This window comes from Luteolibacter sp. (genome assembly GCF_039920825.1).
Taxonomy (GTDB): domain Bacteria; phylum Verrucomicrobiota; class Verrucomicrobiia; order Verrucomicrobiales; family Akkermansiaceae; genus Luteolibacter.
In genome coordinates, this window is record NZ_JBDSCX010000018.1 from 57672 (window position 1) to 171783 (window position 114112).

Below are 114112 nucleotides of genomic sequence, written 5' to 3' on the forward strand. Positions count from 1 at the left end.
ATGAGTCTCACCGCGCCGGGAGGTGTTCGCCGCACACCGGAAGAGGCCCGGAGACGCGTGCAGACCATTCTAACGAATGCCTTGCGCTCCGCCCTGGAGGTCGAGAGCGGCGCACCCTCGGACCCTTCATCCCTCGTCATTGAGCGCGGCTGGTTGCCCGGCGGCGTGCCTGTTCCCGGGGACGGAGGTGTGATCCGGCATCGGAATTTCCCTGAGCAAAACTGGCAGGAACTGGGTCTGTTGCGCTCGGCCGAGGGTGAATATTACGATTCCCTCGGCAAGACGATCTGGTCCGCAGATCCAGATGGCAGAGGTTTCATCGGACGGAAAACCAACGTTGAGGACGACGTTGCACGTTTCACCAATGCTCCCGCAGAAGAAGCCATCAAGCCATTGAGTCCGAGAACCTCACCCGAGGGTTTCATCGTCGAAAACCCAACTGATAGAACCATCGAAGTGATCATCGACCAGCTTCCCGCTCCGGCGGAGGGAACCCAACATATCATACTCGCGACGGATTCTTCCGGTCATGCCGAGGAGATCCCGCTTTCTCCATCAGGAGCCGCGGATTCCGCGGCTTACGAGGAGCTTGTCGCGTCGGCGCACTCCACGGCCATCACCACGCCAACGGGTGTTTTCACCTCCTCGTCTACCAGTGCCGGTTTTGGGGGCACCTTGGTTTTCACCCTTCAGAATTTCGCCACGCTTTCGTCATTTCAACTGGTCGAGCGCGCCACGTTTGTGACCGGACAACCTGATACGATCATTATCGAGGGAACTCCCTGAATGCGGCACGCCGCACGGGATTGATCCATGTGGTTCGCAGCCATCAGGTCTTGACCGTATTCGGTCGGGCTTTTTCCCGGCAGGAAGTCAACTTGGACTTGACAGGTAAGCGATTGCTTACGTATGTTCGCGTCATGGTTATGACTCCCGATCGCGAGCCCGATGTGTTCGCAGCGATCAGCCACCGCTCGCGGCGTCAGATGCTGGATCTGCTCGCCGAATCCAAGCGCTCTGTTAGCGACATCGCCGCCCATTTCGAAATGAGCCGCCCGGCGGTCTCCCAGCACCTCCGCGTTTTGCTCGAGGCCGGTCTCCTGACCGAACAGCGGCACGGTCGCGAACGCCGCTACCACTTCGACCCCGCACGACTCGGCCCGGTGCGGGACTGGATCGGGCAATACGAGCGGTTCTGGGATGACCGTCTCCAGCGTCTTCAAAACCAACTCTCCAAAACGAGCGGAAATGAGTAAAACCATTCGAAGAGAGATTCTCATTCCGCAGCCGCGCGAGCAGGTCTGGCAGGCGATCGCCGACAGCACCGCTCTAGCCGGCTGGATGTTCCCTAACGATTTCGAGCCGCGGGTCGGCCACCACTTCACGTTCCGCGTACCGCCGAATCCCAAGGTGGGTTTCGAGGGGCTCGCCGTGCGTTGCGAGGTGTTGGAGTGCGAACCGCCAAGCAGGCTCGTGTTCTCGTGGTCGGCCGGCGGCCCCGTCGTCGATACGCGAGTGAGCTTCCTGCTCGAACCTGACGGCGACGGCACGCGCCTCGTTTTCGAGCACTCCGGCTTCGACTTTTCCCACCCACAGGCCAATCAGGCGTTCCATGGAGCCGAGTTCGGCTGGGCGAAAATGCTCGGGCAGCTTCCCGCCGTGGTCGCAGGGTTGGCGGCCGACGGCAATTAGGCGAGCCGCCTTTGTCATCACAAAATCATGAAAGACACCACCAAGCGTTCGATACTTCGTTGGATTCACATTCTCTTTGGCGTGACTCTGATCGGTTATATTTATGGTCCGCCCGAGCAAGTCAGGCCGTATGCGCATTTTTTCCAGTACTTCTACTTTCCCGCGGTCGTGCTAACGGGAATTTTGATGTGGAAAGGTCATGTCATTCGGCGGCTTTTTTCCAAAAAGACGAACTAACAGGAACCCTTCATTACACGACACCACCATAACAAGAAACCTCTATGAAAAGCGTTGGAACAAAAAAGAAACTGTCATCTGGACAACGGGAAGAACTGCTTGGAGCGTTGAAATCCCGCTTTGAGAAAAACATGAACCGGCATCAAGATCTTGAATGGGCCAAGGTAAAAGCAAAGCTGGAAGCCAATCCCGAAAAGCTTTGGTCACTCAATGAAATGGAAGAATCCGGCGGCGAACCGGATGTGGTCGGTCACGATCAAAAGACGGGCGAAATAATTTTCTTTGATTGTTCGGCGGAAACTCCCAAAGGCCGCACCAGTGTTTGTTATGACCGTGAAGGACTGGATTCGAGGAAAGAACATAAACCGGCGAATACCGCGATGGATTTGGCCGCCGCCATGGGCATTGAGCTTCTAACTGAAGAACAATATTTCGAGCTGCAGAAACTTGGAAAGTTCGACATGAAGACGTCGTGCTGGGTGAAAACACCGGCTGATATCAGAAAACTCGGCGGAGCGCTCCACTGCGATCGCCGCTACGGCCGAGTCTTCGTGGGTTACAACGGAGCGCAGTCTTACTACAGTGCCAGGGCATTTCGTGGCTCGCTAAGGATCTGAATTCGAATTTTAAATTTCTTCAGCCTGGTGGCATCGAAGACTTCAAATCGGGCTCCTGAAGCCATGGGATTGAGGATGCTGGAGTTAGCTTGCCCGGCGGTTGGAAAAATGCGCTGCTCGGCATGTGGAAAACGTCATCTACATTCCGAAAACCTGGGACTTGCCGGAATCCATCCGCAGACGGCTGGGCAACTCGGTCGGCCGGCAGCGTTTGATCGATGAGGACGGCCACCTGTTGCTGCTGCTCCACCAAGTGCCGCGGGCGGAAGACGACGAAGTGCGGACCGCGGTGGTGTTCTGGCTCAACCCTGCCGGCGAATGGAAAAGCTCTCCGGTCACCGGTGGATTCACCGGACTGGAAGCCCATCTCACCGCCTACCGCACCGCGATTCACAAACTCGACGACGAGGTGGAATCCGCGAAAACTCCGCGCCAGTTCTTCGAGGTCATGCGCCACATGCACCCGTTGCAGCGCGCCACCCGCAGCATGCTCGACGCCCTCCAGGCCCTGCGCGAGGCGCTGCCGGACGACATGCGCATCATCAACATGCGCGACCAGGCAGCCGATCTGGAACGCGGTATCGAGCTCGTCGCCGCGGATGCCAAGGCGGGCATGGATTTCACGATGGCCGAGTCCGCCAACCAACAAGCGCTCTCCGCCGAGGTGGCGAATCAGGAAGCGCGCCGCCTCAACCGGCTCGCCGCGTTCTTCTTCCCGCTGGCCACGCTGGTCGCGGTCTTCGGCATGAATCCGCCGGAGGAGATTTATGAAAAGCCCGGCTTCTGGGCCGTCCTCGGCGCGGGCATTTTGTTAGGACTCATCGTTTACACGCTGGTCGCCGTGCGCGAACTGAAAAACCGATAGAACTGGTATGGAAGACGAACCCGCCACCCCCCTCTCTCCCGCCCCGCCCGAAACCGTCAAACCGATTCGATATCGTCGCGTGATCGTCACGGCATTGATCCTTGGCGGGATTCTCGCCATCGCGGCAGGCAGCGCGAGTCTTGTGTGGCTTGCCAGCCCAAATATCGGGATCGGCCCCTTCACGAAAATCGAAGGCGGCGGACTGGCGGAACCGCTCCTCGTCATCCGGCGGATGGCGTTTTTGACGATCATCCTCGGAACCGTATGCGTCCTGTTCGGAGCATTTTACCCGCGGCAACGCTGGCGTTGAGTCACACCACCGCCCAGACGACCATCGCGCAAGCGGCCACCAGCAACAGCAGGCCGCTGAGAAACACGACGTCCGCGAACGTTTCCAAGCGGTGCGAACGGCCTCTCCGACGCACCCGCAGCGCGCCGTATGACAGCAGGCACGAAGCGAGGAACACCATCGCATCCACCGCTAACAGATCATCGACGCCGCGGTGAAGCAGGGAGCCCTTGGTGATCGGTCCGACGATGCTGATGACCGTCAAACAGACACCAACCAGCGCGGCGGACGCGGTGAAAATATGGATCGCGATGTCGCGGTCCTGGGATTCGAGATTCGGCTCGTCGGGGTTCATCGCGCGGCGGGAGCAGGAGAAAATGCCTGCCGCTGGAACAGCGCCGCCGACCGAGAATTCAGTCTCGTGGATTTCCGGTGATATGGCGGTGGACTTCCTCGGTGAGAGTCTGGATCCGTTCGCTCATCGTTTTGGTGATCCGTGTCAGTTCGGTGTTCTGCTCCATCAGAATCATCAGTTGCGCGGATTGTTCGGCGGCCAGGGTCTCACGCTGCTCGCTGGCATTCGCGAGATCCTCACGGTGCTGCGCGTCGGCATCGGCGTGGGCTTTGTCGCGGTCCGCCTGGCGCGTCTGGGCGAGCAGGATCAGCGGCGCGGCGTAGGCAGCTTGCAAACTGAACGCCAGGTTCAACAGGATGAACGGATAGATGTCGAAATGGACGACGCCCATCACGTTGAGCGCGATCCACACCGCGACGATGACGGTCTGGCTGACGAGAAACGTCGGCGTTCCGAAAAACCGGGCGAACGCCTCCGCCTTGAGGGCAAACCAATCGTTGCCGAATACCGGAGCGAGATGGAGGTGCTTTTGGTGGAAGCGGAAATGGTTCTTCTTCGCAGCGGGAGCGGTTTCTTTTTCCATGGCCCCAATAAGCTCGATCCATGCCGCGCCGTCCAGAGGGGGTTTGGAAATCGCAGGGTTCCGATGAGCAATGAATTCCGGTTTGATTTTTCCCGCGCAGCGTTCACAAGCTCGCGGCATGGCGAAGGCAAAGGACGAAAACCGGGTGGTGGTGAAGGTGTTTCTCTACGGGATCCAACCGCAGATCTGGCGGCGGTTTTCGATTTCCGCGGACATCACGTTCATCCAGTTCAGCGACGCCGTGCAATCGGTGATGGGCTGGGACAACAAGAGCCCGCACGAATTCCGCCACGGCAAGGGCAAGCGCCTCGTCGATGTCATCGGCCCGATCGGGCTGGAGGACCAAACGGCGGGCGAGTTCCAGGACGAGGCGGTGCTGACGGTGAAAAATTTCCTCGGCAAACGCCGGCTGCCGATCCGCATCCTTTATCGTTACGACTTCGCCGACGAGTGGATCCATGAGATCGTCTTCGAAAAATGGACCGCCGGTGAAGGTGGGCCGGAAGTGCTGGAAGGCGAACGCGCCTGCCCGCCGGAAGACTTCGGCGGAACGTTCCAGTACATGCAGGCACTCCACGGCGAAATCGAATGGGCGCATCCGGGATACGATCCGGAGGCATTCGATCCGAAGACTGTTAGCTTCGAGCAGAAGAAAGCGGTGAAGAAGCGGAAGTGAGTTTTTTGTTAGATCGGGCCGACGCTTCCCCCCGCGACGTATTCCGGAACGATGGACTGGGTCCACACACTGCCCGCACCGTTGCGGATCAGATCCAGCAGGATCTCCGCGGCCTTTCGACCGTAGGCCTTTCCGTTAGTCCGGTAGCGGGCCATCGTTGGGAAGGTGGAGTCGAGAAGGGCGTCGTCCCACATGGCGATCACACTCGCCGCAGACGGCACCCGGATGCCCGCCGACTGGAGATGACAGAGCACTGTGATGGCGGTTTCCGACGCGGCGACAACATACCCCGTGGGCCGTGGTCGGCACGCGATCAGGTCCCTCATCATCTTCGCCACCGGTTCGGAACCCGCCTCGTAAGAGACGATGCGGGCCCTTGCGCCGAGCTTGCGTGCTTCCGCCATGAACACCTCCGAGGCGATGCGGTCGCCGATGCTGGTCAGGTTGGCAATCAGATAGACCAGCTCGCGATGGCCGCGCGAAAAAAGCAGCCCCGCCGCATGATGCGCCGCGGCCGCGGAGTCCGGATAAATGCTGGAAAGCGCCAGCCCGTCGTATGCCCGTCCCAGCAGGAGGGTTGGCTTGCCGCTTTCTACGAACCATCTCTGGATCGACTCGGTCGTGTACATCAGCAGCCACGCGGCGGTGTCCGGCAACGCATCGAGATGAGCCAGCTTGGCGGATTGATAGTTCCTGAAAACCCCCGGATGGTGTTCGATCTCCAGGCGATATCCGGCCGGTGACAAGCGGGCCGCCAGTTCCTCAAAGATGAGGTTCTCGGTGGAACTGCCCTGCCTCAAACCAAAAGGCGTTAGAACCCGGACCGTCCGGGCGGTGGAAAGCTCTTTCTTCCGCAGCCTCCGCGGAATCCGGTGGAGCCTGCCGCGGCCTCCAAGTTCGATCCATCGGTCGGTGGCGAGCTGGACCAGCGCCTTGCGCAACGTCGTCCGGCAGACTTGGAATTCCCGACAGAGTTCCGCCTCGCTCGGCATCTCACCGCTCCACCGCGCGTTCGCGATGTTCGTCCGCATCATTGCCACGAGTTGGTCGTGGATCGTGGTGCGCATGGGTGACTGCGACATGGATTTATGTTAGGGGCGGACGATTGCGAAGTCTGCGGGGAAACTTGCGGGCCAAACTCATGTCTCGCACAAGGAAGCGTCTCCCGCAAGCGCACTTGTACACCCGGTGAACATCTTGATATTGCCTTCGGGAAGTTGCCCAAAGGTGAAAATAAACGATATTATGCGCCGAAACCCATTGCCCCCGACCTGCATTCGTTCCAGGCCGGAGGGCGGAAAACGCATTCCGCCATTTCCCATGAAAAAATCCAAACGCCTCATCCTCGCCCTCGGCGCGGGCATTTCCATCCCGCTCGTCGCGATTGCGCTATGGGTCAGCCAGAACCACGGCACCCGCCGTAAGGTCTCCCAGATCGATGCCGCTGGTTCCGTCGCGGTTTCAAGGCCGGTGCAGCCCCCCGCTGGAGTTTCCACTCCGCCGGACAAGGTCATTTCGCGACCACTCCCTGTCGCCCTCACGAGCGCCACTCACCAATGGGCGGAAGGCGACGCGACCTCCCCCGCCGTGATTGAAAAAATCGCCCACAATCCCGACGAGTTCATCCGCATGGTCGAGGAAAACGAGCGCATCAAACGTCGCCAGCTCGTTTACCGCCAGGACACCGCGGCCGCTGTCGTTCAGCGTGCCCGTGCCACCGGGGAACCCGTGCGCAAGCTCACTCTGCCCGGATTAGACGGTCAGGAAATCGACGTCGAGGTGACCCGCGCGGACCTCGCCTTTTCGGGGCTTTCCGGCACGTTCATCGGCCGCCTCCCCGGCAAGCTGCAATCCATCGTCACCCTCTCCTTCAAGAACAACCGCGAGGCCTTCAGCGTCGCCTCCCCGGAAGACGGCCTCTATCTGGAGGCGGAGCCGCGCGAACCCGGCCAAGTCGTCGTCAAGGCCATCGACCCGAACACCTACGCGACCGGCCACTGCGGCACGGACGAATACGCCCAGGAGCAGGAAAAGCAACGGAAGAGCCAAGGCCGCTAACACTTGGAACCGCCAGGACCTCAAAAACTTTCTCCCAACATGCTCATGTCATTTTTTCGCTCCAATCGCGTTCCCGGTTTCATTTTTGCCGCCGCCGTAGCCTTGTTAGGCATCGCGCCGCTTGCCCGTGGCGCGGCCGAAGCCGACATCGTCATCGGCTACGCCGCCACTTGGGGCAACAGCGTCGGTGGCGCGGACAACGTCGAAGTCATTGCCGCCAATACCGTCGCCGGGGCGAATGCCATCTACGAACGCAGCGGCGCGCCGCCCCGCATGCGCGTCGTCGGCTGCTATCAGTCACTTCAGGATAACACGAACCGCACCAGCACCGGCGGCATCGTCGGCTGGCTCAATGGCTACGACAGCCGGATCTCGGACGTGGTCGATGTCGGCAACGCCATAGGCGCGGACCTCGTGACCTACGTCTGCACGAACAATGACTCCGCCACTATCGGCGCGGTTGCGGGCCAGCCCGGCCGCTTCTCCTGTTTCAATCCGGGTGCCTTCTGGTCCACCGTCTTCTGCCATGAGGCCGGCGGCCACAACTTCGGCTGCGACCACCGTGGCGGCGACGACAATCCGAAGACCGTCATGATGCACAACTACTGCGGCGGTGGTGCGAATGCCTATTTCTCCAATCCTAACATCTGGCTCAATGGCGCGCGGCTCCTAGGCACCGGCACCTGTCTGGGCGCGGCAGTCGATCAGGGTGACAACGCCTATCTTCTCAGCAACAACGCCCAAGGCGTGGCCGACCGCAACGCGCGCCTCATTTCCGCGCCCGCCCTATCCAACGTCGTCCGCCGCTGGTCCTTCAATCAGGCCGCAAGCGCGGCACCGGCCGGCACCACCGTGACGGATTCCATCACCGGCACCGCGCTCGCCACCGTGCAGGGTGCGGGCGCCACCTTCACCGGCGATGGCCTGCGCATCCCCGGCGGCACGGGTGCCAGCGGCGCGGCTTACCTCCAGTTGCCCGCCGCGACTGTCTCCGCCTACACCAATGTGACCGTCGAAATTTGGGCGAAAACCCTCTCCGTCCAAAACTGGGCACGCGTCATGGACTTCAACAACGGCACCGGAAATTATCTCCTGCTCGCCGCCTCGCGGGGCACCGCCCTGAGCTCGCAGCGCTTCGAGTCCAAGGCTGCCGCAACCGTGACTCTCGACAGTGACGTCGCCACCGCCGCCAATGTCATGTATCATTACGCAATCACCTTTGCCGACAACGGGACGGGAGGCGGCCGCTGGACTTGGTTCCGCGACGGCGATGTCATCGCCTTTCTCGATGTCGCCTACACGCTTGCCGCCTTCCAGGACGTGAACAACTGGCTCGGCCGCTCCGCCTTCGCCGGTGACAACTTGGCGAATGCCGAGTATGCCGAGGTCCGCATCAGCAACATCGCAATGAGCCGCACGCAGGTCGCCGCGAATGCCCGCCTCGGTCCGAACCGGGTGGCGAAAAATGCCACCCTAACGGCAGATGACCCTGTTGGTCAGAATTCCTTCGACGTCGCCGGCCGCTGGAGCGACGGCCTCGCCCCGAGCGGGGCAAAGAGCTATGAAACCTTCGGCTTCCGGCTGCGCACTCCCGCCGACGGCACTTCCCGCACCTTCGCCGGGCAATCGCTTGTCATGAACGGTGGCTCGCTCACTTGGAAAGGGACAGCTAACAGCACCAGCACCATCAATAATTTCACTCTTGGTGGCACCGATGCGGAAATTCTCAACGCCGGGTCAGGCACATGGACTCTCGCCGGGACAATGAATGTCCAGTCCCCGGAAGTGACGGTGCGCGCCGCCAATGGCCCCATCAATCTATCAGCCAGCCTCAGTGGAAGCGGTGCGCTGATGCACTTGAACAATACCGTCACCCTCAGTGGAAACAACACGGCGTTCACCGGCAGGACCGTGGTCGGTGATGGACGGTTCAGCAGCCTCTCCATCGACTCGGAGGCCCGCCTCGGTGGGAATCCCTCCACATTTACCCCGGACCAGTTCACCCTCAACCGCGGCGTTCTCTATACGGGCAGCAACATCACAATCGATGACGCGAACCGCGGTATCCGCGTCGGCGAGAGCGCGGCGATCTTCAACGTGGCCCCTGGCACGACTCTCACCGTGGCAGTCCCCGTTGCCGGCACCGGCTCGGGCGACACGCTCCTTACCGCACCGATCTATCCCAATCCCGCGTCAGGAATGCTGATCAAGGAAAACACCGGCATGCTCGTTTTCACGAGTCCTAACAACTCTCACGTCGGCGAGATCGTCATCAACGGCGGGCAAATCCGGCTCGACGGTGCGGGCCGTTTTAACAACGGCGACACGCCCATGCCGGTCGTCATCAACGGCACGCTCAACCTCAACACCACCGGCAACCAGATCTTCGGCGGCGAGATTTCCGGGGGCGGCACGTTCATCAAAGGCAGTTCGGGAACCACGACGCTCACCGCCGCCAACACTTTCTCCGGCAGCGTCACCCTCAACGGCGGCACGGTTTATGCGAATGCGGGCAACGCCGCGACCAACCGGAACTTCAGCTACGTCAGCGGCATCACCGTCAACACCGGCGCGACCTTGCGCACCAACTCCAATGCGCTCTTCGGCTGGGACGGCACGCAGGAAAAGCCGATCACCGTCAACGCCGGTGGAATTCTAACTGCCAATGGCGGCCTCGCAAGCGACGTGGGCCTCGGCACGGTCACCCTCAACGGCGGCACGCTCGCCACCCTGGCTGTTGGGGCGACGGATTACGGTTCGTTCCGCTTCGACGAGGCTGCCGACAAGCTCGCCGTCACCGCTGACTCCACTGTTAGTGCCACCAACGTGAAATTCGGAAACGCCGCCGCATCGATCGACGTGTCCGCCGGCAAGACCTGCAACTTTACCGGCACCATCACCAACGCGTCCAACGGCGGCATCAGCTATCTGACGAAAAACGACGGCACGGGCACATTGATTCTCAGCGGAACCAACACCTTCACCGGAGCAACCGCCATCAACGCCGGCACACTCAAACTGACCGGTTCGCTCGCCGCCGGCAGCGCGGTTACCGTCGCCAACGGCGCGACTGTTAGCGGCACCGGCACCATCAACGGCTCGCTCACATTTGCCGCCGGCTCGATCCACGCTCCGGGAGACGCCACCGGCACGCAAACCGTCGGCGGTGCGCTCAGTTATGCGGGCACCTCGCGGGTGAAATCCACGCTTTCTACCAACTCCAACACCACCGGAGCCGCCAGCCGCATCGTCGCCGGCAACGTGACCGTCACCGCAGGTGCGGCGATCGATTTCATCCTCAACGCGGCGGGCAGCACGGTGAATTTCACGGACACGTTCTGGAGCCAGTCCCGGACATGGAACGTGATGACATGCTCTAACAAAACTGGAAACTTCACCCTTGGCACCGTCACCGGTGATGCGGGCGGACGTGTCCTATCCAATTACGGAACGCTCGCACTTCAACAAAGCACCACCTCGGCTTCCCTGGTCTTCACTCCCTACACGCCCACCGAGCTCTGGCGGCAGGCGTATTTCGGCATCAACTGGGACACTACCGGAATTTCCGGGGACGGTGTCGATGGTGATGGCGACGGCTTGAGCAACCTCCTTGAATATGGCCTCGGCTCCAATCCTAACACCTCAAGCGCAGGCAGCGCCCCGCTGGTTTCGACCGATGCGGGGAAACTGAAAATCACCTTCGGCCGCAACACAGCCGCTTCGGACGTGACCCTTGCCGTTGTGGCTTCCGATAGTCTCCAGACGACCTGGACTGACATCGCGCGCAGCATCGGTGGCGCGGCGTTCACCACCACCCCGGCCGGAGCCGCAGCATCCGTCAATGAATCGGGAGCCGGAGGAGTCAAATCCGTTCAAGCCACTGACATCTATCTGACGAGCGATCCCGCCCACCCCACACGCTTCATGCGCGTGGAAGTGCGGCGTTGAAAATAAGCCGTGCCTTTCGGCTCTACAGCCATCCCCGGAAATCCCGTCCAAGTCACGGATGGCACCGGCGGTTCCCCGGATCGTTGTCGAGCTCAGCGAGGCAAACTGACCTTCAGTTCCTGAAATATGGGGAATTGATCCGACTCCACTTCCTCGTAAGACATTGAAACATAGGCATCTGGTTTTCAACGGAGGCTTAATGCTATTGAGAACGCATATCATTAGTAGTTGACGGCACCGGAAAATTCCGTATCGCTTCCGCCGACTTCAACTCACTCATGACCGCTTCCACACGCATTCTCGCCGCTTCGCTCGCCCTGACCCCGCTTCTCAGCTTGGAATCGCGGGCCGATGAAAACCTTTTCGGCTGGGCAAAAGGTACTGAAACCCTGCCAAAGGGCCACATCGACCTGTATCAGTTCACGACCATGCGGACGGGAAAAGCCAATGAGGACGGCAGCTACAATGCCTACGACTTCGAAACCGAGGTCGAATACGGCTACTCGGATGAGCTGCAACTCGCCCTGAGCGTCGCTCAAAATTACTTCTCCGGCAGCGCTCTCGAAGACGATGGCGACGGCCTCACCCAAACCGGCTACCGTTTCGGTGGCGTCGCGGTTTCCGGAAAATACCGCTTCAAGAGTCCGTTCATCGACGGCTACGGCCTCGCGCTGATCCAGCAGGTCGGCTACAACCGCCACGACGAAACCGCCGGTATCGTGGAAAACCACGTCTATCTCGCCCCCACCCTGGCGTTTCAGAAAAACTTCCTCGATAACACCCTGATCACCGTCGCCAGCGTCGGAGTCGACATGGGCTGGGGCAAGAAGCCGGCCGAGGAATATAGCAAGGAAATGGGCCTCGAAACCCGGATGGGCGTTTCCTACCGCTTCGCTCCTAACTGGTTTGTCGGTCTCGAAGGCCGCGTCCGCTCCGAGTATCCGCAGTTCGACATCACCGACAACGAACACGTCGTCGTCTTTGTCGGCCCGAACCTCCACTACGCGAGCGAGAAATTCTGGGCCACCCTGGGCTGGGCCTATCAGGCCTACGGTCACGAATCCGACGGCCAGCAGGTCGATGACCGCGCGTTTGCCGAGCAAGTGCAAAACGAAATCCGCCTCAAGGTCGGCTTCAATTTCTAACTTAACACTTCACCCCAATTTCCCATGCGCCTCTCCTCCGGAATTCTCCTCTCCCCGGTCATCATGGCACTCGTCGCCCCGGCGGCGATGGGCACGGTCTATCTGAGCCCGGAACAGGCGCTTGGAGCGATTTTCGATAGCAAGTCGGACTTCAAAGCCTCCTCCCTGAGACTCACCAAGGAGCAGCGCAAGTCGGTCAGCAGCAGCACCGGCCTCACCGTCCGCGATCAGGAAATCAAGATCTGGACCGCCGGCGACGGCTCGCGGATGTATGTGGACCAAGTCGTGGGAAAACACGAATTCATCACCTTCGCCGTGGGCATCGGTCCCGACGGCAAGGTCCGCGGCGTGGAAATCCTCGAATACAAGGAAACCTACGGCGGTGAAGTCCGCCGCCCGGAATGGCGCAAGCAATTCACAGGCAAAAAACTCGGCGACCCGCTCAAACTCGGTGGCGACATCACCAACATTTCTGGCGCCACGCTCTCCAGTCACAGCATCACGGATGGAGTGAAGCGCTTGCTGGCCATCCGGGCCCTGCCCAACTGATCCATGCCACCGATCGAACGACGGGCCCGACCCCTGTTAGGCACGTTCGTCGAGATCGTGCTGCGCGGCGGGAATGCGGCGGTCTTCGAGGCGGCTTTTGATCGAATCAGCGATGTGCAGGATCGCATGTCCGCGCACACGGCGGAATCGGATCTCGCGAAAATCGCCAGCGAAGCCCATCGCGGATGGGTCGCGGTGGACGCCTCCACCGCCGAGGTCATCCGGCTGTCGCTGAACTGGGCGGAAGCCTCCGATGGCGCGTTTGATCCAGTCCGTGCGGGCGTGGAGCTCGTTCATGCCAAGCGCCGACCGTGGTTCGCGAGCGAGCTGCCGGACCGCACGGCAACGTGGCGGGATTTGGAAATCGACGGATTGTTAGCAAAAGCGTCGCGGCCACTGGCACTCGATCTCGGTGGGGTGGCGAAGGGTTATGCGGTGGATCTCGCCGCGGAAGTCATCGCCACCCACGGTTGTTCCGGAGTGGTGAATGCGGGCGGCGATCTACGTTTCATCGGCGATGAGAAGCGGACGGCGTTCGTGAAAAAACCGGACACGGAAGGGGGGCTTTTCGAGCTGCGCGAAATCCCGTTTCCCGCACTGGCGACGACCGGCAGCTACGCGTTTTCCGACGATGGCGGAAATCTCGATCTCATCGATCCGGGTTCGGACGGCCCGGTCCCTGTCGGAGTTTCCATCACCGTGTTTGGCGGAAGCTGCATCCTCGCCGACGCGTTGACCAAGGCGGTGCTGAATCTTCCGGAAAACCGCGCGGCGGATCTGTTGAAACAATTCGATTGTTGCGCGCTGATCCTGGAAAGCGATGGACGTTTTCGCGAGCTTCCCTGATCGTTTCGCCACTTCGTTCGCCATGCGCCGCCGACCTTTCCAAATGAGCCTCCGCCAGCGCTGCTGGCTATACCTCGCCTTCGCCATCACGGTGGGCAGCGGTGCGACGTGGGCGATTATCTGGCATTTCCTCCGCGAGGATCCGGACATGGCACAGCCGGTGGAAAACACACTGCTGAAGGTTCATCTCGCCGGAGCGCTGATCCTGTTAGTCGCTGTCGGCGCGGCCCTGCCGAAACACGCGTCAAAGTCGTGGCAGGCAAAGCTCAACCGCCCGGCCAGCGCGCTCTTCATCGGCTCCATCCTCGGCGCGGTGGTAACTGGCTACGGGATTCTCGCCTTCGTCTGGGAAACGCGGGTCATGCATTTCACCCACATCGCACTGGGCGTTGCGATGACGGTGCTGCTGCCGCTGCATATTCTCATCGGCCGCCATTTGGAGAAAAAGCGGATCGCGGCAAGGCATCGCGGAGAGTGACCGCAACGGGACTTTTGGTGCAGATAAGGGGCATGGACGTCTCGTCCATGCGCGGGGACGAGACGTCCCCGCCCCTTAAAAACTCATTCCCCAACTACAAGCCGGATGCCCTTATCCTCGATGGTAATTTGCTGTTTCCTGAACAACGCGCCGGTCGCTTGCTTGAAGGCGCGCTTGCTGACGCCGAGCTCGTCGTTGATCTCCGCCGCGGTGCTGTGGTCGCCGATGGGCCAGAAGCCGCCGCGGGCCTCAAGTTCTGCTAGAATGCGGGCTTCGAGGTCGTCGATTTTCCCGCGACCGGAAGCGTGCAGAGTGAGATCGATTTTCCCGTCCGGCCTAACAACGGCGATGTAGCCTTTCAAAGCCTCGCCCGGCTGGAGCGGTTGGAAAACATCGTTGGCGAAGATGAGGCCGCTGTGGGTGTTGTTGACGACGGCCTTGTAGCCGAGATCGGTTTTGGCGAAGACGATGAGTTCCACGGCCTGCCCCGGATAGAAATCATGCGGCGTCTGGTCCATGTGCCGCGTGAGGCGGGTCGAGGCGACGATGCGGCCGGTTTGTTCGTCGAGGTGGACATGGACGAGGTAGTTTTTCCCGACATCCATGCGGACTTTCTGCTCGCGGAAAGGAACCAGCAAATCCTTCGGCAGCCCCCAATCGAGGAACGCGCCGACGCCGGTGACGGCCACGCATTTCAACCGCCCGAACTGGCCGGGCATGACCTTGGGCCGCAGCAAGGTCGCGACCGGGCGGTCTTCGGAGTCGTTGTAGAGAAAGACATCGAGAAACTCGCCAAGGCTGGAGCCGCGGGGAATTTCCCGGTGGGGCAGCAGGATTTCGCCCAGATCGCCGCCGTCGAGAAACAGCCCGAAGGGTTTCTCGTGGAGGATTTGGAGGGATGCGCGCTCGCCGATTTTCGCCATGGCGGGACGATGAACCCGCCACGGCGGCGAGTCGATGGCGGATTCGCCACTTGTCTCCGGTTTCGCTTCGCGCCATCGTCCGGGCATGGAAAGTCACGAGTGGTTTGAAAATACCGACGAGGGAAAAATCTTTTACCGGGCGAACTATTACCTCAGCGGCAAGTGGACGATCATGACCACCACCCAAAAGCGCAACCCGACGTGGACGGACATGACGCCACCACCGGAAGAAGTGCTGCGCGAACTGCGCGATGTCATTTGGAAAAAATACCAGCGCAAGCGCCTGCCGTGGGAGCGCGTGGCGGAACTGGATAAATTGTTAGGCGACGAACCGCTGCCCAAGCCGAGTCGTTAGGAACCGCCGCAGGGTTTGGATGCGCGGCAAGGATTTCGGAATCGCCCTGACCAGCAGATACCGGCGGCGTCCGCCTGCTTGACCGCACCCTTGCAGCGGAGTGAGGATTCCGGCTCGCCAAATGGTGTCGGGATGCCATGGTCCGTGTATGGTTTCTCCATCCTCCGGCATTCAGACCGCCACCACTCCGAGGGGCACCCTGATGTGGCAAGCCGTGCCGTTGGAAGAGGCCAATCGCGATTTCGATCTTCATTTCTGGCAATCGTAGCCGCCATCAGCCCGCTTCGCCGCAGCATGGGAGTTGGTGGAAAATGCCTGGGCCATCAAAGGCCGTCCCGCCCATGAACTCCGACTTCAAAGAACTGCTCACCATCTTGAACGACTGCTAGGTTAGCTACCTTGTCGTCGGAGGACTTTCGACAACCAGCATGCCTTTCGCGCGGGTCGCGGAGAACCGTCGGCGACCGTAAAATCGGGATTGGAAACATCGGACGAAGTGGTAGATTCCGGGTATGAGCGAGCCAGTTACGTTTTCAGCCGAGCAGAAACGTCCGGTGCTTCATGCGTTGATCGACTCACTGCCGGCTGAGGAACTTGAGCTGGTTGAGAAGCTCCTCTCACGTTTGGAAATGGATCGGCTCTGGAAGGAACTCCGGGAAGGATTCACCCAGGACTGGGCCGACGGAAAATTCTCACGGCTGGACGAAATCATCAGTGAGGTCCGGGCCGATCTGAAAAAACGCAGCGCATGATCGCGGTGCTGGATACCAACGTGGTGTTGCAGGCACTCAATCAACGGCAACGCTTCGCCATCGTTTTTCTTCCGCACCATTTCCGCCGACCGCGACGACGACAAATTCGCTGACTGCGCCATCACCGCGGATGCCGACTTCATCGTCACGAGTGATTCCCATTTCCGGGTATTGAATGGCAGCGGCTACCGCCCGCAGCCCATCACGCCGGAGGCATTCATCGATCGGTATCTTTCAGAGGCTTGTTGGCGCACCACTCAACCTGCAACTGAACACAGGACTTACCTCGCCCAAGCGCTCGACACCTGTCTGTCCAGCATCGAGGAAATCGAAGCGTTGTTTGCGGCCTTTACGTTCTACCCAATCCAGCTACTCTCATGACTCATGAAAACGTTGGAAACTGATGTCGAGATCGGAGCCGATGGCAGCGTGAGGCTCCTTTCGCCGCTGCCGGCGTGGCTGAAGCCGGGCCGGGCGCATGTTTTGATGACAGTGGAATCAGTGGAGGAAATACCGCAGCGCTGGAAACTCACCGCCACACCCGAGATGATCGCGCGCCGCGTGACAGCACTGGCGGAAATCCGCAAGCTCGACCCCTACCGCGACATCACCGATCCGGTTGAATGGCACGTGAAATGCGCGAGAATAGCTTGCTGCCGGGCCGCGAGTGGCGGGAACAGGCGAACCAAGGCTAACCGGCATATTCGTGTTGATTTCAAAAATCCATCCTGATTCGTTCGACCCATGATCCGTGCTGTTCTGGACACGAACGTTTTGCTCTCTGCCCTGCGTTCGCGAAATGGCGCATCATTTGAAATTCTTTCCCGTTTTGCTGACAACCAGTTCGTCGTGGTCGTCGGAAACACCGTGCTCTCCGAATACGACGAAGTGCTCAAAAGGGAATGTCCGTCATTCGGGATCTCGCTGGAAACCGTTGACCGCTATCTGGATGCCATTTGCGCCCGGGCCAGCTTTTTCAAGACCTCCGCATTCTGGAAACCCGCGCTTCCCGACCCTGACGATGAAGCGTTCGCCCAGCTTGCGCTTGAAGCGAAGGTGGGATATATGGTCACCCACAATCTACGCCACTTCCCCATCGACCGCCTTCCGGCCCTCAAAGTCACATCGCCCAAGGAATTCCTCCACATCCTTCAAACCGCAAAGCCATGATCGTCCAAGCCACCATTCCCGACTATCTCATGCGTCAGGCCGCTGAAGTGGCCGAGCGCGAGAATACCACCGTGGATTCCATCATCTCCATAGCCCTTTCCTCCCAGGTAACGGCTTGGCAGGTGCGCGATACCGTCGAACAGCGTGCGAAGCGAGGCGCATCTTCCGACCTTGGAGCCATCCTCGCCGCCGTCCCGGATGTTCCACCTGTCCTTGGTGACGAAAAATAGAGACCGCGATTGAAAGTCATGATCTTGGACACAAGGATGACTTCAAACACATCGCCGGGCTGGATCTGAGGAACCCGTTTGCGACCGTGCCATGAACCCTTTCCATGAAACTAGGCTGCTAATGTCTGTTATTTTGGACCGACCCCGCCGCACGCTTCATAATGAAGAATCCGCAACTTCCACCGGCTTTGTATAAGTTTTGGGGACCGACGATAAGCCGCGAAGACAATCGTATTCCATTCATCGAGTCTGAATCATTGGTTCGTTTCACCCAGCCGAATTCATTCAACGACCCTTTCGAGTCACAGGTCGTTTGGAGTTTTGAAGGGGTGAATGAAGAAGTTCTCAAAAAGTTTATCGAGGAACATCTTGTTGGTGATACTCCGTTTAGCAACGCGCTCCCCTACTTAAAACGGAGAAAATTTAAGGCGTTTAAACATAGTTTTTCAAAACGAGGCCTCCGAGAGAACCCTCAAGAAACCTTGGATCTGCTATCTAAAACTGCGAGCTACGTCGCGACCGAAACTTCAGGTGTCTTGTCGTTGAGCGGAACCTGGAAGGCGAGTCCTATGTGGGCGCATTATGCGACTAATCATGAGGGCATGTGCATCGGATTTGACATGGAGTGCCCGATTTTTAAGCATCACGATGACAACTTGGTTTACAAAGTGGAATATTAAACAACGCGTCCAGCTGTTCCGGTATCCAGAGTTTTCGAAGGTATGTTGATTGACTCCCTCTACGAAGCAAAGGACGAGCGATGGCGATATGAAGAAGAGTTTCGAGTCGTGAAACCCCTCGTCTAGGCATCGCGATCTTTAGGCAACGACAAACGTGGCAATCCGATCAAACTCTTCAAGCTGCCACCTGAATACGTGAAGGAGATTATTGTAGGGTTACACAGCGCCCCGGAGCTACGTCGACGGGTCAAGGAATGGCAGGCTGGACAGCCTCACGTCAAACTTTACGAAGCTGTCATAAGCGTTAGGGACTATTCGATGGAACGGAAGCCTCTTGAATAGTAAAATATTCAAACCCCGCTGGTAGTGTTCATCCAACGTTGGAACTACTGACCAATACTTAATGAGGATTCTTGAATTGCTAAAGACCTTGGACCAGTCCCGATTACAAGCTGTTCCAGTTCACGGAAAAGGACGCTGCGGTGATAGACCAAGTAGTTAGGGTACAGCAGATGGAACTGTAGAAGGAGATCCGTGAGCTTAATGCCGAGCGTGAGAGAAAGAACGGTGCGATCGGGAAGAAGCAGTAATCAGGCGAAGATCTCCCTGACGGCTTTTCCCTTGCCATCTTCGGTGGCGTAAAACGGCCGACGCTCGACTTCATACATCGTCGCCGGGTTAATTCCCATGGCGGTGAAAATCGTGGCATGCAGATCGCTGATCGAGACCGGATTTTTGATGGCAATGAGCGGCCGTTCGTCCGCGGTGGCTCCGTAAATGATGCCCTTTTTCATGCCGCCACCGAACATCACGACGGAGGTTCCGCCGGTGAAATGGCGGTGCAGACCGTAGTGCGCGGGCAATTCCAGCGTGTCCGATTTTACGGTGGCCTGGTCCTTTGCGTCCGAACCGGGGGCGCCTTCGATCATCGCGTCGCGGCTGAACTCGGAGGCGATCACCACCAGGGTGCGGTCCAGCAGTCCGCGTTCTTCCAGATCCAAAATCAACCGGGCGATCGGGCTATCCACTTCGCGATGCATCCTTTCGGCGACTTCATGGCCGTCCTTGTGCGTGTCCCATTGGAAAAACGGCACATACTCAGTGGTGACCTCGACGAAACGCGCGCCTTTTTCTACCAGATTTCTCGCCAGCAGGCAGCCTTGGCCGAAACGGCTGTCACCATAGGCCGCGCGGGTTTCCTTCGATTCCAGCTCGAGGTCGAAGGCTTTGGCTTCCGGCGATGACAACAGGCGATGGGCGCTTTCCAGCGACCGCAACATCGACTCCTGCTGATGGTCCGACATCAGGTCGCGGTGGGGATTCTGATTCACCAGCTTTTGAAAAAACGCGCGGCGGTTAGAGAAACGGCTCGGCTCCATTCCCTTCGGCGGACGGACGGCGAGCATGGCTTCCGCAGGGAATGGCAGATTCATCGGTCCGAACTCCGAGCCGAAAAATCCGCCGGTGGTGAATGATTTCAGTTCCTCGGATTCGCCGATGCCTTCAAGCCGCTGGCCGATGTTGATGAACGCCGGCATGACCGCATTCCGCGGACCTAACACCTTGGCCATCCAGGCACCGATGTGCGGCGCGGCCACCGTCTGCGGCGGCACGTAGCCGGTGTGCCAATGGTATTGATGGCGCGAGTGAAGGATGCTTCCGAGATCCGGCTGGATGGCGGAACGGATCAAGGTCGCGCGGTCCATCACCTTGGCGATATTTTCAAGGCCCTGGCAGATCTTGATATTGTCGACCGACGTATCGATCGCCGGAAAGGTGGACAGCATGTTGGAAACCGGCGCGCCTTTGACAAAGGGCTGGTATTTCTTCGGATCAAACGTTTCCGGCGCCGCCATTCCTCCCGCCATCCACAGCAGGATGCAGGAGTCGGCGGTGGCGGCGGGATGTTTGATTTCCTCGGCCGAGGCCCGTGGAGCCTCCGCCATCAACGCCGCAATTGACGCGGCGGAAAGCTTTTTGAGGAAGCCCCGGCGGGTGTCGGTGGGATCCAGTGGAAGTGGGTTCATGGCGTCTAGCGGATGATTTGGAATTCGGGCATCATCAGGACACTCCAGAGGAAATCCTGGGTGACCGCTGCATCGGGTTTGGCTCCTAACAACGAAAGGATCAGTTGCAGCTCGGCAGGTGTCGGGTCCCGTGAAAGCGCAGACCGCCATACATAATTGGCGAGGTCGCGGGAGGATGCAAAATTCATTTTCAACAGAGCTTGCGCGGATTCCGTCAGCCGGTCGTTGAGGATGCTTCCGTTGTTGAGATCCATCGCCTCCAACGTGGTGAGATCGTCCGGGCGGGTGGTCACAATTTGTTCACGGTTGGGCCGCCCGAGGGTGCGCATCAGCGGATCGGATTTCAGCAAAGACGCCCGGACAATCGATTTTCCGGACGTCATCGCCAGCAACTGGTCGGGAAGGATGGCGGACACCGCGCCCCATGGATTCGGGTCGATGACGGCGGCGGGTTTCCAATCGCCGGGCGATCGGGAAACGCGTCCGTCCGATTGGGGATTCTTCGCCGACCATTGCCACGTGGCGTCGCTGACGAGTTCCACCCATTGATCTCCGCGTTTGAGCAACGCATGGAAAACCGCGCCGGCCGGGTTTGCTCCGGAGCCTTCGTTTTTCACGACCATCACCAGTTCGTTGTCACCCTTCACCAGAAACTTGGCGAAGGAAACCGATTCGGGATTCTGCCAATCGGTACCGGTTAGAGCCTGTTTGCCATTGATCCAGAGTTCGAACCGATTGTCCGCGCTCACCACCGCGAAGGCCGCGTCGGGCACCTTCACCAGATTGAGCTGCTTGCGGAACGTGACGGTCACGCCGTCCGGAACCGGGCCGGTGTCCGACCAGATCCAGGACGCGGATTTAGTTAGAACCGGCGCGCCTTCGGCCGGAGCACGTTTGATGGGCGCGTCGAATTTGGCCGGTGCCGTGCCGCTGATCTGCCAGATGGCGTCGGAGAACTCCTCGGCGGTGAGACGTTTCGGCCGCGGCCCCTGATAGACGTAGTTGGATTCCTGCGGCGCTTGCTCGAAGGACTCCGCCTTGGACTGATAGGCTTGGGAAAGACAGATAAGCCGCAGGGTCTGTTTCAAATCCTGATGGTTCTGCGCGAGATGCGACGCGAGCATGTCCAACAGATCCTCGCTCCACGGCGCGGTCTGCATCGCATCCACCGGATGGACGATGCCGCGGCCCATCAGGCGCTGCCACAGCCGGTTGACGATCGCCCGCGGCGTGCGGCCGTTCTGGGGGCTGGTGATCAGGTTGGCGAGTTGGGCGAGCCGTTGTTCTTTCGGCAGGCTGTTGTCCACCGTTCCCAGTTCGGGAAACAACCAGGCCGCCACCGCTTTTTTACCGAGAGGCTTGTCGCAGCGGGACATTTCCAGCGGTTGATCCGAGTAAATCGCAGCGAGGCCGTAGGAGTCGCTGAGTTTCCAGCGGTCGATGAACGAGTCGTGGCAGGACGCGCATTTCAAATTGATCCCGAGAAACGTCTGGCCGACCGACTGCGCATACTGCATCGCAGGGATCTGCGCCGCGGAGACACTGCCGCGCCAGATGATGCCGTTGGCGAAACCCTCGCTCTCCGGTTTCGGCGCGACCAACTGCCGGACGAATTCATCATACGGCATGTTGTTGTAAAGTGCCTGATAGAGCCAGCCGCTGATCTGCTTGCGGCCGCCGTCGATGTAACCAGTGCCGCTGTAATCGTTGCGGAGAAGATCGTTCCAAAACGTCAGCCAGTGCTCGGTGTAGGCGGTTTTGTCCGCGAGCAAGGCATCGACCTTTCGTTCGCGCTTGTCCGGCGTTTTATCTGCTAGAAATGCCACGACCTCATCCGCCTGTGGCAGTAATCCGGTGAGATCCAGATGGACGCGACGGAGAAACGCGGAATCGTCCAGCGCCGCGGGCCGGCTGCGCTTCTGATCCGCGAGGTAATGATCGATGATCCGGTCGATGGGATTCGTGCGGCCGTCCACGATGGCGGGCAGAGTAGGATTTCTTGGTCGAAGCGGCGGATCGTAGGCAGGCTTTTTGAAAGTAAATCCCGGTTCCCATTTCGCTCCGGCGGCGATCCATGCCCGGACGAGTTCCACTTGCTTCGCATCCAGTCCGTCTCCCTTGGGCGGCATCCGCTCGTCATCGTCATCGCTGGTGATGCGCTCGAGCATCAGGCTTTTTTCCGGATGGCCGGGCTCGACAATCGATCCGTCTTCGGAGCCGGCGCGGAACGCCCCTTCGGTATCCATCGAGAGGCCCGCCTTCTTTTTTCCGTCTGTGTGGCATTTCAGGCAGTTTTCCCTGAGGATAGGCACGATTTCATGCACGAAGTCCGGTTCGCCCGCATCGGAGGCGAGCGAGGAAAATCCGAACATCACTCCGCAAAGCGCGCGGAATTTCGGGTTTTTCGTGGAAGGGATCATGGGAGATTTGGCTCACAACCCAACGACCACCAAAAGACTCATGTTTCAATCCTACCGAAAAGGATAGGTTCATCGACTTCAGACGGTCTAAGGAATTTTCTGCTCCACACTGACATTCTCCACGCCTAGCAAATCGCGCAGGCGGGTGCGGAGGGTCGCCTCGACGGTGGTGAGCATGCCGCTTTGCTCGGCTTCGAGGCGCATTTGGCTGCGGAGTTCGCGCAGGATCTGGGCACGGTCTTCGGGCTGAATCCGGTTGAGCCAGCCGTCGTCCTCGCTGAGAACGTCGAAGTCGATGAGCTCGACGGAGAGGATTTCCGGCTTGGGAAAACGGGCGACCGGCTTGCCGTTTTCCATGCTCAGGGAGATGCCGCTCTTGAGCCGGTAGCCGCCCTTCACCTGATAGTGGCCGCGGACGATGAGCTTCTTGGTGCCGAGCGGGAGGCCGGAAAAGCTCTCGGATTTCTCGATCGTCCGGGTAGCGCTCATCCGCATTTCGAGCAGGGCGAGCTCGGAGATTTCCGAGGTCTCGACTATTTCCGCCCGGCCTTCGACGATGCGGGTATCCCTGTTGGTGATAGCTCCGAGAACCTGTTCGAGTCCGTGCTCGACGCTTCTCTTGGTCGAAGAAAGGGCATGTTCGATAGGGTGGACGACAAGCAGCCAAATTCCGCCGATGATCGCTATCAGAGTGACCGTCCGCCGCAGGGTCCGCCACATTTCCACCCGGTGTTCCATGGCGCGCATGCTACATCAGCCGTTGAACGACGTCCACGGCTGAAGATTTTTTCATAAATTCTAAACCGCCCGGCCGACATCAACATTTCCACCACACAGAATCCGCCGTCCAAGGCATGGAATTCTGATTAAAATCTCCTAACGCAATCCACACACAACAACGAGGCGCTGTCTCTTCCCGGGGCAGCGCCTTTTTCGTGTCCGCATCCCATTAAAACCTTCCCGCTTGGCGAAAGCCGTTTCCGTGGCAGATTCATTTCATGGAAGACGACGACTCGACAATCCGCGGCAAGCAGTTGGTTTTCAGGCAGACCGGAAGCCCTCCGGAGGTTCTGGAAATGGAGAGCGACAGCTTGATTTCCCAATCGCTGGGTGGAGGCGAGGTCTTGGTCCGCATCCTCGCCGCGCCGCTGAATCCTGCCGATTTGAATACCGTCGAGGGCACCTACGGCGTCCAACTCCAGCTCCCGGCCACCCCCGGCATCGAGGGCTTCGGAGTGGTGGAAATGAGCGATTCCTCCGATTTTGAAGAAGGCGATGAGGTGATTTTCCTCCGCCGGTCCGCGACATGGGCATCGCATGCGACTGTCCCCGGCGCTACGCTCTACAAGTTGCCGCGCGGCATCGATCCGCTCCAAGCCGCGATGCTGAAAGTAAATCCGGCGACGGCTTGGCAGCTTCTCCACGGCTTCGGGGATTTGAAAAAGGGCGATTTCATTGTCCAGAACGTTGGAAACTCCGCCGTCGGGCGCTGCGTCATCCAACTCGCGCGGGATCTCGGCATCCGCACCATTTCCTTCGTCCGGAGAGCTGAGTTGTTTCAGGAACTTCACGACCTCGGCGCGGATCACGTTTTCCTTGATGACGACGCCGGCCTCGCCTCCGCCAAGGAAATCCTCGGCGGGGCCAATGCCGCGCTCGCCTTCAACGCCGTCGGCGGCGACAGCGCGCTGCGCCTGATGAAGCTCCTGCGCGAAAGCGGCAGCCACATCACCTACGGCGCGATGGGCCGCAAACCAGTAACCATTCCCAACGGCCTGCTGATTTTCCGCGACATCCAAGTCCGCGGTCTGTGGGTGACCCGCTGGATCGAAAACGCACCGCTGGAGGAAGTCCGCAGCGTTTACACGAACCTCGCCGCAAGAGTCGCCGCCGGGAAACTGGTGCAAACGGTGGACTCGACTTTTCCGCTGGAAAATTTCCGCGAAGCCCTCGCCCGCCTCGAAGCTCCCGACCGATCGGGCAAGGTGCTGTTCGTGCCATAGAATCTCCCCATTTGTGGGGACAACCCGATGGATGATTGAAAAGATCCGGCCTGAGCCTATAGCCCACGCTAGTTTCCCTCCGTCGCCGGATTCCGGCCGGAGGTGTAAAATACCCATGAAACCCTTTTCTTCCACGTTCCGCTCCAGGCGGACTTCCGGTTGCATGCTCGGCGTCCTCTTCGAAATCGCCATCGCATCTCCTGCGATGGCCCAGCTCACGACCAGCCACCGCCTGGTCTTCGACGACGAATTCACCGGTACGGCCGTGGACACGGCAAAATGGGATGTCGCCAGCCCCGGTTGGACAATGCCTAACAGCGCTTCAGCGGCAGCGGCCAACCAAGTGAGCGTGGCAGATGGCGTCCTGACCCTCAGCGCGACGCGCACCGCCACCAGCGGGACCACGCAGTTTTCCTCGGGTTCGGTCTCCAGCTACACGGACTACACGTTCGACGGCGGCTATGTGGAGGCCAGCATCGATCTGCCGACCACGCCCGGCTCGTGGCCGGCGTTCTGGGGGCTCTACACCGGCTGGCCACCGGAAGCCGACATCATGGAATATCCGCTTACGACGGACGGTGGCACCAACGGCTACATCAACGACACCTATCACACCGCCTTTCACTACACGAATTCCGGCGGCGCGGCGGCGGCAGGCGCAGGGGCGGTGGATACCAACACGAATCTCAGCACCAGCGGCTATCACATCTTCGCGATGGACTGGATCAGTGACACGAGCGTGAAATTTTTCATGGATGGCGCGCAGAAGACCTCGTTCACCAGCGGCGTCGATGTCGCCGAGATGGGAAACATGTACATGATTCTCGATTACGCCGTCGGCGGTTGGCCGGGCACGCCGACCACGGCGCAATGGCCGCTCGGCGCGAGCGACCAGACGAAGGTGGACTGGGTGCGCGTCTGGCAGATCGATGCGACGCCGGACCTCACCTCCAACTGGAATATCAACGGCGGCGGGGCGTTCGACACCAGCGGCAACTGGAGCAACGGCAACGTGCCGGGATATGGCAATCGAACCGCCGTCTTCGGCCGTGTCGGCACCGCGGCGACGGCGACCATCACCCTGCCTAACTGGAAGATCTTCGGAAACATGATCTTCAACGGCGGCGGTGACGGCACCACCGCCTACACCATCGGTTCGTCATCGAATCTGATCCAGCTCGCCGGACAGCCGTTAGGCGGCAGTCCGGTAGGAGCCAGCGTGCAGGCGTCCTCGTCGAGCACCGTCACCCAGAACGTCAGCGCCAAGGTCCAGCTATGGTCCGCCACCACCGCGAAAAACGACATGACCGGCGGACAGACGCTGAATTTCAACAGCCAGATCAGCGGCAGCGGAGCGTTGAATGTCACCGGCGCGGGCACCACGGTGCTCAATGCGTCGAACATCCACACCGGCGGTACCAACATCGGCACCGCCGCGGAAGCCGCATTCCTTCGGACTAACGCCAACAACGCCCTTGGCGCGGGAACCGTCGTCATCGGCCCTTCCGGAAATGGAACGACCGCCCGTCTCGAGCTCATCGGAGGATTCACCCAAACCGCGGCCATCGATCTGCGCGGCAGAAACAACACCACGTTCGCCGGCATCCAGAGTGTGAGCGGCAACAACACGCTGGTCGGCAGCGTCAGCGCGAACTCCGGCGGTGGAATCTATCAGATCCAATCCGATGCGGGAACCCTGACACTCGCCGGAGCGGTGCAGGCGGGAAGCGGTGCGCGCACCTTCACTTTCCAGGGCGCGGGAACCGGAGTTGTCAGCGGCCCTATCCAAAACGGCGGTGGCACGATCGCCGTGACCAAGGAGGGGCCCGGAACGTGGTCGCTCACCGGGCCTAACACCTACACCGGCGCAACCAACATCAACGCCGGCACGCTGCGCCTGACCACCGGACCCGCCGCGGTCGCAAACTACAGTTTCGACAACGTCAGTGGCAGCACCATCGTGAACGGCGGCAGCGGCGGAGCCACGATGAACGGCACGCTCACGAGTGGCGCGACGGTGGTCGCCGGCGGCCACACCGGCAATGCCGTCAGCCTGACCGGCGGCTCCTACATCAATATCGCCAGCCCGATCGCCGATCTCGGCAATACCGCGAAATGGACCGTTTCCGCATGGGTCAAGACCTCCACCGCGGGATCGGCCATCCTCAGCAAGGCGACCGGTAACAGTTGGGCCAACGGCAACACCGTCTTCTATCTGGGAGATGGAAACGGTGCGGGCAGCGGCGGCATCCCGAGCGCCGTCCGTTATGCCGGAGGCTTTTTCCAAGGAGCGACCAGCGCCACTTCCGTCACCGACAACACCTGGCACATGGTCACCTATGTGAACAACGGCGGCGTTTTCGCGATCTTCGTGGATGGCGTGATGCAGACGCTTTCCTCCGGCAACAGCGGTTTCGGAAACGCCGATGTCGGCACCAGCGTGCGGCTCGGTTTCACAACCAACGCCGTCGCCGCCGACGGCACCGTGCATTTCAGCGGCCTGCTGGATGATGTGCAGTTCTACAACCAGGCTCTGTCCGCGGCCCAAGTCGCGCAGGTCTATCAGGGACTGGTACCCGCCGGTTCGCTTCCGGCCGCCGCGAGTGTGACCGTCGCCAGCGGGGCGACCTTTGACGTCAACGGAGTGAGCCAGACGATCGGAACCCTGGCCGGTGCGGGTTCTCTAACGAAAAATGGTGCGGGCACGCTCACGCTCAACGGAGCGAACACCTTCAGCGGCACCGCCACGGTGAACAGCGGCACGCTTTACGCAAATTCAGGAAACGCGGCGAACAACCGCGCGCTCGGTTTCGCCAGCGGCATCACCGTCAACAGCGGCGCGACCCTGCAATCGAGCGCCAATGCCCTCTTCGGCTGGGACGGCACGCAGGAAAAACCGATCACCGTCAACACCGGCGGCATCCTGACCGCGAACGGCGGACTCACCAGCGACGTGGGCGTGGGAACCGTCACGCTGGCCGGCGGCACGCTGGCGACCCTAACAACCGGGGCGACCGACTACGGCTCGTGGCGTTTTGACGAGGCCACCGACAAGCTGCTGGTCACCGAAAACTCCACCGCCAGCGCGGCGAATGTGAAGTTCGGAAACGCCGGTGCCGTGATCGAGGTCGCCACAGGAAAAACGCTCAATTTCACCGGAACCATCACCAACGCGACAAGCGGCGGCATCGGTTATCTCACCAAAACAGGGCTGGGCACGCTCACGCTAGCCGGGACTAACACCTACACGGGAGCCACGAATCTCAGCGCCGGAACACTGGCGGTGAACGGCAGCATCGCCGCCGGAGGATCGCTTGCCACTGCCAGCAACACCGTCTTGAAAGGCACGGGCACGATCAATGCCGCCACCACGATCAACGGCACGCACCAGCCGGGATCAAGCGCCGGAACGCAGAATTTCGCAGCTCTCACCTACGGAGCCACGTCGCATCTCGCATGGGAGCTAACAGCAAACTCCGACGCATCCGGGTTCGACAAGGTGGTTTCCAGCGGGACGGTGACGATCAACAGCGGCGCGGCGATCGACGTGAGCCTGAACAGCGCGGGCAGCGGCGTGGATCTAACCAACGCCTTCTGGAGCACGTCCCGCAGTTGGCCCGTGGTCACCGCATCAACCGTTGCGGGCGGTCCTTTCGTCCTTGGCACGGTGAGCGCCGACCCGGCAACCCGTGTGGTGTCGAACTACGGCATCCTCGCCTTGCAACAAAGCGCCACGGCCGTGAACCTGGTTTACACTCCCTACACCGCGCAGCAGCTCTGGCTGCGCCAGTATTTCGGCAACGATTGGAACAACCCGGCCATCGCGGGAAACACCGCGGACCCCGACAATGATGGAGCGGCCAATCTCACCGAATGGGCTCTCGGCATGAACCCCACCGCTTCCGACATCGCTCCGTGGAAACCGGGAACTCCGGGGCTGCCGAAGGAAGCGATGACCAATATGGCGGCCCAGAACTATCTCTCGATCCAGGTGCGCCGCCCGATCGGACTGACAGGCATCATCTATCAGGGAAAGGCATCCGGCGACCTCGCCGGATGGACAAACGCGGTGCGGGAAGGCTCGCCTGTGAACAATGGCGATGGTTCGGAAATCGTCATCCTGCGTGACACCGTGCCATTCACGGAAGGCTCCCGGCGCTACATCCGGTTGGAGGTTTCACAGTAATCGGTATTTCAGCCGTGGATGTTGAACCACTTCCGGCAGTAGCCGCATTTCGCATCGCCACTCGGGGATACATCAACGTCCTCACCAAGCCGCGCGCCGCAGGAGGGGCAGGCGTAGTCTTTGCCGGCAGCGGTGGCGGGAGGCGATTGCTGGATCGTGGGCATTTCCAGAATCATGGACCGCCGCTTGAGGGAGGTAAAAAACAGAGTCCCTCCCATGGCGACAAAAGGTAGGGCGATGAAACTGGCGAAGATTTTGAAGAACAGCGGCGGTTCGTCAGAACCCTGCACCGTCCACATGAAGCCAAGGATCGCGAGGCCGATCCCACAGAAGACGAATCCGAAGACCGCGCCGATGAAACGGGCCGGTCCGCCGAAAGGAGGCATGGGAACTTGAACGCGCATGGTGGTGAATCTGAAGAAATGGGCAAATCCGCGTTTGCTCCGGTGTGGATGCTAGGTTCCCGGCAGCGGATTTTCAAAATCATTTATCAGGAGCTTCGGAAACCCGCTACTGGAAGAAATTCCGGGGATTCCACCGGCGGCGGGCGGGCGGATTCCTTCGCTTGCACGATCCTGCGCACCCGGCTACATCTCCGCCCGCATGGCCACGATCAATTCCAATTTCCTCAAGCTCAAAGCCGGTTACCTGTTCCCTGAAATCGCCCGCCGCGTCCGGGTTTACACCGAAGAAAATCCCGACAAAGCCGCCCGCATCATCCGCTGTGGCATTGGCGACGTGACCGAGCCGCTGCCCGCCGCCGTGGTCAAGGCGATGCACGAAGGCGTGGATGAAATGGCAAACCGCGACACCTTCAAGGGCTACGGCCCGGAGCAAGGTTACGAATTTCTCCGTCAGGCGATCGTGGACAACCAGTTCGCCGATCTCGGCATCTCCGCAGACGAGGTTTTCATCTCGGACGGTTCGAAGTGCGACACCGGCAACATCCTCGACATCTTCGGAAAAGGAAATGTGATCGCCATCACCGACCCCGTCTATCCGGTTTACGTCGATACCAACGTCATGGCCGGCAACACCGGTGACGCGGATGAAAAAGGCGCCTACGCCGGCTTGCTTTATCTTCCCTGCAACGCCGCCAACAAGTTCGTCGCCGATGTGCCTAACGAAAAGGCCGACCTCATCTACCTCTGCTTCCCGAACAACCCGACCGGAGCCGTCGCCACCCGCGCGCAGCTCGAAGCTTGGGTGAAATACGCGAAGGCAAACGACGCCATCATCCTCTTCGACGCCGCCTACGAGGCCTTCATCCAGGACCCGGAAATCCCGCGCTCCATCTTTGAAATCGAAGGCGCGAAGGACGTGGCCATGGAGTTCCGTTCCTTCTCGAAAAACGGCGGCTTCACCGGCGTCCGCTGCGGCTACATCGTCATCCCGAAGACCCTCAGCGGCAAGTCCGACACCGGTGAGCGCATCCCGCTCCATCAGCTCTGGTCCCGCCGCCACAGCACCAAGTTCAACGGTGCCAGCTACCCGGTCCAAAAAGCCGCCGCCGCTGTTTTTTCCTCCGAAGGAAAAGCACAGGTCAGCGCCCTCATCGAACACTACATGGGCAATGCCAAGCTCCTCCGCGAAGCCGCTGCTGCCGCCGGACTCCCCGTCTTCGGCGGTGAGAACGCGCCTTACGTCTGGGTCGGCTGCCCGGCCGGTCTGACCTCGTGGGACATGTTCGACAAAATGTTAGGCGAGGCACAGGTCGTCATCACCCCCGGCTCCGGCTTCGGCTCCGCGGGCGAAGGTTATTTCCGCATCTCCGCCTTCAACTCGCGGGCGAACGTCGAAGAGGTCTGCCGCCGCTTGAAAGAGCTGGTGGCTTGATTCCATGTCGCATTGGAAAGGATCAATCCATGTCCATGTCAGTAACCCGATGTTTGAAGACTGTTGTCCCGGTCGTCATTTTGTCGGGTCTGACAGCATGCCAATCCGTTTCGCCTGTTGCCGGTAGTCGGCCCCTCGGGGGAGAGAATCCATCAGCAGACGAGAGGGTGGCCGCGTGGATCCAACATCAAGGCCTCGTTGAGGCGTCACCCGAAGAGATCGCCACCGCCCGCGCCGGTGAAATTCCCTTTGATGGGCGGAAGGTTACGGTTCCTGGCGGTTTATTAGCCGTCGTTTTCAAAATGGGAACGATGCAGCCGGTCAGTGCCGCGGTTTCCTATCTGTTCACCACGACATCGCTCTATGAAGTGAGGAACGTTGGTTCTGGAAAAATTGTGGCTAAAACCGCGAGCACCCTCTCGGCTAAGTTGGGCGGTGAAGTGGGCTATAAGCAAAAAGTGCTGGTTTCCCAGGATGGGTCACATTTGCTGATTCACGAGACTTGGTGTGACGGCAGTCAAAACCACGACACCTATGCGCTCGTCTTCAAGACATCCGGCGAAGAAGAGTGGCGCGTGAAATATCTGGAGCTTCCTGAATTCACCGATTTCGAAGGAATCGAAGACCATGGCTCGACGCCCGTTGGCTTTGCTGGCGATGATCTGCTCTTCAAGCCTGTGGCATCAGACAAGATCTGCAAAAAGAAACTCAGCGAATTTGAAGAGGCCAAGCCTCCCCTTCCCTTCACGATAGGTTAAGGACATTTTCTTGCCCTCGCTCCCGGAAACTCCATGATTTTCTGAAGTAAATTCACCCATACTCCGGACGGGGGCGTTCGTAGAGTCCCTTCTCAATGGCGACTTCAGTTAGGGACGCCATCGATTCCGGTCGGAGGAAACCCTTACCAGCCATCCCTTCACGCAGGCACACCCAGAATCCCTCTTCCGAGGAAGGTGAGAACAGGAAGTACCAACCGTCGCCGATGGTGCCGTAAAGCAGACCGGTTTTGCGTCGTTTCTCGATGAAGGTGATGAATTGCTCGTCCCAACCGGTCCACGCCGTTGAACCCGCGCCGAAGTATTCCCTGAGAGCATCCTCGGCGCGGTCGGGATCAGCGATCACCATGGTTTGCAGGGCGGCGTCATGATGGTGAAGTTGGTCGAGGTCGTAGGCGTCCATGGCGGGATGGGAGTGTGTTGATCGATCGGGATCCGGCAGGAAATCCGCCGGATTTGTGATGCAAATGCTTGGCGGGTGAACGTCGCACGAAGTGTTCGCACCGCAAGTTTTTCGCACACGGTTGGAGAAATTTTGTGACGTCGTGCCGCCTGCTCGTCAGGAGCCTGTGCGAATCCCAATCCCTGCAAGATCCTCCGCGATGCCACCGCTGCCGCTGGCCTCCCTGGTTCCGCCTTCGATCTATCAATGGACTGGAGATGCGGTATTTGATCACTACCGGCTTCGGGAAAATAGGACTTGCAGGCCCGCGGGGTTGCTCTAACGATCCGCCGCCCGCGCGTGGATTTCCAACCCCGGCGGCATCCCATTTCAAATCATCATGAAGTCAAATCGCCTCATCCTGCTGGCCAGCATCGTTTCCGCCACACTCCTTTCCTCTTGCGCTAACAAATTCAGCGCGGCGCAGCGCGCGGCATTGTCCACGGTGGCGATCGCAACTACCGAAGTGGATGCGAAAGCCTACAAGGAACCTTATGGCGGAGATGAAGCGGCGAGAGACAACGCGGCACACTCGGGTGACAACGCAGGGGCGCTGGGTGTGCTGATCGCCTCGGCCGTGGCCAACGGGATCGCGGGCACCCAGAATTCGATGTTCGTCAAAAAAAGCGCGTCCTATTTTTCCGCCGTCCAACACAACACTCCGGGCAACCTGAACGTAATGGTGCGGGACGGCTTGAAGCGTTCCATGAAGAACGACCGTTTTTTCGGCTCCCGGGTCAGGGATAATTCCGTCAACATCGTGACTTCGACCGTCACGTCGTACAACCTGATGCGGGTTTCGAAAAATGACAGCGAACTGCTTTTCAGTCCGCGGGTGAATGTCGATTTCGCACTCAAGGATGCGGCTGGAAAGAAACTGTTTTCAATGAGCTGCCAGGGCGTAGGCGGTGGCCCGGCTCCCATCTCCGAATACGCGAATGATCCCGCCAAGTCCAAAGCGGGCTACAACGAGGCGGCCAACAACGCGGTGGATGCGTTCATGACCCAACTCGGGCAGAAGACCGCGGAGTGAGGGGTTTTACTGTGTTAGGCATTTTCCAAGCCTCGCGATGAGCCGGTTCGTCGTTGGCGGGAATGCAGACGATCGGGTTTGTTAAGCCGGGGCGGCGTGGAATCCCTTGCCGGACTCCCGCGATGCTGCCATTCATCCGTATCGTGGCCATGGATCCCGCAGAATTCCGCATGAAAATCCGCTTCGTCGTGAAGCTGGGCCATGCGCTGCATGAATGCGGGACGACCAGCCAGCGCATCGAGCGGCATCTCATAAATGTAACCCACATGCTCGGGATCCACGGCAGTTTCATGGTCAGCCCGACGACGTTCACCTGCGCATTCTGGGAGACGGACGAGCTCGATCAGGTCGTCCACATCGAACGCGTCGAACCGGCGGAAAACAACCTGGGCCGGCTCTGGGAAATTGATCGGCTGGTGGAAAGCATCGCCGACGGACGCCTCAGTTTCAGCGAGGGAAATGATCAGCTCGAACGGGTGATCACCGCGCCTTGGAACTATTCGTTGTGGGCCAACGCGTTTTCGTGGGCGCTTGCCGGCGGCTCGTTCGCCGCGCTGCTTTCCTCAAATCTGAAGGACTGCATCGCGGCCACCGTGCTTTCGTTGGTGTTGTTTTTCATCAATCACCTGGCCACACGTCATGCGAGCTGGAGCCCGGTGATCACGATCCTCGCGCCTTTTGTATCCGGTGTGCTCGCCGGTGCGGTCGAGGCGCTCGGCGTGGGCATCAACGTGCCGTTCGTCATCCTCTCCTCCATCATCATCTTCATTCCCGGCCTCGCTCTAACTGTCGCGCTGACGGAAATTTCCGCCCGCCATCTGATCTCCGGCAGCTCGCGGCTGGTGGATGCCGCGATGCTGTTGTTAAAACTTTTCTTCGGCGCGATCAGCGGAACGGCGGTTGCTAATTTCCTCTTCCATGGAAATCATCTGGCATCCGCAGTGTTGCCCATGCTGCCGGATTGGAAAACCTGGCCCGCGGTGGCAGGGCTTTCGTTAGGGCTCGGCATCGCCTTCAACATTCCCCGGCGGAAGCTTTCATGGGGTCTTCTATCCGCCGCGATCGCTTTCATGGCTGCCAGCCTCGGCGAGAGGTGGTTCGGCATGTATGCGGGAATGTTCATCGGCGCGCTGACCGTCGGTCTTTTCAGCAATCTTTATTCAAGGATCACCCGCGGCCCCGGTTCGATCCTGATGACTCAGGGCATCGTCCTGCTCGTGCCGGGAAGCAAGACCTACATGATCCTCAACCGCTGGGTGTCCGGCGCGGACATTCTGCCCGGTGCCAGCAGCGCGAACCAGGCGCTGATGGTTTTCATCGCGCTCATCGCCGGGCTTCTATTCTCCAATGCGCTCGTGCCGACCCAGAAGAGTCTCTAACGAATTCGTTGGAGCGATTACGGGCTCATCCAACCAGAAAACGGCAGACGGTTTGCGCTGAATTTCAAGAGTTGTCTCATGAGATCAAACTCTGATAGCTTGAGTCCGTGAAATTCGACCCGGATCGTGTTCTTTCTTGGGTTTTTGACCGGGAGATTTCGATTTTCCAGTTTTTCGCGAGCGCGATTTGGCTCGGCAGCGCAATCGGAGGACTTGCAATGATGGCACCCGGGTTCACTCGTTTCGATTTCCAGGAGCTTGTGTTTCTACCGTTGAGCCCGTTGCTGCTCCTCAATCTTTGGATCATTCCGAACGCGGCGCTGATCGCCCTGATGTGGATCTGGCATCTGGTGAATGACGGTATTGGCTACGTCGCATGGGGAATCCTGGTCGGCGTGGAATCTCTTATCGCCATGCTCTGCTTCGACCCGGATTTCCGAGGCCCGATGGATGCGCCAATCGTCTTTGGCTGCTGGCTGGCACTCCTGATCATGGTGGAAACCGGAGTGTGGTTTGTCCTGCATTGGCGGAGAAATGTTTGGGCGCGGGAAATGTTCGCCCTCAGTGCGGAAAACGCGAGGCGCCGCGCCGAACGCGAGGCCGCACGGGCCAACGGACACCCGCCCGACGAGTCCCGAGAGGACGCCGGCTTGAATTGAGCAGCGGGCGGTGCCATGCTTCGCATGTGAAAATGAATCCACTCCTCTCCGCCGCCGCATGTGCCTTTTTCTCGGCTTCCGCGCTGTTAACCGCCGGTGAAAAGGCAGCCGCGGTGTTGCGCGAGGGTGACATCGTTTTCTCCAGTTCGGAGCAGGGCCAGGGCGAGGCGATCATCGCGGCGACCGGTTCGCCCTACACCCACTGCGGAATCCTTTTTCGGGTGGACGGAAAACTGATGGTGCTGGAAGCCGTGCAACCGGTCGGCGTCGTTTCTCTGAGCGAGTTCATGGCCCGCAGCAAGCCCGGCACCACCCAGGCCAGGCGATTGAAAACCCCGCTAGCCGCGGCCGATGTCGAACGCGGTCGCGAATGGGCGACCGCGCAGGTCGGGAAAAACTACGACGCGAAATTCCTGTGGGACGACGGGCAGCTTTACTGCTCAGAGCTGGTCTGGAAAATCTATCAGCATGCCGGGATCGAGCTGTGCAAACCGCGCCAGTTCAAGGATTTCAAGCTGGACGACCCGAAAGTGAAAAAAATCATCGAGCAGCGATTCGGCAGCGTTAAGGCCCTGCCGCGCGACGAGAAGGTCGTCGCGCCGGCGGATCTTGCCTCTTCTCCGCTGTTGGAGGAAGTGGCCGGACTGCCTTGATTTTCCTTGAAGCGGCGGAGCCGCGTTTCTAGTCTTCCGGTTGCTCATGAAGGGCGACTCCCAACCGGATACGACCATGAAAACGAAACTCATCACCGCAGGTTTGTCTTTTGCCGGCTTCTCATTTTTCGCCGGCCACTGTCTGGCGCTGACCCCGTTCAGCGACAATTTCAACGCCATCAAACTCGACAAGATCAACTGGCTGGCCGGCGGCGAAGGCGGGGCGAAGCTCAAACAGGACGACGGAGTTTTGAAATTTTTGGTACCCGTCAACAAGGCGGACGAGGATTACGCTTTTCTCGAACTCGTGCCCAGCCGCCCGGGTTACGACGAGAATTGGCAGGTCCTCCTCGACGTGGCCAACACCAACAGCCACCGCGGCAACTCGGGGCCGGGCATCTGGATCGCCAACGCGGAAGATGGCGGAGACACTGTGTTTTTCGAATGCTACGGCAAAGGCCCCAAGGGCGGATTCGTGGCCAGCTTCGTCAATAACGGACTCTACAACGTGGGGCCTGATATCGGGGATAATCCGGGGGTCAGCGGCGGCACCATCCGGATCAGCTTCAATAAGACCACCAAAATCATGACATTTGCCTACCGAGTCGGTAAAACCGCCAAATGGACGAAAGTCGCGACTTTCTCGACCAACGGCGTCGGAGGAGACCGCCGGGCTAATTGGAATATGAACGCCGAAACCGGGTTGTTCGTCATCAAGATCTACGGATTCACAGAAGGCCGGATCGTCGCCTCGGGCACGGAGACCTTGGATAATTTCGTCCTGAAAGAGATCAAATGACAACGGTCGGGCTTTTGGTCCGCAGGGAAGTCACTTCATTTCCGGAAATCAGGATCACTCCCCGCCTTTGGAAACCTTCAGTTCCTCCTCCAGCTTTTTCACCCGCTCGATGAGCTTGGGCAGGCGGCGGTGGTGCGCGCGGAGTTTCATGTCCTCGCGGAAAGGAATGGCCGGGCGGCCGGAATAAACGATCCCGCCAGGGAGATGGGTGGTGACCGCGGCACGCCCGGTGAGCGTGGCCTTGTCTCCGATGGTGATATGGCCGGCGATGCCGACCTGGCCGGCGATGGTGACGTAATTGCCGATCCGCGTGCTGCCGGAAATGCCGGTTAGGGCGACGATCAGGCAATGCTTGCCGATCACGACGTTGTGGCCGATCTGGACGAGGTTGTCGATTTTCGTCCCTTCGCCGACGACAGTCTTCCCGAAGCGGGCGCGGTCGATGGTGGTGTTCGCGCCGATCTCGACGTCATCACCGATTTCAACGATGCCGACTTGGTCGATCTTGACGTGGCGGCCGCCGGAAAATTCGTAGCCATAGCCATCCGAGCCGATGACGCATCCCGGCTGGAGGTGAACGCGGTCGCCGAGCACGCAGCGCTCGCGGATGGAAACGTTGGCCATCAGGTGGCAGTCCCTACCGATTATGACATCCTCGCCGACGACGCTGTTGGGGCCGATGTCCGATCCATCGCCGACGACGGCACCGGCCATGACGACGGCACCGGCGCAGACCCGGACTTTTTCAGGATCGAGCTTGGCGGCGGGATCGACCGAGGCCTTTGGATGGATGCCGGGGGAGAATTTGCGCGTCGCCTCGGCGAAATGGCGGACCACCACGGAGAACGCGAGCGTCGGGTTGTCCACGGCGATCAGCGCGGCACCTTGCGGACCATCGGACACGCCGCGCGGAACAATGACGGCGGCGGCTTTGGTTTCGAGAAACTGCGGATGATATTTCTCGTTGCCGAGGAAACTGACGTCATGCGGGCCGGCGGCGTCGAGCGACGCCATTCCGGTTAGAGACAAATCGAGCCCGCCCCGGACGATGTCACCATCGACCCATTGGGCGAGCTCGGAAAGCGTGAGGGCGATAGCCAACTCGGAGGTGGATTAGTTGTCCTTACCACCGCCGGCAGGAGGCGTGGAGAGGTCCGGGATTTCCGGCTTCGGATCATCGGCGGATGGAAGGGACTCGGCAGGAGCGTCCTTGTTCAGATCCTTGAGGAGGCCGGCGGTGATGTCGGTGGCGTCCTTGGTGTAAAGGAGAAAGGGAACCTGCGAGGTGCTGAGGCCGGATTTGTCGAAGACGTAGTCGTAGTTATCGACCTTGGCTTTTTCCTCCACCAGCTTGCGGATTTCCTCAAGGATGCCCTTCATGCGTTGGACCATTTTCTCGTTGAGGGCCTGGTTGCGGCGTTGCAGGAACTCGCGGCGCTCGCGGTCGAGGGCGACTCCGGTTTGTTGGTCGGCTTGCCAATCCTTATAGAGCGACTGCTTCTTGGAATCGTTGAGGGAAGGGTCTTCAAGTTGTTTGCGAAGCGTGGCAAGGCGTTCCTCAAGTTCGCGGATTTTGGCGAGGCGCTCGTTGTTGTCCTTCTGGATGCGCGCGCGCTCGATGTTGATCTGCTTCTGAGCCTCGTTCGTGCGGTAGTATTGCTTGAAAAGCTCCTGCATATCGACCGTGGCGATGTTGAGCTTGCCTTCCTGGGCGACGGCCATGGTGGCGAATGAAGCCGCGAATGCGAGGGTGAGAAAACGACGAATGAGAGTCATTGGATGGTAAGTTGGGGTTCCTAAAACGGATATCGGAACGAAACGTGAACGGAAAAGTTTCAGGCGTCAACGCTCATCCGGCACCCCTCCAGCGCTGTCCGCACTGCGATTTGTCCTGCTGATTTCCATCAATATGCCGCACTTCACGCGGTCTTTACCTTGTCCCACTCGGCGGTCCAGAGCGGGAGATTGTCGCCGAGGTCCGCGATGGGTTCGCATTTGTTAAAAAGCTCGACTGGCGGAAACAGGACGGCGCTGCCGCGGAAATCCTCGGTGAGCATGGCGTAAGCCCCGGAATTCGGCGCGCGGTAGCCGATCCATTGCATGTTCTCCGCGGCGACTTCGGGACCGGTGACGTAATCGATGAAGGCGTGGGCGAGTTCCGGTTGCTTCGCATCTTTCGGGATGCAGAGGTCGTCGCAGGAGAAGGCGGAACCTTCCTTCGGGATGAAAATGCGCATGTCACCGTTCTCTTCGGCGGCTTGAATAAGGTCGCCGGCGTAGCCCTGAACGAGTTGGAACTCCCCGGACGCGATGCCGGTCTTGTATTGCTCGTTTTCAAACTTCGCGATGTTCTTCTTCCAACGGATCGCCACGTCGCGGGCGGCGGCGAGTTCGGCGGGAACGACGGAGTTCAACGAGTGGCCGAGAAATTTCAAAGCGGCACCTAACACCTCCCGCATGTCATCCAGCATTGTGATACGCCCCTTGAGGTCCGGGCGGTCGAGCATGGACCACGACTCGACGGGATCCGCCACCTTCGAGGCGAGGTAACTGAGACACGTCGGCGCCGTCATATAAGGCACGGAAAACGCCATCTTCGAGTCGGCCGCCTTGGCGAGGTAAGTGGCATCGACGTTTTTCAAATTCGGCAGCTTGGCGTGATCGAGCGGCGTAAGCATGCTTTTCCGTTGGAGAACCTGCACGGTGTAGGAGGAAGGCACCAGAATGTCGTAGCCGCTGGCACCGGACTCCAGCTTGGCGAGCATGGCTTCGTTGGAATCGAAGGTATCGACGACGACGGTGCAGCCGTGGGCCTTTTCAAATCCCGCCTTGGCATTCTCACTGAGGTAGTCGGCCCAGGTGAAGACGGTGAGCGTCTTCTTTCCGCCGGACGACTTGCAGGAGGGAAGCGAGGTTGCGGCGAGCGCAGCGGAAGTGGTGGCGATGAAATGGCGGCGGTTCACGAAGGGATGAAATCACCAATCACGAATTTCTCAATCATCAATCAGTCAGTTGGAAGAGTTTTCACTACCCGCGAAGCACACTCCGATTGATGATTTGAAAATTAGTGATTCGTCATTTCTTTCCCAGCAAACGCTGGGACGCCGCGACCACGATGAAGGTCACCACCAGCATCAGCGAAGACAACGCGTTGATCACGGGCAGGTCCTTGCTTTTCTTGATCATCGAATAAACGAGGGTCGGCAGCGTGTCGGAGCCCGGGCCTTTGACGAAATAGGTGACCACGTAGTCGTCGATGGAAAGCGTGAAGGCGAGCAGCCCGCCGGCGAGGATGCCCGGCGCGAGCAGCGGCAGGGTGACCTTGAGGAAGGCCTGCGTCTTCGTCGCCCCCAGATCGCGGGCCGCTTCGACGGTGTTAAAATCGAAATCCTGCAGCCGCGCCTGCACCACCAGCGCGACATAACTCAGGCAGAATGTGATGTGCGCCATGGTGATGGTGATCAGGCTGAGAGTGACGCCGAGGGAGACAAAAAGCAGCAGCAGGCTCATGCCCATCAGGATGTCCGGCAACACCAGCGGCACGGTCACTAACAGACGATGGGCATCCTGCAACCTTGAACGATGTCGTTCCAGAGCGAAGGCGGCCACCGTGCCGAGGGCCATCGAAACGATGCTGGCCACCGTGGCGACCTTCAGCGAATTCCCGAGCGCGGCGATGATGTCCTGGCGCTCGAACAAGCGCTCATACCACCGCATGCTGAAACCACCCCACTGCGAGGCGTAACGCGAGGTGTTGAACGAATTCATCACTAGGAATGCGATCGGCAGATAGAAAAACACCAGCACGAGCACCAGCGTGATGAAAGGAATGCGGCTCGGTTTCATGTCTCCTTCTCCTTCCTCCTGAGAAACATCGGCGCGAGGACGAGCAGGGCCAGCGCCCCTGATAGAGCGGCGGCTTCCGGCAGGTTGCGGTCGGTGAAATTCCGCTGCGCGATCTTGTTGCCGATCATCTGCGAATCCGTTCCGCCGACCATGTCGGGAATGACGTAGGAGCCTAACATCGGAATGAAAACGACCACCAGCGCGGTGATGACGCCCTGGCGGATGCCAGGAACAAACACGGCGAAAAACGCACGCAACGGCCTCGCTCCCAGGTCGCGGGCGGCGTCCAACAGTCCAAAATCGAACTTCTCCGCCGCGGCGAACAGCGGCAGGATCGCAAACGGCAGATACGTGTAAACACTGACCATCACGACCGCAGTCGAATTTCCTAACAACCGATCGTTTTCCCCGATGAGATGGAGAAACCGCAGGCCCTCCGCCACGTAGCCCTGCGCATGGAGGATTTGCTGCCAGGCGAAAACCCGGATGACGAAATTCGTCCAGAACGGCACGATCACCAGCATCAAGGCCCGCGCCCTCCACACCGGCGACAAGCGCGCCATGGCATAAGCCACCGGCAAACTGGCGGCGATGCAGCCGATCGTGGTAAGGGCGCTGATCCACAAAGTACGCGCAAAAAGTTCCGGATAGCTGGGATCGGCGAGCGCGCGGATGGCATCGAGGCTCCAGCCCTCGCCAATGCCGCCGGCCGGAAGCGCGGGACGAAAAGCGATCGCAAAGATGATCAGCACCGGAACGAGCACGAACATCGCCAGCCACAGGAAGCTGGGAGCGGTGATGGCGAGTTCCGAACGTTTCATGGGAAAAAATCACTAATGACTAATTTTCAAATCATCAATCAGTCAGTTGGAAGAGGTTTGGGTGGTGATGTTGCTTGCGCCGCCTTTCGCGAAGCTTACTCCGATTGATGATTGAGAAATTCGTGATTGGTGACTTCTTACTCTCCAAGTTTCCGGAGGATGCTGGAGAAGATGCGCACAAGCTCGTCCGCCTCGCGATAAAGTTCGCGAATCCCCGGTTTTCGATCATGGTCGGATGTTTCCCCGAGAAGACGGAGCCAGAGGCGTGATTCACTGGATTCCTTCCTGGAAATTTTCAGGCGATGGGAAAAATCGGCGGATGAGATCGCGTTGTTAGCTTCGGTATAATTCGCAGCGACCGAACCCGACGACCGGAGCAACTGTTCGACATCCGTCCGTTGTTCCCGCACCCACCGATATTTCCCGATCAGCCGCCGCACCGCCAGAGCAAACTGAAACGTCCGCTCCTCCAGATCAAATTTCCGTTCCTCTTCAGACACTTCGATTGATGATTAGAAAATTAGTCATTAGTGATTTCTTTCAATCTTCCGGCAGCGTGAGCAGCTCCTCATCCTCCTCGCGATACTGTTCTAGCAGAAACCCGTCATTCGCATGCCACCGGAGCCAGACGGTGTCGCCCCATTTCGGCGGGGATTCGTCGAGCTGGAACTTGCGGTGCTGCATTTCCGCGCAGAGCCGCCACTCGCCGCAGCGGACCCAGTAGCGGGTGTGGGAGCCGAAATAGATGACATCCTCGACCTTGCCGGAAATCGCGTTTTCAGTGGCGGAAACAGCGGGTTGGTCGCGGGAAACCAGGAGTTTTTCCGGGCGCAGCGAGAGGTGGATCAGGTCGCCGGGTCTAACTGGCTTATCGTTGTCGATGACGATGCTGCCGAAGCCGCAGATATCGCAGCGCGAGAAACGGGAATCCATCGCCTCCGTGATTTTCCCATCGAGGAAATTCGTGTCACCGATGAACGCGGCGACGAACGAACTTCGCGGCGCTTCATAAATTTCAGCGGGCGGTCCGATTTGTTCGATGACGCCCTTGTTCATCACGGCGATGCGGTCGGAAATCGACATCGCCTCGCCCTGATCGTGGGTCACGTAGATGAAAGTGATCCCGACCTCGTCGTGGATGGCGTCCAGCTCGACGAGGAGTCGCTGGCGGAGCTTGAGGTCGAGAGCGGCGAGCGGTTCGTCGAGCAGCAGGACTTTCGGCTTGTTGACGAGGGCGCGGGCGATGGCGACCCGCTGCTTCTGGCCGCCCGAGAGTTGGGACGGTTTCTTGTCGGCGTGCGCCTTGAGATCGACGAGTTCGAGCATCTGGTCCACATCGCGGCGGATCGTGGCGGCATCCTTTTTCGCCATCTTCGGCCCGAAGCCGATGTTGTCGCGGACGGAAAGATGCGGAAAAAGAGCGTAGCTCTGGAACACCGTGTTGACCGGCCGCTGGTCGGGCGGAAGCGGCGTGATGTCCTTTCCGTCAAGCAGGATGCGGCCGGTATCGGGCCGGTCGAATCCCGCGGCCATCCGCAACAGCGTGGTTTTTCCGCAACCGGACGGACCGAGCAGGGAAAACGTCTCGCCCTGCTGGATGTCGAGCGTGACACCGCTAACAGCCGTGAACGACCCGAAGCGGCGGGTCACGTTTTCGAAGCGGAGGTAGGCACCCATTTCCTGATTCCATCAAGAGCGATGCGGCCCGGCGGGTCAATGGCTGAATGGATTCCCCCATTGACGGAAACGACTTCCGGGGCTTTGGTGCGGATCATGAAAAGCATGCGGTCCCTCTTTCTTGCAATCTCGCTCGCCACCGGTGCCCATGCAGCGCTGGTGGAACAACCCGTGATCTATCAGCAAGGCGGCGCCACGCTGGAAGGTTTCCACGTTTATGACAACGCGGTGACCGGCAAGTGCCCGGCGGTGCTCGTGATTCACCAGTGGACCGGGCTCACGGACTATGAAAAACGCCGCTGCCGGATGCTCGCCGAGCTCGGCTACAACGTCCTCGCCGCCGACATCTACGGCCAGGGCATCCGCCCGAAACCACCGGAAGCCGGCAAGGAAGCAGGAAAATACAAAGGCGACCGCAAGCTCTTTCGCGACCGGATGCTCGCCGCGCTGGAGTTGTTGAAAGCGGATGAACGCACGGACACTTCGAAAATCGCTGCCATCGGCTACTGCTTCGGCGGCACCGGCGTGCTGGAGCTGGCGCGCGCGGGCACCCCCATCGCCGGCGTGGTTTCCTTCCACGGCGGACTCGATGCCGCGCCGGGAATGGCGGCGGAGGCGGGAAAAATCCAGGCGAAGATCCTCGTGCTCCACGGCGCGGACGATCCCTTCGCCCCCGCCGAGCAGGTCGCCGCCTTTGAAAAGGAAATGAACGAGGTAAAGGCCGACTGGCAACTCGTCCTCTACAGCGGCGCTGTTCATGCGTTCACCCAGAAGGAAGCGGGGGATGACAACAGCAAGGGCGCCGCCTACAACGAGGCTGCCGACCGCCGGTCGTGGGACGCGATGAAGACGTTTTTCGCCGAGATTTTCAAATGAGATGATTAAATGACGGGAGCACTCGATTGGCAGGAATACCAAGCCGCCTTCCGCATGGCGGCGGTTGCCAACGGCTTCTCGGAAGACCTGTTAGCAAATTTCGAACAAGGCCCGCTGCTCGCCTGGGAACGACTGGCGGACGGTCCGTGCGTCTATCTATCAGCGGGCATCCACGGCGACGAACCGGCGGGACCTCTCGCATTGCTGGAACTGCTGCGCGAAGGCTTTTTCCGGGCCCCGGTCCACTGGGTGCTCTGCCCCGCGCTCAATCCCACCGGCCTCGTCGTCGGCAGCCGGGAAAACGCCGCTGGCATCGATCTCAACCGCGATTACTGGAGCCGCAACACGGAGGAAGTCATTGCCCACACCGCATGGATCGACCGGCTGAGGACGCCGGATTTGTTCATCTCCCTGCACGAGGATTGGGAAACGAAGGGCTTCTATTTTTACGAAATCAACCTGCGCGACGACCGCCCGGACCGCGCGCATTCCATCCTCGCCGCCGTGAGCCCGTGGTTCCCCGCCGAAGCCGGACCGGAGATCGACGGCCACGACGTCCGCGAGGACGGCTGGATCTATCATGCCGCCGAGCCGGACCTCCCCGAAGGCTGGCCGGAAGCGATCTATCTGGCGAAAAAAGGCTGCCCGATTTCCTTCACCTTCGAAACCCCGAGCCACGCCGAGCTCGAGCAACGCGTCGCCGCCCACATCGCCGCGGTCAAGGCCGCGTGCGCGTGGATCACGGCCCGGTGATGTTAGGGCGGGCGGGTTGTGCCACCGGAAACGGGTCCGGAGTTCACGGTTTACCGTGCTCTTGATGCGGCAGTCCGAACTTCGGACCGCAGAACGAAGCGACCGCCGGGGGGCATCGTCGAAAGCAATATAGTCGCAATCTGTCCCAAATCTTCCAAGGCGGGCTCGGTCCAAATCAATCGAGCCATCGGGAAAATCGGGTTTTTGCCCCTTCGCGAGAAACCACTCTTCCCTCAAAAATCGCCTTCTCGCCCTTGGCGATGCCCTCAAGAAGCTCAATCCTCGACTCCATCATTTCGTAAGTCGCCACATCGACGAGATAGGCGGCAGGCAGGCCGTGTTGAGTGATCAAAAGCGGTTCGTGAGCGGAGGAGACTTCCAAGATCAATTCGGTAGCCTTCCTTTTCAGGGTGGTGACAAGTTCCGTCCGCATGAAAGTGATACTAATATGACACTCGCTGGCCCGAAGAGATTTCTCGCCGGGCATCACCTGGCTTGGAAGGATTGCCTCCACGGCTCATAAGGAGGAGTTGAGCCAGACATCAATGGTGCGATTCGCACTGACAACAGTTGGTCGGAGAACCCACCTCATTTCGACGCTGAAAGCCGGATACGCCGCCAAACCAAGCCTGACAACAATGCCGTCACGCCGCCGAGAATCCAAGCCCAAAATGTTACTCGCGACTTGCTGTCGTTGATATTCTTGTTGGATTTTAGGGAGGGCGCTGTTTGTGCCGCCGCCGTTGGTTTCGGACCATCATTTGGCGGGTTTGCCATGGCGATTGTCTCCCAAGTGCCGTCTGCTTTGAAGCGGTACTCCACCTTCTGGCCGACAAAAGAAAAGGTGCGCCTGCCGGATTTGATTTGCTCCCACCAGGCGCGGGTTTTGGCGAGATGTTCCTCCGGGTTCTTCTCGTAACTTTCTGTCGTCGCGGGAGGATTTCTCAAGCCTATATTCGCGATGGCAACCGATGAACCGTAGGAGTTTGCCTTGGGATTTTCTCCCCAGTCACTTCCAAGCGTTTCCAAGTGAGCTGGAGCATCTTTGTCATCTGATAGAAAATCTCCGAGAACTGAGATCGTTTCGGGACTTGGCAGACGACTCAATGTTCTGAAATACTTGGTACGATTGAAATCGTAGGAGACCCGGGGACCTGTGCTCGTTGGGTAGGAAGCTACCCCTTTTTGTTCCCTCTTGATCTCATTCGAGAAGTAAAAAGCGTGGCTGGGGACAGCAAGCAGCTCTTGTTGTATTTTTAGGTAGATCGCGTCTACCGCTGGACTGTGCCCCTCATGGTTGTCTTTCCTATAGCCCATGTTTTGCAGGCCCAGCCAGAGGTCTGCCGGCCGGACATCGGGAGATTCGCCTTGCGCTTCCGCCAGCTTTGATTCCCAAAGTAGGACTTGCTCCGCTTCGATCCGGCGATTCTCTTCCGTCCACTCTACGGTTCCCGCAGATAGAATGCCAACCCCGCTGATCAATATGGTAAGAATTCTTTTCATCAGTTATCTCCATTAGTTCTTTCGCTTAACCACGTTTCCGCCTTATCCCATTCCGATTTGACGAGTTGGGATCCTCTGATGACGTTTTCCTCGCTGAACATGATTCGTTTTAAGTGAGCGGTTTCGGTCAAGTGCTGCAGGGGTGCCACCCCCCCTGCTAGCGGCATTAACGGATCATATAGATCAGGGTGACCGGGTCCTACGATCAGATGCCCAATCTCGTGAGCCATATTATGCAAAGGGTCATCGCTATTCAAAGTAACAACAGCACAGTTTGCATAGGTTCCGGAGGTTGTATCGTCCACCGGATAGCTCGAACCTGCAATATTGTAGGTTGTCGGTATTGCTGGGTCACCCGTACGGTAGAAGCTGTCCTTGATCACGTAGACGTTGATATCCGCGGTATTTGTGCGGTAGGTGTTGATCATTGCCTTTTCCTGGGGTCCGTGCTTAATGGTAAAGGCGCTCCCGGTATTCGCATGTTCGAAAGGCCTCTCATCCTGCACATCAACATCGGACCATGCATTGATTTGATAGGCAAAGATTTGATCAAGCGTGTTTTGGATCTTTGCCTCATAAGCGTCCTTGGCTGCTGCGTCCGTGAAGAAAGCTGCTCTTCCTGGACGGTTGATCGGCCATACTGCCACCTTCACCGTCCGCCTTTTCATCGTTTTCACTCCAATGGGAAGGGTTGCTGCGATTTTGGTCTCCCCCGGACTGCCTATTTTCCAAACGGGGGCGGGCGTTTCGGTGGTGGTAGCGGAACTTCCGTGCCACCCACAGGTCGGAGGATCCACTCCCAAGGTGACCGTGCCTGGGGTTGGCGTTGCCGGTACCGACCCGCCCGAGGGATAAGATATCTCCATGCCCAACGGGGAATTGAAAGGGATTTTGAACTTCATTTCATTCGAACAGGGACTTCCGTTCGGATCATTGCCTGAAGGCGCCATGATCCAGAATTTATCCTGATAGCCGGTATCGGTCGGATCGGCGGTGAGGGACATGTCATCCACGCCGGTGGCGGTGACGTTGTCGGCGACGGCTACCGGGATCAGAGTGACTTGCACCTTCTCGTGGTCCCCAGTGAACGCGGGCAGAATATCAACAGGATCGGAAACGGTATGACCGGCTTGAATGGTGATTTCCACGGACTCAAAGGATGTGGTCCCTGCCGTATCAAATGTGAATTCCGGCCCGCGTTTTGTCATTTGCAGGACCTTGATTTTCCTATCTCCCGACACCGCCGGTTTGGTCTCCAGCCAGAAACGTGTTTGGATCAGTTCCGCACCAATGGTGTTGTCGGAATAGCCTCCATTCAGAATCTGTTGTACACCGAAGGGAGCTTGCGAAGGTGGCGCGGTTGGGAACGAGATATCCTCGGAAAGAAAGTCAGCATAATCTTCAGGCCCGACCGCTTCAAAGATAGAGGTACCCAGAGAGGAATCCCAAAATGCTTCTGTCCACACAAGACCAAGGTCTCTTCGAATGCTTCTTTGGGCCTTCCGCCAGACCGGAGGGTATGATTCGTTGGACAACGGATCATGTCCGCTTTTGATTTCATCATCGTCATTCGCGCCGTCTCCGTCCGAGTCGGGATTGGAGGGATTGGTTCCCTTCGCTTGTTCGTCTCCATTGGAGATTCCGTCGCCGTCAGCGTCGCCATTGAACCCGTTGCCGGGGTAGAGGCTGCCATTGTCGGTGGGATCGAGACCATGGTCGCGCTCGAATTTATCGGTTAAGCCGTCGTGATCGGTATCGGGGTCGAGCGGGTTGGTTTGGGTGCTGTTCCAGCCGTACGGGGTGATCTCGGCCAGATTGGTGAGGCCATCGTTGTCGAAATCGGCCGTGTCGAGATTGGTGGCGGTCTGGTCTGTGTATTGGAGGCGGTAGAAGGCTTTGTCGGCGGTGCCATCGACTTCGTAGCTGATTTCCTCGTTGTTTCCGCTTTCGATTGCGGGAGCCCAGTTCCATTTTTTGAGAGGATCGGCGGGATCGGACACCTGGATGAAGTAGCTGCGTCCGGTCTTGCCATACCATACGACGAATTTTCCGCCGGTGGGTGGAGCGATGAAACTGAAGGGTTGGTCGATGCCGTTGGTTTGGGCGTTGGCTGGGAGAGTCCAGAAGCAAGAGACCAGAAGCAGGAAGGAGAGTTGTTTCATCGTGCGCCCTCCTTTTTCTCCGGCTGCGGGTTGGCGAGGTAACGGCTGCCGCGATGGGGGCGGAGGACGAACGTTTCATCGCGCGGGGCAGGTGGATGCGCCTCGGCCCAGGCGGTGGCGTCGTTCTGTTGTTGCTTTCTAGCGGATTGATAGGCCAGCAGGCGCTCGTTTTCCGATGTGATGAGGTCCCTGATGATTTGCAGGCGGGCAATCGCGTCGGGGTCCTCGGGATTGCCTTGAGTGATGAGGAACTGGCCAGCGGCGATTTCCGGGATGCGGGGGAGGAAATCGCGGAAGGGGCGGCGGATTTCGGTGGTGTCGAAATCGGAGTGCATCAGGAAAACCGAGTAGTTCTCTCCGTCGCGAACGAAATCCCCGATTCCGGCGAGAAGGCCGATGTCGAATCCGCACACGGCCTGATAGGTTGCGCCGGTTTCCTGATCGGTCCAATGAACCTCGCTGACCTTGTGGTCGTAGATGGTGGCTCCGAGATCGAGGGAGTGCCTGTGCTGGTAGACGAGGCGCGCGCGGTCCTCTGGCGTAAGCTCTCGGGGTGGCGTTACGGGTTCCGGTGGCGGCGGCGGGGGAAGGTCCGGCAAGGTGGAGGCGGCACCACGCTGGATGGTGAGGGTTTTGCCGGATAAGCTGGGAACAGTAGTGGCGGCGTCGATCTGGATGTCGGGCAGGCGTTTGCGCTCGACGGGCGCGGGCGGGGTGAATGAGGGGACTTGCAGCGAATCAGGGATGAAAGTGCGGGCGGCTTCTGTTGGCTTGGATGCTTTTTCCTCAGCAGACAGGCGGATGCACAAGAGAAGAGAGATGGTGACAAAACGACACGCCTTCATAGGTGTCATTTCGATGACATCCTGACTCCTCAGGGACAAGGGCAAAGTCAGAAACGTGTCTGATGATCCGGCAGTCGAACTTGGCAGGAGAGTAACAAACGCGCTTCGAATCAAGCGGGAGCAGCTTGGTATTTCTCAAAATGAATTGGCTCAGCGATGCAATATGAGCCGCACCGGGCTTCGTGCCATCGAGCTGGGAATCAATTCTCCGACATTTGTTTCACTCTGTCTAATTTGCACGGCCTTGGGTGTTTCCCTGGGCGAGATCGTTGCGGAAATGGAGAAACAGTCTTAGCGGGAGATAGACTCCTAGGGCGCCGTCTGTCGGAAAAATGACACGCGGCATTTGCAGGACAAATGCCGCGTGTGGTTTTCAACTCTAACTCACTTGGGTCTCCTCAGCCGCCGACGGTGACGAAGACTTCCGCGCTCCATTGGCCGACCTGGCTGTCGCCGACCCGATAGATGGCCTTGTAGGACCATTTCGCCGGTGCGGCGGGGAACGGCGCGGTGTCGATGTAGCCGGGGGTGCTATCGTAGGTGAGCAAAACGTAGCCCGCGCCTCGATCCACCTGGATCTCGATGAGGTCGAGGTGGCTGCCATGGCCCTGCCAGCCCCAGGCGATTTTCACCTGACCGCCTTCGAGAGTGGCGGTGAGTTCAGGGGCGAGGGTGGACAGGTCGGGGCCGCCTTTTTCCGTGCCTTCGATACCGAGGGCTTTTCCCATGGCTTCATTGTAGGCGGGATTCGCCTTAATGAGGCGGACGAGATTGCGGAAGCGGGTCTCGATACCTGCTGCCACGTCGGGGATTGCGGCGGGAAACACGGGTGGGACGGGGGCTCCGGACGGCGGAGGAGTGCCGCCTTCGCGCATGATTTTTTTCCAAGCGCTCCACTGGCTGGCGGCGTTCTGGACGACGGTGCCGGTGGTGAGGTTGTAGGCGAAGTAATCCGCATCGGCGGCCTGCTCGGTGACTTGCGCGGGGGTGAGGCCGAGGACGGTCTTGTAGCCGCCCACGCTGTTCTTGAAGGTGGCGAGCTGGGTGGAAAAGCCGGGATCGGCTGGGGCGATATAGTCGTTTTTTGACATGGTTCTATTTTGTTACTATTTGGTTTTCTGTGTCTTGTGTTTCGAGCAGATCAGTCTGCGGGAAAGTGGGGAGGGTGCCGGAGCACGGGCAATCCGCCGCGGATGGGGAGGCATCCGGCGTCGAATGAGGGATCATCCGGCACCAAATGACGGTGCGCCCGCGGCGGATGAAGGATGAATCGGCACCGGAGCGTGGAGGTCCGGCACCAAACGAGGGGGCACCCGGCACAGGTTCAGGTATGACGTGGTGCCAGGGAGCGGCGGTCCGGTGCCGGAACCCGAACGCACGGCACCGGGTGCGGGGTGGTTCGGCACCGGAACTGGAGTGATCCGCCACGGGCGCGGATCCACCCGACTGCCTATCGGAAAGGGGAAATGACCGGGGAAAGGGAATTACTGCCAGTTAGAGGCAGCGGGGCGGGATCTGTCAAATGACCAAATCGGCATTCGTATAACAGAAATGGAATTTCGGAAAAATCAGGCAGTTTATCCGCCCTTGATTCCGGCCCCGTCGCGGCGTGACCAGTGGATCACGACCCGGTCATGTCAGGCCGACTGAGTTGAGCCGCCACCTCTTTCAGCGTGCTCACAAACGCCTGGGTGGCGGCGGAGGCCTTGCCGCGTTGCCAGAGGAGGATGAAATCCCAGCGCGCCTTGGCATCGGACACCGGCACGAAGGTGATGCCTGGGTGGGTGGTCGCCGTGAAATAGTCAGGCATCAACGTCACGGCCGACTCGGAGGCCACCATGGATAGAACGTGGGAAATTCCATCCGTCACTGCGACGAACCGCGGCTTGAATCCGGCGGTGCGGCAGAGCGAGGTCATCCAGCGGTTTCTACCCGGCATCTGGTCCTCGTCCACGCCGATGAAGTCGCGACCTATCAGATCCTGGATGGCGATGCGTTTCCGCGCCGCAAGCGGATCGCTAACAGGAAGCGCGGCGCACACGCCGAGCGAGCAAAGCCGCAGGCTGTGGAAATCCCGGGAAGCGACCGCGCCTTCCTGGCCGATGAGCGCGACGTCGAGTTCTCCCGAGCGCAGCGCGTCGATCTGTTCCTTGGGAGACATGTCGTGGAGCTTGAGTTTGATTTCCGGATGGGTTTCGCGGAGCCGCTCCATCGCCGGAGACAACATCGACTGCGCGGCGGAAATGAGGAACCCGACCCGCACCTCGGATCCCGCTCCACGCGCCGCACGCCGGACTTCCGCCAGCGCGGCCTCGTAGGAATCAATGACCGGACGCATGGCTTTCACCAGCGTGTGCCCGAGGCCCGTCGGTTTCACGCCGCTGGTCTCGCGTTCCAGCAGACGGCCGCCGACCTCGCTTTCCAACAGTTTCATCTGCCGGCTCAACGCCGGTTGCGTGATGCGCAGCCTGACGGCGGCCCGGTTGACGCTGCCTTCCTCGATGACGGTGAGCAGGGCGCGGATGCGGTCGATCATGTCCCGATGGTATGCCCATCCGGCATAACGGCAACAGCGAACCGGCATTATCCGCCGCGCCCGGAAACGCGGAGGATGCACCTGTCAGCCGGGAGGTATTTCCCGCGATCCAACCAAACACCGAATCCAACCAACCATGAAAACCGCCATCATCATCATCAGCGATCCTAAAGCCGGAGAAGAAGCTTTCGCCCGTGCCTTCAACGCCCTCGCCGTCGCCTCCGAAGGCAAGCGGGCGGGCGACGAAGTCGAAATCAGCTTCATCGGCACCGGCACCCGCTGGCCGGCCGAGCTGTCCAAGGTCACCAATCCGGCAAACGGACTCTACAACGAAGTCCGCGAGCTCGTCGTCGGCGCGTCATGCGCTTGTGCCGTGGTCTTCGGTGCGACGGAAGGAGTGGAGGCCTGTGGCATCGAGCGGAAAAGCGATAACGCCATCGCCGGCACGCCGGGAGTCCTCAGCCTGCGCGGTTATTTCGTCGAAGGCTGGCAGGTGCTGGTTTTCTGACAAACTGCAATCCCGGAATGGCGGTGGCATGATTCCACCGCCATTCCCCAACCCACTCCACCGCCATGGCCCACAAGTTCCTTGATCTCGCATTCACGCCGGAAGTACTCGCCGCCCAGCAGCATTACTACGGCCGCTCCCAGGTGATTCCACCGGCCGCGCAGGACGATCCGCTCGGGCCGGATGAAACCACCTTCATCCAATCGCGCGACAGCTTCTACATGAGCAGCGTCAGCGAAACCGGCTGGCCGTATCTGCAACATCGGGGCGGTCCGGCGGGATTTTTGAAAGTCATCTCTCCCAACGAGATCGCCTTCGCCGACTACAAGGGCAACCGCCAGATGCTCAGCACCGGAAACGTCGCCACCAACGACCGCGTCTGTCTATTTCTGATGGACTATCCGCGCCGTGAGCGGTTGAAAATGTTAGGCCATGCGGAGGTTCTCGATGCGCGGGACCATCCGGAGCTGGTCGCGCGAATCACTCCGCCCGAGCTGATCAAAATCACCGAACGGGTGGCCCGCATCCGGATTGTTTCCTACGATTGGAACTGCCCGAAATACATCACTCCGCGCTTCACGGCGGCGGAGGTTAACGAGATCATTTCCCCGCTCAAGGCCCGCATCGCCGAACTCGAATCCCAACTCAACCCACCATCATGAATCCACGCCCGCCGCTCCCGCCCTTCACCGAGGAAACTGCTATCAGAAAAGTCCAGGCTGCCGAGGATGCCTGGAACAGCCGCGATCCCGAACGCGTCTCGCTCGCCTACACCGAGGACACCGAGTGGCGGAACCGCGATGTTTTTCTCAACGGCCGCGCCGCCGTGGTCGATTTTCTAACCAACAAGTGGCGGCGCGAGCAGGATTACCGTTTGAAGAAGACGCTGTGGGCCTTCACGGGAAACCGCATTGCCGTGCGCTTCGAGTACGAGTGGCACGACGCCGCCGGCCAATGGTGGCGCAGCCACGGCAACGAAAACTGGGAGTTCGATGAAAACGGCTACATGGCGAAGCGCTACGCCAGCATCAATGATCAGGCGATCACCGAGGGCGAACGGAAATTCCGCTGGCCGCGCGAGGGGGAATAGGATCTATCCGTCTGCGACATGAACGCGAAGCCCCTGCATCTTCTTGCGATTTCCGGCAGCCTGCGGGCTGCCTCGGCGAACACAGCCGTGCTGCGTGCCGCCATCGAACTGGCTCCGTCGGAGGTGACGATCACGCTGTATGACGGTCTGGCGGAGCTGCCGCATTTCAATCCGGATCTCGACGGTGAAATCGCTCCGCCCGCTGTTGTGGAATTCCGCCGCCAGCTCGCCGCTGCCGACGGGGTTTTGATTTCCTGCCCCGAGTATGCCCACGGGGTGCCGGGGAGTTTCAAGAACGCACTCGACTGGGTGGTGGGCAGCGGCGAGTTCGTGGACAAACCGGTGGCGCTCATCAACGCATCGCCCCACTCGACATGGGCGCTGGCCTCGCTCACCGAAACTCTAACTGTCATGTCGGCGCGGCTGGTGGATGAGGCGGCGGTCACGCTGCCGCTGGGGTCGAACCGGATCGACCGGGAAACCATTCTAGCGGATTCCGGGCAGGCGGATCCACTGCGGGAAGGTCTGATCCGTTTTTCCCGCTGGATTATTTCGGCGAAGTCCTGACCAAATCGGCCAACGCGGTTTCCAGCGTCGGATAACGGAATTGAAAACCGTCGGCATCAAGCGCGGTGGGCAGGACGCGGTGGCTGGCGAGGAGGGCGGTGCTGAACTCACCGAGCACCAGCCGCAGAACGAATCCGGGCACCGGGAAAATGGCCGGACGGTGGAGCGCGGCGGCGAATTTGCGGGTGAGGTCGCGGTTGCGCTCCGGGTAGGGCGCGGTGCCGTTGACGGGACCGGCGAGGCTGTCGGATAGAACGGTATGGACGATCGCGGCGCGAAGGTCATCGACATGGATCCACGGCATCCATTGCAGGCCGGAGCCGAGCCTTCCTCCGATGCCGAGTTTGAAAATGGTGCGGAGTTTCTCGAAAGCAGCCCCGTTTTTTCCAAGAACAACGCCGATCCGCAGGCAGACGACGCGGACGCCCAGTGACCCGGCATCGTGCGCGGCGTCCTCCCAATCGCTACACAGGGCGGCGAGATAATCACTGCCGGGGCAGGCGGTTTCGTTGAGGATTTCTTCGCCACGGTCGCCGTAGATTCCGATGGCGGAAGCGTTGACGAGGACTTTGGGCCGGTCGTGCTCCGGGAGTTTCGCGAGCGCGGCGACCACCCGGTTGGTCACGCCGACGCGGCTCTCGTGGAAGAGACGTTTGGATTTCTCGGTCCAGCGCCGGTCGATCGGTTCGCCGGCGAGGTTGATCACGGCGTCGTGGCCGGAAAAATCGAGGGCATCGGGTGTTTGCCAGCGATCCACTTCGGGCAGGCTGCCATTCGCGGAGCGGCTGACGCCGGTGACGGCGATCCCTTTTTCCGCAAAAAGCGTCGGAAGGCCGTGCCCGACAAAGCCGGTCACGCCCACGATAGCAACCCGCTGGAGCATCCGCATGCAGAAAGGTGGCCCGGAATATGGCCGGGGCAAAAGGGATTTTCCTCCGAATTCCAACAGGCTTTCGCCCTTTACTTCACGGGGTCTTGGATCTCTTATCACGGCGATGCTGAAACTTGGTGCATGGATCATTTCCCCGCTGCTTTTCCTACCTCTGGCGGCCCAGGATACCCAGGTTCTTCCCGAGGAGGCCGCCGGGGTGCCGCCGGTGGACACGATCACGCCGGTTCCAGCTCCCGAGATCCCTTTTGGCGCTGCGGTGGACATGAAACAGGCAATGCCAGCCAACCTGAAACTCGTGACCGACGGGCCGATCAGCTTCGTCAAGGACGTGGGGGTGAATTTCGAAGGCCCAGGCCTGAAGCTCACCGGTGACGACGGCCAGGAAGTCTTCGCCGACCGCGCGGTGGTGGATTTCAAGGCCAAGACCGCGACGATGTCGGGCCACGTCAGCATCTATCAGGGAAATATCCTCCAGCGCGGCGAGCAGGTGGTGTATTACTATGAGCGGAAATTCCTCGATACCAGAAATCTGAAGGTTTCGCTGGATCCGATCCTGTTGGAAGCGGGGAAATTCACCGTAGAGAACCGCGACGGGAAAAACGTCTATGTCGGCGAGGATGCGGGCATCACCACGCATGACGTGGAGGACCCGAATTTCTGGATCCGCTCGAAGAAGACGACGATCTATCCGGGCGAGAAGGTGGTGTTCGAAGACATGCGCGTCTATGCCGGCGACATCCCGGTTTTCTGGCTGCCTTATCTCGCCCAGCCGCTTGATCCCGAGCTCGGCTATCATTTCATTCCCGGCGCACGCTCGAACTGGGGCCCCTACCTGCTCAACACCTACGGCATGATGCTGGGTGGGGACCTCGACGAGAAAACCGGCGAAAACAAGGATGCCTGGCTGCTATCCCGCTGGCATCTCGACCTCCGCGGCAAACGCGGCGCCGGCACCGGCGTGGATTTCGTGGATACCCGGTTAGAGAACCGCGACGAGTTCACCGGACTGACGATGTACTACCTGAACGACCTCGCGCCGGATACCAGCACCACCGGGATTCCGCGCGGATTCGTCAATGAGGACCGTTACGAATTTTCGCTGAAAAACCGCTGGAAACTCGATTTCCCGGACCACGATGCGGATTGGCGGCTCGATGCGAATCTCTCGCTGCTCAGCGATGCCTACTACCTTCAGGATTTCGAACCCGTCCAGTTCCGGACCGACCCCACTCCGGATAATACGATCGGAATCTATCGGCGCGATGAAAACTCGCTGCTGTCGCTCTACACACGGCTGAGGATCAATGATTTCTACCGCACGGACACGCGCCTGCCGGAAATTTCGTTCGACCAGTCGCCGGCTCCGCTTTTCGGCCTGCCGATCCTTCATGAAGGGTCCACGTCGCTTGGCTGGATTGGCGAGCAGGCCGCGGATTTCACCCGCGACCAAGCGGTCAATCCGTTGATGCTCCTCAAGGCGAACGACCCCGCGGCGCAGCCGTTGCTGGACCAACTCCACGGCTATGAACGGCAGCTCGCCGAGCAGATCCTCGCGCTGCCGCTCAACGACCCGCGCCGCAAGGAAATCCGCAACCAACTGCTGGAGTCGAACTACACGCGCTTCAACACCTATCAGGAATTCACCATGCCGTTCATGGTCGGAAATTTCCTGAGCATCGCCCCCCAGGCCGGGTTGGGATACACCAACTACAGCGCGGTCGATGGTCCGGTGGATGGCTTCGACAAGACCACGCTGCATGGCGGCATCGAGGCTTCGGTGAAATTTTCCAAGGACTACGGTGACTATCGGAATTCCCGCTGGGGACTCGATGGATTGAAGCACGTCATCCAACCGTATTCGTATTGGTCGATCGTTTCCACGGACGACTACGAGCCCGGCGACCCCTTCGTTGACCGCCTCACTCCGACCACCCGGCCGCGTCTGCTGGACCCCTCTCGGTTCGTCGCAGTCGATGACATGCAGAGCTGGAATATCGTCCGGATGGGCACGCGCAACCGCTTGCTGACAAGACGCGACAACCAATCCTACGAGTGGCTTTTCGTGGATACTTATATCGACGCCTTCATCGAGGATCCCGAAGGCCAGCGGAATTACTCGAACCTCTACAATGACGTGAGGTGGCAGCCGGTTCCGTGGCTCGGCGTGGATCTGGAAACACAGTTTCCCGTCGTCAGCGGCGGCTCCGGCTTCAACGAGTATAACAGCCTCGTGCGCTTCATTCCTAACGATTTCTTCCAGTTCGGAATAGGCTATCGCGTCCTGAGCGGCCATCCGGTGCTGCAGGATTCCAACGCGGTGGATCTCGAAACCTACACGCGGCTATCTGAAAACTGGGGCATCGGCACGCAGCACATCATCGAGTTCGACGATGGGACACTCGAGCTGGAGCAATACACCATCCACCGCGACCTCGGAAACTGGGTCGCCGGAATCGGGCTCTCGCACCGCGACAACCGTCTCCAACAGGAATACGGCGTCATCTTCAGCCTCACGCTCAAGGATTTCCCCGCGGTCTCCTTGCCTTTCGAACTTGATGGTCAATAGTCGCCTCCACCATGACTCTCTCCACTGATAAACTCCTCGCCTCCCTGCGCTGGCGCTACGCCACCAAGAAATTCGACCCCGCCCGCAGGATTTCTGAAAAAACCTGGGAAGCGATCGAGGAATCGCTGGTTCTAACACCATCTTCATTCGGGCTCCAGCCGTGGAAATTCATCGTCGTCAACGATCCCGGCGTCCGCGCGAATCTGTCAGGCGAATCCTGGCGGCAGCCGCAGGTGACCGCCGCGTCGCACTACGTCGTGCTGACCGCCCGCACCGATTTGAACTCCACCGACATCGACGCGTGGATGGAACGCATGGTTGAAACGCAAGGCTCCAGCCACGAAGCCGTCGCGCCTTACAAGGGAGTGATCGAAGGTTTCGCCCTGGCGATGAGCCACGAGGCCCGGCACGCTTGGAACGTCCGGCAGGTCTATATCGCACTCGGCCAGCTCATGGCCACCGCCGCCATGTTAGGCATCGATGCCTGCCCGATGGAAGGCCTCAGCGCCGTCGGCTACGATCACATCCTCGGCCTCGAAGGCAGCGGCTACGCCACCGTCGTCGCCTGCGCGCTGGGCTACCGCGCGGAAGACGACAAGGTCGCCGCAATGCCGAAGGCGCGCTTCGACCGGTCACGCGTGATCAGCCATATTTGAACCGTGGTCGCTGCGTCCGGCGGTGATGTGTTACAACTGACACATCGGATTGAAATCGCCTGATCTAGCAATTTACGAATTGCCGGGAGAATCAACTCGGCACATGTTTTCACAAGGGCCTGAAAGGCCCGTGTCGCAAATCGACCGATCGTTAAATAACAGTTTGGAAAACAATTCAATATGAAGATCGTAGTTGCCGCAGCTCTGGCCATCCTGGCCCAACAGCCCGCAATGGGAGCGGAAACCCCACTTCAGCTGCACAAAAAATCACTGACAAAGGAGATTGATTCCAATGCCGAAATCATTGCCTTCTATAAGGATCTTCTAAATCGCAACCCTACGGTGAAGCATCAGTTTGACCAGTTGATACGGCAGTCCCCGGAGTATGGAGATCCTCATTTTGGTCCCGACGATCCACAGTTGGTCGAGTGGTTTCCCCGAACCGAATCAGGAAGAATTGAAGACGGTCATTCTACCGAAGCCAATTTTCTGGTAATTCAAAATCTTTCTTTCACGCGTCCGAATCAACATGACTCGAACCTCGCGGTGGTGTCTGAGTTTCATGTGATCCATACGAATAAGTCCCATGCCGTTTCCGGACTCAATGGACCATCGGCATCCGATTCAGATGAGGTGACAATTACTTTTCTAGGTTTTCGCGATTTCAAGCTCAGTCCGATCAAACCCATTCAAGCCGAACCGAAAACCGCTCCGGACCACCCTTCAGCACCATTGAAATAAGCTTCTCCCGTTCGCGGTTCGGAAGACTAGAATCATGTTATGTTCCCTGTCCTGTCGGCTTTGGAAAATCCACCATGGATTCCGGCCATCGGAATAACTACTGATGCGTCGGCGGCTTCATGCCGAGGATTTTCCAAACGTCGTCCATTAGGCGCGTGGAGATTTGGTCGGAGAGTTTGATTTCCTTCCATTTTCCCCTGACGCCGATGTGGACTGCGGGAATGCGGCCCATCGGTGGGCCTGTTTCGCCGATTCTCACGAAGACCCGCTTCGAGAGTTCCTCCGCAGCCTCGCTGTCGGAGTTCATGCCCCATGTTCCGGCAACGCTCAGGTCCTTGCAGACCTTCGCCAGCAGGTCCTTGTCACGGAGTTTCTCGAGAAGGAGCTTTGCGGTTCTTTCCCGCTCGTCGTCGCTGCGGTCGGGGTTGATCGGGAGTTCGACCCACCTCTCAGCCGGCCGGTTCTGGCGGTAGTTCCAGACGCCGTAGGCCCCGCCGCCGCAGATCAGCATCATCGCAAGCACACCCACCACGATCCATCGTTGCATCACTGACTTTTATAGGTCATCGGTTCGGTGCTCCAAGCCCGAAGTTCATGGAATATCCCGCCACCGCCGCCACCGTCGAGACTCTGCCCAACGGCCTCACCCTGATCCTCGATCCGGATCCCACCGCACCGGTGGTCAGCGCCCAGTTCTGGGTCGCCACCGGCAGCATGCACGAGGACACGCATCTCGGTGCCGGGATCTCGCATTTCCTCGAGCACATGGTCTTCAAGGGCACCCGTGATTACGACGGGGAAACCCTGGCGGACACCGTGCAGGCGGCGGGCGGTCATTGGAACGCCTACACCAGTTTCGACCGGACCGTTTACTACATCGATGGTCCCGCCGCGTCGCTGCCGGTTTTCCTGAAAACCCTATCAGGCCTGGTTTTTCATCCGACGCTGCCGGAGTCCGAGTTTGAAAAAGAGAAGGACGTCATCCGCCGGGAAATCGACATGGGCCTCGACGATCCGGACAACGTCGCCTCGCGCCTGTTGTTCTCCACCGTTTTCCATCTCGATCCGCGCCGCCATCCGGTGATAGGGCACCGGCATTTGTTTGATGCGATTCGCCACCAGGATCTAACTGACTATCACCGGAACCGCTACACCAGCGACCGGTGCTTCTGCGTCATTTCCGGCGAGTTCGATCCGGAGCAAGCGCGGAAAATGGTGGAGGAGCTCACGGCCGATTGCCGCCCGGCCTGCGGACGCGAGCCGCTGGTTGCGATCGATCCGCCACAGCTCGGGCCGCGCCGGGCGCGTGAAACCTTCGCCGTGCCGACCAGCCGGATTTCCCTGTCGTGGAAAACGCCTGCGCTCGATCATCCGGACGCGCCCGCGTTCGATGTGTTGGCGGGGATTCTCGGCCGTGGCCGGGCGTCGCGCCTTCACCGGACCTTGCGCGAGGAAAAGGAACTGGCGCTCGAAATTTCCGCGTTCTCATGGACCGGTCCCGGACGCGAAGGATTGTTAGCCGTTTCCGCCGATGCCGAGCCCGCCAAGCGCGACGCGTTGATCGAGGCGATTCTAGCGGAAGTCGCCGCCGTCGCCGTGAGCCCGCTCGACGACGATCTCGCCAAGGCGAAGCGCCAGATCGCCGCCAGCCAGTTCCGCAGCCTGACCACCGCATCCGGCCGAGCCTCCGACCTCGCGTCGAACTGGCATGAAGCACGCGATCTCGACTTCACCCGCCGCTATCTCGCCGCCACCCAGGCGGTCACCACGGCGGATATCCGACGGGTCGCCGCCACTCTAACTGACGAACGGCTGGGCCTGACCATTCTCGATCCCGCCGATGCCCCGGCTCCCGCGCGGATTTCGAAATCGGCCCGCGCCCGCGAGGAAATCGAGGTCCACACGCTTTCCAACGGACTGGTCGTCGCGCTCATCCCGGACCACCGGGTGCCGCTCGTCCACTTCCAAGCCGCGGTCCGCGGCGGGCTTCCTTCCGAAACGCCTGCAACCAACGGGCTGAACCAGTTGTTAGCCTCCACGCTTTCCAAAGGCACCATCACCCGCAGCGCGCAGGAAATCGCCGTCACGCTCGAATCGCTCGGCGCATCCATCAGCGCCAACACGGGCAACAACGCCCTCCTCGTCCAAGCCGCCGGACTCGCACCCGACCTCGCCACCATCGCCGACGTATTCGCCGAGGTGATCATTTCACCGTCCCTCCCGAGTGATTCGATCGGCCGGGAAAAAGCCAGCCAGCTCGCATCGCTGGAAGAGGCGTTGCAGGATCCGCTGCACACCGGTTTCCGCGCGCTGCGGGCGGCCGTTTTCAGCGGTGGCGGATACGGGCTCGATTCGCTCGGCTCGCCGGAAACCCTAACTGCTCTGGATCGCCTCGCCCTCAGCGCCCACCACTCGCGCCATTTCAACGCGTCCAATATCACCCTCGCCATCGCCGGTGATTTCGATCCGGCGGCGACCCTCGCGCTGCTGGAGGAAAAATTCTCCGCGCTGCCCCAAGGCCAGGCATGGACCTCGCCTCGCAGTGAGGTTGCCCCCGGCGGCATCCACACGCATCACCTGCCGAAAAAACAGGCGGTCCTGACATTCGGTTTTCCGGGCACCACCGTCAGCGGCGGCGACCGCCACGCGCTGGCGATGATCCAAGAATACGCTTCCGACATGGCCGGCCCTTTGTTCACCCGCATCCGCGAGGAACTCGGCCTCGCCTATCAGGTGGGTGCCACCCAGTTTCTCGGTTACGACACCGGACTATTCACCTTCTACCTCGCCACCGCGCCCGAACAGGCCGACTTGGCACGCCGCGAGATCCTCGCCGAAATCGAAAAAATCGCCACCCACGGCATCCCGGAGGCGGCCTTCGATCGCGTCCGCTCCACCGTCCTCAGCGGGCTCGCCATCCAGCAGCAGTCGCCTTCATCGGTTGCCCGCCACGTCGCGCTGGATCTGCTCTTCGGCCACCCCGCCGACCAGCACCGGCTTCTCGCCGCCGCTTACAACGCCCTAACCGCCAAACAGGTCCGCGAAACCGCCGCCCGTGTTTTTTCCATCAAACCGACGATCATCACGGTGCTGCCGGAGTAACCGGGGCGTGGCCCGTTTCCCGAATAAGATCGACTAACCGAATTCAATCCTGTGGATTGGAGATCGTCGTTCCATGGTGGTGGTTCCGCCACCATGAATTACGCGCCTCGCCTCGTCACTTTCACTTCGGGAAACCATGTCACACCAACACTCCGACTCCTGCCAACACGGACATTGCCACGCCAAGGAAACGGGCGTCCTGCACCTTTTGAAAAAATGGCCGTTGTGGATCGCTGTCGCGCTGATGATGATCGCGATGGTGGTGTATGTCCTGACTCTCAACGAGTCGGAGGCACCCGCAGTCGGCGGCGCGCCGCCAGTTAAGACCCCCGCGGCCGAGGACAGCGGCACGGTCCGGTTGGAAGCGCCGGTGAATCCGGATGCTGAGACGGCGGACGCGAACCAACGAACGCGCCCGTTACCAAAACCGCCGGACGCGAAGCATGCGAAACCCGTTAATCCCACTGCCGTCGCCGTCGAAGGCCGCCCCGGATTTGTGATGAGTCCGTTCAATGATAAGGTGATCGATGTCCGCGACATTCCACCCGGGACCTTGGTAGCGGATCCGACTTACCCCCCTGAGGAGAAAAAATACTTTCGCACCCCCTGACATTCGAAACCAAACCATCTCCCCCGATGAACACTCCACCAACTGCTAAAATCGCCGCCGCCACCGCGAGCCTGATCGAAGCCATGCGTCAGGCCTCCTTGAAAAAGGAAACCCTGAAAACAGCCAAGGCTGCCTTCAAACAGGCTGAAAAGTCCCTTAAGCAAGCGCGCAAAGCTTCACGCAAGACCACCAAACTCGTGTGCCGGGCCAAAGACAAGCTTGCCAAACAGCAGCGAAAAGCAGGGAAGGCCAAACCCACGAAAACCCGTGAAACGCCGCCGTCTTCGCCCGCTGCGGAATCACCGGATAGCTCCAACGAATTTCACTCCGCCTAAACTACAACCCATCCCTAACCACCATGAGCACTCTCGTCGTCATCGCCTATAATGATCCCCACAAAGCGGAAGAAGTCCGTCTCACCCTCGTCAAGTTGCAGAGGGATTACCTCATCGATTTGGAAGATGCCGTCGCCGCCGTCAAGGATTCCGACGGCAAGATCAAACTCCATCAAGCCGTCAACCTCACCGCCGCGGGCGCGATCAGCGGCGGATTCTGGGGCTCGTTGATCGGGCTGATTTTCCTCAACCCGCTGTTAGGACTGGCGATGGGTGCCGCGGCCGGCGCCGCTTCCGGCGCGCTTGGCGACGTGGGCATCAACGACCAGTTCATGAAGGACCTCGCAACCACGCTGACGCCCAACAGCTCCGCGCTGTTCGTCCTCGTCCGCAGTTCCACTCCCGACAAGGTGCTGGAAGAAGTCAAAGGCACCGGCGGCACCATCCTCAAAACCTCGCTCTCCCACGACGACGAGGCGAAACTCCAAGCCGCGCTGGACGAATCGAAAGGCTGACCGCCAGCCACATTTCCGAAAATCCTCACCTCTGATAGAAAACGCAAACAAAACCATCCCCATGATCCGCACCGCACTCAAACATCTCTCCGTCCTAGCCCTCGCCACGCTTGCCGTCAGCTGCGCGACCTCGGGTAACCTCAGGAGCAAGGAAGACCTCGTCATCGCCGCCAATTTCAAGGTGATCAAGCCGACCAAGCCCGACCAGAAGGCCATTCTCGAAAAACTCCCGGCGGACAAGATCACCCGCATCACCTACTCCGGAAAGACCTACTATGTTCTCCCGGATCGCGCGGATGGCCAGGCCTATGTCGGCGGACCGAAGCAATATCAGTCCTATCAGCAACTCAGCCAGGCCAAGGAACAGGCTCTCGAATACGACAAGGACGTTGACCACAAGCCGGGCAAGAAATCCGCCGTGAACTGGAGCGGTTGGGACGGCTGGTCCGCCGCAGATGGACAGACGAACTGAGTTCCAGACTCGTTCAAAAAACGGCCCCTGTGGGTCACCATCGCGATCTTGTTGATCGCGATGGTGACTTGTATTCTCACCCTGAGCGAATCCCAGACGCCGCGGTCACAAAGTTCCGGGCCACTGACGGCTAGGAGACCTTTCACCTTCCCGCTTCCCACGATCGGGTTTCCACCGTGTTAGCCTCGTCAACCGGCTCCCTCATCCGTTTCCTTTTACTGGAATTTCACTCGTCAAATCTCAGGTGGATGCATATGGGTTCGTGGCTGAACAGAGGTATTTGTAAAACCCATGCAAAACACGCAATCCACAACTTGTCGAATCCACCACCCCATGCGTCGTCCGTATCGGCACTTCGGTCTCCGGACCAAAATGGGCGGCACGAAATAATCGGCTAACATCTCCGAAATATGGTCATTTACGGAACCGCCCTCCTCGCCGCCTGTCACCTCACCGGCATCATTCTCGGCGAATTGTTAGGAAAAGCGTTGGGAGTGAAAGCCAACGTCGGTGGCGTGGGGATCGCCATGTTGCTGCTCATCGGGGCCCGCCTGTATCTGCACAAGCGCGGCTGCCTCAGCCCGGCTTCGGAGAGTGGCGTTCATTTGTGGGGCGCCCTTTACATTCCGGTGGTCGTCGCCATGGCCGCCCAGCAGAACGTGGTAGCGGCATTGCGCGGCGCCCCTGTCGCTCTCATCGCCGCGACAGCCACGGTTCTGTTATGTGGCTTCGTGATTTCCCTCATCAACCGCATGGAGCCGGAGACACCCGAACAAGAAACCGCCGCTCCCGTGGAACAAACCTGACATGTGGGACGTCATTCGTAAAACGGCGGAAGAAAACGGACTCGTCGTCGCCTTCGTTGTGATAGGCCTCGTGATGCTGGTCTCCGGAGTCATTTCGAGAAAACTCACTTTCGGCCGGGTTCACGGGTCTGCCATCGCGATTTTGATCGGACTCGGACTCGCCTACATTGGCGGAAAAATGTCCGGCGGCTCGAAAGGTCTCGCTGATCTAACATTATTCGGCGGAATCGGTCTCATGGGTGGCACGATGCTGCGGGATTTCGCCATCGTCGCCACCGCCTTCGAGGTCCAAGCCACCGAGGCCAGAAGGGCCGGGTGGATTGGCGCGATCGCCCTCTTCCTCGGCACCGTTCTGCCATTCATCGTCGGCGTCTGCGTCGCGCGGGCCTTCGGTTATTCGGACGCGGTGAGCATGACCACCATCGGCGCGGGCGCGATCACCTACATCGTCGGCCCGGTCACCGGCAAGGCCATAGGAGCGAGCTCGGATGTCATGGCCCTCAGCATCGCGACCGGAGTCGTCAAGGCAATCATCGTCATGGTCGCAACACCGATGGCCGCAAAGTTCCTGCGTCTGAAGACCCCCCGCTCGGCGATGGTCTTCGGCGGCCTCGCCGGCACCGTCAGCGGCGTCTCGGCCGGCCTCGCCGCCACCGACCGCCGACTCGTCCCCTACGGCGCGCTTGTCGCCACCTTCCACACCGGCCTCGGCTGCCTGCTGGGCCCCTCGGTCTTGTTCATGGCGGTGAAGTTCTTCGCTGGCAAATAATCGTCTCCCGGGTCGGTTGCCGCAATGACGCGAATCTCAAACTAACATAAATAATACTTCGCGCGATTGCCATGAGGATCTTGCCCACTGTTTTTAAAATCGGCATAAGTCGTTAGACATCCATGAAATACTTCCGTTTCTGTGCCTCTTACGTGAGTCCGCATACCAACGAGCGGTATGGCATTTTCATCGCCGTGTGGCATCTCATCCGCGACAAGAAGGCTCCCGCCGAGGACGAGGCGGCATACTGGAAGGCACGTGAGTGGTTTGAAGCGAATCTACCCATCCCGCCGTATCATCAGAACGGCAATCCTGACCGGGCGATCACGTGGTTCAAGGAGTCGGCGATGAACGGCCCGATCGTTCGCAAACTTGGAATCTATCACGACATCGCCAGACGCTGCGGAACCGGAATCGAACTCATTTCCTCGGACTTGCCCGGGACGATCATCTATGAGGATGACTATCAGATCGCGACGATTCCCATTTGAGGGCGACGCCTGACGACTTCATTTTCTAACGAGAAACCCGTCGGGATCGAGGAAGCAGCCGGTGGGAAGCAAGAGGCCTTCTTCAGGGGCGGCCGGGCCGTAGGCGCGGAGGACGCCGGATTCGGAAGCGAGCAGATGCCAGCCGGGCAGAAGCTTTCCCCACGAGTCGGGCTTGTGGCCGGGCTGAACCTCGCTGTCGGGCGCGGGTTTCGGCGGGTCGGGCATGGACATCGCGATGACGGTTCCCTGGATGGCGAGGCACGGAAAATGGCTGACGCCAGGCAGGCCTAACGAAGTCAGCGCGTTGGTTCCAAAATCATAGAAAATTATTCCATTGGCCGCAGCCGAGTTGGAGATTTGTTCGCGGAGGCGATCTCCGCCGACCCAGGTGGCGTTCGGTTGATGCTGGAATTCGTCATGCGTGACAACGGTGGTGCCGAACAATTCCGGGAAGGTAAGTAGCAGGCCGGGAAGGTCGAGCAGGGTCATGCTGTCCTTGAGAACGGAAAACGGCTGACAGCGCTGAAGGGCGTTGATCTGGCCGATCTGATAACCGTTGACCCACATGCGACGACGGGAGATCTCGCCGCTGAGCTGGAATTTTTTCGCAGCATCCGGATTTCCCGACGGCACGCGCGCGCCCCAACCGAGGGCGGAGAAGCGCTTGGCCTGAGCCGAGGCGGATGCCGTCAGCATCGCCTGGCGGACGACTTCGAGATCGATGTTTTCCGGTTCGATTTCCGGACCGAAGGCCAGCGTCATTCCGGTGGGCTTGCGATAGGGGCGCTTGTTGAAAAACCGCCCGCGCTCGAAGGAGAAAATCGAACCCCACGAGCCGTCGCACCACAACGGGATCAATGGGTGGTCCGCCTTTTTCGCAATGAGTTCGAAGCCGCGCCGCAGTCCGCTTAGGGTGCCGGTGCGGGTCAATTGTCCTTCGGGAAAGAGGCAGACGAGATCACCGCTTTTCAAGGCTTCAATGGTGGTGCGGATGGCTTCGCGGGGCTGGTCGCGGCGGATGGTGACGGTGTCGAAAATGCTAACAAAAATACGGATCGCTCGGCTGGCCATGAACGCTTCGTCCATCACGAAGCGCACGGGCCGGGAACAGGCGGCGGTGATGAAGAAGCCATCGGCGAAGCTAACATGATTTGGCAAAAGCAGCGCGCCGCCCTTGGCCGGAACATTTTCCGGATTCACGGTCTGCATCCGATAGATCCGGCGGACGATCGCACTGCCGACGAGGCGGATGAAATCACCGGGCAGCAAACGGATGATAGAGAGGCTCATGAGACCGCAGACGAGGCCGATGAAACCGATTTCCAGCCGGAACCCCGTCTCGCGCGGGATGCCCGCCGCCTTGGTGCCGTATTCGAAAACGCCGATCAACACGACGGCGATGATCCCCGCGATGCAGTCCTGCAGGTTTACGGCGGATTGAAGTTCACCGCGTTTCGCCGCCGGGTAGCGGTCCTGCATCCAGGCGCTGAGCGGGGCGAGGAAAACCGCGGCGGAAAAGGCCAGCAGCGCCAGCGTGACGAGAAACAGCCATCCGCCCGGGGTCATGAAGGCGAGAGCGATGGCTGTTAGGGTCATCGCCACTCCGGCGACCGGGACCCAGCCGAGTTCGATTCTTTTCCGCAACAAAAACGAGGCGAATCCGAAACCGCCCACCATCCCGAGCGATGCCGCCGCCATGAAGATCGAAGCCTGAGTGCCGTTTCCTTCGCCGCCACCGGTCATTTGTTTGGCCAGCTTGATCGACCACAGGTTGATGAACGCGGCGAATCCCCAGAAGAATGCCACGCCGAATGAAGCCCGGCGCAAAGGGGTATCGCGCCATAGGTCGGCGAGATTGAGGAAATGACTAACCATCAGTTTCGCGGTGAATTTCGGTCCTCCCTGAGGCGGCACGCGCGGCACCGCCCACGCCATGGCCAGCGCCGGAACGGACAGCACGGCTAACAGAAGCATCGGATTCATGGCGGCCTTCCAGGCGATGTCGGCACCTCCGCCGTGGCCTTTGAATCGATGGTCGAACACCCAACCTGCGAGAATCTGCCCGACGAGGATGGCCAGCATGGCGGTCATCTGTTGGATCCCGGCGGCGAAACCCAGATGTTTCGAGCCGACGAGCTCTTTGTTGATGCCGATTTTGGCGGGACTGAAAAATGCCGACTGCACCGACAGCGCGAAAATCCCGACGAGCCCCAGCGGCATGCTTTTCAGCATCACCGCCACGCAGATCGACGCGAGGACCACGGCCTGCAAAATAGCGGCACCGAGCATGACGTCGCGTTTCGAAAAGCGGTCGCTGACCCACCCGGCGACCGGTGCGAACAGCACCATCGGCAGCGCCATCAGCAGGCCGGCGGCGGACGGGACGTCGATTTCAATGCCCGCGCCCACCGGAATCAGCAGGGCGAATCCCACCGCGCCACCCAACGGAATAAGGGTGAATTGGGCCTGTTTGTCGCAGAATGCGTTCTGGGCCTGTTGCACGATCATGCACCAGAAGCCCACCCATTGGCGGCGGGTGGGTTCCATTTCAAGCGACTCGTCAGACATTCGGGGCGGAAGCTAGCCCCCGGAAGTGCCAACGGCAAGGCGGAGGAACGGGGAACACGCGCTGTGGATTTTCCCGGTTCGCGGGCGAGGATTTTCCCTTGAGTTTTCGCGAAATGCCGTCGAGTCTGCGGCCACTGATGAGACTCCTTCTCACATCGCTGTGGGTTTTCTGCGTTTTCGCCGGCTTGAATGCCCGCGTTTTCGCCGTGAACTGCAGTTCCACCAGCGGGTGCGGCCAAGCGGTCGAGTCCTGTTGTGGAGACCATCAGGCGAGCGAGGCTCCGCAGGAAAATCATCACGATGAGGATGGCTGCCCGATGGAGCACCATCACCACGGTTTCTGCTCGCATGGTTTGCCGCTGGGTCTCGATTTCCAGACACCCACGCGGCTCGGCGTCCCCGGCTCGGCGTTGTTGTCGTTCCGGCATGAGGGGGATTTTCCGCCGGACGGACCATTTTTGGGTTCGGAAAAACCGCCGTTGATTTGAGCGCCTGTTGATCGCGCTCCGGCGTGCCGAGGAGGCCCGCCGTTATTCCCTGCGTGGCATTGTCGTGCCGTCGGGGGTTGTCAGTCAGAAACGTTTTCCCACGCGCCGCACCTGTCCTGTCGTGCCGCCCATTTACTAACAATATGTTGAAATTTCACTCCGTGGCCCTGCTGGCACTTGCCGCCATGGCCCACCCGCTCCGCGCGGAACCCGCTGTCATCGTTTCGCTCGCGAGCGTTGGCGACCGCATCCGCGCGCAAAATCCCGATCTCGCCGCCGCCCGCCTCCGCATCCAGGAGGCTCTCGGCCGCATGAACCAGTCCGGCCGCCTCGCGAATCCGGAACTGGAAACCTCGTTCGAACACAACCCGCGCTTCCGCGAGGGGAAATTCGAAGTCGGTGTCTCCCAACGCTTCCCGGTCACCGACCGCCTGCGATTGGAAAAGGACGTCTCCCTAACTGAACTAAAATCCTCCGAAGCGGAAGTCCGCGAGGTGGAACGCCAGCTCGTCGGGCAGGCGCGCGAAAAGGTGGTGAAAATCCTCGCCAACCGCCAGCGTCGCACACTTCTCCGCGAGCAATCCACCGTCTCCGGCGAGTTCGCTAAATTCCTATCTGAAATCGCCGCGAAAGGCGAAGGCTCGCCGCTCGATGCCGGCCAAGCGAAACTCGAAGCCGCCAGCCTCGCCATGGAAATGCGCCAGCTCGACGCCGGTGAAACCGCACTCGTCGGCGAACTCAAGCCACTGTTAGGAATGCGGCCCGGAGAAGCGCTGAGCGTCGGCGGAAATCTACCGGAGCCCGCCCTTCCGGCAGCAACCGCGGATCCATCCCGGCGACCGGATTTCCAAGGCGCGAAACTCGAAGCGCTCGCCGCCGCCCAAGGCGTCGCCCTAGAACAATCGCGTTGTTACGAAGACGTCGAAGGCGGCTTGTTCGCCGGTGCCGAACGCACTGAAGACGCTCCTAACGGCTACGACAACGAAGCGATCGTCGGCGTGCGTTTCAAGATCCCGCTGCCGTTCTGGAACAAGAACGAAGGCGCGATCCAGGAAGCGCAGGCGAAACAGATCCGCAAGGAAAAGGAAGCCGTCGCCCTTGGTCGCAATATCCGCCTCGAAGCCGAAGCGGCCCGCGCGGAAATGGACGAATGGGCGCGGATGATCCGCGAGATCGACGACACTCTCCTCCCGCTCGCCGACGAACAATCCAAGTTCGCCGAAACCACCTTCCGCGATGGCCAGGGCGAAATCCAATCCGTCCTCCGCTCCCGCGAAAAACGCCTGCAACTCGCCGCCGCCAAACTCGACGCACTTCGCGAATTCCACCTCGCCCGCGTCCGTCACGAGACCGCGCTCGGCAAACCTTAACTCTCCACCATTTCATGAAACTCCTGTTCGCATTGCTATTCACCGTTTCTAACATCCATGCCGCCGTCGGCACCGACACCATCGTCCTCGACGAGACCGGTGTGAAAAACCTCCGCATCGAAACCGTCGAAGCCGAGGAAACCGACTTCGAGGAAACCGTCTTCGCTCTCGGCCGCATCGCGGAAATTCCCGAGCGCCACGCCGTTCTCAGCAGCCGCATTTCAGGCCGCGTCATCGGCCTGGACGCACAGGAAGGCGACTCGGTGAAAGCGGGCCAAGTCCTGGTCCGCGTCGAGAGCCGCCAGCCGGGAAATCCGCCGCCGGTGATTGAATTGAAATCGCCGATCGATGGGCTGTTAGTCAGTTCGCACATCCGCCTCGGCGAACCAGTCGAACCGGAAAAGGAACTGCTGGATATTTCCGATCTCAGCGAAGTTCTGGCCATCGCCCGCGTCCCGGAAAGCCAGGCCAGCAAGCTGGCCCCCGGCAGCAAGGCGCACATCCGTGTTTCCGCCCTCGGTGATCAGCCGCTCGAAGGCGAGATGCTGCGTTTCGGCACCTCCGCCGATCGCGAAAGCGGCACCATCGACGCGGTCTTCAAGGTCGCCAACCCCGGCCTGAGGATGCGTTCGGACATGCGCGCGGAGTTTTCCATCGTCATGAGCCACCGTTCAGGCGTTGTCAGCGTCCCACGCTCCGCCTTGCAGGGCGACACGGCGAACCGTTTCGTTTACGTGAAGCACTTCGACATCCCTAACGCCTTCGTGAAAACGAAAGTGCAGATCGGAGAAATGAACGACCGCTTCGTCGAAATTACGAGTGGCCTGTTTCCCGCCGATGAAGTCGTCACCCGTGGTGCTTATTCGCTCTCGTTCGCGGGAGCCAGCAGCGTCTCGCTCAAGGAAGCGCTCGACGCCGCTCACGGCCACGAACACGCCGCCGATGGCTCGGAACTAACACCTGAAAAACGGGCCGCCGCGGGCGGCGACGATCACCACGATCACGACGAACCCAGCCCGGTCTGGAAATACATCAGCGGTGTGCTGTTCGTGCTCCTGCTCGCCTCCTTGATCACCAAGAAGCGTGCCTCCCTCAACACCGAACCCGAGGCGCTCTGACCCATGCTCAATAAAATGATCCATTGGTCGCTCGCAAACCGGGCGGTCATCATCGGCCTCTCGCTGGTCCTCATGGTGATGGGCCTCCGCACCGCGACTCAGCTCCCCGTCGAAGTCTTGCCGGACCTAACAAAACCGACCGTCATCATCCTCACCGAGTCTCCGGGCCTCGCGCCGGAGGAAGTGGAAACACGCGTCACCCAGCCGATCGAAAGCGCGCTGATGGGAGTCGCCGGCCTCACCCGCCTGCGGTCGAACTCGGACGTTTCCCTTTCGCTCGTTTACGCCGAGTTCGGCTGGGAAACCGACATCTACAAGGCCCGCGCCCTCGTTCAGGAACGGCTCCAGGGCGTGCGGGAGCAACTGCCGGAAGGCGTGCAACCGTTCATGACGCCGGTCGCCTCGCTGATGGGGGAAATCCTGTTAGTCGGCGTGCGCTCCACCGTCAAGGAAGGCGAGCCCGGCTACATTCCACCCGGAGAAGTGCGCTCCATCGCCGACTGGACGATCAAGCGCCGTCTGCAAAGCGTGTCGGGCATCGCGGAAATCCTCAATATGGGTGGCGGCATCAAGCAGATCGAGATCCAGCCCGATCCCTACCGGATGCAGGCCAACGAGGTCAGCTTCGAGGAGCTTGAAAAAGCGGCGCGGGAATCAGCCAGCACCACGACCGGCGGTTTTCTCAATACCGGCCCGACCGAAATCATGGTGCGGAACCTCGCGATGACCGTCGAACTCACCGACATTTCGCGCACCATCGTGAAGATGGTGAACGACCGCCCCATTTCCATCGGCGATGTCGCCAATGTCGTCTGGGGAATCGAGCCGATGCGCGGTGACGCCACCGTGAGCCAAAGCCCGGAAAAAACCCCGACCTACGGCGTAATCATGTCGATCACCAAGTCGCCCGGCTTCGATACCCGCGCCCTAACTGAGGAAATCAACAAGGCGCTCGCCGAGCTGAAACCTTCCTTCCCGGCGGGAGTGGAAACCACGCTGCTCTTCCAACAGAAAGACTTCATTGACCACGCCATCGGCAACCTCACCGAAGCCATCCGCGACGGCGCGATCATGGTGACCATCGTGATTTTCATCTTCCTGCTGAATTTCCGAACCACGTTCATCACACTGCTGGCGATGCCGCTTTCCTTCGGCATCACGATGCTGATCTTCAAGGGATTCGGCATCAGTGTGAACTCGATGACGCTCGGCGGACTCGCCGTCGCCATCGGCATGGTGGTGGACGACGCGATCGTCGATGTGGAAAACGTCTTCCGCCGCCTGCGTGAAAACGCGGCGTTGCCCCATCCGCATCCGAGGATCGCGGTGATCGCGCGCGCATCAGGGGAAGTTAGAAATTCCATCCTCTACGCCACGATCCTCATCATCATGGTGTTCCTGCCATTGCTCGGACTCACGGGGGTCGAGGGCAAGCTGTTCGCTCCCATCGCCATCGCGACGATCATTTCGATGATCGCCTCGTTCATCGTTTCGCTCACTGCGATTCCGGTACTTTGCTCGTTCCTGCTAAATCCGAAAGCCGGCCATGAACACAAGGACGGCATCGTCACGCGTGGCATGAAATGGCTGTTGGAGAATGTCTGGCTGCGTTTTGGACTGGGGCAACCATATTTATTGTTAGCTGTCGTCGGCGCCATCGTAATCGCCGCGTTTTCGCTCTATCCGCAGATGGGCAAGGATTTCCTTCCGAAGTTCAAAGAGGAAACCGCGCTCGTCGCCGCCACCACCGCGCCGGGAACTTCGCTGGAGGAAATGAATCGAATTTCCGACGTGATCGAACAACAGATTCTCTCTGTGCCGGAAGTGAGAAAAGTCGGCCGTCGCCTCGGACGTGCGGAACGCGGTGACCACGTCGTCCCCGTTTCCACTGCGGAGTTCGATGTGGATTTCCGCGAAGCCGAAGGAGGCGCAAAGGGCCGCGACCGCAAGGAGATCCTCGATGACATTACGCGGAAAATCAAAACCGTGCCCGGTGTTTTTGCCGTTGTCGGCGGGCCGCTGGCGGACCGCATCGGCCACATGATGAGTGGTGTCTCCGCGCCGGTTGCGGTGAAAATTTTCGGCCCGGACCTCGATCAACTCCGCAAGATCGGCATCGAAATCCAAGCGATTTGCAAAACGATCCCTGGCTTCGAAGACTGCAAGCTCGACCAAACCTCATCGATCCCGCAGCTCCGCATCGAAGCGGATCGAGACCGCGCGCGGGCCTACGGAATCGCACCCGGCCATCTCAACGAACAGCTTTCCGCCCTCATCGGTGGCAAGGAAATTGCCGAACTTCGCGACGGCCAGCGGACGGTGAATCTCGTCACCCGCCTGCCGCTCGAATGGCGGGATTCGCCCGGGAAAATCTCACAGATTCCCATCGAGACGGAGAACGGCAAGCGTGTCCCGCTTTCACTCGTCGCGGATGTCAGGGAAGCCAAAGGACCAAACGTGATCTTCCGCGAGGACAGCCAGCGGCGGTTCGCCCTGGCCATCAAGCCGACCGTTAGAGATGTCTCGACACTGGTCGGAAAACTGCAGGAAGAAGTGAAGGAGAAGGTGAAATTGCCGGAAGGCTATTTCATCAAGTTCGAAGGCGAATTCCAGGCCCAACAGGACGCCACGCGGCGCATCGCCATTTTCACGGCGGTCATCCTGCTGGTCATCGGCTTCCTCCTTCAAGGTTATTTCCGCACGCCGTTCTTCGCCGTGCAGGTGCTCTGTGACATTCCGCTGGCGATGGTCGGCGGGCTCGTTTTCACCTGGCTCAAGCTGAACAACATCAGCATCGCCACGCTGGTAGGCTTCATCGCCGTGGCGGGGGTGGCTGCTAGAAACAGCATCATGTTGATTTCCCACTACCTGCATCTCATGCAGCACGAGGGCGAGAGCTTCACCAAGAAGATGGTCATCCGTGGCACCAAGGAGCGGCTTGTCCCGGTGCTCATGACCGCGCTCGCCGCGGGCATTGGCTTGATTCCACTGGTGCTCGCCGCCGATCAACCGGGCAAGGAAATCCTGCACCCGGTCGCCGTTGTCATCGTCGGCGGATTGATCACCAGCACGCTGCTGGGCCTCGGCGTCACGCCCACCGTCTTCTTTACGTTCGGCCGCAAGGCAGCCATGAAATCCATCGAACGCGAATCTCCCGCATCCCATTGAATCTCCCGAAACCACGAACTAACAACCATTATGAAAATTAAAATCATCGCACTCATCCTCGCAAGCCTGACGTTCGCCAACGCCGCTGAAGAAAAGGCCCCTAACGGTGGCCGCATTATCGAAGCAGTCACCCCACATGCCGAGTTCCTCGTCACCAAGGACAAGAAAGTGGAAATCCGTTTCCTCGAAGCCGGCAAAGTGATCGCGCCCGCAGATCAGGTGGTCACCGTCACCACGGGCGACCGGACGAATCCGACGAAACTCGCGTTCACCAAAGACGGCGACAAACTCGTCTCCGACAAGGCCGTTCCCGAAGGTGAGAATCTTCCGGTCGTCCTTCAGATCCGCGCCAAGGAAGGTGAGAAGGCGTTGAATGCGAAATTCACCCTTAACCTCGCGACCTGCCCGGAATGCAAGCTCGCCGAATATGCGTGCTCCTGCGAGCATGGCGGTGGCGAAGGTCATGAAGGCCACGTTCACTGATCACAGAACATTTGCCCGGAGGCTGTTTGAGGGATTGATCATCCGTTTTTGGAATATCGGCGCCCCGGAAACTTCGCTGCGATTTGCTACTCGTATAGCCCGGTTGCCAGAAGTCATTTCCGAAACTCCCTCAGGCCTGCGCCAAGGAGAGGCTGTCCGGAGTTCACGTCTTTAGCGTGCTCTTCTCGAAGACAAGGTGAACCTTGAACTCCGGACCGCTCTCGGGTGGCTGGAATGAATCTGATCGCTCCACGATTGCCTCAGCTTTCGAGAAACTCCAACAACGTGAGAAATTGAATAGGGGGCGCCTGCTCTTAAAATAAATCCGAACCCCAACGTTTCGAAAGGCACCGTTTGGCGTCGCGCCTTTTCTGGAAAGATTGTATCGAATCGGGAATTTCCGGAATTGATCTATGGTTCTTTCCCCTCGTCCCCTCCGCAGGAGACCATCGCCCTGCGTTCATCGAATGTGCAAGCCGTTCGCGGAATGGGCCATCCGCAACGGAAGATCAATCAGGTCGAAACCCGCGACAATGAGAACGGCACGGTAGTACGATACTCGCCCGTTCCATTCCGCGAGCACCAGATACCGACCGTCTGGAGAGATATTACTAGCTGTTAGTCCTGTGTAGTTTTGATCAGTCGCGTGAAGAACCAATTTTCCGGTCGTCGTATTCCATACGCTCGCCCTGTTGGACCTTGAGAGTCCTGTCAGCAATTCGCTTCCATGCCCGATCCCGAGCTTCCAAAAAAAATTGTCACGGGTGTGGACCCCGCCTTGTTCAGGATAAAGCTCCATCGGATTGTCGGCTCTTGTCTTTCGCAATGTGGAGAGATCCACGATCTCGACGCTCGTGTCCGATAGTCCCGTTTCCTGATCAGAGGGTCCGGAGTTGACCCAGAATGCCTTGCCATTGGCGATGAGGGACGAACCCGCGCTGTTCAGGGGCGTTCCAGGGACCACCACCTCGGGAGCATCAGATCTCCCGTCCCACCGTTCGAGTCCGTTCCCAGTGCAAATCATCCACTGCCTTTCATGGAAATCACCTTGGACGACCGAGCGCCCGCCTGCGCCGTCGGAAGACGCGGGGAGTCCGATCGTCCAATTGCCATCGACAATTATCCACAGGTTGCCGGCGGAATCCTGCATCGCGTCTGGCAGATCATCAGAATCGAAGGACATCAATGGTGACAGGTGGATAGGGGGAAAATCCAGTGATCTGAGAACAGGATCCGCAGGGAGAGCCCGGTTCCTCGTCTGCCGGATTCCGGTGAGACTTGCTTTCCGATTCAATGTCATCAGCAGAGCCGTGGACTCTCCCGAATCGACAACACATTCGCTTTCCTTGTAATTTGTCTTTGGAATTCCCAACGGACGAGGGGGTTTTCCGCGCCATTTCACGAATTCGAACGCCGTCTCCGACGGAAAATTCAAGTTATCCCCTGGGTTGTATATGATGTCGACCCGGGAATTCCTCATCACAAGTTCCGTCACCAGCGTTGGATCGGCGGAAGTGATGAGCTCCTTGCGAACTTCGATGCGGCTGGTCAGGGACAACAGCAGTGCAATGAACCCTGCCACGGCTGCTAGGACGATGTTTCTCCGCCGGCGTCTATCTCTTCGCGCCCTCTCGATCAGCTGGTCGGGAGGAATTCCGCAAAGGGCCGCTCCGATCCGTTCCGGCCAAAAAGGATCGTCCCGCGAGAATATCCTGATCCCCAAGGCTCCTGCAATCTCGGGAAAATCAACTGACAACTCCTCCCACGATCCCCCTTGATAGGCGACCAATACTTTCTTGGGTTCCTTGAGACTTGAATTGAATCCAAGTTCCAGCGGAACCCAGCGAGAGGATCGGGTATTGGGGGTGAGCAGCAAAAGAAACGCGCGGGAATCCCGGATTGAACCCGCTATCCGGTCGCTGAGATCGGACTCCGCGGCAAGATCCGTCCGATCACGAAAGATCGTGAGTTGGGAACGGCCCAAAACGGCAGGCGACAGCCGTTCCAGTTCCTTCTGAAGCCTGTCGGCTGCCCGTCGATCCCTGGATGAATATGATAGGAACGCGTCAGGCGGGGCTGGTTGCATCACACGGTGATCTGGTTGTCCATCATTCACATTTGTTGTTTTCCCACACTGGATGAATCATGAATCCCTGTTTTCATCCCACCCAATACCAAATCGCAGATTTCTCCGAAGGATGTGGCACTAAGAAGTTGGAGATTTTCCTCTCCGGTTAATCCGTTGTTGAGAAGTTTGGCAAGTGACGCGGGATCGCGAACTTCGCAAAGCGCGGACCAATGGTCCTTGAAGGTATCGTTGGGATTGCAGGTGATGGCTCTGTGTCTGATGCCGGCAAGCATCCGGCCATAACTGTCCTGCTCAGAATAGTATTTGGCGGTGAACTCGGGTGGGGCCTTTGGGGGCGGTATGGATCCACCGCGTTCGGCGAGTTTGAGCAGGTGCCTGGCGAGAACGGCGGCCGCGCCTCCGCAGGCACCGATGATGTAAAGCGGCTTCCTGGCCTGGAGGGCATAGAGGGCCTCTTCGAAGATTCCGGGCATGATCCCGTCGAAGTTGGACATCGCGCCGCCGATGAGAATGTAGGCCGAGATTTGAACCTTGGCGGTCGATGGCTCCGCTGCATCGGGCAAGCGGAAATCCAGGGAGTCGTCAGAGATTTTTTTCCGCATCGCGGAGAGGGATACTGCGGTGACGGCGGCTTGGGTGTTCAGGAACTCTTCGAGTTGCCTGCGATATTCGTCACGGAGTCTCCGCTTCTCAGCCTCGTTGAGATCTTCCAATTGATCGGCTGTGGTTTCGGCGGGTTTGGACGGCAGTTCGCGGGGATCGAATCCGAGATCCTGTTCATTCAGGAAAAGGATGGAGCAAATGTCCATCCACTGGGCGATATCGCGCTTGGTGATGCTTTTACGGGCGTGCCAGGCTACCGGCAGAATGAGGCGGGGAAAGACCTTGGAACCGTTGGCTCCCGAGGTTTCCCGCTCGGAGAGCAGAAGACTCAACAAGAGCGCGGTGAAATTCAGGGATTCATTCCACGGTGTCTCAGGGCGGAAGTTTTCGGGCAATTTTCCGCCATAAAGTACGGAGGCTCCCGAGGAAATAATCGGTCGGAGCAGGCGGGTTAATAATTCGACGACATGTTCGTCGGATTGGCCGGTGGCGAGGATGTCGCCCGGTGTGCCAGCAGAAAGGGCGATGATTTTTCCGGCGAGGGGTGCGGAAGAATTTTCAGGCGGGAGTTGTTGCAGGGGTGGAGGGTTGTCGGTAGCTCCAACCGCGTTGGTGCGGTCGAGGAAGGACTTGAACTGGATGCCTATTACTGCTGACAGCAGACCATCCATTTCCAACTTGCTAAGTCCGTAACCGGGGTGGACGAAGGTATCGACTTGGCATGGGCCGGGTTTAAAAAGATCCTTGAGGATCCGGCTGACCATGACGGGGTCCGGCGCGCGATTGATAAAGACTTCGCTAGGTTCCGAACCGAAGGAGGCGGTGCGGTCGGCCAGAACCCGATAAAAGAGGCCGAAAAGAATTTCCCTTAACAAGGTGGTGACGACAAAGCCGGCGGGTTTCTGTTTCTCATCCCAGCGGAGGCACGGCGAGTAGCCCAGTTCCGGGATGGTGCGGGCGAGTTGCTTCCCTTTCATTGTCTGAACCACCACGACTGGCGGAATGAAATATTGGGAATGGGGGGATTTACTGGCCAACGGGTCCGGGACGGGTTTCAGGAAATCGCGGATTTCCTTGCGACACCAAGGGCGGTCCGCGTAGTTGTCGCCCTGAATCACGATAAGTCCTGCGGATTCGCTGGTGACGGCGTTTTTCAGGATTTCGGCATAGTCATAGCCGGAAGCGATGTCGGTTTCGTCGAAGAACGCCTCGCACTGGGTGTTGCGCTGGATGTATTCCTTGATGACCAAGGCTTCGTCAGTGTCGTCTGCTTTCGCATGGCTGAGGAAGATGCGGATCTTGCCGGGAATTGCCGGAACTTCGTCCCCGAGCTTGGCCTTCGACTCGCGCAGCAGCCAATAGCGGAGATCACGGCAAAGAATCTCGGTAAGCTTCGCGAGAAGCTCCGCATCGTCTGGCAAGGAGTCGCCGCTCGGGACATGACGGATAAAGTTTAGTTGCCGTAAGGCTTCCGGCATGTTGTAGGCCACGGATTCCATGGCTATGGGAAAGAGGCGGCAATCCTCCTCCGAACGATTTGCTTGTGGGTTCTTGGAAACATCATCATCGCGTTTTGCGAGGGAGGAGACGTATTGACGCCACTCCGTTGATGCCACCATGTTCGCGTCCACCAGCGGGATGACGTAGTTGCGTACGTCGGTTTCAGGTTCGATCGGCTGCGGAAGCTCACCGGCTTCGAGTAGTGGAGTGCTGCGGAAATAGACGGGGATGCCGTCCATGTTTTCCATGCGGAACCAGTGGTAGATGCGTCGGGCGAGTTTGATGCCGCGATTCATCTGGGCTTTTTCAAGGGCGGAGAACGTCGAGCTGTCACGCCCCTTGAGTTCCTCCGGAATGTCGAGTCCCGGGTGCCAGAGAATGTAGATGCGGATGGGAGAGAGGTTGGCTGGTTTGTCAGGCATGCGAAGTCAGTGGTATTTTGTTAAAAGCAGGGTTAGCGGGTAGCCTGGCACCCCTTGCGGCAGGCGTTGTATCCCATCATGGTCGTGTAGATTTCTGATCCGCTTGGCGCGTGTTGTACGGGAAGAATAAGCATCTTCGATCAAATTGCGGATAGCGATAGCAGTGGGCATAACAACTCGAATTGTCCATGTCCCAATTGAGATCCAACCTCGAAGGTGGGTTGCCCAATGCCAATGGATTCTGAATGCCTGAAAGTTCGTTCGGCAGGAAATCAGCCCCTTGTTGAAGACTGCCCTTGATTTCAAATCGACGTGACGGCAGCTATGGGTGTATTTCCCGACAAAGACGGTGGTGATTGAGCAATCGCCGATGTGGTAGGAACGCATGCCGTCCGATATTCTGATAGATCGCAGAAAGTCCGGGTACGGCTTCTTGTTTGAGGGAGTAAGCGAAACAGGGAATTCAACTGCCGGACAGATTCTCGCGAAGGAGGAGTTTGCCAATGCAGAAGGCTGCACGAGGTGATTTATTTTCCCCAGGAGAATACAATTTTTGCTCTTCACGATAGCTTTCAAGATAGATCTATCAAGAAATGGCGGCCTCTGTCTAGGATGGAAGCTGAAATTTTTGTTAGCAAATCCTAAGTAGACAGTGGGTCAGCCTCCCCCCGCCCCCAAAGGCCGTCAGCATTACCATGAGCGACCGCGGGGCCCCGACGAAACTCGTTCTCGCCAAAGACGACGGAAAGCCCGTTCCCGAGAGTGAAAGTCTTTCGGTCGTGCTCCAGATCCACACCCAGGAAGGCGAGAAAGCCGCGACGGAAAAATTCACGCCCAACATCGGCAATTGCCCGGAATGCAAGCTCGCCGAGCACGCCTGCACCTGCGAGCATGGTGACCAGAAAGTCCACGGGGACCACTGACACTGATTTCCAATGGGGCCTAAATTTGCGCTGAGGCCGTTTTACGACTAGCGGTCTCAGGGTTTTCTGCTTTCAAATCATGTCCCACGACCACCTTCACGAGCATTTGCAAGAGCCAGTGAAAAAATCCGGCTGCTCAAGCTGCGAGCATTGCCACGAGGAAAGCCCGTTGCCACAAGGCGCGCTTGTTGCCGCTTCCGGTATTTTGACGGGTATCGGACTGGTGCTGCATTGGCTCCGATTCGGTTCCGAGTGGCTGTCGGAGACGTCGTTCGCCGCCGCCACTCTAGCCGGTGGCTTGTTGGTCTTTCCTGCGGCATGGGGTGCGTTGAGAAAACTTCGTCTCGATATCAACGTCCTGATGGCGGTGGCGGTAATCGGTGCCTGGCTCATCGGCCAGGGAGCGGAAGCGGCCAGTGTGGTTTTCCTGTTCGCGTTGTCCGAGTTGTTGGAATCATGGGCCTCCGGCCGCGCGCGCAAGGCGGTCGATTCCCTTTTGAAACTCTCACCACCCACCGCGATCGTTAGAAACGCGGATGGCACCGAGCAGGAATTTCCCGTCGCCGAAGTCGCAGTGGATCGGGAAATCCTGATCCGCAGCGGCAGCCGCATTCCGCTCGATGGCGAGGTGGTTTCGGGAAATTCCACCGTCAACCAAGCACCGATCACCGGCGAATCGTTACCGGTGGAAAAAAAATCCGGCGATCCTGTTTACGCCGGCACCGTCAATGGCGAAGGATCATTGATCGTCCGCGTTACCAAGCCCGCTTCGGAATCCACACTGGCCCGCATCATCCAGCTCGTTGGCGAGGCGGAGGAAAACAAGCCGCCCACGCAGCGTTTTGTCGATCGCTTCGCCGCTGTTTACACGCCCGCGGTTTTTGCAATCGCCATCTTTGTTGCGCTCGTTCCGCCGTTGCTTTTCGGCCAAGCTTGGCTTTTTTGGATCTATCGTTCTCTGGTTTTGTTGGTGATTTCCTGCCCATGTGCCCTCGTCATCGCCACGCCGGTCAGCATTGTTTCCGGACTCACCTCTCTTGCCCGCCGCGGTGTTTTGGTGAAGGGCGGCGTGCATTTGGAATCCGTGGGAAAACTCCGGGCCCTCGCAGTGGACAAGACCGGCACCATCACCTTGGGCAAACCGCAGGTCGTCGCCGTTATTTCCCGCTCCGATCTATCAGATGATGAAATCCTCGCCCGCGCCGCTTCGATCAACGCGCACTCGGAACATCCGCTGGCCGTCGCCATTGTCGAAGCCGCCCATTCGCGGAATCTAACCATCCCTGCCACCGTCGGTTACGCTTCCGTCACCGGTCGCGGCGCAACGGCATCCATCGCCGGGCACCCGCATTTCATCGGCAACCATCGCATGGCTCACGACACGGGCCTCTGTGGTCCTGAGATCGAGGCGGTGCTCGCGACCATTGAGGAAAAGGGCCAGTCGCTCGCTGTCCTCGGCCATGCGCCGCACGATGGCTGCGCCGGGGAAATCCTCGGCATCATCGCCATCGCCGATACGTTACGCCCGGAGGTTACCGAAGCACTCCGCCTCATCCATGCGGCCGGCGTGGAGAAAGTCATTATGCTCAGTGGCGACAACCAGCGCACCGCCTCCGCCATCGCCAAGCAAGCGGGCATCGACGAAGCCATCGGCGATCTCATGCCCGAGCAAAAGGTCGAGCACGTCCGCAAGTTGGTGAGTCAATATACCAACGTCGGCATGATCGGAGATGGAGTGAACGACGCTCCCGCACTCGCCGTCGCCACCGTCGGCTTTGCGATGGGCGCGATCGGCAGCGACACCGCCATCGAGACTGCGGACATCGCGTTGATGAAGGATGATCTAACACGAGTCGCGGAAACCATCCGTGTGGGACGCCGCACGCTTGCCATCATCCGGTTCAATGTCGCATTCGCCCTCGGCATCAAGGCGGTGGTCCTCACCCTCGCCTTCATGGGCTATGCCGGGCTGTGGCTTGCCATTCTCGCCGATACCGGCGCGACGTTGTTAGTGATTCTCAATTCCCTCCGCCTGCTTGGAAAATCGGGAAGTCCGCTTAAGGACTGACTTCGACCCGATAGAATCCGGAAGGACCCGCTGCTCCGCCGGAGTCGGTGAACTCAATGGGAGATCCGGTGCCTGACTGTGGGGGACCAACATTCGTCCATGTGCCGGAAGTCAGGGTCGCGCGATGCTGGAGCTGATAGGCATGGCCGGAATAGCTCTGGATGGTGAGATTGAAATCGGAGCCGGAAACGGAAGACTCCTGGACCTTCACCGTGCTGGAGTCGAGGACGGTGCCGTTGTTGACGAAATTGACCGGAAGCGTGAAGGAGCCGTTGATGAAGTCGAGAACCCCATTGTTGGTGAACGTGCCCGTGGTGGCCAGCGTTGCGGCGCCGGCGAGTTTCATCGTGCCGTTGTTGGTGATGTTTCCGGAAACCGAAAGCGCACCGTTGGCCAGATAGAGTGTGGCTCCGTCGGCTACTGTTAGAGAGGAGGACCCGGAAGCGGAGCCGGTTATTTTAAGGACGCCGTCATTCACGGTGGTGGAACCGGTGTAGGTGCAGGCGCCGCTCAAGGTCCAGGTGCCGGTGCCATCCTTGATGAGGGTGGTGCGGCTGGGACTGGCACCGTTCACGATGCTCCCCGCAAACGTCGCGTCGGTATTGCGACCGCCGACGGCGTAGGTGGCGATATAAGTGCCGGGCGTGTTGTTGTTATAGATAACTCCGGCGAGCTGGGAGTTCACATCGCCCGCCAGTTCGCCGATCACGAAGGTGTTGCTGGCGTTCAGGACCGTGGATGCCTGGACGTAAGGGCCCAGATTGATGGCGGCGATGCCGAAACCCGTGGTGCTGTTGATCCGCAAGTTATCAACGTTCGTCCCGGTGCGGGTGCGAATGGCGTTGATCTGACCGGTGAAAGCGGACCAGTCACCGCCCACGTCGCCACGGATGTAGTTGATCTGGAGGGTGAGCGTGCCATCGCCGGTGACATTGCCGGCAAGCCCGCCGCGCTGGGAATTCTGGATTTTTCCACTGGAGCCTTCGGGAATGCTGATCGCGTTGGATAGATTTCCGTAGGTGGGAGTGGTCGATCCGGTAGCGCCGTTCAGGACGAGCGCACCTCCCTGTAAAGTGATCGCCCCGCTGCCGAGACCGTTCTGGCCGTTTGCAGCAACCGCACCGGCGATGACCACGGACCCAGCGCCGATCGTGGTGCCACCGCTGTAGGTATTGACCCCGCTGATGGTGACCGCGCCGGTGCCCAGCTTAGTCAGGGAAGCGGTTCCTGATAGACCGGCGGCGGTGAAGGTGTAGGCGGCGCTGTTGTCGAAAACAATCGAGTCCGGACTAACCGTCCCGCTGATGACCGCTGTTTTCGTCGTGGCGGTGTCGTCAAAAGTGACATCGTAGCCATCCGCGTAGAGCGCCGGGGCCGCGGTATTGAGCCAGTTCGCGGTGGTGGTGTCCCAGGCAGTGCCGACGTTTCCATTCCAAATCAAACTGGTCACGCCGATGGGCGCGGCGTTGGCTTGCGCCGAATTCAAGCCGGTGCCACCCGCGCCGGTGGCGGCGACGACGTAATAATAGGTGCTGCCATTTCCCGCCGTGTTGTCCACGTAGCTGGTGGTGGCGACTCCGCTGGCGATGTTGGTGTAAGGCCCGCCAGTAACGGTAGCGCGGCCGACCACGTAGCTGGTAGCTTCGGTGGCAGCGGACCAACTGAGGGTCACTTTGGAATTTCCCGCAGTGGCGACCAGATTCGTCGGTGCGGCGGGCGGCGTGGTGGCGCTGGCGGTGATGAAAGCCGAGGTGCCACCGCTGTTCATGACCGCGACCTGATAGAAATAGGGGGTGTTGGCCGTGAGTCCGGTATTCGTGTAGGTGAGCGCGGACAAACTGCCGAGATAGGTGTAGGGGCCGCCCGCTGCCATCGCCCGCTGGACGATATATCCAACAGCTCCGGAAACCGCGGACCAGTTCAAGGTGATGCCGCCCGCGCTCGCGTTTTGCAGGGACGTCGCCGTAACTGTCGCCGGGGCGGAAGCGGGCGCGACGGCCCTGGGCGTGGTGCTAGCCGAGGTGGACTCACCACTCGTCCCTGCCGAATTGGCGGCTGACACGGTGTAGGAGTAGATTGAGCCATTCGTCGGCGAGGCATCGATATAGCTTGTGCCGCTGACCGCGTTGTTCAGCATGATGGCATTGAGCGAAATTGTGTTAGACAACGTGACCGAGTTTCCACCGTTCAGGGTCAGGGTGGAGCGCTTGATGGTGTAGTAATTGGCATTTGGCGAAGCGCTCCAGTTCAGCGTAACGCTCGCGCTGCCGGGGGTGAGCACCAGTCCGCCGGGCGCGGCGGGTGCCACAACGGAAGCGGCGGCCGAAGGAGCAACACCGGCGCTTGGAGCGGAAATCGCGCTGGAGTTCACCGGATTCGTCGATTGGACGACATAGTAGTAAGTCGTGCCGTTCAGGGCGGTGCTGTCCACAAAAGTGGCATTCGTCGGACCGCTGCCGGACACCGGACCGGTGACGCCGGTGGCGATGCTCGCATAGCCGCTGCCGCTAACAGTGGAGCGCTGGATCTTGTAGCTCGTGGCACCGGGAACCGCCGGCCAACTCAGGAGGATGCGGTTGTTGCCCGGATAGGCGGTAACGCCCGCCGGAGCGGGCGGGACAAAGTTGGCGAGCTCCAGCCGGAGGTAGTCATACATCGCGTGGTCCGCGAAATAGGTGCCGCCGACCTGGCGCTGTGCGATGGTAATGGTGTTAGATCCCGCGTGGAGCAACGTCCCTGCGAAGGTGACGCGTTCATCGGAAAACGCCCCGTTGATCGACTCCCGGACGGTTGAGTCGCTTCGTGAGGACGTGGGAACAAATCCCGTGCTGGGCAGTGTGCTGGGTGTGGCGGTAACTCCCGAGGTGCTGCCAAGATTGGTGCCATTCACCGTCAGGATCAGCGCCGTGTAATAGTCCGATGCCAAACCGAGAAACAGCGAAGCCTGCGTGCCGCTCGCCGGTGCCGAAGCGAGATTGAACGTGATCGTCGATGAACTGGAGTTCCAAGTGCCCGTGGTGCTGTTGACCACCGACTGGACGAAATTCCAATTCGTGGACCAGCGGCTTGTTCCCACGATGTAATTCAGTCCGTTAGGAAAATCGAAGGGGAATTCCAAAAACTTCGACCACACCGGACTCGGACTCGTCGGGCCGGGGCCGATATCACCGACCCACCAATCCTCGCCGTGCTTGAACTTCCGTCCCGTGCGATCCGGGTAGCCGATTTCAAATACCGTCGGCCCGACCCGTGTAGGCGACCATGTGATGTTACCAAGCGCCGTCGTCGCCCCGCCTGTAACCGTAACGCCGAATGGTACGGCAGGCAGATTGTAGAGGAAGTCCGGATTTCCTCCCGTCTGCGACTGCGACATGAAGGTGCCCGGCGCACCCTGACCGAAGGCGTAAAGGGTGTAGTTCGTCCCGGCGATCGCGGCAGGGATGGTGAAATTTCCATCCGCATCGGTATGCACCCAAAACTGATAGGGCTTCATCCATTGTTGGAAATCATACTCGCCGGTCGAAGTCACCGGCTGTTGGACAATGCCCACCCACAGATTCGCGGCGGTGGCGTTGGGGTTGAAGGAATCGTTGATGACGATTTTACCGGTCACCTTGCCGCGATTGGCCGGGCTGGCATAGCTCGCATGGAAAAACCAACTGTAAGGCCACGCGCCCGTGGCATTCGTCGGTTGGCCGTTAGTATCGATTCCCTGTTCCGCCAGAGCCTGCGCCTTGGCATCGTTGTATAACGCCTGCGACGCAGCCACGGTGTCCGACGCGTAGGCTGCGTTGGTCTTGGAAATGTTATTGCAATAAATGAAATAGGGACCGCACACCTTGGCCCACGTTTCCCCCGTCACGAAGTTGCCATCGGAACCCATGCCGAAGTGGCCGCCGTTGATCATGTTCAGGATCGTCGTGCCCATGTGGCACATCAGCTCCTGTTTCAGCGGCCCGCCGTTATAGTATTCCGCGGAAGCCAGGACGTTCCACAGGCCGACGTTTTTTCCGCCGGAGCCCACGCTGCTCCAGCCCCACACCCGCTGGTCACCGAAGGCGGCGCTGTATTTGTATTTGTCCTCGTAGCGTCCCTGATAGATACCGCTCGTCCACAGCGAGCATTCCGCCGGGGCGGTGGGCACGCCGATGGAAGTGCCACCAGTGACCTGCATGAGCTTGTTGCGGGTGTCGTCCACGCTCATCCAGTTGAAAATCCCCCCCGCATAGATGTTGTCGCGGCACTCGCCCATCGAGTAAGCGCCGTTGGCGCTGTTGTGCGTCCAGATGGCGGTGACATAAAAGCCCGGCGAGCCACGGCGCATGGAATAGTGGACTTCGAACGGCATGTTGGCCTCACTAACGGATGACAACGCGACTTCCGCGTAATCGCCGCCGTTGGTGCTCGGATCGGCCACCACGGAATAAGTGAAAACCAAGCCCTGGTTCTGGCTTTGCTCCCAATACAACTTGCCACCATTGGAATTGCCGGAAAGCAGATTGAGCGTCTGCGAACTGCCGGTGTTGTTGAATGTATAATTGATCGTCGTGATTTGCCCGCTCGATTTCGTCATCACGATGGAAACGATCCCGTTGCTCATCGTCGCCGTGGTGCTCGTGCTGGTCAGCGTGATGTTCGCGCCCGTTCCGGTGCCGCCGCCGGGAATGTTAGCTCGCACGGATCCGGCCCAAAGGCACAGGAGAAATAGCGCGCCGAGCGATTTGAATGCAGATGTTTTGGAATGGGACATTTTTGAACGATGGATGCCCCCCGTGGAGACATCATCGTCCAAGCGAAGGCATGCCGTTACGGGCTTTGCAGCCATTTCAAATAATCGCAGCAAGCCACGATCTCCATAATACCCAAAGCGGGTTAACATTTTCGCTCCGATTCACCCCAATCCCGCGATCACTCTTTCCGCTTCCGCGATGAAAAGCTCGACCATCGGCGAGCGGTTGCCGTGGGTTAAGGCGTAGAAGCGGATTTCTGGAAATCCCTCCAGCGGCAGAACTCGTAAACCCGGCGGGCGGGGGGCTCCGGGGATGTCGAGGACGAGTCCCGCTCCGTAACCTGCCGCAACGAAACGGGCGACGAGGTCGAGGCTGGCGAGTTCAAGCTGGGGAAACCATTCGATTTTCCGCCGCTGGAGTTCCTGCTGGAAGGCGACGACGGTAGGTTCACCGTGCGGCAGGGTGACGAGCGGGAGATCGATGCGGTCGAGATCGAGAATTTCCGCGGCGGTGGCGGGGCCGCCGATTTCCGGGACGAGGAGGACGAGCGGCATTTTGAGAAGCTCGTGACCGTGGATCCCGTTGTCCTTCGAGCCCGCGCTGGTGGCGAGGCCGAGATCGATCCTGCCGGACCGGAGATGGGTTTCGATCTCCTCGATGCGGCCGGATTCGAGCGTAAAATGGAAATCTGGCACCCGGTTGCGGACGGCTCCGATCAGCGCGGGAAGATAGTCGCGCTGGACGATTTCCGGGCAGGAAATCCGCAGGCTGTTGTCGGCCCCGCCGCGCAGCCGTTCGGCCATGCCGGGGAGTTTCGCGAAAAACGGCTCGATGAAGGTGAACAAGGTTTCTCCTTCCGAAGTGAGCGCGAAGGGGCGGCGGTGGAACAGGGTTTTGCCGAGGAAATCCTCAAGCTGGAGAATCTGCGCGCTGATCGCCGGCTGTTGGATGCCGTAGGGCATCTGGCGGGCGGCGGCGCTGACTCCACGGCACTTGGCGACGTGGTAAAAAAGTTCCAGATGGTGGATGTTCATGGCCGGGCCTCCATTGAAGCAGTCGATGATCGCATTGAAAGATTCAATTAACGCTCCGGACGGATGTTTGCTAGAAAGGCGTCGTCATCAAACACCACCTATGAATTCCAAAACACCGCGCATTCCCCTTTGGTTGAAAATCGCCTACACCGGGTTCCTTGCGGTGATGATCCCGGTTTACTGGATCAACTACGGTCCAACGAATTTCCTCTACTTCTGCGACGTGGCGCTGCTGCTCACGCTGGTCGGCATCTGGAAGGAGGACGCGCTGCTTGTTTCGCTGCCCGCGGTCGGGATCTTGTTGCCGCAGGTGCTTTGGTGTATCGACTTCCTCGTGCAACTCTGCGGCGGACATATGACGGGCATGACCGGCTACATGTTTGATGAAAACAAGTCGCTGTTCCTCCGCGGCCTGTCGCTCTTCCACGGCTGGCTGCCGTTCCTGCTGTTCTATCTGGTGAAGCGCCTCGGCTATGACAAGCGGGCTTTGTTAGGCTGGTCGGTGATCTGCGTGGCGCTCTGCCTGATCGCCTATTTCCTGCTGCCGCCCGCCGGTGCCGTGCTGGCCAATCCGAACATGCCGCGCAACGTGGATTATGTCTTTGGCATGGACGACGCAAAACCGCAGACTCTGCTGCCGCCGCTCGCCTACCTCGGCGCCTGGATCGCGGCGCTAACCGGCATCGTTTTCGTGCCGACCCATTTCCTGCTCAAGAAAATCTGCCCACCCGTCATCTAACATGAATTCCGAATCCGAAAAATCCTGGCCGCGCGGCTTCTGGAACCTGATGTTCACCCAGTTCCAAGGCGCGTTTTCCGACAACGCGCTGCGCTGGCTGGTGATTTTCCCCGTGCTCGCCTCGTTGACGCTGAGCGAAGGCGAGAAAGAGGGTTTCGTCGGACATTCGTCGCTGTTGTTCGCGGTGCCGTTTTTGTTGTTCGCCACGGTCGGCGGCTGGATGGCGGACCGCTTCAGCAAGCGCTCGGTGATGATCGGCGTGAAGGTGGGTGAAATCGGGATCATGTTGTTCGCCGCGCTGGCGTTGAAACTGGAAATGCAGTCCCTGCAACTCGCGGCGATCTGCATGATGGGCGTCCACAGCACGATTTTCGCCCCGGCGAAATACGGAGTCATGCCCGAGGTGCTGCCGACTTCGAAACTGTCCGCCGGCAACGGCATCCTCGAACTCCTCACCTTCGTCGGCATCATTCTCGGGACCTACGCGGGTGGATGGCTGGCGGAAACTTTGGCAGGTCGCGAGATGGTGTCCGGACTTTTGTTAGCCGGGCTGGCGGCGGTCGGGTTGATGACCAGCATCGGCATTGCCAAGGTGCCCGCGGCCGATCCGACGAAAAAATTCAATCCTAACATCATCGGCGAAATCTGGAGCAATTTCCGCGTGATGAAGGCCGACCGCGACTTGTGGCGTGCGAATTGGGGAAACACCGCGTTCTTTTTCATCTCGATGCTGGTGCAGCTCAATCTCGCGCTGTTCGCCCAAAAGGTTTTCCATTTGAAGCCAACCGAACAGGCCTCGCTCCAGGCGGCGCTGAGCCTCGGCATCGGCGTCGGCAGCATGCTTGCGGGCAGGCTTTCGCGCGGACACATCGAATACGGCCTGATCCCGATCGGTGCCGGCCTGATGGCGGTCGCGGGCTTCGGTCTCGGCTGGCCGGGAATTGAAAAACCCGCGTTCGCCTGCGCCCTCGGTGTGTTAGGACTGGGTGGCGGATTGTTCATCGTGCCCATCGTTTCCGTGCTGCAACACCGGCCGTCGCCGCAGACGAAGGGCGCGGTGCAGGGTGCTGTAAGCTGGTTATCGTGGGTCGGCATCGCGGTGGCATCCGTCATGCAGGGCCAGCTTTCCACCAATCTGCACCTCAGCTACGGCCAGATCTTCTGGTTCTGCGGCGTGATGGCCGCGCTGTCGGGATTGTTTGTCACCTGGACCCGGCCGCGGGCAGTGCAGGACATGCTGGCCCGTTGGACCAAACGCGGGGAGGAACCTGCACCCTAACACTTTTGGGTATTCATGAAGAGTTTTTTAACCGCAGATGAACACAGATAAACGCAGATGGAAGAAGGGATAAGATTGGAGGGTTCTTGAATTTTTCTTATCAGTGTTCATCTGCGGTTAAATTCATCTTCCCAACATTTCCTAACACACCATGCAAGCCGTCGTCCTTGACAAACCCTACACGTTCATCCCGCCGCGCCACAGCCCGTTCTGGCATGGGCTGGTGCGCCTCATTCTGCCACGTTTTCTCCGGAAAAGCGACGGCATCGCTGCGGTGGAATGCATCGCTGCGGAGAAATTGCGGGCGTCGCTCGATGCCGGCCACGGAATCATGATTGTCGGCAATCACTGCCGGCCATGCGATCCGATGATTCTGGATTTCCTCGCAGCAAAGGTGAACCGGCCGTTTCATGTCATCGCGAGCTGGCATGTTTTCATGACGAGCAAGATCCAGCGCTTCCTTCTTCCGCGGATGGGCGGCTTCAGCGTTTACCGCGAGGGGATGGACCGCGAATCGTTGAAATGCGCGATCAAGACCGTGGCCGACGGCGAATTTCCGTTAGTCATCTTCGCCGAGGGCATCATCACCCGCTGCAACGACCGGCTGGTCAACTTCATGGAGGGTCCGGCGTTCATGGCGCGGGCCGCGGCGAAGCAGCGCAAGGAGGGAAAGGTCGTCATTCACCCGGTGTTCATCCGTTATTTTTTCGAGGGGGATCTGGAAAAATCCATCACTCCGGTGGTCGAGTCCATCGAGCGCCGTTTTTCGTGGCAGCCACAGGTCCAGCTCCCGCTGGGTGAGCGTATCCGCAAGATCGGCGGGGCGCTGCTGGATCTCAAGGAAATCGAGTATTTCCAATCCCCGCAGCCGGGGAATTTCCGCGAACGCCTGGCGCGGCTGATCGACCACCTGCTCACGCCGATGGAGGATCGCTGGACTCCCGGCCGCCACGACGGCGACACGATGGCCCGCGTGAAACGGATGCGCACCGCGATCCTGCCGGACATGGTCAACAGCCAGCTAACGGAAGAAGACCGCGCGTCCCGCTGGCGGCAGCTCGCCGATGTCTATCTCGTCCAACAGCTTCATTGCTATCCCGGCGACTACATCGAGCATCCCACCCCGGAGCGGATTCTTGAAACCATCGAACGTTACGACGAAGATCTCAACGATGTGGCGCGTCCGCACTTCCCTATCCGTGCGGTCATTACCGTCGGCGACGCCATCGAGGTCGGTACAGCGAAAGATCGCTCGCATGAAACCGATCCCATCACTGCGGAAATCCGGATGCAAATGGAAGAACTACTGGAGTCCACGAAAGCCAGTCGCAAGATCTCTCCCACCGGAACGGAAATCCAATGAGCCTTATCCTCCTCCGCATCGCCGTCATCGCCGTAGCCTTGGTCATCTGGTTCTGGACGCAGAAACTCATCGCGCGGAATGGCAGTGATGAACCGGGCATCGGCGATTGGATCCACCGGCTCACCGCGGGTTGGCACCGGTATTTTCTAGCGAATGACAAGGCCGCAAACCGGCTGCTGATCCTGAGTTCGTTTTTTATCGATCTGCTTGGACTCTCGCTGATCGGGATTGCGGTCTTCGGATCGAGCTTCGCGCCGTTTATCGCGATCATCATCGTCTTCAGCTTGCGGCAAATTTCCCAACTCTGCTGCACCCTGCCGCCGCCGGAGGGGATGATCTGGCGTGATCCCGGGTTTCCGACGATCCTGGTGACCTACGGCGTCAGCAACGATTTGTTTTTCTCGGGCCACACGGCGCTGGCGGTACTCGGGGCGATCGAACTCTATCAATTCGGCCCGTGGTGGCTGGGAGTGGCCGCCATTTTCGTCGCGCTGGGGGAGGTGTTGGTCGTCCTGGTCCTGCGCGCCCATTACACGATGGATGTGATCGCCGGGGCGTTCGCGGCATGGTTCGCCGCGGACATGGCGAACCGGCTGGCTCCGTGCATCGACGGGCTTTTGAAGTGAGTGGGCGCAAACACGGGCAGGCGCCGTGAATGCACCTGCCCGTTTTTGCAAAGACAGTGGCTGTTAGCGTTTCGAAGGGGTGAGGATGGCGTCGATGAACTGCTGCATGCGTTCGAGCTTGTCGGCGTCGATGAGTTGCCGCGCGGCAGGCATTTGGAGCCAGGACTGGGCGGTTTCCTCGGTCTTGGAGGACTTGCCCTCCGGAGCGGGCCGGATGCGGGCGAGTTCCGAAAGCATGCCGGTGAGGGCACGTTCACAACCGTGGCGGATATCGTCGTCTCCCGGGAAAGGGAGCTGGGTGCGACCGAGTTCTCCAAGGATCTGGAGAATGAGCGGGAAGCGCGCCATGGCGCGGTTGATCTCCTCGGCGGAGTGTTTGCGGGTTTTCTGGGGGGGCAGAATAACAGGTTCGTTTGACATGGTGATCATTAGATTCAGTGACTTTATCGGGGTACTTACTGTTAAAAGCGAGTGATCATTTCGGCATTCTCCTAGCGGATATGAATATATTCGGGGTATCCAAAACCTGAGTTTGGGGTGGAAAAATCGGCGTAGGTATGGCATTTTCCGGCCATGAACCACCGGGAAATCTTCATGCGTCGTGCGATCGAGCTGGCACGGCAGGGAATGAATCAGGGAGCCGGCGGCCCTTTCGGAGCGGTGGTCGTGAGGGATGGGGCGATCGTGGGTGAAGGCTGGAACCGGGTAGTCGGAACCAATGACCCCACAGCGCACGGCGAGGTCACGGCGATCCGTGACGCCTGCGCCAAACTGGGAACCTTCTCGCTGGAGGGCTGTGAAATCCACACCACCGGCCAGCCGTGCCCGATGTGTCTGGGAGCGATCCACTGGGCGAGAATCGGCCGGATTTACTATGGATTCAGGATCGAGGACGCGGCAGCGATCGGTTTTGACGACACAGAGTTTTTTCGGCAGCTCGCATTGCCGCCGGAGGAACGGCTGATCCCGGCGGAGGAGCTTTGTCGGGAGGAGGCGCTGGAGCTGGCACAGGAGTACACGCGTTTGCCGGACCGGCAGCATTATTAACGAGTCCGGATTTCCGCCGTCGAAATCGTCCAAGACGCTTGCTTGACGCCTGCCCCCGGGAGTGCGGAAACTACCTGCCATGGCATGGAGGATCGAAGAAGCGGTCGCCCACGGCGAAATCGACAACACCGTGGAGGGACGCACGACGGGACGCATCTGGCTGGCCGGAAGGGACGAGCCGTTGATCCTGTCGTTGGACGGCGATTGCTGGCGCGATCTCGCCGGGACGCGGCTCCAGTTTGAAAACCCGGAACCCAAAGAAGAGGAGGACGCGAACTCGCTGGACGTCGATCAGGCCGGCATCGTCGGCGACATGACGGCATCGCGGAAAAACAAGGTGCCGCTGGTGGGTGAGGAGGAATTTCACGCACTCTATCAGAATCACCAGGAGATTCCCTATGAGTGGCGCAACACGCTTTACCTCGAATGGTTCAGCGAAATCAACGGACGGGTCGTGATCGAATCGGCCGACTACCAATTGTCAATTTCCCCCCACGAGTGGGAAATGGACGAGGACGAGGAGGATGCCCAGAAGCTGGCGAATTTGAATTCCATGCGGGATTTCATGGCCCAGGTGATCCGCCGCCGCGATCCGGAGGGAGCCGAGCCGGACGTTTCCATGGAGCTCGATGAGTTCGCGTGGGAAGAGCGGTTGAAGGAATCCGACCGGCTGACCGATGCCTATCAGGAGGTTCTGGAAAAATACATGGAGGACTCGGACAGCGAGCAGAAGGAAGCGTTCGTGATGGGCTGGGACGGCCTGCTCGACGCGCTGGCCGAACGCGATGAAGCGGGTGAAAACGATTACCCGGGATCGGCGAAGGAATTCGACGCGCAGGACGATGATTTCGACGAGGAGGAGGACGATGACGATCTGAGTATCTTCGCCGATTCCGAAGGGGATTCATTCGGCGACGAAGAAGACCATCCGCTGCAGGCCAAGGCCCAGGAACTCGCGATGCGGGCAATGGATGTGATCGAGCGCGACGCCGGTCCCGGCACCCCTTCCTATCAGCTCGTCACCAATCTCCTCAACGTGAGCGGCAAGCTCGCCGGAGTCCTTCACGGAAAATCCAGCGACTACGAACCGGAGGCCGGCTTCGTGCTGGCCGTGCTGAAACGCTGCCTGAACTGGCTTAACGAAGCCGTCGGTGCCTGCCAGCAACTTGTGGAAATGGAGCGCGATCCGGACCAGAAAGCCGCGCTCGAACACATCCGCAGCTCCGCCTTTGAAATCCGCGACGGCATCGTGGAACTGCGCCGGGAACTCAAATAAACCGGCCCGCCCTTTTTCACCCTACCCGAAAACCCATGAACCTATCGCGCCAAATTCTAACACTTGTGATCGGGCTGGCCGTCGGCGTGGCCGGTGCCGTGCTGTTTCTCCAAAGCATGCCACCGAAAGAAGGCTCCGCGGAGGAACAGGTGCTGAAACTCGAGGCGAAATTGAAAAGCGCCAACAACCGGCTCACGGCGCTGGAGGCTGCGGATCCGCATGGGCGCCGCAAACCGGGACGCACATTGGCGGACGGAGCGCGCCGCATCGCCGAGGATCTGAGGGACGGAAAACCGGTGACTCCGGACGACGTTCTCCACGCCTTCCAGCCGTTCATCCGCGATTTCTCGCCGATTTTCGAACGGATGCGGGCCAAGGAACAGCAACGGAAAGTCGATGCCATGGCCGGCGAATTGGCTCGCAAGTATTCGCTCACTCCCGTCCAACAGGAATCGCTGAAAAAATGGCTCGATCAAAAAGCCGTGGATGATTCAAAGCGCTACACCAACCTGCTCGCCAGCGAAGGCACCAAGCTCGAAGACATCGGCAAGGGAGCGTATGAATTCCGTCTGGACGATGGACTGGAACAGTTCATGGGAAACACCCTCAGCGGCGACAAGCTGGCCACCTTCAAATCGGATAGAATGTTGGAAAAAGTGGGCAAAGTCCAGGAGGAGGCGGACATGAAGGTTTCCCGGCTCGACGCCATCGTCGGCCTCGATGAAGCGCAGCGCGGGCAGGTTTTCGGCGTGATGGCGCGGGGTTCGCGGGATTTCGATCCGACGATGCAGTTCGAAGAACTCGGCACGGACGCCGGTGCGCTCACCTCCGGCCAGTCCAAACAGCAAGCCATCCTTTCCGTCCTCACGCCCGCGCAACGCGAAGCCTATCAGACACAACGGGAAAGCCAGCGCGCCGCGGCCCAAAAGGAAATGGAAAGTATCGGGCTTACCCTGCCGGACAATTGGAGCAACTTCGACCAGCTTGATTTCTAACACCAATATGGATCCAACCCCGGCGATCGACATCCGTTACCTCCGTGTGGATTACGGAAACTTCGTCGCCGTGGACGACCTCACCCTGAGCGTTCCTCCCGGCGAGGTGTTCGGGCTCGTCGGGCCCAATGGCGCAGGGAAAACCAGCACCTTCCGCGTCCTCGCCACGCTGATGGAACCGACCTACGGCGAAGTGATTCTCAGCGGCGTGGATGTGCTGGAGGACATCGAGACCGCCCGGCGGATCATCGGCTACATGCCGGACCTCGCGCCGGTGCCGTCGGATTTGAAAGTCTGGGAGTTCCTCGAATTCCACGCCGCAGCCTACGGACTTGGAACCCGCAGCCAGCGCCGCGACCGCGTTGCGGAATGCCTTGAGGATGTCGCCCTAACCGGCCAGCGCGACAGTTGGTGCAAGGAACTCTCGCGCGGGCAGACCCAGCGCGTCGTCCTCGCGAAATCCCTGCTGCACCGGCCCAGCATCCTCATCCTCGACGAACCCGCGAGCGGGCTCGATCCGCTCGCCCGCCGCGATCTGAGACATGCCCTGCGGAAACTCGCCGCCACCGGCGCGACCGTATTCATCAGTTCCCACATCCTCAGCGAGCTTTCGGAAATGTGCTCGTCGCTCTGCGTGATGAATCGTGGAAAATTGTTAGCCTCCGGAACCGTCGGCGAAGTCCGCGAGCAGTTGGGACGAAACGAACGCACGCTCACCGTGAACGTCCTCAACCGCGCCGAGGATGCCGCCACCTGGTTGGAATCCCGAGCCGGCGTGCACGGCCTCAATTTATCCCAGCAGCAGGTGATTTTCGGATTCACCGGCACCGACGACGGCCAGGCAGATCTGATGGAAGGCCTGATCCGGTTGGGGATCCGGATGACCGCCTTCGAAGAGAAGCGCTCGTCGTTCGAAGACATTCTTGTGGAAGTCGCCGAGTCCAACCGAAAATCATGAATCACCCGACGGAATCAACACGCCATTCGGATAGAAAATTCTGGGCCAATCCGATTTTTAGGCGCTATTGCCGCTCGCGCCTGCGTCCGCAGGGCTTGGCAGTCGCGTTGCTGATCAGCGTGCTGATCGCCGGATTCCTGTTTTTCATGCTACGCGCCGGCACCCGAGGCCATACGACTCTGAGCGCTGCCGACGTCGAGCGGGCCGCCTTGGTGCCGCTCCTGATTTTACAAGGGCTCATCCTCTTCGTCCTCGGCACCGCCCAGGTCGCAGGCGGAATGACGGCGGAGTCCGACGAAGGAGTGATCGACTATCAGCGGCTCATCCCGATGAACCCGCTGTCGAAAGTGTTCGGCTACCTGTTCGGTCTGCCGGTCCGCGAATACGCCATGGTTTTTTCGACACTCCCCTTCACCGCATGGGCATTATGGAAGGGCGAGGTCGCCGCCAGCGTGTGGCTTCCGGTTTACACCGTGTTCTTCAGCTCCGCGCTCACCTACCACTTGGCAGGATTGGCAACGGGAACGGTCGTCAAGAACCGGCGCTGGGCGTTTCTCATTTCTATCGGCCTGGTCTTTTGCCTCTACACGATCATTCCGCAGATGGCCCGATTCGGTCTGGTGTTTTTCAAATACCTGACCATCACGCCGGTGCTGATGGAAAACATGCCGAGCCTCCTCCCGCAGACGGCCGGCGCCATCGTCGCCACGGGCCAGAAACTCGCGCCCGAGGTGAAATTCTTCAACTTGGATTTCTCGGAAACGGTTTTCACCCTCTTCAGCCAGAGCGGACTCATCCTGACTTTCATCGTCATGCTCCGCCGCCGCTGGCGCCGCACGGAATCCCTGCTGCTCGGCAAGCTCTGGGCCGCGGGGCTGTTTGTCTGGGTTCAGGTATTGTTGTTAGGAAACGCGCTGCCCGTGATTGATTCCGGAAGCATTTTCCCGACCCGCGAACTCTACCGCCGCATCAGAGTGATCCAGGGCTGGACCCCGGAACCTTTGGAAGCTGTTGCGATGTCGGGCGTCTATGGTTTGGTGACGTTGTTGTTTTTGTTCATCCTGACCAAGATTATCACCCCTTCCTCCGACGTTCAGATCCGCGGCTGGAGGCGGGCCAGAAAACAAGGAAACGCCTCCCTGCCATTTCTATCAGACGCGGCAACCGCGTTCGGTTTCGTCCTGGTGATGGCCGTGGCCGGTGCCGGTGGGTGGTTCCTTTTCACGCGGGCGCTTGTCGAGTCGCGATGGTTTCCCGGCCATGAAGTGCCGTTGTCGTTGTTGGGATTCTTCACCGCCGTCATGCTCACCGCCGCACTCGGCTTCCATGCGCTTTTGGAGGCCAAGGGCGGAAAGGTGATAGGACTCGCCATCATTTTTGTCGGCGTGGTGCCGCTCATGGTTGGAGCCATCCTCGGCGTTTCCAGCAATCGGTTGCTTCCCGCGGCATCCTGGCTGATCGGAATTTCTCCGGCCAGCGCTCCGATCTATGCGTCCGGCACGTTGCTTTCCATTTCCGAGCTGCCGACAGAAATCGCCAGATCGGTTCCCCGCGCGTTCTATTTCTGGCAGGCGGTGTCGCTGCTGGTGACGATCTGGCTCATCGCCCGGCTGTGGAGCGCGCGGAAATCGATCGCCGGAAGCGCGGTGGCGGGTGAGTCGCTTCGGGCTGGTGTGGAAACGGAGATCTAGCGGTTTTTCACGAAAGCGCCAGCGCGCCGCCCTCGCAGAATTTCTGTTGGCCGAACACCGGGATGTGGTGGCCGAACGCGTGGGCGATGGAAAGCCACAGCCGGTTATGCGCGACGTTCTCAAACTGCATCGCCTGACCCGTCTTGAAACCGAGCCCGCCGCCGAGAACGACGAAAGGAATGTTGTCGAGACTGTGGCTGTTGCCTTTGCCGAGCTCGTTAGTCCAAACGATGGTGGTGTTGTCCAACATTGTGCCTTGGCCGCCGGGTTCGGGAATGCTCTCCAGTTTGCGGGCGAGGTAGGCGAATTGTTCGCAAAGCCAGATGTTGATTTTCACCAGCTTCTCCTGGGCGTCCGCATTGTTGTCGGGTTCGTGGGAAAGATGGTGGTGGTCGTCTTGGACGTCCAGCCAGCGCATGCGGGCCTGGCCGACGCTGTTGGTGTATTGCAGCGTGGCGACGCGGGCCATGCCGTTGGCGAAGGCATTCACTAACAAATCCGCCTGCATCGTGCTGATCTTCGGAATGCCTTCGTTGTCGAGCGCGACGCCCTGTTCGAGCGCGGGTGGCGGAAACATCAGGTTCGCGGTGCCGGCGCTTTGAAGATCCTTTTCCATCTCGCGGACGAAGGTGGCGTGTTGGTCGAGGAGTTCCTTTTCCTCGCGATCCACCTTCGAGGCGATGGTTCGCAGATCGTCGCTGACCTCATCCAGCACGCTGCCGAGATTTTCTCGGTCCTTCATGCTGCCGTAGAGTTTTTCAAAAAGCGCATAGGGATCACTGGCCGGAGCGAGCGGTTGGTTAGGTCCGGCGTAGGATTCGCGGGTCCACGGGTCGGCACGGTTGGGCACCGCCACGCCGATTTCTAACGAACCAAAGCGGGTCGCGGTTTCCTTGCGGGCCTGGAGGAAATTTTTGATTTCTTGGTCGATGGAAATATTGCGCGCCCAGCCCGCCGGCTTGTCGCTACCGCCCTGGATGTTGCCGGGCAGGAGTTCGTCGGCGGTGAGCAGGCAGCTGATGCCGCGCATGTGGCCATCGCCGTCACCGCGGATCTTGTTGCAGACGCCCTTGAGTGTCATCAGGCGGCTTTTGAAAGGTTCCAGCGGAGCGAGGATGCGCTTCAGTTTGAAATCCGGACCTGTTTCATCCGGCCAGAACTCCGGCGGAACTGTTCCGTTAGGCGTGAACAGGAAAATAATGCGCTGCATTTTCGCGTCCGGCAAGTTTTGTGCGAGCGACGGCAGCACGGGAAGAAATGGCAACGCGGCGGCTGATAGGCCGAGCTGGCGGAGAAACTGGCGGCGGGTGGTGATGTTCATCGGCTTGCCTGTTCAGGAGCGGGAATGCCGTGGAGTGCGGCGGTGGTGTTGATTTCAGAGAGAAGGTTCCGGACGTTGCAACCGGATGCGATGAACGCCTCATCAAGCTTGCGAATCGTGTCGTAACCGTAAACGGCCGGGTTCTGTTTGATCGTGTATTGAAAAACCTGACGGATGAATCCTTGGCGCGCGGCGTCGGACTTTACCGCATGCGCGGCGACATCGCGCGGCCCGGCCAGATGGACCGTCTCGCCATCGTCGGTTAGAAAATCGGAGACCGGATTGATCGGCTTGCCTCCATCGGTCGTGCGGAAGCGGCCGACGGGATCGAAGTTTTCAAGCGAGAATCCAAGCGGATTGATCGTTTCGTGGCAGGTCATGCAAGAGCTGTTGCGGGTCATTTCAGCAACCTTCTCGCGCATGCTCATCTTCGCGTCGAACTTGTGGTCGTCGAAGACGATCGCTTCCGGCGGCGGCTTGAGGAATCCGCCGAGCACGTTGCGGGTGAGGAAGACCCCGCGCTGGATCGGCGAGGTGATGTTGTGGTGGGAAAGCCGGGCTAGCAGATACGGATGAGTGAGCACTCCCGCACGCTGCGCCGGATCGAATTTAACGGGCCGGAACCCGCCGCCTTCGGGGACGGGAACGCCGTAGTAGTTCGCGAGCCGGTCGTTGAACAGGAGGTAGTCGGCTTCGATCAGTTCGCGGTAATCCGATTTCTCACTCCACACAACACGCTCGACAAAGAGCTCCAGCGAACGTCGCAAATCCGCGACCAATGCGGCATCAAATCCGGGGAATGCGGCCGGATCCTTATTGATGTCGCTCTCGACATCGAGCTTCAGCCAGCGTTGGAAAAATTCATTGAGTTTCGCCTTTGCCCGCGGATCGGCGGCCATGCGTTGCGCCTGGGCCTTCACTTGTTCCTGCGTGCGGAGCTGTCCCGCCTTCGCCAGTTCCAACAGCTTTTGATCCGGCAGAGAATCCCACAAACCGAGCGACAGGCGGCTGGCAACGGTGAAGTCGTCCTTCAACGAAGCAAGGTCCGGATAGAGAAAGCGCGGCGATTTCAAAATCAGGATGACGGCGCGTTTCACCGCTTGGTCCGGAGCGAGGTCGCCACTGAACGGGTGCTCGACATAAAGCTGCCGCAGTTCCGCAGTCAGCGGACGGCGGAAAGCCCGCTCGGCCATTGTGGCGATGAATTGCTTCAAGAGCTCCGCCCGATCCGGAGCATCGTCCTTCACGCCGCTGAGCTGGCGCAACCGGCCGACGACCTGGTTTGCGACCTCGATGGCCGCGGTCGTCGTGGCCTCGTGCCAATCCTTCGAAATCCCGGTGCCGCGTTCATAGCCCTCGCTTGCATCGTCCGCGGGAAACGTCGTGCCGGTCACCGCGACATGGGCCGCCCCGGCAGGCGAAAGATAGGGCGCGGAAATCACCGACCATTCTCCGCGCGGCATTTTCCACTCCAAGCTGACCATGCCGCGCTTGTCCTTATATTTGAAATAGTCGAACCGCATCGGGTAGTTCCGACCGCCTAACAAAAACACCCGCGCGGTCGTTTCGCGGATCTCCTCTCCGGAACTGACCCAGGCGTCGATCAACGCGACCTGGCGCTTTGCTCCGCTGTCGTCACGCTGGTTGCCATCGCCGTCCTGGCGATCGCCATTCAGATAGAGCCGCGCCCCGTTCGGTGTCCGGACCCTGAACTCATACCAGCCCGTCGCCGGCGCGATCAGCGAACCATCCCATGCGATGGAAAACTGGTCCGTGCTGATGTCGGCGGCGGGCGGACCTTCACCGAAATCAAATTCGATGCGCGGGTCCTCGCGATCCAAAACCTTGCGGGCCTTCTTGTTCATCCCCTCGGATTGAAAATACTGCGCTTTCAGGCCGCGGCCTTCTCCGGCCGGCATGGTTTTCCCGAAACTCCCTAGCAGATCGGCGGCCGATTCGCGGAACTGGCGGTTCGTCAGCCGGGCGAACGCGGCCTTCGGCGGTGGCGAATTTTTTGCCCGGGCTTCCGGTGAGTAAAACGCGCCGTAGATATAGTCCGAGACGAGCTTGGATTCTTCGGCATTCAGCACATCAGGGTCGTCGTCCGGCATCCGCTTGTCGATGTAGCGGGCAAGCGATGCCAGCGCGCGGTTCCCCTGCAATGGCTCGTCCACTTCGTCCTCCACGCCCTCGCCCTTTTCGCCATGGCACGACGCACAGTGTCGCGCATAAATCTTGTCCCCTGTCTGCGGCCCGTCCTGCGCGGAGAGCGCTCCGGTCAGGCCGAGCAGAAAATGACAGGAAAGTCGGCGCATGGTCCCGGTCGGATACGCGGTCCGTTCCGGGTTTTTACCGTGAAAATCGCACGATTCCCGCTCAACGGCGGAGTTTGCGGGTGATCATCCCGAGCGCTTCGCCGGCTTCCGCCACCCTGAGCGCCTGCGCCGAGATGAAGTAGACCAACGATGCGGCACCCATTGTCGCACTCAGCAGAATGATCTTCAGCCAGATTTTCGTGTGGGCCAGATCCGCGAAAAGGTAGTGGTTGGCCAGCATGCAGACAGCCGCCATCAGCCCCCCCGCGATCAACAGTTTCCCTAACATCACGAGCAGTGGCACAGTTCCTGGATCACCCGAAAATTTCCGCATTGCGAGATAGAGCAGCAGAAAATTCACCGAAGCGGTGATGCTCGTGGTCAGCGCGAGAGACTCGTGGCCCCATTTGAAGACATACACGAACAGATAGTTGAACCCGAGGTTGAGTCCCAGCGCGAGGAAGCTGACCAGCATCGGAAACCAGCGTTTGTCGATGGCGTAGAACGCCGGTTGCAGAACCTTGAGCGCCGCGTAGAAGACCAGCCCGTAACCATAGGCCCGGAGTGCCAGCGCGGTTTGTTCGCGTTGCAGCGCGGTGAATTTTCCATGTTCATAAATCACGCTGATGATCGGCTCCGCCAAAACCGCCAGGCCGATGGTCGATGGAATTACGAGGAACGCCACCAGCCGCAATCCCTTCGCCAGCGTCGGTGAAAACTCCGGTGAAATGCCGCCGATGGCCGCCCGTGAAAGCGCGGGCAAGGTCACCGTCGCCACCGCCACGCCGAAGATTCCGATCGGCAACTGCATCAGCCGGAACGCGCAGTTCAGCCAGCTAACAGCCGCAAGACTGATCCCCGCTGCGAACATCGAATTCACCACCACGTTCACCTGCACCACCGAGGATGAAATCACCGCGGGACCCATCAGGCGCAAAATCTGCCGGACGCCGGAATCCCGCCAGTTGAAATCCATGGCAAAGCGATAACCCGTCGTCCGCAGCGCGGGAAACTGGCAGACCAACTGCGCCAGCCCGCCGATCACCACACCGATGGAAAATCCTATCAGGCTCTGAGGTCCCCATTTTGGATCCATCCAGTAACCGATCGCCGCGCCGCCGATCATCGAGCCAAGATTGAAGAAGCACGACGACAGCGCGGGCATGCCGAAGACGTTCTTCGCATTCAACATTCCCATCACCAGCGCCGCCAGCGAGACCAGCAGGATGAAAGGATACATCACCCGCACCATAGTCACCGTTAGGGCGATTTGATCCGGACCGAGAGCGCGGTCGTTGGTGCCATCACGCGCCAACATGGTGAGCAGATCCACCAGCCAGGGAGCCGCTAGAATTCCAACGACCGTGATCAGGCTCATGAAAACCGTGGCCAGCGTCATCATCTTGTTCGCCAGCGCCCACGCCGACTCGTCGCCCTCGGACTTCAGTCTTTTTGAAAACGTGGTGACGAACGCCTGCGAAAGCGCTCCCTCCGCGAACAGGTCACGCAGCAGGTTCGGGATGCGGAACGCGAGCTGGAAGGATCCTAACAAATCCGTCGCGCCGAAAATGGTGGTGAACATCATTTCCCGTGCGAGTCCGAGCACCCGGCTCGCCATCACGGCGGCGCTGACTTTCCAAGTGGCTTTGGCGGACATCAGTGGATCAAAGGTTCGGAAGGGTACGACACAGGTATATTTTAGGAAAATCCCGGGTCGCTGGCGATCACGGCATGATGAAATTTCGATGAAGGGCGCACGATCCCGTCTCCGGTTTCATGCCAGCTCCACACTGCTTACTTCCACCTTCAGCACCGCACACTCGCCCGGTGGGAGGATGATTTTGTTCTTCGTCACGTTGCCTGATTCCACGCAGAGCATCTGCAAATACTCATCATCGCCGAAGTCGGCCATGGCCTTGGATTTCGCGATCCACGGATTCCACACCACGGTTGAAGCGGAGCCGGATTTCTCGATGCGGATCTTTCGGCCGATTTTGGTGTCGATGATTTCGACGGCAGCGGTGGTGTCGAAATAAACGCGGTCCACCTCGCCCTCAATGCGGATGGCGGAGGCGGTTTCCAATGCGCCTGTCTCTTTCACCTTGTCGAAATAGCCGGTGTCCTTGAGACCCGTGATGGAGACGTCATCGATCGAACCGATCTGGAAATACGTGTGCAGGCAGGTTTCGAACGATGCCTCCTTTTCGCCGGTGTTTCCGACTAACAATTCCAGTGCCAGGGTGTCACCCACCGTGACGATGTATTCGACATCGTGAAACTCAACGGCAGGCATCCGGAGACAGATCCTAACCGCTCCATCGGCGAGTTGCGTTGTTTCCTTGATATCCCACTCGACGTTGCGCGCGAAACCATGGGACGGCAATCCCTCGCGCGGACCGAACCACGGGAAAATGATCGGGATGCCACCGCGGATCGGCTTCTCGGCATGGAACTCGCTGGCCTCGCTCAGGAACAACAACGGTGCCTCGCCCTTTTTCTGGAAATGGGTGACATGGGCTCCATGCAGATAGATCTCGGCGGTGCTCCATTCGGTTTCTATCAGGAGCTTGGAAAGCCCGCCGTTTCCATCGGCGAGGGTGACATGACCGGGGATTTCGAATTTTTTCAAATCGCTCATGCGGATGTTATTTCTTCTTCCGCAGGAATGGAGGGAGGTCGAGGTCCTCGCCGTCGAATACATTCGGAGTTTCGCCTTCGAAGCGGCCGCGTGGCGCGGAGTCGAGGCCGAGTTCGCTTTGGGAGCCGGAAGGTTTGACGCCGAGTTTGAGTTTCGGATGTTCGGCCGTCGAAGCGGCGGCAGCCACTGCTTCGGGTTCGAAGGCCCGGGCTTCTTCCGCTACCGGCTCCTCGTCGGGAATGTCTTCCGGAAACTCGGTATTCTTCGTCTTGCCCCACGGTGCGGTTAGAGAAGGTCTTCTTTTCGGACCAGGAGTGAAACTGCCCGGCTGGCGGGCGGGTTCATCGGATTCGAATTCTTCAATCGGCTCGGGATCAGGTTCGTCCGCGGAATTATAGAACACTTCTTCTTGAGGCGCTTCCGCAACGACGGGAATTTCCACTTCCACTTCCGGTTCGGGTTCAACGACAGGCGCGGGCGGGGTCACCTCGGTGAAAGTGAAGGCATCCAGCTCCGATTCGGGCGTGTCCTCGACCTTCGGTTTGGCCGCGTAATCCGGCTCGGCGAACGGGCGCTCGTTGTCAAAGAGCGAAGGCACCGCGGCGGCGGCGATGTTAGTCGCAGCCTTGCGGAATTTCGAAAGTGGAGAAACCGGTGCTGGTTCGGCAACCGGTTCGGGACGAGGAGGCGGCTCGGGCGCGCGGAACGGCTCGGGAATCTTAACCGCCACCGGCTTGACCGCGACGGGCTCCGGCTCGGGTTCCTCTTCCCGCTTGGAAACGAAATCCGCGATCCTCACCGGCGGACTGGTGAAGCCCTGGCTGGGATCGAGAATCGGATTTTCCGGCGAGCGATGGCTAAGCGATTCGCGCGGGGCCATGGCCAGAGAATCCTCGGGAAGCGCGCTGATCAATGTGATCGACAGGGAATCACCCATCGCCGGATCGACGGCTGCGCCGAAAAGGACGTGCGCCTTGTCAGGCACGAATTTCTGCAGGCGCTGCATCAGCAGCTCGATTTCAAACAGCGTCAGATCCTCGCCGCCTGATAGATGAACAAGAACCGTTTGCGCGTCCTTTAGCAAAGCGCCTTGATCGAGCAGCGGGCTGTTCAATGCGTTTTTCAGGGCCTTCGAAGCACGGTCCTTGCCTTCAGCGATACCGGATCCGAAGAGGCAGCGCGAACGGTTCGTGCGCAACGCGCTCATGAGATCGTCGAGGCCGACGTTGATCAGGCCCGGCCGGATCACAAGGCGGATGACCGCCTTGATCGACTCGCAAATCATGTGGTCCGCCGCGGCGAACGCCTCGTGGATGCCTTGTTTGGCAAGGACGAGTTCTCCCATCCGGTTGTTGTCGAAAGTGACGAGGGCGTTTGATAGAACGGCCAGTTCGTTGAGAGCCGTTTCCGCTTGTTCGCGGCGGCGCTTGCCTTCGAAAGCGAACGGCATGGTCGCGAAAACCACGACAAACGCGCCTTCCTCACGGGCGATGCGGGTGACGATGGGCGATGCGCCGGAACCGGTGCCGCCGCCAAGGCCGGTGCAGAGGAAAACGATCCGGCGACCTTTGATCGAGGCCCGGATCTGGTCTTCGGATTCGAGCATCGCTTGATGGCCGAGTTCGGGATCGCCTCCGGCACCGAGGCCCTTGGTGAGGTTCACGCCAAGCTGGATTTTCTCACGGGCGACGCACGAGGCGAGCGTCCGGACGTCGGTATTCAGCGCCAACAACTCCGCGCCTTCCATGCCGTCGAGCGCGATCCGCTCGAGCATGTTGGCACCGGCGCCGCCGAGACCGATGATTTTCACGGCGGAAGTGGGGATGGTCTGTTGGGGATCGCGAGTGTAAGGGATCATGGGATTGGGAAGAGTTTGAACATTGAACATCGAACGCCCTACATTGGACGTCGAAGTTAGATTCAGGAATTGCGACGTTTTTCTGCGGTTGAAATACTGGTGACGAAGATGCGGATAAGTTGATCGGTCTCGTCGAGAAGAGGAGCGAGTTTTTCAGATTTCGGGACGATTTGCGCCCGATTGATAAGCTTGAGCCAACGCTCCGTCTCGCGAAGCTCCTTGAGGGAGAGGCGTAGTTTGTGAATGAAGTCAGCAGGCGATTCAGCGGCTTGCGCCTCGCCATGGTGGGACAGCGGGGCGGTGCCCGAGCGAAGCAACTGATTCCCGATATGCCGCTCCGCGCAATCTCCGGTCAGCGAACGGGTCAACACGATGATCCGCACCCCGAAATTCAAAAGACGGTCCTCCAGATCATAAGTGTTCTTCGGTTCGTCTTCCATTTCGATGTTCGATGTTGGGCGTTCGATGTTCGATGTTCCCAAGTGTTATTTTCCAAACGGCCAGAACATGCGGCCGATTTTTCCGAGGACACCGGGCGGCGACTCGCGCTCGGTTTCGAGAATCTGGGCGTAGCGGATCAAGCCGATGGCGGTGGCGTAGTGAGGGTCTTTGAAACTCGCCTGCACGCCGCTGATTTCCGGCGGTTCGGGGCGATAGATGTCGCGACCGAAGACATCGAAGGCGAGTTCGCTGAAGCCGCGCATGAGGCTGGTGCCTCCGGTTAGAAAGACACCGGCTCCGATGGCCTCGACAGCGCCAGCGGGCAGGCGCGCGCGAACCAGCTTGAGGGTTTCCTCGAGACGCTGGCGGATGATCTCGTTGAGAATGCTCCTGCCAACCTCGACTTCGGCGAAACCGCGGTCATCCGTTAGCTTGGCGATGCCGACCGAGCGCGCGGGATCCGCCGAGGCGTCGCCTTCGAGGATTTTCAGGCGATCCGCTTTGGAAAATGGCAGGCCGGTGACGAGGTGGATGTCGTTCGTGACGTGGTCGCCGCCGACAGGAATGCAGCCGGATGCGGCGATCGCACCATTCAGATAGAGCGCGTAGTCGGTGGTGCCGCCGCCGATGTCGATGACGAGTGCTCCGCGTTCGCGTTGCTCGCGGTCGAGCGCCATCTGCGCCGTAGCGATGGGTGAAAAAACGATGTCATCCACTTCAAGCGGGATCTCCCGAACCAGCTTGATGCTGTTCTGGATGCGCGTGCCGATGCCGTGAACCACATGGAAATCCGCTTCCACGGTTTTTCCGAAAAGCCCGACCGGGGTGGTGGAATGCTCCAGTCCATCCAACCAATAGCTGCGGATGATCGGGTGCAGATAGACGTGGTCCTGCGGGATGTGGACCTCGCGGGCGATGGTGCGGGCTTCCTCGACATGTTCCGGAGTGACCGTCGGTTCACCGTCCGGAAGCCGATAGGTGCCACGGTGGTTGATGCCCTGGATATGGGATCCGGTGACGGCGAGGAAAACGCTGCCGATTTCCACATCGCTGGCGTCCTCCGCCTTGGCGAGGGCGTCCTTGAGACAAGCGCGGGCCTGGGCGAAATCACAGATCTCGCCTTTTCTAACACCAGCGGTCTTGGTGACTCCGATGCCGAGGATCTTGACGGCGCTGTCGGCCTTCACCTCACCGACGACCATGCAAGTCTTGCTGGTGCCGATTTCGAGTCCGACGTGAATTTTCGTGCGACGTGCCATGAGGTTGGATTGCGGAATGCGATCAGTTGCGATTGAGAAGATTGTTGAGATCGCGGGTGCGGCGATCCTTGCGGAGGTCGGCGGGAGTCGGTTCGGAAACCGGGACGGCCTTTGGAGCTGCCTTTTCCGTCCGCAGCGTGATCGGGACGTTGTGCTTGGGAATGAGATTGATGGTGCCGATGACGTAGCCTTCGTCACCGGCGTGTTCCATCGCGGCGCGGAGGCGCTGGATCTGCCGCGGGTGATCGCCGATACCGAAAGTGGCTTCCGTGCCGTCATGCGTGACCAGCAACAACGACCAGTCGTTGGCTTGTTTCACCGACTCGATCCAGTGAACGGCATCCGGATCGATTTCGCGGGCGGCGTTGAGCAATTGAAAACAATGTTTGAGCTCCGGATGGCCTATCGGCTGCCCTGCGGCGATGGGAAATTTCGCGGAATTCGGAAGATGGATCAGCGGCAGCTGAAGCGCGGAATCGAGTTGGCGGGCGGGACACGGATAGGCGATGCCGTCGTTGTCCACCAGCATCGCACCGACGCTTCGGGTTTCCGAGATGCCGGCTTCGGGACAGGAAATCCATGCCTGCGGCGCGCGGGGAATGACTCTAACGACCAGGGTGCCGGGCAGATGACGCTCCACGCGGGCGCTTGAGAGTTCCGGCAGATGGTTGAGTTTGACCGTCAGGTCGTTGACATTGATGTCAAACAAGCTCGCGTTCAGGTCGATGCCCGCGGCGTCCACCAGACCGGCTTCGTCGATGGCCGGGTTTGGATTCAGATCGATGACTTGCAGGCGAAAATCGGGATTTTTGTAAAACGCGTGCTGGATGCCCTGCCAGACTCCCCAACCGATGCCGGTGATTACGGCGAGGATACAGCCGAATTTCAGGAGACTGCCGGAGAACCTGAGGAAGCTGAACCAGGCGATGCGCGGCGACATGACGCGGACCTCAAGCACCTTGGAGCGCGAGCGGCGGCGGGATTTGCTGGTCCGTGGTTTCGACATGTTAGGAGCGGAGTTTGAGTGACAGCTCGGCGATGGTTTTACACAGCTCGGGGAAGGAAATTCCAATGGCGGCGGCGGCCTTGGGCAGCAGGCTGGTTTCCGTCATGCCGGGAATCGTGTTGGCTTCGAGAACGAACGGACGATTGTTGGAATCCAGCAAGACATCAACCCGCGAATAAATTTCCACACCCAGCGAGTGGTGTGCGGCGGTGGCGGCGGCCTGCACGGCCATGGTGGTTTCCAGATCGAGGTCAGCCGGGCATTGATATTCGCTGCCTTTCGCGCCGCTCAGCCACGGATACTTGCTGGCCATGTCATAGACACCATCGGGCGGTGTGATCTGGACCACTGGCAGCGCCTTGCCATCAAGAATGCCGACGGTGAGTTCCTTGCCTTGGATGAATTCCTCGATGAGAACCTCGCTGTATTTTTCCGCAGCTTCCAAAAGTGCGGCGGCGACCTCGTCCTGCGACTTGACGATCCGGATGCCGACGCTGGACCCTTCAAGCGGCGGCTTGATGACCAGCGGCGCTTTAAGTGTGAGCGCGGGAACCACGCCGGGGCTGAGAGAAACGGTTTCCGAGCGGGCGGTGGGAACTCCGGCGGCGAGGAACTTTTCCTTCGCGAGTGTCTTGTTAATGGCCAGCTTGCTGCTGGCGGAACCGGCTCCGGTGTAGGGCACGCCCAGCTTTTCCATCGCATCCTGCAACTGGCCGTCCTCGCCAAAGGTTCCGTGGATCACGTTGAATGCGAGGTCGATTCCTTCCGGCAGCTGGATCTCGGTAGTCGTCACGTCAACCGGCACGGCATCAAGGCCGAGCTCTAACAAAGCCTTGAGCACCGCATTTCCGGACGCGAGGGAAACGGCGCGTTCCGAACCCGGGCCACCCATCAAAACTGCGATTTTTTTTCCGCTCAACATCTTCGTTTATGATTTGGAGTTTAAGATGGGAATTTCAAAATGACGCTTCGTCCTCGCCGAGGATTTTGATTTCGGTTTCGAGTTCGACACTGCGTTCATCGCGGGCTTTTTCCTGGATGAACTCGATGAGGGTGAGGATTTCCAGCGCGGTGGCGCCGCCTTGGTTGACCACGAAATTTCCGTGGACTTCGGAAACCGCCGCGTGGCCGCAGGTGCTGCCTTTGAGACCGAGAGAATCGATCACGCGTCCGGCAGGGATGAATTCCGGATTCTTGAACGTGCAGCCAGCGGACGCGGCGATCGGTTGCGAGGTCTTGCGCTTTTCCCGCGAGGCGTCCCAGCGTTCCTTGATGTTGTCCGTGGTGTCGTTCTTGCCTTTGAAAACGGCCTGCAAGGCGAAGTTCCGGCGGAGCTCGGCGACGTTACGGTATTGGGTCACGATTTCCTCCCGCTCACGGGTGCGGATCACGCCGTCCTCGTCGAGGAAAGTAACCCTAACAACCTGATCGAAAGTTTCGATGCCCATCGCTCCGGCATTCATGCGCAGCGCGCCGCCGACGTTACCGGGGATGCCTTCCATCCATTCGAAGCCGCCGATGCCGCTGCCGCCGGCAACGCTCGCAAGCTTCTTGAGGCGGACACCGGCACCGGCCGTGACCTCGCCGCGGGTGCCGACGGTGACTTCTGAGAAAACCCCGCCGGTCGGATGGATGACCGCGCCGCGGATGCCGCCGTCGCGGACTAACAAATTCGATCCACGACCAACCACGCGAACAGGGATGCCGCGCTCGCGACAGTAATCAACGAGAAACGCGAAGCCGTAGAAACTGTGCGGCTCCAGCCAGTATTGCGCCGGCCCACCGACTAACAAAGTCGTGTGTCGGCTCATCGGTTCGTAAAGTTTTCCGTCGATCTCGCCGGGCGGCATGAGCGCGCGCATTTCCTCGAGGATTTTCAAATCCGCAGCGATGCGTGTACCGGCTTCGTGGACGTTTCCAGCACCAAGCGTAATGAGCAAATCGCCTGCCTGGAGCGCGTGGCCGATGGCATGGTGGGCGGTGTCCAGATCGGGAACATAGGTGACGGGAATGTCGCCGTTGGCCTTCATTGCATCGACCAACGTCTGACCCGAGATCCCTTTGATCGGCTTTTCCGAAGCCGCATAGACGTCGGTGATGAACACCATGTCGGCGGCTTGCAGGACTTTTCCGAAATCGTCGGCCAGCGCTTTCGTCCGCGAATAACGGTGCGGTTGGAAAAGGACGATGAGCCGTTTCGACTTCAGGGAACGCGCGGTTTGCAACGTTGCGGCGAGTTCGGACGGGTGATGGCCGTAGTCGTCGATGATGCGATAGCCTGCTGATAGATATTTAGTCTCAAAGCGGCGCTTGGCTCCGGCGAAGGTTGCGAGCGCCCGGGCGACAAGAGTAAATTCCGCGCCGCAGCTATCGGCGAGCGCGATGGCGGCGAGCGCGTTGAGGATGTTGTGGTTTCCGGGAATGCCGAGTTCGACATCGCCTAACACCTCGCCTTTTTTCTTCACCGTAAAAGCCGACGAACCTTTAAGATCGCGGATGTCCGTCGCGGTGTAATCGGCGTCTTCCCAACCATAGGAAACCGCGTTTTCACGGCCCGCGCACACCTCGTTTGCCACGGGGTCCTCGGCGCAGTAAACGAGTTTCCCGGTCGTCTGATCGGAGAGCTTCGTGAAGACCTCCTTGATATGATCGATGTCCCGATAGAAATCCAAATGCTCCGCCTCGATGTTGAGAATCACCGCGTGCTCCGGCCGATAGAGTGCGAGCGTGCCGTCGCTTTCATCGCCTTCCGCGACCATGTATTCGCCGTCTTCCGACCATTTCGCGTTCGCGCCGAGGATCGGGATTTCCGCGCCGACGTAGTGGCTCGGCTTGTGTCCGGCCTCGCGCAGGACGTGGGCGGTCATCGCGGAGGTCGTCGTTTTCCCGTGCGTTCCGGAAATCACGATGCCCTTCTTGGTGTGCAAAATCGCAGCCAGACACTCGGCCCGGCGCAACAGCGGGATCTTCGCCTTCTTGGCGGCGGAGTAGGCGGGATTGTCCGATTTAATCGCCGACGAATAGACAACGATGTCCGCCTTTTTCACGGCGGCGGCAGTGTGCGGCGACGAGAAATTCAGGCCAACTCCCTGCATCCGCTCGGTTTCCGCCGTGGTGACCCGGTCGGATCCGCTGACCTTATGACCCATGCCTAACAACAGAAGCGCCAGCCCGCTCATGCCCGACCCGGCCACGCCGATGAGATGGATTTGGAGCGGGGTGCTCCGGTCGGTGAGGCGTTTGCTGAATTCGATCATGATGGAGTGAGAGTGGCTTCAATGGCGGCGCACACCCGGTTCGCGGCGTCCGGAACGGCGAGTGCGTGCGCGGCTTTTGCCATGCGCTTGTAAGTTGGCAAGTCTTGCAGGATCGAAGTTGCCAAAGCGGCGAGTTTTTCCGCATCGAGATCGCGCTCCTGGACCAGCTTGCCGGCTCCGGCGGAATCGAAAACCTCGGCGTTCCGCGTCTGATGATCGTCCGCGGCGTAGGGATAGGGCACTAAAATCGATGGATGCCCCGCGATGGCGATTTCCGTCAGGCTCGACGCCCCGGAACGCGCGATGACCAGATCCGCGATCGCATACGCCGACGGCATCTGGTCGCAGAAACCCAGCACCTTGTAGCCCTCGCGGCCCTTGGTGATTTCCGAAACCCGTTGAAAATCCAATGCGCCGGCGATGTGCAGCACCTGCGTTTCCGGCGGCAAACTCGCCGCAGCCTGTGCGCAAAGTTCGTTCAGCCGTTTCGCGCCCTGACTCCCGCCAGTGACTACAATGGTCGGGCGGCCGACTTCCAACCCAAACAACGCCGCCGCATCTTCCAGCGATGGCAGATTCATGATTTCCGGCCGGACCGGCGTGCCCGTGGTCACGGTTTCCCGATTTGGAAAAAATGCCTTCGCCGGCTCCAGTCCGAGGAAAACCCGGGTGCAAAACCGGCTCGTCAGCACATTCGCCCGACCCGGCCGTGCGTTCGAATCGTGAATGAACGTCTTCAGCCCCAGCTTGTGACCTGCATAAACCGGAGGCAGCGAGGTGAACCCCCCCATGCCCAGCACCGCGTCCGCCTTGAACTCGCGGATCACCTGCTTGCAATGCCGCACCGAACCCCACATTTTCCACAGGAAAGGCAGCATCCGCGGCGACAGGGTCGGCGGCTTAGCCACGGCGGGCATCGTCTTGAATGTCAGATGCTTGTATTTCGCGGACGCTTCGGAATCGACCTTCTTTTCCGAGATCAGCAGCATCACTTCATGGCCACGGGCGCGCAGCGCTTCGCCCACGGCGATTCCGGGAAAAAGGTGGCCGCCGGTGCCACCACAGGCGATGAGAATTTTGAGGGATTTCGGCACGGATGCTCGGGTGAATAGCCAGCTTGGGGTGTCGGAATCACGCTTCCCACACCCTTTCGGAAAAAGTAAACAAACGTGAAGTAATCGGCAATCCTCAAAATAGCAGAGGCCGGGAAATTCAAAGGCTGCCCTCGAGTGGACACATCATGCTGACACCTGTGAAAACGCGGAGACAAATTCAAATTCCCGCCAACCCGCCAACCATATCACACCCCAATTCAAGATATCGGCTCTACGGATCATTGCGGTGATCCAGCCACTTGTGAAAGGCGTTCCATTGCAGTCGGGAATGAGCGCCTTCAAACTCGGGATGTCTGGCGATAAACTCATGAAACAACACGCTGCGGACCTCCCTCCCATCGGTGGGATCGGATTCTTCGAGCCGGTTCGTCGCCCGCCAAAAGCGGATGAGGGTGACGCACATCGCCCACCCCAAAAAGAACGGCAAGGCACCAATCACCGGCGGCAGGGTGAAATTGGCATTGGATCCGGTAAACAAACCGAAGATCCCAAGGAACATGAAGACGATTCCGATGGGTATCGCGAGGACCGCGCAAATCTTGTCGAATTGATTCATCATTCCCT

General features: G+C 59.5%; 106 protein-coding genes (1 of these 106 running past the window's edge). 63 read left to right on the forward strand and 43 right to left on the reverse strand.

The annotated features are described in order from the left end of the window. From ABIQ96_RS04415 to ABIQ96_RS04445, 7 genes are all read left to right on the forward strand, one after another. Window positions 1-786: the 3' portion of a hypothetical protein gene (locus ABIQ96_RS04415; RefSeq protein ID WP_348213342.1), read on the forward strand. It extends 516 nt beyond the left edge of the window; the window shows 786 of its 1302 coding nt (coding positions 517-1302); its start codon lies off the left edge, out of view; it ends in the stop codon at window positions 784-786. Window positions 787-920: 134 nt separating this feature from the next. After that, window positions 921-1256 (forward strand): metalloregulator ArsR/SmtB family transcription factor, encoded by a 336-nt coding sequence (locus ABIQ96_RS04420; RefSeq protein ID WP_348213343.1) that lies wholly within the window; start codon window positions 921-923, stop codon window positions 1254-1256. Further along, entirely contained in the window at window positions 1249-1692 is a 444-nt protein-coding gene (locus ABIQ96_RS04425; protein ID WP_348213344.1) for an SRPBCC domain-containing protein, read from the forward strand. Before ABIQ96_RS04420 ends, ABIQ96_RS04425 begins: the two co-directional genes overlap by 8 nt. Window positions 1693-1719: 27 nt before the next feature. Beyond that, window positions 1720-1929: a hypothetical protein gene (locus ABIQ96_RS04430; RefSeq protein ID WP_348213345.1), complete on the forward strand. Its 210-nt coding sequence runs from the start codon at window positions 1720-1722 to the stop codon at window positions 1927-1929. 44 nt (window positions 1930-1973) lie between these two features. Beyond that, the gene (locus ABIQ96_RS04435; RefSeq protein ID WP_348213346.1) at window positions 1974-2546 is read left to right on the forward strand and encodes a DUF4256 domain-containing protein; all 573 of its coding nucleotides are present in this window, start codon (window positions 1974-1976) and stop codon (window positions 2544-2546) included. Window positions 2547-2670: 124 nt separating this feature from the next. Next, window positions 2671-3411 carry a CorA family divalent cation transporter gene (locus ABIQ96_RS04440; protein WP_348213347.1) on the forward strand — a complete coding sequence of 247 codons (741 nt, stop codon included), beginning with the start codon at window positions 2671-2673 and terminating at the stop codon, window positions 3409-3411. A gap of 7 nt (window positions 3412-3418) precedes the next feature. Next, window positions 3419-3721: a hypothetical protein gene (locus ABIQ96_RS04445; RefSeq protein WP_348213348.1), complete on the forward strand. Its 303-nt coding sequence runs from the start codon at window positions 3419-3421 to the stop codon at window positions 3719-3721. Window position 3722: 1 nt separating this feature from the next. Here the strand turns inward: ABIQ96_RS04445 and ABIQ96_RS04450 are convergent, their stop codons facing one another. Both ABIQ96_RS04450 and ABIQ96_RS04455 read right to left on the reverse strand, forming a co-directional pair. Next, a complete protein-coding gene (locus tag ABIQ96_RS04450; RefSeq protein ID WP_348213349.1) occupies window positions 3723-4055 on the reverse strand; it encodes a hypothetical protein in 333 nt (110 codons plus the stop codon). Window positions 4056-4113: 58 nt separating this feature from the next. Further along, complete coding sequence (locus ABIQ96_RS04455; protein WP_348213350.1) at window positions 4114-4638, reverse strand: DUF1003 domain-containing protein; 525 nt, start codon at window positions 4636-4638, stop codon at window positions 4114-4116. A gap of 70 nt (window positions 4639-4708) precedes the next feature. Between ABIQ96_RS04455 and ABIQ96_RS04460 the strand changes: the two genes are divergently transcribed. Then, complete coding sequence (locus ABIQ96_RS04460) at window positions 4709-5314, forward strand: plasmid pRiA4b ORF-3 family protein (RefSeq protein WP_348213351.1); 606 nt, start codon at window positions 4709-4711, stop codon at window positions 5312-5314. An 8-nt stretch (window positions 5315-5322) separates the two neighbouring features. On the opposite strand, the gene ABIQ96_RS04465 is transcribed toward ABIQ96_RS04460, so the two are convergent. After that, window positions 5323-6396 (reverse strand): substrate-binding domain-containing protein, encoded by a 1074-nt coding sequence (locus ABIQ96_RS04465; RefSeq protein WP_348213352.1) that lies wholly within the window; start codon window positions 6394-6396, stop codon window positions 5323-5325. 238 nt (window positions 6397-6634) lie between these two features. Here ABIQ96_RS04465 and ABIQ96_RS04470 point away from each other — a divergent pair, with 238 nt between their 5' ends. From ABIQ96_RS04470 to ABIQ96_RS04495, 6 genes are all read left to right on the forward strand, one after another. Continuing rightward, a complete protein-coding gene (locus tag ABIQ96_RS04470; RefSeq protein ID WP_348213353.1) occupies window positions 6635-7372 on the forward strand; it encodes a hypothetical protein in 738 nt (245 codons plus the stop codon). 45 nt (window positions 7373-7417) lie between these two features. Then, the gene (locus ABIQ96_RS04475) at window positions 7418-11320 is read left to right on the forward strand and encodes an autotransporter-associated beta strand repeat-containing protein (RefSeq protein WP_348213354.1); all 3903 of its coding nucleotides are present in this window, start codon (window positions 7418-7420) and stop codon (window positions 11318-11320) included. A 278-nt stretch (window positions 11321-11598) separates the two neighbouring features. After that, entirely contained in the window at window positions 11599-12465 is an 867-nt protein-coding gene (locus tag ABIQ96_RS04480; protein WP_348213355.1) for a DUF6662 family protein, read from the forward strand. A 24-nt stretch (window positions 12466-12489) separates the two neighbouring features. Continuing rightward, complete coding sequence (locus tag ABIQ96_RS04485; protein WP_348213356.1) at window positions 12490-13014, forward strand: FMN-binding protein; 525 nt, start codon at window positions 12490-12492, stop codon at window positions 13012-13014. 3 nt (window positions 13015-13017) lie between these two features. Further along, window positions 13018-13860, forward strand: a complete 843-nt coding sequence (locus ABIQ96_RS04490) for an FAD:protein FMN transferase (protein WP_348213357.1) — start codon at window positions 13018-13020, stop codon at window positions 13858-13860. Between the two features lie 22 nt (window positions 13861-13882). Continuing rightward, window positions 13883-14338: a hypothetical protein gene (locus ABIQ96_RS04495; protein WP_348213358.1), complete on the forward strand. Its 456-nt coding sequence runs from the start codon at window positions 13883-13885 to the stop codon at window positions 14336-14338. A gap of 83 nt (window positions 14339-14421) precedes the next feature. On the opposite strand, the gene ABIQ96_RS04500 is transcribed toward ABIQ96_RS04495, so the two are convergent. Then, entirely contained in the window at window positions 14422-15348 is a 927-nt protein-coding gene (locus tag ABIQ96_RS04500) for a S1-like domain-containing RNA-binding protein (RefSeq protein ID WP_348213359.1), read from the reverse strand. Here ABIQ96_RS04500 and ABIQ96_RS04505 point away from each other — a divergent pair. The 7 genes from ABIQ96_RS04505 to ABIQ96_RS04535 all read left to right on the forward strand — a co-directional run bounded on the left by ABIQ96_RS04505 (window position 15347) and on the right by ABIQ96_RS04535 (window position 18448). Beyond that, the gene (locus ABIQ96_RS04505; protein ID WP_348213360.1) at window positions 15347-15616 is read left to right on the forward strand and encodes a hypothetical protein; all 270 of its coding nucleotides are present in this window, start codon (window positions 15347-15349) and stop codon (window positions 15614-15616) included. The two genes, ABIQ96_RS04500 and ABIQ96_RS04505, sit on opposite strands and share 2 nt — an antisense overlap. A gap of 512 nt (window positions 15617-16128) precedes the next feature. Next, window positions 16129-16368 carry a hypothetical protein gene (locus ABIQ96_RS04510; protein WP_348213361.1) on the forward strand — a complete coding sequence of 80 codons (240 nt, stop codon included), beginning with the start codon at window positions 16129-16131 and terminating at the stop codon, window positions 16366-16368. 78 nt (window positions 16369-16446) lie between these two features. Then, a complete protein-coding gene (locus ABIQ96_RS04515) occupies window positions 16447-16749 on the forward strand; it encodes a hypothetical protein (protein ID WP_348213465.1) in 303 nt (100 codons plus the stop codon). 3 nt (window positions 16750-16752) lie between these two features. Then, window positions 16753-17100, forward strand: a complete 348-nt coding sequence (locus tag ABIQ96_RS04520; RefSeq protein ID WP_348213362.1) for a hypothetical protein — start codon at window positions 16753-16755, stop codon at window positions 17098-17100. 12 nt (window positions 17101-17112) lie between these two features. Continuing rightward, window positions 17113-17538 carry a putative toxin-antitoxin system toxin component, PIN family gene (locus ABIQ96_RS04525; RefSeq protein WP_348213363.1) on the forward strand — a complete coding sequence of 142 codons (426 nt, stop codon included), beginning with the start codon at window positions 17113-17115 and terminating at the stop codon, window positions 17536-17538. Next, window positions 17535-17768, forward strand: a complete 234-nt coding sequence (locus ABIQ96_RS04530) for a hypothetical protein (protein ID WP_348213364.1) — start codon at window positions 17535-17537, stop codon at window positions 17766-17768. The genes ABIQ96_RS04525 and ABIQ96_RS04530 overlap by 4 nt, the downstream gene beginning before the upstream one ends. A 161-nt stretch (window positions 17769-17929) precedes the next feature. Further along, a complete protein-coding gene (locus ABIQ96_RS04535) occupies window positions 17930-18448 on the forward strand; it encodes a DUF2971 domain-containing protein (protein WP_348213365.1) in 519 nt (172 codons plus the stop codon). A 590-nt stretch (window positions 18449-19038) separates the two neighbouring features. Here the strand turns inward: ABIQ96_RS04535 and ABIQ96_RS04540 are convergent. The 3 genes from ABIQ96_RS04540 to ABIQ96_RS04550 form a co-directional block, all read right to left on the reverse strand. Further along, window positions 19039-20475, reverse strand: a complete 1437-nt coding sequence (locus tag ABIQ96_RS04540; RefSeq protein ID WP_348213366.1) for a DUF1501 domain-containing protein — start codon at window positions 20473-20475, stop codon at window positions 19039-19041. 5 nt (window positions 20476-20480) lie between these two features. Next, the gene (locus ABIQ96_RS04545) at window positions 20481-22895 is read right to left on the reverse strand and encodes a DUF1549 domain-containing protein (protein ID WP_348213367.1); all 2415 of its coding nucleotides are present in this window, start codon (window positions 22893-22895) and stop codon (window positions 20481-20483) included. A gap of 87 nt (window positions 22896-22982) precedes the next feature. Continuing rightward, entirely contained in the window at window positions 22983-23642 is a 660-nt protein-coding gene (locus ABIQ96_RS04550) for a DUF4230 domain-containing protein (protein ID WP_348213368.1), read from the reverse strand. Window positions 23643-23893: 251 nt separating this feature from the next. Here ABIQ96_RS04550 and ABIQ96_RS04555 point away from each other — a divergent pair, with 251 nt between their 5' ends. Both ABIQ96_RS04555 and ABIQ96_RS04560 read left to right on the forward strand, forming a co-directional pair. Continuing rightward, complete coding sequence (locus tag ABIQ96_RS04555) at window positions 23894-24898, forward strand: 2-enoyl thioester reductase domain-containing protein (protein WP_348213369.1); 1005 nt, start codon at window positions 23894-23896, stop codon at window positions 24896-24898. A 115-nt stretch (window positions 24899-25013) separates the two neighbouring features. After that, window positions 25014-29084, forward strand: coding sequence for an autotransporter-associated beta strand repeat-containing protein (locus tag ABIQ96_RS04560; RefSeq protein WP_348213370.1), 4071 nt, complete (start codon window positions 25014-25016; stop codon window positions 29082-29084). An 8-nt stretch (window positions 29085-29092) separates the two neighbouring features. Here ABIQ96_RS04560 and ABIQ96_RS04565 read toward each other — a convergent pair whose 3' ends face one another. After that, window positions 29093-29488: a hypothetical protein gene (locus ABIQ96_RS04565; RefSeq protein WP_348213371.1), complete on the reverse strand. Its 396-nt coding sequence runs from the start codon at window positions 29486-29488 to the stop codon at window positions 29093-29095. 199 nt (window positions 29489-29687) lie between these two features. On the opposite strand from ABIQ96_RS04565, the gene ABIQ96_RS04570 reads away from it, so the two are divergent. Beyond that, window positions 29688-30920, forward strand: a complete 1233-nt coding sequence (locus tag ABIQ96_RS04570) for an LL-diaminopimelate aminotransferase (RefSeq protein ID WP_348213372.1) — start codon at window positions 29688-29690, stop codon at window positions 30918-30920. A 35-nt stretch (window positions 30921-30955) separates the two neighbouring features. After that, window positions 30956-31678: a hypothetical protein gene (locus tag ABIQ96_RS04575; RefSeq protein WP_348213373.1), complete on the forward strand. Its 723-nt coding sequence runs from the start codon at window positions 30956-30958 to the stop codon at window positions 31676-31678. 52 nt (window positions 31679-31730) lie between these two features. Here the strand turns inward: ABIQ96_RS04575 and ABIQ96_RS04580 are convergent, their stop codons facing one another. After that, window positions 31731-32099, reverse strand: coding sequence for a hypothetical protein (locus ABIQ96_RS04580; RefSeq protein WP_348213374.1), 369 nt, complete (start codon window positions 32097-32099; stop codon window positions 31731-31733). A 379-nt stretch (window positions 32100-32478) separates the two neighbouring features. Here ABIQ96_RS04580 and ABIQ96_RS04585 point away from each other — a divergent pair, with 379 nt between their 5' ends. The 5 genes from ABIQ96_RS04585 (at window position 32479) to ABIQ96_RS04605 (ending at window position 36661) form a co-directional block, all read left to right on the forward strand. After that, the gene (locus tag ABIQ96_RS04585) at window positions 32479-33171 is read left to right on the forward strand and encodes a hypothetical protein (protein WP_348213375.1); all 693 of its coding nucleotides are present in this window, start codon (window positions 32479-32481) and stop codon (window positions 33169-33171) included. A 170-nt stretch (window positions 33172-33341) separates the two neighbouring features. After that, window positions 33342-34550: a threonine/serine exporter family protein gene (locus tag ABIQ96_RS04590; protein ID WP_348213376.1), complete on the forward strand. Its 1209-nt coding sequence runs from the start codon at window positions 33342-33344 to the stop codon at window positions 34548-34550. 107 nt (window positions 34551-34657) lie between these two features. After that, complete coding sequence (locus ABIQ96_RS04595) at window positions 34658-35209, forward strand: hypothetical protein (protein ID WP_348213377.1); 552 nt, start codon at window positions 34658-34660, stop codon at window positions 35207-35209. A gap of 32 nt (window positions 35210-35241) precedes the next feature. Further along, window positions 35242-35862, forward strand: coding sequence for a YiiX/YebB-like N1pC/P60 family cysteine hydrolase (locus ABIQ96_RS04600; RefSeq protein ID WP_348213378.1), 621 nt, complete (start codon window positions 35242-35244; stop codon window positions 35860-35862). Between the two features lie 76 nt (window positions 35863-35938). After that, window positions 35939-36661 (forward strand): hypothetical protein, encoded by a 723-nt coding sequence (locus ABIQ96_RS04605; protein WP_348213379.1) that lies wholly within the window; start codon window positions 35939-35941, stop codon window positions 36659-36661. A gap of 54 nt (window positions 36662-36715) precedes the next feature. On the opposite strand, the gene lpxD is transcribed toward ABIQ96_RS04605, so the two are convergent. The 7 genes from lpxD to ABIQ96_RS04640 all read right to left on the reverse strand — a co-directional run bounded on the left by lpxD (window position 36716) and on the right by ABIQ96_RS04640 (window position 43005). After that, a complete protein-coding gene (gene lpxD / locus ABIQ96_RS04610) occupies window positions 36716-37762 on the reverse strand; it encodes a UDP-3-O-(3-hydroxymyristoyl)glucosamine N-acyltransferase (RefSeq protein ID WP_348213380.1) in 1047 nt (348 codons plus the stop codon). A gap of 12 nt (window positions 37763-37774) precedes the next feature. After that, on the reverse strand, window positions 37775-38437 hold the full coding sequence (locus ABIQ96_RS04615) for an OmpH family outer membrane protein (RefSeq protein WP_348213381.1): 663 nt from the start codon (window positions 38435-38437) through the stop codon (window positions 37775-37777). A 143-nt stretch (window positions 38438-38580) separates the two neighbouring features. Further along, window positions 38581-39624 (reverse strand): spermidine/putrescine ABC transporter substrate-binding protein, encoded by a 1044-nt coding sequence (locus ABIQ96_RS04620; protein WP_348213382.1) that lies wholly within the window; start codon window positions 39622-39624, stop codon window positions 38581-38583. 112 nt (window positions 39625-39736) lie between these two features. Next, on the reverse strand, window positions 39737-40507 hold the full coding sequence (locus ABIQ96_RS04625; RefSeq protein WP_348213383.1) for an ABC transporter permease: 771 nt from the start codon (window positions 40505-40507) through the stop codon (window positions 39737-39739). Then, a complete protein-coding gene (locus ABIQ96_RS04630) occupies window positions 40504-41328 on the reverse strand; it encodes an ABC transporter permease (RefSeq protein WP_348213384.1) in 825 nt (274 codons plus the stop codon). The genes ABIQ96_RS04625 and ABIQ96_RS04630 overlap by 4 nt, the downstream gene beginning before the upstream one ends. A gap of 137 nt (window positions 41329-41465) precedes the next feature. Next, window positions 41466-41828: a four helix bundle protein gene (locus tag ABIQ96_RS04635; RefSeq protein WP_348213385.1), complete on the reverse strand. Its 363-nt coding sequence runs from the start codon at window positions 41826-41828 to the stop codon at window positions 41466-41468. A gap of 40 nt (window positions 41829-41868) precedes the next feature. After that, window positions 41869-43005: an ABC transporter ATP-binding protein gene (locus ABIQ96_RS04640; protein ID WP_348213386.1), complete on the reverse strand. Its 1137-nt coding sequence runs from the start codon at window positions 43003-43005 to the stop codon at window positions 41869-41871. A 105-nt stretch (window positions 43006-43110) separates the two neighbouring features. Here ABIQ96_RS04640 and ABIQ96_RS04645 point away from each other — a divergent pair, with 105 nt between their 5' ends. Beyond that, entirely contained in the window at window positions 43111-43881 is a 771-nt protein-coding gene (locus ABIQ96_RS04645) for a dienelactone hydrolase family protein (RefSeq protein ID WP_348213387.1), read from the forward strand. Between the two features lie 9 nt (window positions 43882-43890). Then, complete coding sequence (locus tag ABIQ96_RS04650) at window positions 43891-44634, forward strand: M14 family metallocarboxypeptidase (protein WP_348213388.1); 744 nt, start codon at window positions 43891-43893, stop codon at window positions 44632-44634. A 175-nt stretch (window positions 44635-44809) separates the two neighbouring features. Here the strand turns inward: ABIQ96_RS04650 and ABIQ96_RS04655 are convergent, their stop codons facing one another. The 6 genes from ABIQ96_RS04655 to ABIQ96_RS04680 form a co-directional block, all read right to left on the reverse strand. Continuing rightward, window positions 44810-45067 carry a type II toxin-antitoxin system Phd/YefM family antitoxin gene (locus ABIQ96_RS04655; RefSeq protein ID WP_348213389.1) on the reverse strand — a complete coding sequence of 86 codons (258 nt, stop codon included), beginning with the start codon at window positions 45065-45067 and terminating at the stop codon, window positions 44810-44812. A 155-nt stretch (window positions 45068-45222) separates the two neighbouring features. After that, on the reverse strand, window positions 45223-46137 hold the full coding sequence (locus ABIQ96_RS04660) for a hypothetical protein (RefSeq protein ID WP_348213390.1): 915 nt from the start codon (window positions 46135-46137) through the stop codon (window positions 45223-45225). Further along, window positions 46137-48299 carry a hypothetical protein gene (locus ABIQ96_RS04665; protein ID WP_348213391.1) on the reverse strand — a complete coding sequence of 721 codons (2163 nt, stop codon included), beginning with the start codon at window positions 48297-48299 and terminating at the stop codon, window positions 46137-46139. The genes ABIQ96_RS04660 and ABIQ96_RS04665 overlap by 1 nt, the downstream gene beginning before the upstream one ends. Beyond that, a complete protein-coding gene (locus tag ABIQ96_RS04670) occupies window positions 48296-49153 on the reverse strand; it encodes a hypothetical protein (RefSeq protein ID WP_348213392.1) in 858 nt (285 codons plus the stop codon). The genes ABIQ96_RS04665 and ABIQ96_RS04670 overlap by 4 nt, the downstream gene beginning before the upstream one ends. 389 nt (window positions 49154-49542) lie before the next feature. After that, on the reverse strand, window positions 49543-50235 hold the full coding sequence (locus ABIQ96_RS04675) for a hypothetical protein (RefSeq protein ID WP_348213393.1): 693 nt from the start codon (window positions 50233-50235) through the stop codon (window positions 49543-49545). Window positions 50236-50765: 530 nt separating this feature from the next. Then, window positions 50766-51680: a LysR family transcriptional regulator gene (locus ABIQ96_RS04680; RefSeq protein ID WP_348213394.1), complete on the reverse strand. Its 915-nt coding sequence runs from the start codon at window positions 51678-51680 to the stop codon at window positions 50766-50768. A 136-nt stretch (window positions 51681-51816) separates the two neighbouring features. Between ABIQ96_RS04680 and ABIQ96_RS04685 the strand changes: the two genes are divergently transcribed. From ABIQ96_RS04685 to ABIQ96_RS04700, 4 genes are all read left to right on the forward strand, one after another. Continuing rightward, complete coding sequence (locus tag ABIQ96_RS04685; RefSeq protein ID WP_348213395.1) at window positions 51817-52188, forward strand: hypothetical protein; 372 nt, start codon at window positions 51817-51819, stop codon at window positions 52186-52188. Window positions 52189-52253: 65 nt separating this feature from the next. Continuing rightward, window positions 52254-52850: a pyridoxamine 5'-phosphate oxidase family protein gene (locus ABIQ96_RS04690; protein WP_348213396.1), complete on the forward strand. Its 597-nt coding sequence runs from the start codon at window positions 52254-52256 to the stop codon at window positions 52848-52850. Further along, a complete protein-coding gene (locus ABIQ96_RS04695; protein WP_348213397.1) occupies window positions 52847-53278 on the forward strand; it encodes a nuclear transport factor 2 family protein in 432 nt (143 codons plus the stop codon). Before ABIQ96_RS04690 ends, ABIQ96_RS04695 begins: the two co-directional genes overlap by 4 nt. An 18-nt stretch (window positions 53279-53296) precedes the next feature. After that, on the forward strand, window positions 53297-53845 hold the full coding sequence (locus tag ABIQ96_RS04700) for an NADPH-dependent FMN reductase (RefSeq protein ID WP_348213398.1): 549 nt from the start codon (window positions 53297-53299) through the stop codon (window positions 53843-53845). On the opposite strand, the gene ABIQ96_RS04705 is transcribed toward ABIQ96_RS04700, so the two are convergent. Beyond that, window positions 53826-54734 carry a TIGR01777 family oxidoreductase gene (locus ABIQ96_RS04705; protein ID WP_348213399.1) on the reverse strand — a complete coding sequence of 303 codons (909 nt, stop codon included), beginning with the start codon at window positions 54732-54734 and terminating at the stop codon, window positions 53826-53828. The genes ABIQ96_RS04700 and ABIQ96_RS04705 overlap by 20 nt on opposite strands. Before the next feature lie 106 nt (window positions 54735-54840). On the opposite strand from ABIQ96_RS04705, the gene lptD reads away from it, so the two are divergent. From lptD to ABIQ96_RS04720, 3 genes are all read left to right on the forward strand, one after another. Then, window positions 54841-57303 carry an LPS assembly protein LptD gene (lptD, locus tag ABIQ96_RS04710; protein ID WP_348213400.1) on the forward strand — a complete coding sequence of 821 codons (2463 nt, stop codon included), beginning with the start codon at window positions 54841-54843 and terminating at the stop codon, window positions 57301-57303. A gap of 11 nt (window positions 57304-57314) precedes the next feature. After that, window positions 57315-57959 (forward strand): NAD(P)H-dependent oxidoreductase, encoded by a 645-nt coding sequence (locus ABIQ96_RS04715; protein ID WP_348213401.1) that lies wholly within the window; start codon window positions 57315-57317, stop codon window positions 57957-57959. Between the two features lie 180 nt (window positions 57960-58139). Further along, the gene (locus ABIQ96_RS04720; protein ID WP_348213402.1) at window positions 58140-58700 is read left to right on the forward strand and encodes a hypothetical protein; all 561 of its coding nucleotides are present in this window, start codon (window positions 58140-58142) and stop codon (window positions 58698-58700) included. A gap of 97 nt (window positions 58701-58797) precedes the next feature. On the opposite strand, the gene ABIQ96_RS04725 is transcribed toward ABIQ96_RS04720, so the two are convergent. Then, the gene (locus ABIQ96_RS04725) at window positions 58798-59247 is read right to left on the reverse strand and encodes a hypothetical protein (RefSeq protein ID WP_348213403.1); all 450 of its coding nucleotides are present in this window, start codon (window positions 59245-59247) and stop codon (window positions 58798-58800) included. Between the two features lie 47 nt (window positions 59248-59294). Here ABIQ96_RS04725 and ABIQ96_RS04730 point away from each other — a divergent pair, with 47 nt between their 5' ends. From ABIQ96_RS04730 to ABIQ96_RS04765, 8 genes are all read left to right on the forward strand, one after another. Beyond that, the gene (locus ABIQ96_RS04730; RefSeq protein WP_348213404.1) at window positions 59295-61802 is read left to right on the forward strand and encodes a pitrilysin family protein; all 2508 of its coding nucleotides are present in this window, start codon (window positions 59295-59297) and stop codon (window positions 61800-61802) included. Window positions 61803-61938: 136 nt separating this feature from the next. Further along, on the forward strand, window positions 61939-62412 hold the full coding sequence (locus tag ABIQ96_RS04735) for a hypothetical protein (protein WP_348213405.1): 474 nt from the start codon (window positions 61939-61941) through the stop codon (window positions 62410-62412). Between the two features lie 26 nt (window positions 62413-62438). Next, complete coding sequence (locus ABIQ96_RS04740; protein ID WP_348213406.1) at window positions 62439-62747, forward strand: hypothetical protein; 309 nt, start codon at window positions 62439-62441, stop codon at window positions 62745-62747. A gap of 23 nt (window positions 62748-62770) precedes the next feature. Further along, the gene (locus tag ABIQ96_RS04745; RefSeq protein ID WP_348213407.1) at window positions 62771-63262 is read left to right on the forward strand and encodes a DUF1269 domain-containing protein; all 492 of its coding nucleotides are present in this window, start codon (window positions 62771-62773) and stop codon (window positions 63260-63262) included. Window positions 63263-63323: 61 nt separating this feature from the next. Next, on the forward strand, window positions 63324-63734 hold the full coding sequence (locus ABIQ96_RS04750; RefSeq protein WP_348213408.1) for a hypothetical protein: 411 nt from the start codon (window positions 63324-63326) through the stop codon (window positions 63732-63734). A gap of 410 nt (window positions 63735-64144) precedes the next feature. Further along, window positions 64145-64540 (forward strand): malonate transporter subunit MadL, encoded by a 396-nt coding sequence (madL, locus tag ABIQ96_RS04755; RefSeq protein ID WP_348213409.1) that lies wholly within the window; start codon window positions 64145-64147, stop codon window positions 64538-64540. 1 nt (window position 64541) lies between these two features. Continuing rightward, the gene (gene madM, locus ABIQ96_RS04760) at window positions 64542-65309 is read left to right on the forward strand and encodes a malonate transporter subunit MadM (RefSeq protein WP_348213410.1); all 768 of its coding nucleotides are present in this window, start codon (window positions 64542-64544) and stop codon (window positions 65307-65309) included. 122 nt (window positions 65310-65431) lie between these two features. Beyond that, a complete protein-coding gene (locus ABIQ96_RS04765) occupies window positions 65432-65800 on the forward strand; it encodes a hypothetical protein (RefSeq protein WP_348213411.1) in 369 nt (122 codons plus the stop codon). Between the two features lie 18 nt (window positions 65801-65818). Here the strand turns inward: ABIQ96_RS04765 and ABIQ96_RS04770 are convergent, their stop codons facing one another. Then, entirely contained in the window at window positions 65819-68368 is a 2550-nt protein-coding gene (locus ABIQ96_RS04770; RefSeq protein ID WP_348213412.1) for an MFS transporter, read from the reverse strand. A 137-nt stretch (window positions 68369-68505) separates the two neighbouring features. On the opposite strand from ABIQ96_RS04770, the gene ABIQ96_RS04775 reads away from it, so the two are divergent. The 5 genes from ABIQ96_RS04775 to ABIQ96_RS04795 all read left to right on the forward strand — a co-directional run bounded on the left by ABIQ96_RS04775 (window position 68506) and on the right by ABIQ96_RS04795 (window position 74995). After that, window positions 68506-68856, forward strand: coding sequence for a hypothetical protein (locus tag ABIQ96_RS04775; protein WP_348213413.1), 351 nt, complete (start codon window positions 68506-68508; stop codon window positions 68854-68856). A gap of 143 nt (window positions 68857-68999) precedes the next feature. Then, the gene (locus tag ABIQ96_RS04780) at window positions 69000-70226 is read left to right on the forward strand and encodes a TolC family protein (RefSeq protein WP_348213414.1); all 1227 of its coding nucleotides are present in this window, start codon (window positions 69000-69002) and stop codon (window positions 70224-70226) included. Between the two features lie 14 nt (window positions 70227-70240). Continuing rightward, entirely contained in the window at window positions 70241-71344 is a 1104-nt protein-coding gene (locus ABIQ96_RS04785) for an efflux RND transporter periplasmic adaptor subunit (RefSeq protein ID WP_348213415.1), read from the forward strand. A gap of 3 nt (window positions 71345-71347) precedes the next feature. After that, a complete protein-coding gene (locus ABIQ96_RS04790) occupies window positions 71348-74512 on the forward strand; it encodes an efflux RND transporter permease subunit (protein ID WP_348213416.1) in 3165 nt (1054 codons plus the stop codon). Between the two features lie 30 nt (window positions 74513-74542). Next, window positions 74543-74995, forward strand: coding sequence for a hypothetical protein (locus ABIQ96_RS04795; protein WP_348213417.1), 453 nt, complete (start codon window positions 74543-74545; stop codon window positions 74993-74995). 460 nt (window positions 74996-75455) lie between these two features. Here ABIQ96_RS04795 and ABIQ96_RS04800 read toward each other — a convergent pair whose 3' ends face one another. The 3 genes from ABIQ96_RS04800 to ABIQ96_RS04810 form a co-directional block, all read right to left on the reverse strand. Beyond that, window positions 75456-76178, reverse strand: coding sequence for a hypothetical protein (locus ABIQ96_RS04800; protein WP_348213418.1), 723 nt, complete (start codon window positions 76176-76178; stop codon window positions 75456-75458). A 929-nt stretch (window positions 76179-77107) separates the two neighbouring features. Next, window positions 77108-79609, reverse strand: a complete 2502-nt coding sequence (locus ABIQ96_RS04805; RefSeq protein WP_348213419.1) for a TIR domain-containing protein — start codon at window positions 79607-79609, stop codon at window positions 77108-77110. 6 nt (window positions 79610-79615) lie between these two features. Then, window positions 79616-79996 carry a hypothetical protein gene (locus ABIQ96_RS04810; protein ID WP_348213420.1) on the reverse strand — a complete coding sequence of 127 codons (381 nt, stop codon included), beginning with the start codon at window positions 79994-79996 and terminating at the stop codon, window positions 79616-79618. A gap of 308 nt (window positions 79997-80304) precedes the next feature. Between ABIQ96_RS04810 and ABIQ96_RS04815 the strand changes: the two genes are divergently transcribed. Continuing rightward, window positions 80305-80532 carry a hypothetical protein gene (locus tag ABIQ96_RS04815; RefSeq protein WP_348213421.1) on the forward strand — a complete coding sequence of 76 codons (228 nt, stop codon included), beginning with the start codon at window positions 80305-80307 and terminating at the stop codon, window positions 80530-80532. Window positions 80533-80611: 79 nt separating this feature from the next. Next, window positions 80612-82600, forward strand: coding sequence for a heavy metal translocating P-type ATPase (locus tag ABIQ96_RS04820; RefSeq protein WP_348213422.1), 1989 nt, complete (start codon window positions 80612-80614; stop codon window positions 82598-82600). Here the strand turns inward: ABIQ96_RS04820 and ABIQ96_RS04825 are convergent. Both ABIQ96_RS04825 and ABIQ96_RS04830 read right to left on the reverse strand, forming a co-directional pair. Further along, window positions 82590-87350, reverse strand: coding sequence for a polysaccharide lyase family protein (locus tag ABIQ96_RS04825; protein ID WP_348213423.1), 4761 nt, complete (start codon window positions 87348-87350; stop codon window positions 82590-82592). The two genes, ABIQ96_RS04820 and ABIQ96_RS04825, sit on opposite strands and share 11 nt — an antisense overlap. A gap of 141 nt (window positions 87351-87491) precedes the next feature. Further along, on the reverse strand, window positions 87492-88364 hold the full coding sequence (locus tag ABIQ96_RS04830; RefSeq protein ID WP_348213424.1) for a LysR family transcriptional regulator: 873 nt from the start codon (window positions 88362-88364) through the stop codon (window positions 87492-87494). Window positions 88365-88464: 100 nt separating this feature from the next. Here ABIQ96_RS04830 and ABIQ96_RS04835 point away from each other — a divergent pair, with 100 nt between their 5' ends. The 4 genes from ABIQ96_RS04835 to ABIQ96_RS04850 all read left to right on the forward strand — a co-directional run bounded on the left by ABIQ96_RS04835 (window position 88465) and on the right by ABIQ96_RS04850 (window position 92371). Continuing rightward, complete coding sequence (locus ABIQ96_RS04835) at window positions 88465-89103, forward strand: hypothetical protein (RefSeq protein ID WP_348213425.1); 639 nt, start codon at window positions 88465-88467, stop codon at window positions 89101-89103. 1 nt (window position 89104) lies between these two features. Continuing rightward, window positions 89105-90382 carry an MFS transporter gene (locus ABIQ96_RS04840; RefSeq protein WP_348213426.1) on the forward strand — a complete coding sequence of 426 codons (1278 nt, stop codon included), beginning with the start codon at window positions 89105-89107 and terminating at the stop codon, window positions 90380-90382. A 151-nt stretch (window positions 90383-90533) separates the two neighbouring features. Beyond that, window positions 90534-91745: a 1-acyl-sn-glycerol-3-phosphate acyltransferase gene (locus ABIQ96_RS04845; RefSeq protein WP_348213427.1), complete on the forward strand. Its 1212-nt coding sequence runs from the start codon at window positions 90534-90536 to the stop codon at window positions 91743-91745. Next, window positions 91742-92371, forward strand: a complete 630-nt coding sequence (locus ABIQ96_RS04850) for a phosphatase PAP2-related protein (RefSeq protein WP_348213428.1) — start codon at window positions 91742-91744, stop codon at window positions 92369-92371. Before ABIQ96_RS04845 ends, ABIQ96_RS04850 begins: the two co-directional genes overlap by 4 nt. 63 nt (window positions 92372-92434) lie before the next feature. Here ABIQ96_RS04850 and ABIQ96_RS04855 read toward each other — a convergent pair whose 3' ends face one another. After that, window positions 92435-92791 (reverse strand): hypothetical protein, encoded by a 357-nt coding sequence (locus ABIQ96_RS04855; protein WP_348213429.1) that lies wholly within the window; start codon window positions 92789-92791, stop codon window positions 92435-92437. Between the two features lie 153 nt (window positions 92792-92944). On the opposite strand from ABIQ96_RS04855, the gene ABIQ96_RS04860 reads away from it, so the two are divergent. The 5 genes from ABIQ96_RS04860 to ABIQ96_RS04880 all read left to right on the forward strand — a co-directional run bounded on the left by ABIQ96_RS04860 (window position 92945) and on the right by ABIQ96_RS04880 (window position 98338). Continuing rightward, entirely contained in the window at window positions 92945-93418 is a 474-nt protein-coding gene (locus ABIQ96_RS04860) for a nucleoside deaminase (protein WP_348213430.1), read from the forward strand. Window positions 93419-93497: 79 nt separating this feature from the next. After that, window positions 93498-94694 (forward strand): hypothetical protein, encoded by a 1197-nt coding sequence (locus ABIQ96_RS04865; RefSeq protein ID WP_348213431.1) that lies wholly within the window; start codon window positions 93498-93500, stop codon window positions 94692-94694. Between the two features lie 35 nt (window positions 94695-94729). Then, window positions 94730-95689 carry a hypothetical protein gene (locus ABIQ96_RS04870; protein WP_348213432.1) on the forward strand — a complete coding sequence of 320 codons (960 nt, stop codon included), beginning with the start codon at window positions 94730-94732 and terminating at the stop codon, window positions 95687-95689. Window positions 95690-95696: 7 nt separating this feature from the next. Further along, the gene (locus ABIQ96_RS04875; RefSeq protein WP_348213433.1) at window positions 95697-96647 is read left to right on the forward strand and encodes an ABC transporter ATP-binding protein; all 951 of its coding nucleotides are present in this window, start codon (window positions 95697-95699) and stop codon (window positions 96645-96647) included. After that, entirely contained in the window at window positions 96644-98338 is a 1695-nt protein-coding gene (locus ABIQ96_RS04880; protein ID WP_348213434.1) for a hypothetical protein, read from the forward strand. Before ABIQ96_RS04875 ends, ABIQ96_RS04880 begins: the two co-directional genes overlap by 4 nt. A 7-nt stretch (window positions 98339-98345) precedes the next feature. Here the strand turns inward: ABIQ96_RS04880 and ABIQ96_RS04885 are convergent, their stop codons facing one another. From ABIQ96_RS04885 to ABIQ96_RS04940, 12 genes are all read right to left on the reverse strand, one after another. After that, window positions 98346-99659: a DUF1552 domain-containing protein gene (locus tag ABIQ96_RS04885; protein WP_348213435.1), complete on the reverse strand. Its 1314-nt coding sequence runs from the start codon at window positions 99657-99659 to the stop codon at window positions 98346-98348. Then, complete coding sequence (locus tag ABIQ96_RS04890; RefSeq protein WP_348213436.1) at window positions 99656-101974, reverse strand: DUF1592 domain-containing protein; 2319 nt, start codon at window positions 101972-101974, stop codon at window positions 99656-99658. Before ABIQ96_RS04890 ends, ABIQ96_RS04885 begins: the two co-directional genes overlap by 4 nt. Window positions 101975-102035: 61 nt before the next feature. Next, window positions 102036-103631: a murein biosynthesis integral membrane protein MurJ gene (gene murJ / locus ABIQ96_RS04895; RefSeq protein WP_348213437.1), complete on the reverse strand. Its 1596-nt coding sequence runs from the start codon at window positions 103629-103631 to the stop codon at window positions 102036-102038. Window positions 103632-103748: 117 nt separating this feature from the next. Next, complete coding sequence (locus tag ABIQ96_RS04900) at window positions 103749-104612, reverse strand: D-hexose-6-phosphate mutarotase (protein ID WP_348213438.1); 864 nt, start codon at window positions 104610-104612, stop codon at window positions 103749-103751. A 7-nt stretch (window positions 104613-104619) separates the two neighbouring features. Then, on the reverse strand, window positions 104620-106470 hold the full coding sequence (locus tag ABIQ96_RS04905; RefSeq protein WP_348213439.1) for a cell division protein FtsZ: 1851 nt from the start codon (window positions 106468-106470) through the stop codon (window positions 104620-104622). Window positions 106471-106532: 62 nt separating this feature from the next. Beyond that, on the reverse strand, window positions 106533-106910 hold the full coding sequence (locus ABIQ96_RS04910) for a four helix bundle protein (RefSeq protein WP_348213440.1): 378 nt from the start codon (window positions 106908-106910) through the stop codon (window positions 106533-106535). 45 nt (window positions 106911-106955) lie between these two features. Then, window positions 106956-108170 carry a cell division protein FtsA gene (ftsA, locus tag ABIQ96_RS04915; RefSeq protein ID WP_348213441.1) on the reverse strand — a complete coding sequence of 405 codons (1215 nt, stop codon included), beginning with the start codon at window positions 108168-108170 and terminating at the stop codon, window positions 106956-106958. Window positions 108171-108192: 22 nt separating this feature from the next. Beyond that, complete coding sequence (locus ABIQ96_RS04920; RefSeq protein WP_348213442.1) at window positions 108193-109176, reverse strand: FtsQ-type POTRA domain-containing protein; 984 nt, start codon at window positions 109174-109176, stop codon at window positions 108193-108195. A gap of 1 nt (window position 109177) precedes the next feature. After that, window positions 109178-110098 carry a D-alanine--D-alanine ligase gene (locus tag ABIQ96_RS04925; RefSeq protein ID WP_348213443.1) on the reverse strand — a complete coding sequence of 307 codons (921 nt, stop codon included), beginning with the start codon at window positions 110096-110098 and terminating at the stop codon, window positions 109178-109180. Between the two features lie 34 nt (window positions 110099-110132). Then, a complete protein-coding gene (gene murC / locus ABIQ96_RS04930; protein WP_348213444.1) occupies window positions 110133-112433 on the reverse strand; it encodes a UDP-N-acetylmuramate--L-alanine ligase in 2301 nt (766 codons plus the stop codon). After that, entirely contained in the window at window positions 112430-113527 is a 1098-nt protein-coding gene (gene murG, locus ABIQ96_RS04935) for an undecaprenyldiphospho-muramoylpentapeptide beta-N-acetylglucosaminyltransferase (protein WP_348213445.1), read from the reverse strand. Before murG ends, murC begins: the two co-directional genes overlap by 4 nt. Before the next feature lie 232 nt (window positions 113528-113759). Next, on the reverse strand, window positions 113760-114107 hold the full coding sequence (locus ABIQ96_RS04940; RefSeq protein WP_348213446.1) for a hypothetical protein: 348 nt from the start codon (window positions 114105-114107) through the stop codon (window positions 113760-113762). Window positions 114108-114112: the final 5 nt, after the last annotated feature.

What these genes read in the sequence shown, in the direction of transcription:
- ABIQ96_RS04465 (WP_348213352.1), bottom strand. Translation starts at nt 6,396, where the DNA reads ATGTCGCAGTCACCCATGCGCACCACGATCCACGACCAACTCGTGGCA.
- ABIQ96_RS04590 (WP_348213376.1), top strand. Translation starts at nt 33,342, where the DNA reads ATGAAAATCCGCTTCGTCGTGAAGCTGGGCCATGCGCTGCATGAATGC.
- ABIQ96_RS04615 (WP_348213381.1), bottom strand. Translation starts at nt 38,437, where the DNA reads ATGACTCTCATTCGTCGTTTTCTCACCCTCGCATTCGCGGCTTCATTC.
- ABIQ96_RS04885 (WP_348213435.1), bottom strand. Translation starts at nt 99,659, where the DNA reads ATGAACATCACCACCCGCCGCCAGTTTCTCCGCCAGCTCGGCCTATCA.
- ABIQ96_RS04665 (WP_348213391.1), bottom strand. Translation starts at nt 48,299, where the DNA reads ATGAAACAACTCTCCTTCCTGCTTCTGGTCTCTTGCTTCTGGACTCTC.
- ABIQ96_RS04890 (WP_348213436.1), bottom strand. Translation starts at nt 101,974, where the DNA reads ATGCGCCGACTTTCCTGTCATTTTCTGCTCGGCCTGACCGGAGCGCTC.
- ABIQ96_RS04765 (WP_348213411.1), top strand. Translation starts at nt 65,432, where the DNA reads ATGAAATACTTCCGTTTCTGTGCCTCTTACGTGAGTCCGCATACCAAC.
- ABIQ96_RS04455 (WP_348213350.1), bottom strand. Translation starts at nt 4,638, where the DNA reads ATGGAAAAAGAAACCGCTCCCGCTGCGAAGAAGAACCATTTCCGCTTC.
- madM (WP_348213410.1), top strand. Translation starts at nt 64,542, where the DNA reads ATGTGGGACGTCATTCGTAAAACGGCGGAAGAAAACGGACTCGTCGTC.
- ABIQ96_RS04505 (WP_348213360.1), top strand. Translation starts at nt 15,347, where the DNA reads ATGGAAAGTCACGAGTGGTTTGAAAATACCGACGAGGGAAAAATCTTT.
- ABIQ96_RS04865 (WP_348213431.1), top strand. Translation starts at nt 93,498, where the DNA reads ATGGCATGGAGGATCGAAGAAGCGGTCGCCCACGGCGAAATCGACAAC.
- ftsA (WP_348213441.1), bottom strand. Translation starts at nt 108,170, where the DNA reads ATGGCACGTCGCACGAAAATTCACGTCGGACTCGAAATCGGCACCAGC.
- ABIQ96_RS04630 (WP_348213384.1), bottom strand. Translation starts at nt 41,328, where the DNA reads ATGAAACGTTCGGAACTCGCCATCACCGCTCCCAGCTTCCTGTGGCTG.
- ABIQ96_RS04680 (WP_348213394.1), bottom strand. Translation starts at nt 51,680, where the DNA reads ATGATCGACCGCATCCGCGCCCTGCTCACCGTCATCGAGGAAGGCAGC.
- ABIQ96_RS04780 (WP_348213414.1), top strand. Translation starts at nt 69,000, where the DNA reads ATGTTGAAATTTCACTCCGTGGCCCTGCTGGCACTTGCCGCCATGGCC.
- ABIQ96_RS04425 (WP_348213344.1), top strand. Translation starts at nt 1,249, where the DNA reads ATGAGTAAAACCATTCGAAGAGAGATTCTCATTCCGCAGCCGCGCGAG.
- ABIQ96_RS04860 (WP_348213430.1), top strand. Translation starts at nt 92,945, where the DNA reads ATGAACCACCGGGAAATCTTCATGCGTCGTGCGATCGAGCTGGCACGG.
- ABIQ96_RS04570 (WP_348213372.1), top strand. Translation starts at nt 29,688, where the DNA reads ATGGCCACGATCAATTCCAATTTCCTCAAGCTCAAAGCCGGTTACCTG.
- ABIQ96_RS04735 (WP_348213405.1), top strand. Translation starts at nt 61,939, where the DNA reads ATGTCACACCAACACTCCGACTCCTGCCAACACGGACATTGCCACGCC.
- ABIQ96_RS04870 (WP_348213432.1), top strand. Translation starts at nt 94,730, where the DNA reads ATGAACCTATCGCGCCAAATTCTAACACTTGTGATCGGGCTGGCCGTC.
- ABIQ96_RS04500 (WP_348213359.1), bottom strand. Translation starts at nt 15,348, where the DNA reads ATGCCCGGACGATGGCGCGAAGCGAAACCGGAGACAAGTGGCGAATCC.
- ABIQ96_RS04640 (WP_348213386.1), bottom strand. Translation starts at nt 43,005, where the DNA reads ATGGGTGCCTACCTCCGCTTCGAAAACGTGACCCGCCGCTTCGGGTCG.
- ABIQ96_RS04800 (WP_348213418.1), bottom strand. Translation starts at nt 76,178, where the DNA reads ATGTCCTTCGATTCTGATGATCTGCCAGACGCGATGCAGGATTCCGCC.
- ABIQ96_RS04750 (WP_348213408.1), top strand. Translation starts at nt 63,324, where the DNA reads ATGATCCGCACCGCACTCAAACATCTCTCCGTCCTAGCCCTCGCCACG.
- ABIQ96_RS04445 (WP_348213348.1), top strand. Translation starts at nt 3,419, where the DNA reads ATGGAAGACGAACCCGCCACCCCCCTCTCTCCCGCCCCGCCCGAAACC.
- ABIQ96_RS04420 (WP_348213343.1), top strand. Translation starts at nt 921, where the DNA reads ATGGTTATGACTCCCGATCGCGAGCCCGATGTGTTCGCAGCGATCAGC.
- ABIQ96_RS04605 (WP_348213379.1), top strand. Translation starts at nt 35,939, where the DNA reads ATGAAAACGAAACTCATCACCGCAGGTTTGTCTTTTGCCGGCTTCTCA.
- ABIQ96_RS04725 (WP_348213403.1), bottom strand. Translation starts at nt 59,247, where the DNA reads ATGCAACGATGGATCGTGGTGGGTGTGCTTGCGATGATGCTGATCTGC.
- ABIQ96_RS04790 (WP_348213416.1), top strand. Translation starts at nt 71,348, where the DNA reads ATGCTCAATAAAATGATCCATTGGTCGCTCGCAAACCGGGCGGTCATC.
- ABIQ96_RS04685 (WP_348213395.1), top strand. Translation starts at nt 51,817, where the DNA reads ATGAAAACCGCCATCATCATCATCAGCGATCCTAAAGCCGGAGAAGAA.
- ABIQ96_RS04690 (WP_348213396.1), top strand. Translation starts at nt 52,254, where the DNA reads ATGGCCCACAAGTTCCTTGATCTCGCATTCACGCCGGAAGTACTCGCC.
- ABIQ96_RS04520 (WP_348213362.1), top strand. Translation starts at nt 16,753, where the DNA reads ATGAAAACGTTGGAAACTGATGTCGAGATCGGAGCCGATGGCAGCGTG.
- ABIQ96_RS04905 (WP_348213439.1), bottom strand. Translation starts at nt 106,470, where the DNA reads ATGATCCCTTACACTCGCGATCCCCAACAGACCATCCCCACTTCCGCC.
- ABIQ96_RS04845 (WP_348213427.1), top strand. Translation starts at nt 90,534, where the DNA reads ATGCAAGCCGTCGTCCTTGACAAACCCTACACGTTCATCCCGCCGCGC.
- ABIQ96_RS04600 (WP_348213378.1), top strand. Translation starts at nt 35,242, where the DNA reads ATGAATCCACTCCTCTCCGCCGCCGCATGTGCCTTTTTCTCGGCTTCC.
- ABIQ96_RS04840 (WP_348213426.1), top strand. Translation starts at nt 89,105, where the DNA reads ATGAATTCCGAATCCGAAAAATCCTGGCCGCGCGGCTTCTGGAACCTG.
- ABIQ96_RS04670 (WP_348213392.1), bottom strand. Translation starts at nt 49,153, where the DNA reads ATGACACCTATGAAGGCGTGTCGTTTTGTCACCATCTCTCTTCTCTTG.
- ABIQ96_RS04825 (WP_348213423.1), bottom strand. Translation starts at nt 87,350, where the DNA reads ATGTCCCATTCCAAAACATCTGCATTCAAATCGCTCGGCGCGCTATTT.
- ABIQ96_RS04525 (WP_348213363.1), top strand. Translation starts at nt 17,113, where the DNA reads ATGATCCGTGCTGTTCTGGACACGAACGTTTTGCTCTCTGCCCTGCGT.
- ABIQ96_RS04920 (WP_348213442.1), bottom strand. Translation starts at nt 109,176, where the DNA reads ATGTCGAAACCACGGACCAGCAAATCCCGCCGCCGCTCGCGCTCCAAG.
- murC (WP_348213444.1), bottom strand. Translation starts at nt 112,433, where the DNA reads ATGATCGAATTCAGCAAACGCCTCACCGACCGGAGCACCCCGCTCCAA.
- ABIQ96_RS04730 (WP_348213404.1), top strand. Translation starts at nt 59,295, where the DNA reads ATGGAATATCCCGCCACCGCCGCCACCGTCGAGACTCTGCCCAACGGC.
- ABIQ96_RS04650 (WP_348213388.1), top strand. Translation starts at nt 43,891, where the DNA reads ATGACGGGAGCACTCGATTGGCAGGAATACCAAGCCGCCTTCCGCATG.
- ABIQ96_RS04855 (WP_348213429.1), bottom strand. Translation starts at nt 92,791, where the DNA reads ATGTCAAACGAACCTGTTATTCTGCCCCCCCAGAAAACCCGCAAACAC.
- ABIQ96_RS04470 (WP_348213353.1), top strand. Translation starts at nt 6,635, where the DNA reads ATGAAAAAATCCAAACGCCTCATCCTCGCCCTCGGCGCGGGCATTTCC.
- ABIQ96_RS04460 (WP_348213351.1), top strand. Translation starts at nt 4,709, where the DNA reads ATGAATTCCGGTTTGATTTTTCCCGCGCAGCGTTCACAAGCTCGCGGC.
- ABIQ96_RS04475 (WP_348213354.1), top strand. Translation starts at nt 7,418, where the DNA reads ATGTCATTTTTTCGCTCCAATCGCGTTCCCGGTTTCATTTTTGCCGCC.
- ABIQ96_RS04835 (WP_348213425.1), top strand. Translation starts at nt 88,465, where the DNA reads ATGAATTCCAAAACACCGCGCATTCCCCTTTGGTTGAAAATCGCCTAC.
- ABIQ96_RS04585 (WP_348213375.1), top strand. Translation starts at nt 32,479, where the DNA reads ATGAAGTCAAATCGCCTCATCCTGCTGGCCAGCATCGTTTCCGCCACA.
- ABIQ96_RS04645 (WP_348213387.1), top strand. Translation starts at nt 43,111, where the DNA reads ATGCGGTCCCTCTTTCTTGCAATCTCGCTCGCCACCGGTGCCCATGCA.
- ABIQ96_RS04540 (WP_348213366.1), bottom strand. Translation starts at nt 20,475, where the DNA reads ATGAACCCACTTCCACTGGATCCCACCGACACCCGCCGGGGCTTCCTC.
- ABIQ96_RS04720 (WP_348213402.1), top strand. Translation starts at nt 58,140, where the DNA reads ATGAAGATCGTAGTTGCCGCAGCTCTGGCCATCCTGGCCCAACAGCCC.
- ABIQ96_RS04745 (WP_348213407.1), top strand. Translation starts at nt 62,771, where the DNA reads ATGAGCACTCTCGTCGTCATCGCCTATAATGATCCCCACAAAGCGGAA.
- madL (WP_348213409.1), top strand. Translation starts at nt 64,145, where the DNA reads ATGGTCATTTACGGAACCGCCCTCCTCGCCGCCTGTCACCTCACCGGC.
- ABIQ96_RS04450 (WP_348213349.1), bottom strand. Translation starts at nt 4,055, where the DNA reads ATGAACCCCGACGAGCCGAATCTCGAATCCCAGGACCGCGACATCGCG.
- ABIQ96_RS04740 (WP_348213406.1), top strand. Translation starts at nt 62,439, where the DNA reads ATGAACACTCCACCAACTGCTAAAATCGCCGCCGCCACCGCGAGCCTG.
- lptD (WP_348213400.1), top strand. Translation starts at nt 54,841, where the DNA reads ATGCTGAAACTTGGTGCATGGATCATTTCCCCGCTGCTTTTCCTACCT.
- ABIQ96_RS04660 (WP_348213390.1), bottom strand. Translation starts at nt 46,137, where the DNA reads ATGAAAAGAATTCTTACCATATTGATCAGCGGGGTTGGCATTCTATCT.
- ABIQ96_RS04545 (WP_348213367.1), bottom strand. Translation starts at nt 22,895, where the DNA reads ATGATCCCTTCCACGAAAAACCCGAAATTCCGCGCGCTTTGCGGAGTG.
- ABIQ96_RS04550 (WP_348213368.1), bottom strand. Translation starts at nt 23,642, where the DNA reads ATGCGCGCCATGGAACACCGGGTGGAAATGTGGCGGACCCTGCGGCGG.
- ABIQ96_RS04430 (WP_348213345.1), top strand. Translation starts at nt 1,720, where the DNA reads ATGAAAGACACCACCAAGCGTTCGATACTTCGTTGGATTCACATTCTC.
- ABIQ96_RS04925 (WP_348213443.1), bottom strand. Translation starts at nt 110,098, where the DNA reads ATGTTGAGCGGAAAAAAAATCGCAGTTTTGATGGGTGGCCCGGGTTCG.
- ABIQ96_RS04435 (WP_348213346.1), top strand. Translation starts at nt 1,974, where the DNA reads ATGAAAAGCGTTGGAACAAAAAAGAAACTGTCATCTGGACAACGGGAA.
- ABIQ96_RS04820 (WP_348213422.1), top strand. Translation starts at nt 80,612, where the DNA reads ATGTCCCACGACCACCTTCACGAGCATTTGCAAGAGCCAGTGAAAAAA.
- ABIQ96_RS04880 (WP_348213434.1), top strand. Translation starts at nt 96,644, where the DNA reads ATGAATCACCCGACGGAATCAACACGCCATTCGGATAGAAAATTCTGG.
- ABIQ96_RS04715 (WP_348213401.1), top strand. Translation starts at nt 57,315, where the DNA reads ATGACTCTCTCCACTGATAAACTCCTCGCCTCCCTGCGCTGGCGCTAC.
- ABIQ96_RS04815 (WP_348213421.1), top strand. Translation starts at nt 80,305, where the DNA reads ATGAGCGACCGCGGGGCCCCGACGAAACTCGTTCTCGCCAAAGACGAC.
- ABIQ96_RS04575 (WP_348213373.1), top strand. Translation starts at nt 30,956, where the DNA reads ATGTCAGTAACCCGATGTTTGAAGACTGTTGTCCCGGTCGTCATTTTG.
- ABIQ96_RS04805 (WP_348213419.1), bottom strand. Translation starts at nt 79,609, where the DNA reads ATGCCTGACAAACCAGCCAACCTCTCTCCCATCCGCATCTACATTCTC.
- ABIQ96_RS04580 (WP_348213374.1), bottom strand. Translation starts at nt 32,099, where the DNA reads ATGGACGCCTACGACCTCGACCAACTTCACCATCATGACGCCGCCCTG.
- ABIQ96_RS04775 (WP_348213413.1), top strand. Translation starts at nt 68,506, where the DNA reads ATGAGACTCCTTCTCACATCGCTGTGGGTTTTCTGCGTTTTCGCCGGC.
- ABIQ96_RS04940 (WP_348213446.1), bottom strand. Translation starts at nt 114,107, where the DNA reads ATGATGAATCAATTCGACAAGATTTGCGCGGTCCTCGCGATACCCATC.
- ABIQ96_RS04655 (WP_348213389.1), bottom strand. Translation starts at nt 45,067, where the DNA reads ATGCGGACGGAACTTGTCACCACCCTGAAAAGGAAGGCTACCGAATTG.
- ABIQ96_RS04485 (WP_348213356.1), top strand. Translation starts at nt 12,490, where the DNA reads ATGCGCCTCTCCTCCGGAATTCTCCTCTCCCCGGTCATCATGGCACTC.
- ABIQ96_RS04795 (WP_348213417.1), top strand. Translation starts at nt 74,543, where the DNA reads ATGAAAATTAAAATCATCGCACTCATCCTCGCAAGCCTGACGTTCGCC.
- ABIQ96_RS04560 (WP_348213370.1), top strand. Translation starts at nt 25,014, where the DNA reads ATGAAACCCTTTTCTTCCACGTTCCGCTCCAGGCGGACTTCCGGTTGC.
- ABIQ96_RS04555 (WP_348213369.1), top strand. Translation starts at nt 23,894, where the DNA reads ATGGAAGACGACGACTCGACAATCCGCGGCAAGCAGTTGGTTTTCAGG.
- ABIQ96_RS04850 (WP_348213428.1), top strand. Translation starts at nt 91,742, where the DNA reads ATGAGCCTTATCCTCCTCCGCATCGCCGTCATCGCCGTAGCCTTGGTC.
- ABIQ96_RS04700 (WP_348213398.1), top strand. Translation starts at nt 53,297, where the DNA reads ATGAACGCGAAGCCCCTGCATCTTCTTGCGATTTCCGGCAGCCTGCGG.
- ABIQ96_RS04510 (WP_348213361.1), top strand. Translation starts at nt 16,129, where the DNA reads ATGAGCGAGCCAGTTACGTTTTCAGCCGAGCAGAAACGTCCGGTGCTT.
- ABIQ96_RS04810 (WP_348213420.1), bottom strand. Translation starts at nt 79,996, where the DNA reads ATGCGTTCCTACCACATCGGCGATTGCTCAATCACCACCGTCTTTGTC.
- ABIQ96_RS04770 (WP_348213412.1), bottom strand. Translation starts at nt 68,368, where the DNA reads ATGTCTGACGAGTCGCTTGAAATGGAACCCACCCGCCGCCAATGGGTG.
- ABIQ96_RS04675 (WP_348213393.1), bottom strand. Translation starts at nt 50,235, where the DNA reads ATGTCAAAAAACGACTATATCGCCCCAGCCGATCCCGGCTTTTCCACC.
- ABIQ96_RS04900 (WP_348213438.1), bottom strand. Translation starts at nt 104,612, where the DNA reads ATGAGCGATTTGAAAAAATTCGAAATCCCCGGTCATGTCACCCTCGCC.
- ABIQ96_RS04490 (WP_348213357.1), top strand. Translation starts at nt 13,018, where the DNA reads ATGCCACCGATCGAACGACGGGCCCGACCCCTGTTAGGCACGTTCGTC.
- ABIQ96_RS04875 (WP_348213433.1), top strand. Translation starts at nt 95,697, where the DNA reads ATGGATCCAACCCCGGCGATCGACATCCGTTACCTCCGTGTGGATTAC.
- ABIQ96_RS04565 (WP_348213371.1), bottom strand. Translation starts at nt 29,488, where the DNA reads ATGCGCGTTCAAGTTCCCATGCCTCCTTTCGGCGGACCGGCCCGTTTC.
- ABIQ96_RS04830 (WP_348213424.1), bottom strand. Translation starts at nt 88,364, where the DNA reads ATGAACATCCACCATCTGGAACTTTTTTACCACGTCGCCAAGTGCCGT.
- ABIQ96_RS04530 (WP_348213364.1), top strand. Translation starts at nt 17,535, where the DNA reads ATGATCGTCCAAGCCACCATTCCCGACTATCTCATGCGTCAGGCCGCT.
- murJ (WP_348213437.1), bottom strand. Translation starts at nt 103,631, where the DNA reads ATGTCCGCCAAAGCCACTTGGAAAGTCAGCGCCGCCGTGATGGCGAGC.
- ABIQ96_RS04495 (WP_348213358.1), top strand. Translation starts at nt 13,883, where the DNA reads ATGCGCCGCCGACCTTTCCAAATGAGCCTCCGCCAGCGCTGCTGGCTA.
- ABIQ96_RS04910 (WP_348213440.1), bottom strand. Translation starts at nt 106,910, where the DNA reads ATGGAAGACGAACCGAAGAACACTTATGATCTGGAGGACCGTCTTTTG.
- ABIQ96_RS04480 (WP_348213355.1), top strand. Translation starts at nt 11,599, where the DNA reads ATGACCGCTTCCACACGCATTCTCGCCGCTTCGCTCGCCCTGACCCCG.
- ABIQ96_RS04695 (WP_348213397.1), top strand. Translation starts at nt 52,847, where the DNA reads ATGAATCCACGCCCGCCGCTCCCGCCCTTCACCGAGGAAACTGCTATC.
- ABIQ96_RS04625 (WP_348213383.1), bottom strand. Translation starts at nt 40,507, where the DNA reads ATGAAACCGAGCCGCATTCCTTTCATCACGCTGGTGCTCGTGCTGGTG.
- ABIQ96_RS04785 (WP_348213415.1), top strand. Translation starts at nt 70,241, where the DNA reads ATGAAACTCCTGTTCGCATTGCTATTCACCGTTTCTAACATCCATGCC.
- ABIQ96_RS04705 (WP_348213399.1), bottom strand. Translation starts at nt 54,734, where the DNA reads ATGCGGATGCTCCAGCGGGTTGCTATCGTGGGCGTGACCGGCTTTGTC.
- ABIQ96_RS04535 (WP_348213365.1), top strand. Translation starts at nt 17,930, where the DNA reads ATGAAGAATCCGCAACTTCCACCGGCTTTGTATAAGTTTTGGGGACCG.